Raw genomic sequence first — 115,343 nt, forward strand, 5'->3', positions numbered from 1 at the left:
CGTGGACTCGGTGCGTGGTCGGCCGGACTGATCAACTTGCGCGTCGACCGCAAGGGGCGTCGACTCAGTGGTGTCTGTCATGCGCCGCATGAGCAGACGATCCCGTTAGCGCGCTGGCCCGCGCTGGCCACGCCGTGGCTGAATCGCGATGATCGGGCAAGTTCGGCGCTGCCTCCGTTGGCACCCGGTTGTGCCGCCGATTCACTGGATAGTTCGAATCCCATTCGTATCAGCGGACTCACGGATGGCGTCACCCTGCGTCAGGCGCCCAACAGCGACAAGCCATTACGCGTCAACCTGCGCGCGCTGGGTGCGCAGGGTCCGGTGCAGTGGTTGTTGAACGGGCGCCTGCAAGGCAGCAGCGATGCCGATGCGCCCATGGCGATCACGTTGACACAAACCGGCGAGCAGCAAATCACCGCGCTGGCCGGCGACGGCGCGTTCGCCACGTTACGCGTGCGCGCCCTGGGCCTGACCGCCGAACCGTAGTTGCCGGGTCAGTCCGGCTTTTGCTCGGCCAACAACACGGCCATCGGCTTGGCCTTGCTGTACAGCCAGCCCTGCGCGAAGCCCACGCCGTGCCCGCGCAGGAACGCAGCCTGCTCTTCGGTTTCCACGCCTTCGCTGACCAGGGTGAGGTTGAGCGACTTGGCCATGTCGATGATGTGCAGCACCACTTCACTGGTGACCGAGTCGGTACCGATCGCATCGACGAAAACCTTGTCGATTTTCAGATAGTCGGCGCTGAGATTGTTCAAATGCGAAAGGCTGGAAAAACCGGTACCGAAATCATCGATCGCCACGCGGATGCCCATGGCACGCACCTGGGCAATCGCCCGGTTGGCAAGCTCGGGATTGATGAACGAGTGCTCGGTAACTTCGATCAGCACATTCCTTGCTTCGATGCCGCGGGTCTGCAGCAACTCACGCAGCAGTACGACCGTGTGTTCGTCATGCAGGTCGGTGGATGACAGGTTGATGCTGATATATGCGTCAGGATGCTGGCGAAAGTAGCTCGGTGCCTCGATCGCAACCGTGCGTATCACGTACTCGGTCAGCCGGTGGATCAGGCCGCAGTCCTCCGCGGCGGGGATGAAAACATTGGGACGCATGCCGCTGCCATCGCGCCGCTGCCAGCGCAGCAACGCCTCGGCGCCGACCATGCGGCCGGAGTCCAGTGCCACGATGGGTTGGTAGTGCAGGGCGAACTCGCGCTTCTTCAGCGCCAGCCGCAGCATCGCCGGCATCGAGGTGCGTTGCCGTGCCAGGTGCATGAGGGCCAGCATGGCGGCAAGGCCAAGGATCGCACCGATCGGCACCAGCACCACGGCGGATTCGCGCAGGCGCGTGTGCAGGTCACTCACCGGTATCGCAGCGTAGGCGGCAACATCGAACCGGCTGGACGAGCGGATAATCGACACCAGGTTGTCGCCGTCAAAGAAAGTGACTGCGTGCGCGCTGCCCAGGCGGGACGCCCAGTCCTTTCGATACTCGCCGTGGCCGCGCAGCCAGTTCCCCTGACTGGGGATATAGGTACCAAACGCAATCGCGGAGTCGGATGGGCGGATGTCGAGCAGCGACTCAGGATCGATGGCTACCGCCAAGTGCCCTTGCTGCAAGACCACAAATTGCTTGCCGGTACCCAGATCGACCGCGGGGCGAAACTGGATACCGCTGGGGCTGACGAACGCGACCGGCCCCAGTGAGTCGCCGGCGCCCGCGGTGCCGCCGGAAGAACACAGCACCCTGGTGTCGACGATATAACCCACCGCCTTGACGTAATGAAGGTCGAGGGCCGTTCGCAACATCAGCAGTTGACGCGCAGCCGAACAGGGGTCGGCCGTCGTGGTTGGCGTCAGTCGGTCCACCGCCGTTTGCGCCTGCTCGGCCACGGCTTCTGCACGACCCAAGGCGTCTGCCGCCACTTCCATCGACTGGCTGCTCGCCTGTTGCATGCTCTGGTGATACGCCAGATACAAGGCGGCGCCGGTTGGCAGGCCGATGGCCAGCAGGCTGACCGACACCGCGACAATCATGGCCTTACGACTGCTCATGTCACCTCGCTGATACTGCGACTCGCCAGGCTCGATGGGTGGCAGCCAGATCGAATCATGCCCGATTGCGCGGTCTGCGGAGCAGCGGACGTCTGCAGCGCCGGCGCTTTGGCAGCGCTCATCTTGCTTCGTATTCGCGCAACAGCTCAGCCAGCGGCAACGCCTTGCTGAACAGCCAGCCTTGCGCAAAAGTCACCCCGCGTTGGCGCAGGAAGTCGGCCTGACTGCGCGTTTCCACGCCTTCGCTGATCAAGGTGAGATTGAGTGATCGAGCCATCTCGATGATGTGCAGCACCACTTCACTGGTCACCGAGTCCGTACCGATCGCGTCAACGAAGACCTTGTCGATCTTCAGGTAATCCGCGCTCAGGTTGTGCAGGTGGGAGAGGCTGGAAAAGCCGGTGCCGAAATCATCGATGGCCACGCGGATGCCCATGGCGCGAATCTGCTCGATGGTTTGCCCCGCGCGAGTGGGCTCGACGAACGAATGCTCGGTCAACTCCACCACGATGTTGTAGGGCGCGATACCCGGCGTCGCGATCAGTCGACGCAGCCACTCCACCACGCGGACCGAACGCAGGTCGACGGACGAGAGGTTGATACTGATATAGACGCCCGGGTGCGCACGGAACAAACGCGGGCCGTCGAGCGCCACCCGCTCCAGCGCGTACTCGGTAAAGCGCTGGATCAAGCCGCATTCCTCGGCAGCCTGGATGAACAGTGCGGGGCGCATGCCGATCTGCTTGTTCGCCGGCCAGCGCAACAAGGCTTCAACGCCTGCCAGACGGCCACTGGCCAGTTCCACGATCGGCTGGTAATACAGCACGAATTCCTTGCGCTTGAGCCCGCCGCGAAGTATCGCCGGCAACGAAATCCGCTGGCGAACCAGAAACACAACCGCCACCACCAGCGCCGCGCCAACGCCCAGCCCGATCGGCAGCAGGATGACCACGAATGATCGCAGCCGTGAATTCAGATACGCCAGCGGAATGGCCACGTAGGCGGCCATGTCGAGCGACTTCGATGGCTGGACGACCACCAGATACTGCCCGTCGAAGAACGTCGCCGACGCGGCGTCGCCCAGCCGGGTCAGCCAGCGCGGGTCAAAGTAGCCTGCATGCGCCCAGACCTGTCGTGCGCTGCGACCGTATATTCCTTGGGCAAGCCCGGGGATGTTGGTCGAAGCGTTGAGCAGTATTTCTGGATGCGTCGCGGCGGCAAAGCCATTCTTTTCCATCACAACCGACGGTCGGTTGCCGTGGATGGTTACCGCCAGGTGGACCCGCGTGCCCAAGGCACTGGTATAGCTGGGCGATCCGATATCGGCGTTGTCGAAGTCGGAGCTCACCGCCGAGCAGGTGATCCGGCTGCCGGAGACATAGCCGACCGCCTGCAGATAGTCGTAATCCATCAACACCGTGCGCAGTTGTGCGCGCTTGGCCGTGGAGCAGGGTTCCGGTGTGTCGGTCTGGCGCAGTCGCTGGTAGGCGCCATTGGCCTGCACACCCATGTCGTCCACCCGATGCAAAACGCCGCCGACCAGGCTGGCAGCCTGCTCACTGGCGCTCTGCACGCTCTGGCGGTGCGCCACGTACAGTGCCGCGGTGGTCGGCACCACGATGGCCAGCACGCACATGGTGAAGGCAGCCGCCATCGCGATCCGGTTACGCATCACTTCCCCTGCGTGGACCTGACGCCTGAATGCGCGGTCGCTATCCCGGATCATGCATCAACGACACCCGTCCTGCCCAGCACCTGTGCCGGAAGCGTCGGGCGTCGGGCACGCTCGGAAGCGCAAGCGCACGAGCAGCGATGGGCCATCGAGCTTGATGTCGAGGTCGCCGCTGCAGGCCTGCTTCTGCGGGTGCAGCACGCTGCGACTGAAGAAGTATTCGGCACCCACGCCGACGTTTTGCCGGGGAAACCACTCCGCACCGAGTACAGCGTGGACGATATGCCCGCTCAACGACTTGCCGTTATTCACCACGCCAGCCGCGTCGACGCGCAATGGGTGGAGAAAGAACCATCCGAAAAGTCGTCAGGATCGTGCGGCGACCATCATTCCGACAACTGAGATGCCTGCTGCGGCACCTTGCGGATCTTGTCCAGCGGATAACCCAGCGCTTTTACCCGCTGCAGCAAGGCGTCGTAGTCAGCCTGCGGAATGGTCGGTGTTCTTGCCATCACCCAGGTGTAGTCGCGCGCATCGCGCGCCACGATTACCTGGCTGTAGTCATCCTTCAGATAGGCCACGATGTATTGCGCCCTCATCGGCCAGAACACCTGCACCCCCCATACCGCATTGCCGGTACCGTCCTTGACGATGCCGGTGGAATGGATGTCCTTCTTCTCGCCATCGAAACTGCCGTCGCGGAAGTGGAACGAGGTGGCCACGTCGCCATTGGGCTTGAGCGTGTAAACCTCGAGCGCGTTGTAAGCGGTCTTCTCGAAGCGGGTGGGAATGGTGGCGATCACGTACCAGTTGCCCATGAAACGGGGCAGGTCGACGTGCGCCACCGGCTTGATCGGTGGCAGGGTGCTGGCGCAGGCGCTGGCGTTCAGCAGAACGGCACAAGCCAGCAACAGGGTCTTGGAGATTTTCATGAGTGTTATCCGGCGAAAGTGGAAAGATTGGTGATCAGCTCAGGGCCGCACGAAGCGGTAGTGCGCCACCAGCCATTCCTGGCCATCGGCGTAACCGAACAGCTCGGCGCAGGACATCCAGAACATGCGCCAGCGCTGGAACCACAGCGGTGCGGCCTTGCTGCCATAGGCCAGCGTCAGCACCTTCATCACTTCGTCGCGGTGGGCATCCTGGTTGGCCAGCCAGTGATTGGCGGTACGCTGGTAATGCGTGCCGTCGACATGCCAGCGCTGTTCAATGTTCAGGGTCGACTGGAACCACAGCAGCGTGTCGGAAGCGGGCATCAAGCCGCCAGTGAAGAAGTGCCGGCCCATCCAGTTGTCGTCGCCGGCGGTCTCGAACGGATACATCGCGGTCTTGTGCGCGAAGATGTGCACGAACAATTTTCCGCCCGGTCGCAACCAGCCACCGATGCGCTTCAGCAGCACGTCGTAGTTGCGCATGTGCTCGAACATCTCGATCGATACACAGCGATCGAACTGGCCCGCGTCCAGTTCCAGTTGATTCACGTCGCAGGTGACCACGCGCACGTTGAACAGGCCGCGCCGCAGACATTCCTTCTCGATGTGTTTGCGCTGTGGCCGGGAGTTGGATACCGCCATGATGCGCGCGTTTGGATAGCGTTCGGCCATCCACAACGTCAGCGAACCCCAGCCACAACCCAGCTCGAGAATCTGCTGACCGTCGGCCAGTTCGGCGCGTTCGCCATACAGCGCCAACATCGCCTCCTCGGCCTGGTTCAGCGACTCGTCGCCGCGCGGGTAGTAACAGCCGGAATACTTCAGCCGCTTGCCCAGGCACAGTTCGAAGAACGCCGGCGGCAGTTCGTAGTGCTGCGCATTCGCCGCGTCGGTATGGATCGCCACCGGGCTGTGTCGCAACATGGTGATGCGTTCGGCATAACGCTCGGCTTGCGCGTCAAGCCCACCGGCCTGTTCCTCGCGCAGGCGCTGCGCGCACAAGCGGCGAATACCCTGGCGCAACAACGCATCGGGAATGTGGCCGCGCTCGGCCATGCCCAGCAGGCCCGTCGCCGGGCGCTCAATAGGCAATTCAGTGGAAGCGGGGGCGGCGGTGTTCATCGTTCGGACCTCTTGGGAAACCAGGGAATCAGCATCGAGGTGGTGCGCTGGTATTCGCGGTAGTCGTCGCCGCGGCTGCGCAGCGCTTGTGCCTCGGTATAGGGCACGCCGCTGATCCAGCGCAGAAATACATACATCACGATCGGCCCGGACCACGCCAGCCAACTGATCGGCGAGCCGATGGCCAAAGCGACATAGGCGAACCAGTGCAGCCACTCGAAGAAGTAGTTCGGGTGGCGCGAGTAGTGCCACAGACCCCGGCGGCAGGTTTGCCCCTTGTTCGCGGGGTCGACGCGGAAGTGCGCCAGTTGCGCGTCCGCAATCGACTCGCCGATCACGCTGAGCAACCAGATCGCTGCAGCTGCCGGAAGCCACCGACTCGATGACTGCGGGTTGCTTGCGACGGCTGCAAACGGCAGCGCGAACAACACGATCAGCAAGGCCTGAAACTGGAAAAAAGCGAAGAATTTCCACTGCGCGCCCTGCCAGTGCGCGCGCAGGTTTTGATAGCGACCATCCTCCGCTTCGCCGCGCACGCGCTTCCACAGATGCAGCGCCAGTCGCGCGCCCCAGGCGCCACCCAGTACAGCCAGCGTCACGCGGGTCCAGGCCGCGCCACTGCCGGTGAGCGCCAGCAGCACGGCGCTGCCGCCGAGACCGGCCGCCCACAACGCGTCGACGATGCCCGCATTGCTGCGCTTGCGCTGCCACTGCCAGCCCAGCGTCATCATCAACGCGGCCAGCAGCCACACGATCAGCAGTTGCCACCACGGGTTCATGCGGATGCTCCTGTTGACGCCCGCGTTGACCACGCGTTGCTGCGTCGCGCCAGCCATGCCAGCGCGGGTGTGGCCAATGCCCAGCCGATCGCCAGCACCAGCAGCGCCCGCCATGTCGGGTCGGCAAAGCTCACTACCTGCCAGCCACGCGCCGCGCCGAGGTAGGCCAGTGGCCCGCCGAGCAAACCCAGCAGTGCCGCCAGCACCAGCCGGCTCTGCAGATAGCGCAGCGATTGGCTGAAGGTCAGCGCAAAGGTCACCCACAGCGCGAGAATCCAGCCCGGTGCCAGCGCCAGACCCGGCCAACCGGCGGCATAGTTAGCCAGTCCGCTGCGGATCAGCGTGCCGTCGAGCAGGAAGCCGAACACCAGCGCGGCGGCGATCAGGCTGAGGTCGGTGCGCCAGTTGCGTGCGCACGTCAGCTGCACCAGCGCATACACCAGCATGGCGAGAACACCCGGCCACGCAACGCCGTGACCGGCACCGATCACCGCGGTAAACCACACCGCCTGATAACCGATCAGGCTGAGCCAGAAGCTCACGCGTGCAACTCCGGCAGCAGTGCAGCACGACGGTTGTCCGGCTTGGCCATCAGCAAGTGCGCCACGCCGATCGAGCGTTCGCGGAAGCCACCTTCGCAATAAGCCAGATAGAACTCCCACATGCGCACGAAGCGCTCGTCGAAACCCTGCGCGCGCACGTCGGCCAGCTTGGCCATGAAGCGCTCGCGCCAGGCCTTCAAGGTCAGCGCATAGGAACTGCCGAAGTCTTCCAGTTGGGTCAGCGCCAGATCACTGGCGCGGGTTTTGGCGACCAGCAACGCGTTGATCGACGGGATGAAGCTACCGGGAAACACATGGCGCTTGATGAAGTCGACCGACTTCAGCGCCTGCGCATAACGGTGGTCTTCAATCGTGATCGCCTGCACCAGCGCCAGCCCATCGGGTTTCAACAGGCTGCCAAGCTTTTGAAAATAGACGTCCAGATACGGCGCGCCGATCGCCTCGACCATCTCGATCGACACCAGTTTGTCGTACTGGCCATCGAGGTCGCGATAGTCCTCCAGCAGCAACTCGACGTGTGCGCGCATACCGGCTTCGGCGACGCGCGCGCTGGCCAGTGCATGCTGCTCGCGCGAAATCGTGGTGGTGGTGACATGACAGCCATAGTGCTGCGCCGCGTACAAAGCGAAGCCGCCCCAGCCGGTGCCGATCTCGATGACCCGATCGGTGGGCTGCAAGTCGAGCTTGCGGCAGATGCGTTCCAGTTTGCGTTCGGAAGCGGTCTCCAGCGTGTCCGCCGGGTCGGTCCAGATCGCCGAGGAATACATCAAGTCCGGTGACAGGAACAGGCTGAAGAAGTCGTTGCCGAGATCGTAGTGCGCGGCGATATTGCGGCGGCTGCCGTCGCGGGTGTTCCGGCGCAGCGCGTGCCAGCCACGCATCGCCATGCCGCCAAGTCGGGCCAGCCCGCTTTCCATGCCGTCGAGCAGGTCGCGGTTGCGCACCAGCAACTGGATCAGGCCGACCAGATTGTCGCAATACCACTGGCCGTCCATATAGGACTCGCCCGCGCCGACGCTGCCGTTGCGTGCCACGGCGCGGTAAAAGTCCGGATCCAGCACGTGCAGATGAATCTGCAGATCGGAGTGCGCGCTCGCTGGCTCGCCCAGTTCGACGGTGCCGCACGCGTCCTGCAACACCAAGCGGCCGTGGCGCAGGCCGTGCATTTGATTCAGTAATTGCTGGCGCAGGAAGCGATCCAGTCCACCGAGGGTGACCGTGTCGTGCGACATATGCGTGGCGATCTCGTTCATGGCAAACCTCGGGGAGTCGTGTCAGTCGGCATCGCGTGAAGCTTTGGCGGGGTGGTCATGCACCGGGTTGCGCTTCAGCCACAGCCTCAGTGCCTGCCAATGGATGGCGCCGACAACCTGCAAGGTCATCAGCGGATAGCGCCACAGCACGCCGGCCAGCGATGCCGCCGTGAGCGGCCGGCGTTGCAGGTTCAGCGTGGCGTCGAACGCGCGCTGGCCTTCACGCAGCACATTCATGTGCACCATCAAGTCTTCGGCGGGCACGGTGAAGCGCCAGTCGTATTCGCAATCCATCGGCATGAACGGCGACACGTGGAAGGTCTTGGCGAAACTCCAGTGCAGCGCGCGGCCGTGGATGTGCGCGCGCTCGATCGGCAGCACGTAAGCGTGGCGTTCTTTCCACGGCGTATTGGTGATCTCGGCAACCACGGCCACCAGCGTCTGGCCATCTTCCGCAAAGCAGTAATAGAAGCTGACTGGATTGAACACCATGCCGAAATAGCGCAAGTGCGTCAGCAGATAGATCGGCCCGGTCGGTCGCCAGCCGGTGGCCTGCTCGACGCGTTGGCGCACCGCTTCGGCCAGCGGCAGGTCGGTCGGCCCCAGATAGTCGCTGCGGCGGAACTCGGCCACATTGCGACGGTGGGTCGACCACAGCCAGCGCTTGGCAAATACCTGCTCGACTTCATCCAGATCCAGGTACAACTGCGCCATGCGATAGCTGAAAGCGTGTGGATGGGGCGCATGCCGACGATGACGCACCACGCCCTCGTAGATGGCGCTGTTCAACTGCAGCTTCATGCTGGCCGGCTTGATGGTCATGTCGCCAGCTCTGCCTCACGTGCCGTCGCTGCCAGCAGCGGTTCGGTGCCCAGCGGCCAATGCACCCCAAGCGCGGCAGCCACATCGACCGCGCTGCGCATGCCGTCTTCGTGGAAACCCCAGCCCCAGTAAGCGCCGGCATACCACGTTCGACGCCAGCCCTGGATTTCCGCCTTGCGCGCCTGTGCCAGCACCGACGCCTGCGTATACACCGGGTGGTGATAGCTCATCCGTGCCAGCACCTTGGACGGGTCGATCGCCTCGCTGCGATTTAGCGTGACCACGAACGGCTCGGGCGACTCTATGCCTTGCAACAAGTTCATGCAGTAGCTGACCGTGCATGCCGCATCAGGATCGCGCGGCAACCATGCGTTCCACGCCGCCCACGCCTTGCGCTGGCGCGGCAATACACTGGCGTCCGTGTGCAGCACGGTTTCATTGGCCTGATAGGTCATTGCGCCGAGGATCGACTGCTCACGTCGGTTCGGGTCGCCCAGCAGGCGCAGTGCCTGATCACTGTGGCAAGCCAGCACCAATTGATCGAAATGCTCGATCCCGGCCGCGCTGTTCACTTCGACGCCGCCAGCGTGGCGCAGGATCGACTGCACTGGACAGTTCAATCGTTCGTGCACCGACCAGTTCGCGCGCAATGCCGCCACATAGGTCGAGGAACCGCCCTTCACCACGCGCCACTGCGGCCGATCGCTGAGCTGCAGCATCTGGTGATTGGCCATGAACTGCACCAGATAACGCGCCGGGAATTGCAGGATCTGCGTCGGCGGCGACGACCACAGCGCCGAGGCCATCGGAACCAGGTGCTCGTCGCGGAACGCGGCGCCATAGCCATGTTGCAAAAGATAGTCACCCAGGCTGGTCATGTCGTCGCGCGCCAGCAGCAGTGCCGGCGCCTCGCGATAGAACCGCGTGAGATCGCGCACCATGCCAAGAAAGCGCGGCGACAGCAGATTGCGGCGCTGGCAGAACAACGTATCCAGCGTGGCGGCGTTGTATTCCAGCCCACTCGCCTCGCTGTGCACCGAGAAGCTCATCGTGGTCGGCTGTGACGCCACGCCCAGCTGCGCGAACATTTGCGTCAGCAGCGGGTAGTGCTCCGGGTTGAGCACGATGAAGCCGCTGTCGATGCGATAGCGCTGGCCGGCCTGCTCCACGTCATGCGTGTGCGTATGCCCGCCGAAATAGCTGTTCGCCTCGAACAAGGTGACTTCGTGCTTGCGCGACAGCAGCCAGGCCGAAGCCAGCCCCGCGATACCCGATCCGACCACGGCAATCCGCATGGCTCAGGTCCTCGCCTTGGCCAGCACCCAGGCCGGCACCGGTTTCAGTCCACGCACCAGGCCCAGCATCGACATCAGTTTCAGCCCGTACCAGGTCAGGTCGACCTCATACCAGCGGAAACCCTGCCGGCTGGAACCGGGGAAGAAGTGGTGGTTGTTGTGCCAGCCTTCGCCGAACGTCAGCAGGGCGAGCCACAAATTGTTGCGGCTATCGTCTTTCGTTTCGTAACGACGCTTGCCGAAACGATGCGCCAGCGAATTGATCGTCACCGTGGCGTGGAACAGCACGATGGTGGAAACAAAGAAGCCCCACACCAGCATCTGTCCGCCGCTGGTGCCCAGCTGTGGCGCCACGTGTTGCAGCAACACGCCCAGCCCGTACATCGCAACGGCCAGCAGCACCGGCACGGCAATGTCGAAACGATCCAGCCAGCGCAGTTCCGGGTACTTGGCCAGATCCGGCACCCGCGCCAGGTCGGTGCGGAAATTGCGCGGGGTCAGAAACCAGCCGACGTGGCTCCACACAAAACCGAATACCCTCGGCGAGTGCGGATCGCTGGGGGTGTCCGCATGCCGATGATGATGCCGATGATGCGCCGCCCACCACAGCGGCCCGCGCTGCACGCACGATGCGCCGATGGTGGCAAACACAAACTGCACCACGCGCGAAGTCTGGAAGGTGCGGTGCGAAAAATAGCGGTGATAGAAACCGGTGATCGCAAACATGCGCAAGGCGTAAAGTGCTGCCGCCACGATCAGGGCAATCGGCGACACGCCGACCCAGATCACCGCCAGACATGCCAGATGCATCGCGAGGAACGGTGCGGCGCGCAGCCAGTCGATGCGGTCCTCACGGCTTTCATCCACCACCACGGCTGCACTGGTATCAAACCAGCGGCGCAACGTGCGGCCCAGCCACGAGCGGCCGCCACTGGCCGGGGCGGCAAGCGGCGCGGATTGCGCGCTGGAGATGGCGGGTGGTTGAGGCATGCGGCGTACCTGTCGATGGTTCGTAGAAGCGGGGTGTCACTGACAGATACGGGAGTTCGGGTGTAGCGGATGCATTCGGCGCCGTGGAGTGGCGAATGATTTATCCGACCGCGAGTGCGGCGGACCGCCTTGCTTTGGCGGGTATTGCAGCAGGGCTGTCCCGGCGCCACGGTCGAAAAGCGTGCGCGCCGCTGCAGCACGCCGTTGATCCAGGTTCTTCACTTTTTCAACAACCATCCGCTGGCAGACTCAGCGCGTCGCCGACGGCATCGTGCAGGCCGAGCGTGCGTTGGCAGACGTGGCGATGAGCGGGCTGGCACCGTGGACCGACAGTATTGCAGCGATGCACACGCTCCAGATTTCCGTGCGACGGCCGAAAAAGTGGCCTGGGGGTGCACCACTGGAACCGGGTTGGGGGCGACGTTGTTGAGAGTTACATTCAACCAGGTCATGGATGTCGTGCTCAGTCGCAGCCCGCAGCGCCGAGCCCGTCTTGTTCAGTGGACGATCGCCAGCGGCGTCTATGTTGGCGCCGCTACCTTGTTGATTACCGGCGTCGGACAGGGCTGGATGAACACGTCCGCGCTGATGCTGTGGCTGGCGTTCGTGTTCGCGGTGCTGGCAGCCGGTTATGCCGCACTGCGCAGTGGCTGGACCGAACGTTTTCGCGATCCGTCCGTGACGGTGTGGCAGCTTTCCATGGGGGTGCTGGCGGTCAACTGGGGCTACCTGATCTGTGGGCCGATGCGAACATCGGCACTGTTTCCAATCATGGTGATCTTTGCGTTTGGCGCTTTCACCCTGCGCTGGCGCCAGATCGCTTATCTGACGGTGCTGGCCGTGTCCAGCCTGATCGCGGCGGTAGTGCTGCGCTACATTTTTCCGTCCTGGGTTCCCGCCCGCGGGCAGGTGCCGCCGCTGCGCCTGGATATCAACAACGTGCTGATGCTGGTCGTGGTTTTGCCGGCACTGGCGGCTATCGCCGCACGCCTCTCGGGTATGCGACGGAAGCTGCGTAACCAGCGTGAGGCGCTTTCGCGCGCGCTGGCGGAGGTCGAGCGGTTGGCCGTCAGCGACGAACTGACGGGTATTGCGAATCGCCGCGCAACACGAGTCGTGCTGGAGCGGGAAGTGGCCATGTCATCCCGCGAAGGCATGCCGTTTTGCGTCGCCATTCTGGACATCGATCACTTCAAGCGCGTCAACGACACGCTGGGGCACGCCGCCGGGGATGACGTACTGAAGGCCTTCGCCAGGCATGCCAGCGCCCAGTTGCGCAGTTTCGATACGCTCGGGCGTTGGGGCGGTGAAGAATTTGTCCTGCTGATACACGGCAACAAGGAGTGCATCTGTCGGGTGATGGAACGTATTCGCCATGCGGTCGCAGACGCGTGCCTGGCTACCTGCCAGGTCACCTTTTCCGCCGGGGTTGCACAACATCGCCGCGACGAGACCGCAGAGCAGTTGCTGGCACGGGCGGACGCGGCCCTCTACGAGGCCAAGCATTCCGGCCGGAACCGTGATGTCATGGCTGACGCCTGACCCGGGTCAACGTGAAGCTTTCTCTTGAGCTTCCCGGCATGGCTGCCTGCGCGCGCTGCACCTCACAGCGGATGCTGCCGATAGAACTGCTCCAGCTGCCGATACACCTCTGGCAAGTTCTGGCGCAAGGCTGCCGGCGTATCGAAAAACTGCTCGCTGAGCACGGCGAAAAACTCGGCATGGCTTTCCAGCGCATACGGGTCGATCGGCAGGTCGATGCCACTGCGTTGCGTGTCCTTCAGCTGATTCCATGCGCTTGAAAACACTTTCGCCCACACCTGCCGATCCATGCGCCGGTGCAGCGGTGGATAGCCGTCGGCGTCGCCGTTGAGCATGTCGAGTTTGTGCGCCATCTCGTGGACTACCACGTTGTGACCGGGCCGCTGGCCGATGTTCTGCACGTCTTCCCACGACAGAATCACCGGCCCGCGGTTCCATGCCTCGCCGGCCATCAGGCTGTTGCTCTGGTGCACCACGCCTGCCGCATCGATCTTTTCGCGATGCGGCATGAAAGCCGCGGGATAGACAATGATGCTGTGCCAGCCGTCGTACCAGTCCATGTCCAATTTCAGGATCGGCAGACAGGCGTACGCGGCCAGCAGCACACGGTCGGCGTCGCTCAATTCAAGGCCTTGTGCCGGCTCCAGTGACTTGCGCTCCAGGAACAAGGTGGCCAGCACGCGCAGCGTGGCTTGGTCGGAAGCGCCGAGCCGTCGCGCGGCCGGGCAACGATACAGTGCTTCACGCCAAAGCGCTTCGGCGATCGGGCGGCGCGCGACAAGACGTCGTATGCGCCAGTTTCTGATTTTGTCGAACATGGGCACACTTCGAAAGGAGATAGACGGTCGCGCATCGCGATGCCAGGTTTGCCGCCCGTCGCGCCGGCTTGCGCGTGACGGGTGATGAGCGATTCACCGGCGAGCAAAGCCTTGGCTGCTGGCCGCGATCATGAGATGGAGATGGGGTGAGCGCGCATCTTTCACAATCCCGCTGAAGTCACGCAGGACGTTGGCTAAGCCCTCAGTCTCGACAAGGCTGCACGATGGACAGGCCTGGATCACTTCCATGCCGTTGTTGAGCGTGCCGGTCCCTGCTCGTTGCAAGCAGGTCGGTCACGTCTGCGCAATCACCACCCCCGGGTGATCGCTGGCCTGGCTGCGGCGAGGAGACTCAGATAGCCGTCCACACGTACAAGTACATCGTGTCATTGCCGCTGGCTTTGCGTCCGGCACCATCGACGTTATGTACCAGCCCACTGAAGCGGGTGTACACGGTGTATTGCAGACCCACGCGCAGGTTGGCCCAAGGTTGATGCCATGAGGTGGCCTCGCCGAACGGGTTGTAGTCCAGTTCAACAATGCCGCCTTGTGTATTGGGTGAACCCTGGTTGCCATAGAGGGTGAGGTCGCTGCTGCCGTTGTCGGCAAAAGCGGCGACGCTGGCGCCGTAGGTGTTGCGATACCAGTAGCTGCCCTTGATGTTCAACGACCGCAAGCTGTTGTGCAGGCTCGACGAGCCATCATCGGCATACGTTGCGTTGAGGGTTTGCTGTTCGTCGACATACAGCCCCGCCACGGTCACGGCGTGATCGCCCTTAGCGTATTGGTAGTTGGCGTCCAGCCCGATATCCCGGAAGTGATCCGACGGCCCGGCCTGCGCTATCGGATTGCCAGCGAGGTCGGCGCCAACCAGGCCGCGGCGCACGTCGAGGCCAAAGCCGCCGAGGGAGAACATGCCGGCTGGCAAATTCCAGGTGTAGTTCACGCGCAGATAGGGCGCGGCGCCGATCACCCGCCCGTCATAGCCCGCATTGACGTGGTTGGTGAAGGCAACCGAGAGCGAACGGTACACGCCCTCTTCGAAGTACCACTTGCCATCCAGCTGGGTATAGCCGCTGACACCGATCACCTGCCCAGCCAGACCACCGATGATGATCGGCTGCGCGGGCGCACCCGGGGCCAGATCTGGCGCCATGTACGGGAAGCTCCATGCCGGTGCGGTATTGAATACGTCGCTGACCGTGGGGTTGTTGTTGAGCGAGATGCCCCAGATACCCGAGTGGTTGCCGCGGGTGAAGGTGCGCGCGTAGCGCAAGTCGGCGTTGTCCCAACCGAGCACGCCGCCATTCTGGGAATACGTGGCTTGCGCGAAAATCCCGAGGTGATCGCTCAGCCGGCCGGCAAGAAACAGCGAGGCTTGCTGCAGTTCGACGTTGTTGTTGCTGCCGAAGCCGCTGGCGGGTGGTGAGGTCTGCGCTTTCTGCGTATGCGTGAAGGATTCCACCAGCATTGCCGAGAGTGGCACGTTGGTGTCATCGCCTACTTTCATGGTGTATCCCATCAGTTTGAACTGACGTCCGAAAGCAGTCAGTTCCGGTCCGAATCCACCCACGTGGCATGCGGTGCATGGCTGTTGCGTCTGACGCGCGTAGGAAGGTATCGCCAAGGCTGTCCCGGAAAGCGCCAGCAGGCTGATCAGCGTCAGCAGGCGTAACCATGGTGATAAACGAATTGCAGGTGCGTTGCTGCCCGCGATATACGTCACCATGTTGGCACCCTCGGCTCCCGAGATGGGAGCTGGCTACAGTAGGCACACGGTAGGGGAAAAGCGCGTGAGGGTTGTTTATCGTAGTCAACAGCACGGTGAAAAGCAGCTATCGCGGCCCTCACGTCGATGATGTGCCCCTTTCTGGAGGGCCGCCCGCACGTCGGCAGATCCAGCGCCCCACGTTCAACGTATCGATAGTGATCAGTCAAGGAGACCAGCATGTCGCACGCGAAACAAATCACTGGATTGATCGGCTGGCTCGTGTTGAGCTTCATCGCCGCTGCCATCGGCGCATTCGCCTCGGTGCAGGCGGCCTCGTTCTACCAGCAGATGGTCCAGCCCTCGTGGGCACCACCGTCATCGGTTTTCGGCCCGGTATGGTCATTGCTGTACGCGTTGATGGGCGTGGCTGCGTGGCTGGTCTGGCGTGAAGGCGGCTGGCGTCGTCAGCGTGGCGTGCTTGCGCTGTTCATTGTCCAGTTGGCGCTGAATGCTTTGTGGAGCTGGTTGTTCTTCGCCTGGCATCGCGGCGCGCTGGCGTTCGGCGACATTGTGTTGTTGTGGCTGCTGATCGCGGCAACCCTGGTGGGCTTCTGGCGCGTGCGGCCGCTGGCCGGAGCGCTGCTGTTGCCGTATCTGTGCTGGGTGAGTTTTGCCTCCGCGCTGAATTACGCCGTGTGGCATTTGAATCCGCAGATCCTGGGTTGAGAAACGTCGCCTGCCTGCGGCGCATCAGGGCAGCCAGGCACGCCGATCATGGTTTGACTCAGGCCGAGTGCTTCTTCGGCGCTTTAGCGCGCGCTGACTTCTTCGCGGGAGCCGGCTTGCACGACTTGCCGCTGGCGCTACAGCAGTTCGCGGTGAGGTAATCCATCAAGTTGGCCATCGTAGCCATGACCGGCGAGTAATAGATGAAGCGGCCGTCCTGTCGACTGGTGATCAAACCGGCGTGAACCAGTTCTTTCAGGTGGAACGACAGGGTGGCGTTGGCCAGCCCCAGGGCTTCGGCAATCGCGCTGGCCGCCAGGCCTTCGGGTGCGTGTTCTACCAGCAGGCGATAGACGGCCAATCGCGATTCCTGGGCGAGCGCGGACAGCACCGCGATCGCTTGTTTGGTCTGCATGATCAAGTTGGCCATTTCACGATGATCTCTGGTGAATCAGTACCAATGCCGCTTTCGGCGGCGGAGACGGCGTCAGCGCTGTGGCGCTTCGTACCACTGCTTGCTGCGGTTGACGATACGCACTACCGAGAGCATTACCGGCACTTCGATCAGCACGCCGACCACGGTGGCCAGAGCGGCGCCCGAATGCACACCGAACAGACCCACGGCGGTCGCCACCGCCAACTCGAAGAAGTTGCTGGCGCCGATCAGTGCCGAAGGACCGGCCACGCAGTGCGCCACGCCGAAGTGGCGATTAAGCCAGTACGCCAGCCCGGAGTTGAAATACACCTGGATGATGATCGGTACAGCCAGCATCGCGATGACCGCTGGTTGCGCCACGATCTGCTTGCCCTGGAAGCCGAACAGCAGCACCAACGTGGCCAATAGTGCGCCCAGCGACAGCGGACCGAGCTTTTGCAGCCATGCCTGCAATTGCGCGTGGCCGCCGCGCGAAAGCAACTGGCGGCGCAGCAGTACGCTGATCGCCACCGGCACCACGATGTAAAGCAACACCGACAGCAGCAGCGTGTCCCATGGCACGCTGATGGAGGAGATGCCCAGCAACAGCGCCACGATCGGCGCGAACGCCACCACCATGATGGCGTCGTTCAAGGCGACCTGACTCAGCGTGAAGTTCGCATCGCCGTGGCACAGGTGGCTCCACACGAACACCATCGCCGTGCACGGTGCGGCGGCGAGCAGGATCAGCCCGGCGATGTAGGAGTCGAGCTGGTCGGCGGGGAGGTAGCCGGCGAACACATGGCGGATGAAGAGCCAGCCCAGCAAGGCCATCGAAAACGGTTTCACCGCCCAGTTGACGAACAGGGTGACGCCGATGCCTTTCCACTGTCGGCGCAAATCACCCAGCGCGCTGAAGTCGATCTTCAGCAGCATCGGGATGATCATCAGCCAGATCAGCGCGGCCACCGGCAGGTTCACTTGCGCGAGTTGCAGCTTGCCCAGTGCTTCGAAGCTTCCGGGAAGCAGCTGACCCAGCACGGTGCCAGCCACGATACACAGCAGCACCCAGAGGGTGAGGTAGCGTTCGAAGAAGCTGATCCCGCTGAGGGAAGTCGCCGACGTTGCTGTGGGGAGCTGACTCATGCGTTCTCCCCGTCGTTGCCGGTGATCATGGCGATCTGATCCAGCGCTTCCTGCAACGCATTGCGTGGCATCGTTTCCACTGGCAGCTGCAGCAGCGCCGTGATGCGACGCACGATCAGCGCGTGTGCCTGACGAAACGCCTCGGTCAGAGCACGGTCACCCTGCGCCGCTGCCGGATCGGGCAAGCCCCAGTGAGCTTTGACGAAGTCGCCGAACAGCACGGGGCAGGCCTCGTTCGCGGCGTTGTCGCAAACGGTGATCACGATATCCAGAGGCGGCGCACCTGCGTCGGCAAAGCGGTCCCATGATTTGCTGGCGAAGCCCTCGCCGGGCATGCCGGTGGACTTGAGTTGTTCGAGCGCATGCAGATTGACCCGGCCGGTCGGTTTGCTGCCGGCGCTGAAGGCTTCGAAGCGGCCTTTGCCCAAATGGTTGAGCGTCGCTTCGGACAGGATGCTGCGGGCGGAGTTGCCGGTGCAGATAAACAGAACGCGGCAGGGGTACATGTCAGCCTCGGATTGAATTCTATATTTCCATTATTATAGAATCGTTTGATCAACACAATGCCGGACCGTAAACTCCATGATGCAGAACCTGCCCAACATAGATCCCGCTGTGCTGCAGACGCCCAGCGTGGAACGGCTCGGTTTGCCGGCGGATTCCCGCCATCCGCCACGCATCCTGATCCTGTACGGCTCGCTGCGGCCGCAGTCCTTCAGTCGCAAGCTGGCGCTGGAGGCTGAACGCCTGTTGCGCCAGTTCGGTGCCGAGACGCGCGTGTTCGATCCGCATGAATTGCCGCTACTGGATAGCGTGCCGGCCAGTCACGCCAAGGTGCAGGAACTGCGTGCGCTGTCGCTATGGTCCGAAGGACAGGTGTGGGTCAGTCCCGAGCGGCACGGCGCGGTGACCGCCGTGTTCAAGAACCAGATCGACTGGTTGCCGCTGGAAGACGGCAGCGTACGACCGACCCAGGGCCGCACGCTGGCGGTGATGCAGGTCTGTGGTGGGTCGCAGTCCTTCAACGTGGTGAACAGCCTGCGACTGCTCGGCCGCTGGATGCGCATGGTGACCATTCCGAATCAGTCATCAGTGGCCAAGGCGTGGCAGGAATTCGATGACGCGGGCCGGATGAAACCTTCGCCGTACTACGACCGCGTGGTCGACGTGATGGAGGAGTTGTTCAAATTCACCCTGCTGGTGCGCGACCGCAGCGACTATCTGGTCGATCGCTACAGCGAGCGCAAGGGTGCCGAAGCGGCGCGCGCCTTGACGGCGGCGGCTAGCGTGGCTGAAAGCACGCCGACCCCGGCGTAAGTTCTGCTCACGGCCACGGCCATAGTGACGGCTGCAGCCTGCGCCTCGCCGCATGTCAGCAGGACGGGGCCGTCGATGGTGGTCGCGGCCGCATGGCAGAGACGCCGCCTAGCGGCAAATCACTCCAGCCATTCACCTGCTGCATCTGGTTCCAACAACGCGCGCAATAGCGGGTTGGGAAAGCGTCGCTTCAGGGTGACTGCGAAGAAGGTCTCGCTCAGTTGCGGCAATTGGTGGACTTCCACCAGCAGTCCGCTGGCGAGCTCATCCTTGACCACGATCGGCGGTACCACAGCCACGCCGATGTCTTCGCGCGCGAGCAGTCGCATCATCGCCATGTCGTCCACTTCCGCAGCCACACGTACGCGCAGTCCCATCCGGTCGATCAGCGCATCGAAGCCAATACGCACGCTGCTTTCCATGGTCGGCAAGACCAGCGGTTCGCGCGTCAGCAAGCTGGCCAGCGTGCCACCCTTGCCGATGCGCGCGGGCGTACCGATCAGACTGACTGGCTGCTCGGCAATCGGGTGGGATATCCACGGAGTGGCGGCATCGCGCGGCGGCGCCACGTTGACCAGCACCACGTCGAGCCGGTGTGCTTCGAGACTTTGCAGCAGGTAGGCGGTGGTGCCGGAACGCACGATCACTTCCACGTTCTCGCGTGACAGCAGTGGTCGCAGGAAGCCGATCTGGAAATTTCGTGACAGCGTGGCCAGCGCACCTACGCGGAGGATGGATCGGCGCTCTTCGCGCCGACCGTTCAACGTTGCCAGCAACTCCGCGCCGCCGGCAAAAATGGTCTCCGCGTGGTCGAACGCGATGCGGCCCGCTTCGGTCAATAGCAGCTGTCGTCCGGTTCGCTCGAACAAGTCGTGCCCCAGTTGCGTCTCCAGCTTCTTGATCTGGATCGAAAGCGCAGACTGCGACACCAGCAGCTTCTCAGCGGTACGCGTGAGATTGCCCTCGCGCGCCACGGCCCAGAAATAACGCAGGTGGTTGTAGTTGAGACCGGCCATGCAGCATTCTATTTCATGTATGGATAAGTTTCATACAATGAATTTTATAGAATGATTACTCTGGCGTACCTTCTCCGCGGATCACTTGACCCACGGAGAACCCGATGCCATCCACGCTTGCCACCCTGGTGCTGCTCGCCCCGGCAGGATTGTTGCTAGCCGCGCTGCTGCCACTGGGTTCGCCGCGCCGGCAGCCGATATGGCGGCTGCGCATCAGTCGTCTGGCAACGTTGTCTGCGCTGTTGCTGGCGATCCTCGCCACGGCGCTGACGGCCGGTGTCGGGGCGATGACCAGCCCGCTGCTGGGGCTTGCCGGCATCGGCCTGTCGGTTCGGCTCGACGCGATCAGCTGCAGCATGTTTCTGCTGGTCGCCTTTGTCGGCGTGATCGTGGTGCAGTACAGCCGCAACTACCTGGACGGCGATCCGCGGCAAAGTGAATTCATGACGGGGCTCTGCCTGACCCTGGCCGCGGTGATGCTGGTGGTCGTGGCCGGCAACCTGAGTCAATTGGTGCTGGCGTGGATGGCCACCAGCTTGTCGCTGCATCGGCTGCTGGTGTTCTATCGCGAGCGCCAGCCGGCACGCATCGCGGCACGCAAAAAATTCATGGTCGCGCGGCTCGGCGATGCGTGTCTGATCGGTGCCAGCGTGCTGCTGGTCGGCACGTTCGGCAGCAGCGATATCGCGACGATTCTGGCGCGCGCGCAGAGTCTTTCACCGACTACGACGCCGGGCTTGCTGCAGCTGGCTGCCTTGTTGATCGGTATTGCCGCCTTGCTGAAATCGGCGCAGTTTCCCAGCCATGGCTGGTTGCCCGAAGTGATGGACACACCTACCCCGGTATCCGCGCTGCTGCATGCGGGCATCATCAACGCCGGTGGCTTCCTGATGATTCGCTTTGCCGACGTCATGCTGCTGTCGGCACCGACGCTGCACTTCATCGCGCTGATCGGCGGGTTCACTGCGCTGTTCGGCGGCGTCGTCATGCTGACCCAGACCAGCGTGAAAGGCTCGCTGGCCTGGTCAACCGTGGCGCAGATGGGTTTCATGACCTTGCAGTGTGGCCTCGGCGCGTTCGCCATTGCGCTGCTGCATCTGGTCACGCACTCGCTGTACAAGGCACACGCCTTCCTCTCCTCGGGCAGTGTGGTCGAGCTGCAGGCGATCCCCCGCCACCACCAGCCGCGCGTATGGCCGGTGGTGTGGAGCCTGCTGCTGGCACTGGGCATGTACGGCCTGCTGGGCTGGCTGTTTGGCGTGTTTGCCCGCGACGAGGCGGCGGTGCTGACGTTGGGTGCGATCCTGGTGATGGGCGTCAGCATGCTGATGGCCCCGACGCTGCAGGGAACGCGCAGCACCAGCCTCGTCCTGCGCACCCTCGCTGCCGCGGGCGCCACCACGATCATCTATTTCGTACTGGAAACCGCGGTGACCCGGCTGACCGCCACCTGCCTGCCGGCGATACCCGAAGCGGGTCCGGCAGGGCTGCTGATCATGGGGCTGGCGATCATCTCGTTCGCCACGGTGACCTTGTTGCAAAGCCTGGCGCCACGCTGGATCCATCGCCCGGCCTGGCGCGCCGCGCGCGTGCATCTGGCCAACGGGCTGTACGTCAACGCGTGGTTCAATCGCTGGATCGGTGCACTGCGCCAGCGCGAACCCCTCCGTCAGCCCACCCATGTCGCTTGAGGAGTCGTACCCGATGAATGCCACCGCCCTGAAGTTGCATGAAACAGACGCCACCGTGTTGCCGGCTCTGGCCCCTGCCGCGAACGTTGCGCGCGATGCTGCCGAGCGTGCCGGGCGCCGGCTGGCTCCGCTGTGGCCGCTGAAGCACTTTGTGGCAGTCAATCCGTTTCTCGGGCTGACTGATCACACCTTCGTCGATGCGGCACGCGTGATGGGTCAGGCAGCCGGCGCACAGATGACCATGCCGCGTGCGTTCTATCTCGATGCCATCGCCGAGGGCCGGATCAGCGAGCGCGACATTGCCGAGGCACTGCAACGTGCCGACGGCACCACGACATCACTGTACGACCTGGCCGCGTTTCGTCGCGAACTGCGCAGCGTACCCACGCCGGTGCCCGAGGCACACCCGACGGTGGCCGACGCCGCCAGCCGCGCGACCGGATACGACTGGGCTGAACTGGCAAGCGAACGCATTTCGCTGTGGGCAGCGAGCCACTTCGACGAAGGGCAGGCACCGTGGCTTTCGCCGTCGCGGCATCTGGGCCCGTATGCCGCCTGGCGACAGGACGCGCTGCTCGATCGTACGCCGCAGGTCATGGGGCTTGCCGGCTTTTGTCGCAGCGTCCAGGCGTTGCCAGAGACGGCCGAGGCGATGATCAGCGTGGGTGTCGCGCGTCTGCAGATCAGTGAGTCTGGCCTCACCGCCTACTTCCACCGCTTGCTGATGAGCGTGAGCGGATGGGCGGGCTATGCGCGTTACCGCGTCTGGCAGAGCGAATTGCGTCAGCGCAGCGACAACACCTTGCTGGAATTGCTGGCGGTGCGGTTGGCGTGGGATGTGGCCATTCTGGACGCCTTGCGTGGCGATGATGCGGTGGTTTCCGCGTGGCAGCAGGCGCGCCGGCAATATGACGTCACACCAACCGTCGATCGCGGCCTTGCACTGGATCACCTGTTGCAATCGGCCTACGAGATTGCCTGGCAACGTGGCTTCATCGCCACGCTGGGGCAGGCACGCGCGCCGATCACCACGCAGCGAAAAGCGGTGCAAGCGGCATTCTGCATCGACGTGCGATCCGAGGTGTTCCGGCGCGCGCTGGAGAGCGCGTCGCCCGACGTGGACACGATCGGCTTTGCCGGCTTCTTCGGCATGCCGATCGAGTTCGTGCCGCTGGGGCGCACACACGGTGGCGCGCAGTGCCCGGTCTTGCTGGCGCCAACGATCACCGTCCGTGAGCAAGTGAAGGCCGCTTCACCGCAACAGACCACCGATATCGTCGCTCTGCGGCAATTACGACTGCGCGGCGCGGCTGCCTGGCGCTGGTTCAAGCTGGCTGCCGTGTCCTCCTTCGCCTATGTCGAAGCGATGGGCTGGATCTATGCAGGCAAGCTGCTTACCGACAGTTTCGGTTTCACCCGGCCGGTGCCGCCGCCGAAGACCGACGGCCTGGACGCTGACGTAGCCGCCCGGCGGGTGCCCGGCATCGAGCCGGAGTTTCTCGGCAGCGTAGCGACGGGTCTGGCGCTGGATACCCGTGTGAAGCTCGCCGAAGGCGCCTTGAAGGCGATGTCGTTGCGCGCAGACTTCGCGCGGCTGGTGCTGTTTGCCGGACACGGCGCCAGCTCGATCAACAACCCGCATGCCAGCGGACTGGATTGTGGCGCCTGCGGGGGTCATTCCGGCGAAGCCAATGCGCGCGTGGCGGCTGCGGTACTCAACGACCCCCGTGTGCGTCGCGAGCTGGGGCGGCGAGGGATCACGATTCCGGCCGACACCTGGTTCATCGGCGCGCTGCACAACACCACCACCGATCAGCTGACCATCTTCGATCAGGACCAGTTGCCCGCAACCCACGCAGACGATCTGGCGCGTCTGCAAAGCTGGCTGGCAGCCGCCGGCGAGCGGGCCCGTCTGGAACGCGCCGGTTCGCTGAATCTGCGCCGTGGCCAATCCATTGATGACCAGATCATGGCGCGCAGCGCGGACTGGAGTCAGGTGCGTCCCGAATGGGGTTTGGCCGGCTGCGCCGCCTATATCGTGGCCCCGCGCCAGCGCACGGCTGGACTGGATCTGGCTGGCCGGGCCTTCCTCAACTCCTACGACTGGCAGCAAGACGAAGGTTTCGCGGTGCTGGAATCGATCATGACCGCACCGATGGTGGTGGGGGCGTGGATCAACCTGCAGTACTACGCTTCGGCCGTGGACAACCGCGTATTCGGCTGCGGCAACAAGGTGCTGCATAACGTGGTCGGCAAACTCGGCGTGCTCGAAGGCACCGGTGGCGACCTGCGCACCGGCTTGCCATGGCAGTCGGTGCATGACGGTGAACGACTGATTCACGAGCCGCTGCGCATGGCGGTTTTCATCGCCGCACCGGTTGCCGCGATCAACGCCATCATCGCCAAACACGAGTCCGTCCGTCAGCTGGTTGACCACGGTTGGGTGCACCTCTTCGCGCTGGCTGAAGCCTCGTTGCCGATGCAGCGCTACCGCGGCGCGCTGCAGTGGGAGAACGCGGCATGAGCGAGCCGGTCGGCGGGGCAGGCGAGCGTTCATCGGCAGCGGTCGCGGCTGAGGTCATGGACGCGGTGCGCGCGCTGCGTCGTGGCGGTTTGATCGGGCTACCCACCGAGACCGTCTATGGCTTGGGTGCGGATGCCAGCAATCCGCAGGCGGTTGCGCGGATCTTCGCGGCCAAGGAGCGGCCCGCCAACCATCCGCTGATTGTCCATCTGCACCGCCCTCGCCAGATGGCGGTATGGGCCCGCGCGGTGCCGCTGGCCGCGTGGGAACTGGCCGAGGCGTGCTGGCCCGGTCCCTTGACCTTGATCCTGCCGCGCAGTTCGATGGTCGCCGATGCGGTCACCGGTGGACTCGACACGGTGGCCCTGCGCGTTCCGGCGCATCCGCTGGCCTTGCAAGTGCTGGAGGAATTCGGCGGTGGCATCGCCGCGCCTTCGGCCAATCGGCACAAAAAGATCAGCCCCACTACCGCTCAGGACGTGCGCGACGAACTGGGTGACAAGGTTGATGTGCTGCTGGATGGTGGACCCTGCCGCGTAGGTATCGAGTCCACCATCGTCGACCTGTCCACGGGTACACTGCGCGTACTTCGACCCGGCGCGATCGCGGCGGCTGAGCTGCAGCAGATCACCGGGCTTGCGGTGGATCAAACGATCGAAGCGTCGCTGCGCTGCCCTGGCAGGATGGATCTGCACTATGCGCCGCAGGCCATGGTGCTACCGGTACCGCTCGAGCAAGTGCCGCACGAGCTGGCACAGCAGATGGCGCGCGGCGCGCGGGTAGGCGTGCTGTCGGCGCAGCGCGGACCGGCCTGGCCGGGGAATATCCCGTGGCTGCCGCTGGGCACGTCACCTGCCGAGCAGGCGCAGCAGTTGTATCAGCGCCTGCGCGAAGCGGATCGCATGCGGCTGGACGTACTGATCGTGGTTGCGCCGAGCGATGACGGACTGGGCTGTGCGCTGCGCGATCGCCTGTGGCGGGCGGCCGGCCGTGGCGCGGCGCCGGCGTGAACGCACCGACCCAGGCTACCCGCACGCTCGACCGCGAGCTTGAAGAGCTGGAGAACGAGGCGATCTTCATCCTGCGTGAAGCGATGAGCCAGGCACGCCGACCGGTGTTGCTGTTTTCGGGCGGCAAGGATTCCACCGTGCTTGCCCATCTGGCCGCGCGGGCTTTCTATCCGGCCCGGCCACCGATGCCGCTACTGCATGTTGACTCGACCTGGGAATTTCGCGAGGTATTGGCGTTCCGCGACCGCTTTGCGCGCGAGCATGGGTTTGAGTTGCGCGTGCATGCCAACGAACAGGGGCGTGCGGCCGGCATCAATCCGTTCGATCCCGGGGATACCTATACCAGCGTGATGCGCACGGAGTCACTGAAGCAGGCGCTGGACGTCGGCAACTATGACGTGGTGTTTGGCGGTGCCCGTCGGGATGAAGAGAAATCGCGCGCCAAGGAAAGGGTGTTCTCGGTGCGCGAGCGCGGGCACACGTGGAACCCGCGCCAACAGCGCGCGGAGTTATGGCGCCTGTACAACACGCAACTGGCCAACGGGCAGTCGCTGCGCGTCTTTCCGCTGTCGAACTGGACCGAGATGGATATCTGGCGCTATGCGGATCAGCGCGGTATCGCGCTGGCCTCGCTGTACTTTGCCGCGCCGCGCCCGGTACTGGAACGCGACGGCATGTTGCTGGTTGTCGACGACGCCGCGCGCATGCGCCTGCAGCCGGATGACGTGGTGATGACCCGCACAGTGCGTTTTCGCACATTGGGTTGCTGGCCGGTGACCGCGGCATTCGCGTCTGCAGCTACCGACCTGCAGGAGGTGGTGCGGGAGACCGCGCAGTCCAGAAACTCGGAACGCCAGGGTCGCATCGGCGACCGCGAGGGCGGCGGCAGTCTGGAGCGTCAAAAGCGCGAAGGCTATTTCTGATGGAGGCTCGTGTCGCGCCCGTGGCGACCCCTGACTGCGTAGTGCTGGCCACCATGCACGGCAAGGAAACAGCGATTGCGCCATTGTTGCGCCGTGCGCTGGGCTGGCAGTGTCACGTACCAGCCGGCTTCGATACCGACCGTTTCGGTACGTTCAGTCGTGACATCGCTCGCCTGGGTGCGCCGATCGATACGGCCAGGGCCAAGATTGCGGCGGCCTTTGAAAGCGTGCCGCAGGCATCGCTGGGCATCGCCAGCGAGGGCAGCTTCGGCCCCCATCCGCAGATACCTTTTCTGGCGGTGGACCGCGAAATCGTGGTGTTGGTGGATCGCCGCAACGGGCTGGAAGTGGTCGGTCACCATCTCAGTCCGCGCACCAACTTCGCGCAGGCCCTGGTCAGTGACGCGACGGCGGCGATCGCGTTTGCGCGCGCCGTCGGGTTTCCCGAGCATGGCGTCATCGTGATCGGTACGCGCGCTGGCAAGCCGGCTCCAGATCGGCTGTTGTGCAAGAACATCCAGCACATGAGTGATTTGCTCGCGGCGGTGCGCGCGGCGATCGCCTTGGGCGACCCCGCCCATCTGGAGACCGACATGCGCGCCTCGCACAATCCCACGCGCATGCGTGTGATCAAGCGGGCCACGGTCAATCTGCTGCGTCGCTATTGCTCGCGCTGTCCCCGATGCCAGCGTGCAGGCTTTGTCGTCACCGAGGTGCTGACTGGCCTGCCCTGTGCCCTCTGTGCCGAGCCTACGGACACGCCCCGCGCCGAGGTGATGGCTTGTGCGGGCTGCGCGTATCGGGTTGAAAAGCCGTTTGACGCATTGGTGGCCGACCCCGGTCGCTGTGACAACTGCAATCCCTGACGCATCCTGGTGGTGCATGGAGATAACGCGTGAACAAGCCCAAGACGCCAGCCGAACAAGTGCAATGTGCCGAACAGCGCATCGACTGGGTGTTGTCGCACCCGCACGTGAGTGAGTGGCTGAAGGTCAGCCTGCACATGGCGCACAAGCGCGACCCGATCGACATGATGAACGACCTCGAGCTGCTGACGAGGCTGCTGCAGGATCGCTCTCACGCGCTGGTCGATGACCTTCTGCTGCAGACGACGAACCCCTCGACAGATCACACTGATCGGAGCGACTGAGGCGAGCGTGGGTGTGGTGTCGGCGTTACTCGCGCGGCTCCGGCGTGGTCTGCGGGCTTTCGCCGAACTCGGCCGTTGGCGCTGCGACCGCTGCCGCGGACGCCGTCGGCTCGCCCCGCGCCATGCTCGGAAACACCTCGTCCTGTCGCACCCAGGCATGGTAGAGCGCCGCGGCCAGATGCATCAGCACGGTGGCGAACAGCAGCAGCGCCAGCCAGCTGTGGGCACCCCGCAGCACGGCGTACACGGTGGCATCGTGCGGCGCGATCGGCGGCAGGTTGAAGCCCTTGATCATCGTCACCGGGTAGCCGCCGGCGGACAGCATCGACCAGCCGATCAACGGCATCGCGAACATCAGTGTGTAGAGCACCCAGTGCGAGGCCTTCGCTGCCAGAACCTGCACCGCAGGCAGATCGGCGGGCAGGGCCGGCGGCCGATGGCGCAGGCGATTGATCAGACGCACGATCACCAGCAGCAGGATCGCCATGCCGAGTGGCCGATGCAGGCTGACCAGGCTGGGACGCAGGCTGATCGACGCGACCATGCCGATGCCGACAAACAGCATGGCGAGGATCGCCAGCGCCATGCTCCAGTGCAGCACGCGGGCGGTGAGGTTGAAGTGCTTCGCGCTGTTCATGGCTTGGCCTCCGCTGCGGTGGCCTTGCCGGTGGCGGCGCCTGCGCTGCCGCTAGCGATGTCATGTTCGCGGCGGTTGAACGATACCGAATAGACGGCCGAACGTGCGGCCAGGATCGGATCGTCCGAACCCTGCACGCCCGCGGGCAGCACCAGCGGGTCGTAGTTGATGTCGCGGCAGGCGCCCGTGGTCTGTGGCGTGCTGCGCTCGATCACCACCGTGCCGACCGTGACGCGCCGGCGATCTTCGGGCCAGCTTTGCGACGGATCAACGGTGGAGTCGCCCGGCTGCGCCAGCGTGACCACCATGTCCCAGCGCAACGGCCCCTGGCCCAGTCGCCCGACCAGATCTTCACTGAGGAAATTGCCATCGACGGCGGCGCGCTGTTCTGCGGTCATCGCCACGAACGGGGTCTGCGGTTGCATCGACCAGCGCACGTTGCGAGTTTCGCCGGCGCGATTGGTGAAGCGGAAGGTGTTGACGCCGTTGAAGGTAGTGTTGGCCCAACTGGTCGACCACGGTGCGGTCTTTGCCCAGTTGGCAAAGCGTGCAAACTCCGGGTGCGCTTGCGCAAACGCGGCTTGCTTTGCTGGGTCGGGTTTGCCGGTGGCCGGAGCGGGTGCGTTGGCTACGGTCTGCTCGTAAAACGCCTGCACCGATGACACGCCGAAGAACGGAAAACTGTTCATCGCCATGCGCCATTGCTGGCCGTCATCGCTGTTCAACTCCAGCGCCATGCTGCGCACGCGCGCCTTGTTGTCCAGGCCGTAGGGTGAGCCGCCGCCTACCGACAGGCGCCCCACAAACGGGGTACGCCCCGCAGCAAACAGGCGTGCGCTGGAAAGCGCCGCGCCTTGTCCATTGCCCTCGAAATAACCCGCCACACAAACACCCTTGGCGTGCGCGCGTCGATAGCCGCGATAGATCTGCCCGTTGCCGATTTCGATGGCGTTGGTGAACCGCTGGGGGGTGAGTCGGTTGGGCGCGAGCCAGCCGGCAATCCATGCAAAGGCCAGCGCAACGGCCGCGACGATCAGCGCAATAGCCAGCAGCGCTGGCCATGCGCGATGGTGGTTCGAAGAAGGTGTTGTTTCGAGATCAGGCATGCGTGGTCCGTGGCTTGAAGTAGCGTGTGAATAACTTCATTCGCTGGAACCCCGGCGGCGGTTACCTCCATATCACGGTGACTGGATCAGCGGGGGAGTGCACCGTAAGCGTCGAGCGCTTGCTGTCTGGACAACCCAAGCTCGACCATCGGTGCCGGATAACCGCTGCGCCTGAGCAGAGCCTGGTCTTTCCACGGTTCCTGCAGCAGTGCCAGCGGCGCGTCGGACAGTTCCGGCAACCAGCGGCGCAGGTACGCCCCTTCCGGGTCGAATCGCTTCGCCTGGGTGAGTGGATTGAAGACCCGAAAATACGGTGCGGCATCCGCGCCGCAACCAGCGATCCACTGCCAGCCCAAGGTGTTATTCGCCAGATCGGCGTCGACCAGGGTATCCCAGAACCAGCGCGCACCGTGCTGCCAGTGCTGGCGCAAATTTTTGGTCAGGAAGCTGCCGACGATCATGCGCACGCGGTTGTGCATCCAGCCGGTATGCCACAACTCGCGCATGCCGGCATCGACCAGCGGAATGCCGGTGCGGCCGCGCTGCCAGCGCTCGATCAAGGCCTCATCGGCAGCTGCCCACGAAAAGCTGTTGAAGCGCGGATTGAAGTTGTCGGTGGGCGTATGCGGAAAGTGGAACAGCAGGTGATGGGCGAACTCGCGCCAGCCCAGTTCACGCAGATACGGTTCAATGTCCGGGCGGCGCTTGGCGTCGACGGCCTCGGCGCGCCGGCAGAGTTCGAAATGGATTTGCCGTGGCGAGATCTCGCCGAAGTGCAGATGCGGCGACAGTCGTGAGGTGCCGTGCCGCGCGGGCAGGTCGCGCGCGTGGGCATAGTCGCCGACGGCGTCGTCGGCAAATATATCCAGTAATTCGTGCGCGCCGGCTTCACCGGGTTGCCAGCTTTCGGCCAGGCCGCCGGCCCAGCTGATGCGTGGCAGCAATTCCAGTGCGGCGAGTGCAAGACCGCCGGAACACGGCTGCCAACCCGGCACGGATGGCGCGGGCAGCGGCGCGGTTGGCTGCAGCTGCTGCCGCAGGTTGCGCCAGTACGGCGTGAATACCTTGTACGGCTGGCTTTGCTGGGTGGAGATCTGCCAGGGCTCACACCACAGCGCGGCGTTGTGGCTGTGCACGGCGATCCCGCTTTCCTGCAGCACGCTTTTGATCTGTGTGTCGCGAGCGACGGTGGCCGGTTCGTACAGCCTGTTCCAGTACACCGCGCTTACCTCACTTTGCGCGATCAACTCGCGCAGAACCCGCAGCGGTTCACCGCGACGCAAATGCAGCGCGCCGCCGGTGTGGCGCAATTCCTGATCCAGCGCAGCCAGTGAATGATGCAGCCACCAGCGGCTGGCCGCGCCGGCCGTCCAGGGGCCATCGTCATCGGGATGGATGAACACGGGCAACACCTGGGCGTGCTCGGCGCAAGCGGCGCTCCACGCCGGGTTGTCGGTCAGGCGCAGGTCGCGCCGAAACAGCACCAGCGCCGTGCTCATCGGCGGGAGTTCCGTCCAGGCAGCATGTTGGTCAGAAGCCGAACAGAGGTTGCAGCGTGCGGGCGAACCAGCCGGAGAACTTCAGCGGCCCGTCGGTGGCGGCCACGCAGATGCAGGGCACGCCCGGGGAGGTCACCGGCTGGTGCAGGGTTTCGCCGTCCAGATCGGCCACGTCGCCCGGGCCGAAATGACCGAGCATGTCGTCGTAAGCACCGTCCAGAATCATCGTCAGCTCATTGCCGGCATGACTGTGCAACGGCAGCTTGCTGCCCGGTGCGATGCGCAGCAGCATCAAGTCGCCGCCGCCGATCCCGATGGCAAGGATGCGCTGCACACCCGGCGCCACCCGGCGCCAGCGTAACGCGCGCATGGAGTTGCCAAACCATGGATGCAGCGCACTGGGCAGGCGGTCGGGATCGCGCTGTTCCAGCACATCGACCGGCAGCGTGATCTGCTCCACCGCCGGCTGGTCATCAAGCAACGCCAGCATCGCGGCGCGCGCATCCTCCGCAGGCGCGTCTGCACGCTGCTGCTGCATCAGCACGCCGCCGATCTGGTCGGCGTCAAGCAGATGCTGACGGCATTCGGCACAGCGCTCCAGATGCGCCGAGGCAACCACCGCCAGCGCTGCCGGCAGCGCGCCGGCCGAGTAGCTGACCAGGGTGGCGTCGTCCAGATGGTGGTTCATCTTCATGCCACGGCCCTCATGCTGGCCTGCAATTTGACGAACGAACGCCGCAAGGAGGATTTGACCGAGCCCAGGGGCATATCAAGTTCACGAGAAATTTCACTGTGGCTTTTGCTTTCGAGGTAACACATGCGAACCAGTTTGGCCTGCACGGGTGGAAGGCGATCGATCGCCTGTTTCAACAGGTCCTGGTCGAAAGATGACTCGGGTTGCGAATCACGTCGATCCGACTCGCCAAGGTCGAGCCGGTCCAGACCGTCCTGAATCGGCAACCAGTGCGGTTGCTTGCGCACATGGTCGATGTACAGATTGCGCGCTACGCGATACAGCCAGGTGCTGAGGCTGGCGCGGGTGGCATCAAACAGGGCGGCCTTGCGCCACAGCGTCAGCAGCGCTTCCTGCACCAGTTCGTCGGACATCGACTCGGGCACGCCAAGGTTTTGCAGGTAGCGCTGCAGGCGTGGCGCGAAGTAGTCGTAAATGCGCATGAAGCAGGCGCGATCGCGCTGTACCGACACGCCGACCATCTGCGTCGCCCAGTACTGTGCATCGGGTGCGGGGTTGCTGGTGGAAGCAGACACGAATCGTTTCGCCCGGAAGGGCGTGACCTCGGCGACAGATTGATCTTGACCCATCATACGCAACTTCCTGCCCACGGCCTCGGCGGCACGCCCAACCCAGGGTGTGCCTTCTAACGCTGTCATACGGCAGTTTTCGGCGTTCGGATGCATCGGCGACCGGGCAGGTCACCGGCCCGCAGAAGCCGGCACCTGCCTCAGATCGGCAGGCTGGTAGTCAGCTTTACGCACTTCAGCGCGAAGCTGGAGCTGATCGACGCCACCCCGGGCAGGTGCAACAGGGTCTTCTTCAGAAATTGTTCGTACTGCGCCACGCTCTGCATGACGATACGGAAAATGTAGTCGCGGTCACCGCTCATCGAGAAACACTCGACGATTGGCGGGCAGCTCGCGACCGCATCTTCCAGCCGGCTCAGGGTGTCCTCGTCATGCTGCTTCAGTTTGACTTCGGCGAATACGGTGATCGGGAGGTCCAGCGCGGCTGCATCGAGCAACACGGCGCGGCCCCGAATGACCCCGCTGGATTCGAGCCGCTTCAGCCGCCGCCAGCACGGCGTGTGCGACAGGTTGATGCGCTCGGCCAGTTGCTGGATCGACAGCTCGGGCTCGGCCTGCAGCGCGCGCAGCAGAGCCAAATCAATATCGTCCAGCATGGCGCTGATCTCGTCCTAAAGTTGCTGGATTCTAGAGGATGAATTTCCAGATAGGCGCCGTGGCCTTCGCAAAACAGCAAAACAATTCCTGCGCGACGGTGCGATCATGAGGATTCTTGTCCAGCGCGACAGCGGCCACCGGAATGCCATGACCCAGCCCGCAGATCCCTCCCTTGAGCAGGTGCCCGCCGATGCGATCGCGGTGCCGCAACCGCACTGTCGCCCCGGTGATGAACCCGATTTCAGCCGGCTGAACTTCCCCGGCGTCGATAGCGCGCGCCGCCCTGCGGTAGACGAGTCGCCCGAGCACATGCGCGAACTGGCCTACGGGCTGATCCGCGTGCTGGACGAAAACGGCGATGCCGGCGGTGCCTGGAATCCGGGGCTGGATGGCGACACGCTGCGCCGCGCACTGCGGGCGATGGTGCTGACGCGTCTGTTCGACGATCGCATGTTCCGCGCCCAGCGTCAGGGCAAGACTTCGTTCTACATGAAGTGCACCGGCGAAGAGGCGATCGGCTGCGCGCAGGCGATGGTGCTGACCACGGACGACATGTTCTTCCCGACCTACCGCGTGCAGGGCATCCTGATTTCCCGCGGTTATCCGCTGGTGCAGATGATGAACCAGATCTACTCCAACGCCAGCGACCCGTTGCAGGGCCGCCAGCTGCCGATTCTGTATTCGGCACGGGAATACGGCTTCTTTTCGCTGTCCGGCAATGTCGGTACGCAGTATTGCCAGGCGGTGGGCTGGGCAATGGCGAACGCGTACAAGCAGAACGGTCATATTGCGGCGGCCTTCATTGGCGACGGCTCCACCGCCACCTACGACTTCCATCACGCACTGAATTTCGCCGCGGTGTATCGCGCGCCGGTGATCCTCAACATCACCAACAACCAGTGGGCGATCTCCAGCTTCCAGGGCATTGCCGGTGGTGAACAGACCACGTTTGCCGCGCGCGGCATCGGCTACGGCCTGCCAGCGCTGCGGGTGGACGGCAATGACTTTCTCGCCGTGCATGCGGCCACCGACTGGGCGGCGCAGCGCGCACGACGTGGCCTGGGCGCAACGGTGATCGAGTTCTACACCTATCGCGCGGAAGGCCATTCCACCAGCGACGATCCCTCGAAATACCGTCCCAAGGACGAGGCCGCGCACTGGCCGATGGGCGATCCGGTGGCACGCCTGAAGCAGCACCTGTTGAAGCTGGGCGAGTCGTCCGAAGAGCAGCACCAGGCGATGGAAGTGGAGTTGACCGCACAAGTGCGCGCCGCGTCGCGCGAAGCCGAAAGTGTCGGCACGCTCGGCCAGTCCAAGCCGCCGGTGGGCGAGATGTTCGAGCAGGTATTCAAGTCGCCCGACTGGCGACTGCAACGTCAGCGTAAAGAGGTGGAAGGCTGATGGCCACGATGACCATGATCCAGGCGCTGAACTCGGCGATGGACGTCATGATGGAGCGCGACCCGACCGTGCTGGTGTTCGGTGAGGATGCCGGCTACTTCGGCGGCGTGTTCCGCGCTACCGACGGGCTGCAGCGCAAGTACGGTGCGTCGCGTTGTTTTGATGCGCCGATCGCCGAAGGCGGCATCGTCGCCACCGCCATCGGCATGGGCGCGAACGGCCTGCGCCCGGTGGTGGAAATCCAGTTCGTCGATTACATCTACCCGGCCTACGACCAGTTGGTGTCGGAGGCGGCGCGCTTGCGTTATCGCTCCGGCGGCGAGTTCTGGGCGCCGATCACCGTGCGCTCGCCCTACGGCGGCGGCATCATGGGTGGCCAGACGCACAGCCAGAGCCCGGAGGCGATCTTCACCCACGTGCCGGGCCTGAAGACGGTCATTCCATCCAACCCGTACGATGCCAAGGGCCTTTTGATCAGCGCAATCGAAGACGATGATCCGGTGATCTTCCTGGAGCCGAAACGCATCTACAACGGCCCGTTCGACGGTCACCACGACCGCCCGCTGCAACCGTGGCAGAAGCATCCGGCCAGCGAAGTACCGGAAGGCCACTACACCGTGCCGCTGGGCGTCGCGGCGATTCGTCGCCCCGGCAAGACGGTCACCGTACTGGCCTACGGCACCATGGTGCACGTGGCGCTGGCAGCGGTGGAAGAGAGCGGCATCGATGCCGAAGTGATCGATCTGCGCAGCCTGGTGCCACTGGATCTCGAAACCATTGTTACCTCGGTCAGCAAGACCGGCCGCTGCGTTATCGTGCATGAAGCACCGCAGACTTCGGGCTTTGCCGGTGAGTTGATGGCGCTGATCCAGCAGCATTGTTTCTACCATCTGGAAGCGCCGATCGAGCGCGTTACCGGCTGGGATACGCCGTATCCGCATGCGTTCGAATGGGACTATTTCATCTCGCCCGCGCGGGTGATCGCCGCGCTGCGCCGTGCCGTGGAGGCCGTCTGATGGCTGACTACATCTTCAAGCTTCCCGACGTGGGTGAAGGCACCACCGAAGCGGAAATCGGTGACTGGTACGTCAAGCCCGGTGATCGCGTCGAGGAGGACCAGCGACTGGTCGACCTCATGACCGACAAGGCGGTGGTCGAGATCACTTCGCCGGTGGCTGGCGTGGTGGTATCCACGCACGGCCAGGCCGGAGAAATGGGCGCGGTCGGTGCGCCGCTGGTGATCTTCCGGATCGACGGTGAAGCGTCCGAGTCCGCGCCGGTTGCCGTTGCAGAAGCCACGGTGATGACGTCGGTCGAGGCACCCGCTGAGGTGGAAGCGAGCGAACCGGAGCACGCGTTTGGCCGTCCATTGGCCTCGCCTGCGGTACGTCGCCGCGCTCGTGAAATCGGCGTGGCGCTGAAAGCCGTGGTTGGCAGCGGCCCGTCCGGACGCGTCACGCATGCGGATCTTGATGCACACACGGCTGGCGCCGTCGTCGCTCCCGTGGCAACGCGCTCGCGGCCGACACCGTCGCCGGGCGGCATCACCGAAACGCGCATCGTCGGCGTGCGCCGCAAGATTGCCGAGCGCATGCAGGAAGCCAAGCGGCGCATTCCGCATATCACCTATGTCGAAGAGCTGGACCTCACCGAGCTGGAAGACCTGCGCACGCATCTGAACGAGCGTCGCCAGCCGCAACAACCCAAGCTCACCTTGCTGCCGTTCTTCATGCGCGCACTGACCTGCGCGTTGCCCGAATTTCCGAAGATCAACAGTCATTACGATGACGAGGCCGGTATCCTGAGCAGCTACCAGCAGGTGCACATCGGCATCGCCACGCAGACCCCCAGCGGCCTGCTGGTGCCGGTGGTTCGCGATGCCGGCGCACTCGACCTGTGGCAGAGCGCTACCGAAGTAGCGCGACTCGCTGGCGTGGCACGCGAAGGCAAGGCCGTGCGCGATGAACTGTCCGGTTCCACCATCACCATCACCAGCATGGGCGCGCTGGGCGGCATCAACGCCACCCACATCATCAATCAGCCCGAAGTAGCCATCATCGGCCCCAACAAACTGGTCGAGCGGCCGGTGGTGTATCGCGGCCAGATCGCGATCCGCAAGGTCATGAACCTGTCCTCGTCATTCGATCACCGCATCGTCGACGGCTACGACGCCGCGCAATTCGTGCAACGGCTCAAACAACTGCTGGAGCATCCGGCCACGCTGTTCATAGAGCAGAGCTGATGCGAGTGGCACGGTAGCGGGAGTCGCGGTGTGTCGGCGCAATGGACGACTTTGGACTGCCAAATGGTGCCCACCAGCAATCGAATAGTCGATGCAAGTCGTTGTAGAACGGATGGATTCACCAGAGGTGTTGCGTATTTGACTCGCAATCTGACTCACTTCTGCTGAGCCTTCAGGTCGGGGAGGGCTGATGCCGACGAGGCCAGTATACTGAGTCGCCCTGAAACACTCCCAGCGTTGAATGTACAGGTTCCTGCCTCGCCCGACGTTCACCGGAGTTCATCGCCATGTCGAAGAAAAAGGGCAAGGCACGAGAGAAAATAGACACTCGCCAGGTACCCAACGGGATCCTAATAACAGTTAGACGTGGTGAAAAAGTGGTCAGTAAAACCGGGGTCTACGGATGCGAGCAACCACAACGCACCTTGGCTGAGGAAATTGCGCACTTTGACTGGCGTTTAAGTGGCGATTGGTCGCCGTCGTTCGACAGATCCTACAAGGCTAAAGCTATCGAAGCCGCGTGCACCTTAGAGAATCATCAGCAGCGCGAATGGTTGATCGAGCACTCCGCTCTGCGCGAATGCTTCGACGATCACCACCTGTTCGAGCAGGATGCCGATGTATGGATCTTGCTTGCCCGCGCCAAGTTCGCCCTTGATGAAGGTAATCAAGACGAGGCTAAGCACTTCTTCAATGAAGCCTGCGGGCTCCGTGGGGCGATGAACGATTCGAGGCCTAAAACGAAAGCAGTGAGCGAGGCAACTAGCAAAGGCGGGCGGACTACCGCTCATAAGGGGCAGCCCGTCCTGGACTACTGCGCCGGCCTTATTCTTGGGCCGGGCATCACCAAGGCCAAGCTTGCTGCACAGTTCAAGCTTGCCACGTGGCTAGCCCCTGATGTCCGGAACTACATTCGTGATCATCCCGATGAACTGAAAGGCTCTCAACTAGCGAACCATGCTGGGAAAAACCTCACGAACACGATTAAGCGATGGCTCGGAAAAACGCAGAGCAACGTGGTCAGGAAAGCCTACGAAGAACGGCTGAAACGGGAAGGCCTTCCCCTGCGCTAGTCACAGGACAAAGGGGCGCTTACGAGGCCGGCCACGCTTGTTGCCCTCTGCCTTGGGCAACCCACCTTTGCCGAAGATGCGTCCTTTGCTGACGAGCCGCACGAAGTAGTCGACTTTCGTCAGATACGGCACGACTCGCTCCTTCAACGCCTTGATCTTGACGGTGTCGTAGTCGTTGATGATGCCGACACCCTGATCCCAGTGCTTCGAGGCGTTGCAGTTGTGAAACCGCCCCTTGCTACCAGTGATGGCATCGACCCAGTGTTCGCCGATCTGCTGGCCCACGCTGAACCCGTCGTGGGCTACGCTGCCATCGAAGAAGAGGAGTAGTTGATAGCAGTTCGACGTGAACTGTAGCTGCTCTTCCTTCCACGCATACGTCAGGAGGGGAACTTGATACTCCCTCTTCAAAAACCGGATGAGCGCGTCGCGGTGATCGCGAGCCTGCCGCTCGCTGACGTGGTAGAACAGGTCGTTAATCGAGCGCGGTACAAGCGATGTCGTGCCCTTACGGTAAGACAGTTCAAGGCGCACCACGAGAATGCGGCTACGCCTGCGGAACAGCGCGTCGATAAGAGCAAGGACTCCCTTGGTCGCCTCACGACTCGCACGCAGGTGACGATCACGCCTATTTTGAAAAACCGCGGTTCGAGCCTCCGCACGCATGGCTTCGACGCACTCATTGAGCTTGGCACACCCCTCCTCTGTCGGCACCCCGACGTATGAATCGATCTGGCGGGCGTACCGGCCAAAGAGTTCGATGATTGGATGAAACTCGTGCTTGGGAAACTGGAGACGATTGCCTTCCATGTTCTCGTTCGCATACTGCAACAGTTCCTTGCCGAGCTGCGTGGGCGCAACATGACCCTCGGTACAGCCATGGATGCCAAACAAACGAAGCGGCACGCGCCCCGATTTCCAACGAAACAGCGGTGCATTTCGGCTCACTACCTTCGCCACCATCTTGTAGAGCTCCATCAACCGGACAACGGTGTCGTAGGCAGGGAACGTGTAAAGGTGCTCTTCATACTCACCTTGCTCATTAGGCTCATCCTGCCGGAGGCGCATTGTGTATTTCGTGGCTTCGATAGCCATTGCCTCATCACGCGTTTTGCTCATAATTTTTTCCCTTCGTACACCAACTCCTTCCACGAGACGGAGTCAGCAGAAGGGTGTGCAATTTGATTGTGTTATCGCGCATTGCTATCGCGCATAACACTCTTACAAAAAGAGCGAGAACCCGCCCCCGTGGTATGGCCGGGGGCGGGCGACTGATTCCCAGCAAATGCTAGGGGATGCCGTGCGTCGCGTTGCGGGAAGTCAGCGCCTCGACGCGAGGGCATTTATTTCTAGTTACGCGCGTTGGTGACGATGGCTCGAAGCCACTCATCGATCTCCGCAGCGACGAAGTACGTTCGCCGACCCCGTTTAAACGGGTAGGGCATGGGCGCCAATCCGCCCGACTTCTTGCTTCGCTTGATTTCTTCGTACAGCGTTGATCGCGAGCACTTGCGACGAGCGCAGACCTCGAGCACGGTCATCCACTCCATCGGCGTCTCGCACGCATCTTTCATTGGCACCTCGGTCGCTACTTGGGAGCGCCAAGGTTAGTCACACGGTGCCCTGGCTGCCGTACACCCGCTGCCAGTAAACTTCTACTGGCAGGAAACTTACCGCCGGAAATCCTGACCATCCCAGCAATGACGCGGGTTTCACCAGCAAAAGCCTAGCCCGGCGTGCGATGCCAGTGACAGGAATAAACAGTCGATTGGTGGTTACTCCGAGTCGCCAGACCATTCTGGATAGCGTGAGGAAAAGGCCGAGTCGCCTGCAAGTTGCAACGCAGTCTGGCCATCTCATGCGAGCGCCCCAGGTTGGGGGTGGATCCGAGTTTGCGGCAAGAGGAAGAGGGCAAGCGCCATAAGGAGCAGATCCTTCTGCTCGACGAAACCCCGCACCAGAGGTGCCGTGTGATCGACCGGCAGCAGGCTTTCCAGGTCGACCGGACGAAACTCCATCTGCGCGCGGTTGGGCTGCTGCACGCGCGCCCCGCGCTTTGTTTCCTGCCTTGCCTGCGGCGCGGGGATGGGCAACTCGTTAAACAGTTCATCGGTCGCTTTTCCAGCACCCGTGTCCCTGCGCAGCGAATGGTGGAGATGGTCGTCGATTTAACGCGGTAGGGGAAAACTCACGGACTCTCAGGGCTAGCCCGAACGATTCTTCCTCGCATACCGAGCGGCAACGTATTCATGCTTAGCCTCAACGGGCATTTTGCGAACTCTCGCAGGCCCGAGATGACGCTCAGGCTGTCGATTCACGCCTTGCTCCTTCAAGGATCGATGATCCACACGTGCTTCGTGCCCGTAGCGAGCCAGAGCGTCGTTCTGGACCATCGCTGTTTGCTTCTTCAGTCCAAGCACCGAATCTCGCAACTCCATCCGGTTCATGCCGCCGCTGTCCTTCCGGCAACCGCCCCGTTCCGGATACTTCGGGTTGTATCGCCGGAACATCTGTTCAAGTGAACGTTCGATGCCATCCGGCATGCGATCAGAGACCATGAGATGGAGATGAGTATTGACGATGCCTTCCAGAGAGGAGAGCTTTTCGTGGATGGCGTACTGAAACGGCTTGATACCGGCAATGTCAGCGATGTGTCTCGATGCCAACTCGATCTGTTGATCCAAGGTCAACTCGCAGGGAAGCGTGATCTCGTGTTCATGATAGACCGAGCCATTCTTGCGCTCGTAGGTGTCTGCCTCCTTCCAGAACCACCACGGATCGTTCTCCACCCAGTTCGGCATGTTTCCGTACCCGGTCTCGATGACATCTTCACGGCTACTGTGTCGCCCCTCACCGGCGATGTAGTCCGACTGTTGCGCTCCCTTTCCCTTCCCACCTGATTTTAGTTGATGATGAAAACTGGCCATGGCGTACTACCCTTTTTTCTCAGCTAATAAAAAGGCCAGCGAAGTCACCTTCGCTGGCCTGCCTGTGAGTTGATTTCGCCCTATTTCAATCCATCAAAATGCGGAAACGGTATGTGCGCTTACCAAGCGCATTAGGCACGACCACCACTGCACAGTGGCCATCAGCGATCTGATGCATGGACATTGCGAAGGACGATCTCCTCATACTGTAGCTATCAGCAACGTAAGCTTTTACCGATAGATCGGGCAAGAGATACCGTCAGCCTTTCGATATCAGGAAGCAACTCTTTCAAAAGCAACTCTGACTTGAATGATGAGATGCTGGCCAAGGTACGGCAGATGGAGTGCCTACCCATGAGGAAGCTGCTCCGCCTCCTCGCGATGTCCGACCAGCCACGATTTGAGTTGAAGATGTGCAGACAGCTAGTCGTTTGCAAAAAAATAAATGGACGTATTTTGAATCGCATGGGTGAGGCCGTGATGCCTCACCCATGCGATGTCAGTTGCCTTGCAATGGCGCATCAGGCCGCGGTGTCCTCCTCGTGAGGCGATGAACCATGCGCCGATGTACGTGCTTCGAGTGCCCTTACCAGGCCGAAAATGGCAAAGCTGTACACCACGACGGCACCGATGATCTTGAACATGACGGTCTCCTTGAGGGTTAGTGAGTGGAAGCCTGGCCGACCTTCTCGGCCAGGCGATTGCGCAGCGTGTCGGTCTTCGGTTCAACTGTATTCGTGGGCGGCTGGCTGGCTGTCGAGTAAAACTCCTCCACCACGGCCGGTACGTCTTCTTCCAGCTCCTCGAACGCACCGTTGGCGAAGCCCCTGCGTGCCGACTCGTCCAGCGCCGCCTGGTCGAACCCACTGACACGCCGTTGCTCGTCCAGCTCCTTCGCCTGCGCGATGGCCTGTGCCAAAGTCATTCCGGCGCGTACCACGAGATCCACGTAGTAGATCGGCGTGCCATAGCTCATCGTGGTGGACTTGCCGCGCAGCTTCAGCTCCAGCGGCAGACAGGCTAGCCGTCCACCCGATACGGCACGGAGATACTCCAGCCGTGCCGCCAGCGTACGGATGGTGTTGTAGGACGTCGTTCTGAGCACGAAACTGCCCAGCGCATCGTCCTCGCCATCGCCGATCACCACGTTGAGGCGCGCGTAGGCCTTGCAGGCCCCATCGGCGAACGAACAAGCCCCCGGCCCCGGACAGGGCAAGCTGGTCACACCTTCCTTGCTTGTGCGTCGACACGTTTCGCCGTTGCCCACGCACAGCGGCCGACCGGTCATGCGATCGAATAGCGAGTAGTCCGCCCGCAGGTTGAGGCTTGGGTCGTTGAACAGCAGCCGCACCGGGATGGCACGCAGCTTGTGGCCTTCCGCTTCCTTGCGCAGCTTCTCGTCCAGCGGGTGCAGCAGCCAGCCGTCGCGTCCCTGTACCTGGCTGGTCAGGGTGAACTGGTCGTCCTTCTCTGGCAGGCGCTTGCCGTTGCGCTCCACTACACGGCCAATGGAAATCCGCCCCAAGACGGGCGGGGTAATAGCCAAACCTTTCAACATGGGGAAACTCCTTCAGTGGCATCGGGTGAGAGAGACAGCACAAACCGCCGTGAACCGGCGCGGGGTACGGTGTACTGCGCAGCCAGGGCGGGGTGGTCGGCTGCCAGCCGTTTGGTGTCGACGCTGGTGCCATCCTTTGATCGCTTGTAGGTCACCTCGCCGTGAGCAAACAGCGCCTTGCTGGCGTCCCCCATCGCCTGCTGGATGGCTTGCTTGAGCTGCTCGGCCACCTGTTCTTTCTCGTCCAGCTCGGTCTTCAGCGCCGACAGCGATGCGAAGGTCTGGCACAGGGCTTCGTCGTCCGTGAAGTCGAGTGACGTGTCGTTGCCGGGATAGAGCTGGCGTAGCGCCCGCGCGGATGACTCGCTGCCATCGGAAGATGGTTCGATGTCGTGCTGCACGCTCTCCCAGAACTTCGTCTCCAGCACGATCAAACGGGCGATGACCTCGTCGTCCCGCTCGATTCGATGGATCTCCAACTGCTGCCCGCACAACAGCACAGCCACGTCCGCTGCTTGCTGGCCCGTCACAGCCAGTTGGTGCTGCACCTGCAGCTGGACGTATTCCGGCACCCCGTCCTTCCATAGCCGCGCGCCGAACTCACCGGCCGTCTTGCACTCCAGAATCTGCACGTCCGGAGAGCCCACGACCTCCCGGTCGATGTTGGCCAGCATGAAGTTGAAGGTAGGGTGCTGGAGCACGGCGTTGACGCGCCTGACCTTGCGCCCGGTCTTCTCTTGGTAGGCGGTAGCCACGAAAGGTTCGAGCAGCGTGCCCCAGTAGCGCGGATCCTCCATGCCGGGACTCTCCGCATGGGCGACAACGCGCCCGGTTTTCTCCGCCCACAGCTCCAGCGGGCTCTTGTAAGGATTGAAGCCGACCGCGGTGGCGGCATCGGAGCTGCCGATACCGCCTTGACGTACTTCCAGCCATTGGCCCCGGTCGAGTGTGCGTGTATCGATCAATCGCAAGGCAGATCGCTTTTTCATCGTGGTTCTCCCAAAAGAAAAAGCCCGGCCAGAGGGCCGGGCGTTATGTCGTTTGCATCAAGGATGAATCTCCTGCTTGTGCGGATCTCACCAATTGGCGCGGTAGGTGATGTCCCAGCCTTGCTCCTGCAACCGCCTGGCGTGATGAAGGACTTTCAGCGTGTAGTCGACATCACTTTCCTCCAGCGTTTCATCCTCTTCGGCCGTGAAATACCCACTGGCACTCGCAGGGTCATCGCCGACCTGTTCGAGCTGTTCCTCCAGCTCCATCAAGGTTTCTACCGAAACGTAGGCGGGGCGGTCGTCATCGTGTCCTCCCTGGACGTTGCCCACGAACCATTGATGCAAGGCCACGAACTTGCGCCAGTAGCCGACGCGCACCGTGACGCCACAGACCTCCAGCAAAGAGGCGTCGTATTCTGGTTTGTCCTTCGGTGGCACATAGCCGATGGCCGCGCCAATGGCACGGCGCATCGGTTCCGTTCGGGGATCGCTGGGCGCCACGTGTCGCTGGGCTTCCAGATACATGTCCAGTCCCATGGCACGCCCCCTCAGGCCACCAGCTTCATCGCTTCGTCCCAGGCATGCTGCTTGATCTGCGCCCCTTGGCCGAACCAGGCCGCATCACGACGGTGATCGTCGCTGCGCGCCCGGCGGTGGTGATCGACGAACTCGGTCACGCTGTTGAGCAGGCCCCACGCCGTACCCCGACTGGACGCCATCAGCGCGCCGCGACCGCCGCCTTCGTACAGCGAGCGAACCGTGGCAAGTGCCTGTTCGTTGACCACTGGGGGTTTGCCGTCCGGTGCCGCGTAGGTGAGCACCCGGCGCAGCAGACCTTCCACCGAGTCGGGATCGACTGGGAGATCGACCAACGCCTTCATGTGGACCACGAAGCCATCCCAAGACGACACGGTGATCCCCAGCTGGCGCTTGACCGCGTCCGCGTCGAACTGGCTGCGGTGCGGCACCTTGATCGCGCTGCTGGCGTTCCCCAACGCGATTTGCAGCGTGTTGTTGCAGACGACGCGAACCGAGGTGAACTGCGCCGTGGTGGCCAGTGTCCCGTCGCAGGCTGTGGCCAACAGCAGGTAGCCATCTACCCGGTCGCGGCCTTTGAGCGTCGTGCTCTGGCCCGTCTTCGCCAGCGCCCAGAACTTGCGGCCTTCGCGCAGCACGCCTGCCGTTTCCAGCTCGAAACCGTTGCAGGCGGTCAGGTCACGATAGAACTCCAGGATCTCGCCCGGCTGCACCACGTGAAAGCGCTTGGATACCACCGCCAACGGGGCCTTGGTATCGGAGCGGTACAGCACCTTCTGTTCCGGGAAAGCGTTGATGACGCCGACGTTGTTGCTGCCGGAGATGTAACGGACTTCAGACTGTTCGATCTGCCAGTCCATGCCCGCGTTCTTCTTCCAGACCTCGATAGGCTGCTGCGGGGCGAGCTTGTTGCCCAGCCCATGCCACGGCTTCTCGCCGGCATAGGCCATGGTTTCAACCAAGTGCATTGTCGTTTCCTCGTAGGTGGGTGGCATAAAAACGCACAAGGCGCGGACATGCCGGGCCTTGTGCGCTGTGCTTGTGACGCGTTGGATCAGGAGGCTTTGAAGTCACTACAGCGGGTGCATCGGGCGATGCCCACCAGAACCGCAGTAGCCACCATCAGGACGCAGTAGATCGTGTCGAGTTTTCCTGTCATGAGTCAGGTTTCCCTTGCGAACGCTGCGACGCGGAGCGTCCAAACGCGAAGCCGATGACTACCGGCTTCACATGAGTAATATGGATCTAAAATTCCTTTGATCGAAGTGCCCGCGCAGGAACAAGTGCGTCACCTGACCGATCGAAAATTACCAACTCGTCGACCACCATGATCTTTAGCGAGCACAATCGAACGGCGGCAACCGGCCGGCCAGAAGCGGGCGTTTGCGACCGACGGCTTTGCGGCACGCTGCTTGGTCTCCCGTTGCGCTATGTGGTCCGTGTATGAGAGACCCGCAATAAGGCGCAGCTACAGCGCAGATATGTGCCGCCTGCGGATCGCCAAAATTTACAGACCGGCAATCATCGATCGATGCGCGCAGGCGCCGGTCCTGGCGCTGTCACCCGCAGAGATAGCCACGTTGCCGAACATGGGCGTCAGCCTATTCCACCGAAACGAGCGGCTCGTCCGGCTCTGGTGGCCCGCCCATGGCGCTAAGTTGTTTCTCGACGTCACGAGCAAATTCCCCCCACTCAATACCAGCCGCCGTATCGCTGCCATGGGCACTGAGGCTCTCGAGTCCTCGAAGAAGCCAAGGGAGAAAGTTTCCGACAACGCTGTCGATGAACGAGACGAAGTCCTCAAACATCGTTTCCACAGTGTCTGGTTGAGCCTTAGACTTGGGGTCACGCAAATCGTTAAAGACCTGCCTCCTATCCATCGGCGCCAGGAGTTTTGTGAGCATCCCTTCAAGATTTTCAGCGGTGAGTACGTTTCTGTGCGAGTTGCCTGAGAAAATCTTGCGGAGAACCTCATTTGATTGTTCGGGAACGGCATTGAAGCAACTTAACAGCTCGGCGAAAAGTGGTGCCCCGTGTTTGAACTCGTTCAAGGAGAGGAACTGAACCATCAGGCGGCACGTCTTCGGCGAAAAGCCACTGAGGTTGGCGGCTTGCCCAAACTCCGTCAGTCGAATCGGACTGTTCATGACGGCTAGTGCCCCGCCGGACTGAGCGTTGTCCAGAACATCGCCAAGCGTGGCATCGAAAATTCGGCGGATGTTGCCCGCGCCATCAGTCTTTCCCGCGTAGGAAGCTCCCACGAACTCGGAGACGATGTCGTCACCATCAGGGTGTTCACCGATGCAAGCAAGCAACTGCGAGCTGAACGTCGCCTCCAGGAGCTTCTGACCAAGCTCTGGCGTGTCAGCCCAGTCGCTGCCTAACGTCGACGCAAGCGGAGAAGACGAAAACATGACTCTTTTCATGCTGCTTGCGTTGGAACGATGAGTGGTCGTCGACGGAGGACCCATTAAGTTATCGAAAAGGACCGTGTCTCCTTCTGAGAAGGCTCCCGCACGCCCACAGCGTCCGGCGATATTACGAAATGTCATCGACTTCATGGGCATGCCGCTTCCCTGCATGCTGATGAGCCAGTGCGAAACGATGGTCCAACGAAACGGCAGGTCGGCTCCTTCGGCCAGCGTTGTCGTCGCGCAGACGACAGACAGTTTTCGGGCTCGCGTTAGGCGCTCGATATCCCGCCGAACGTCGTACGGCAGCGACGCGTTGTGATAGGCCATTCCGTGTCGCAAGCTGTTGACCAAGGAGTCCAGATATGGATAACGCTCCAGAATGCTATTTGCCGTAGCCTGGACATCCTCATCAAGGGCGTATTCAAGTCCCTCAATAAGTGTTCTGGCAAGCAGTCTTGTGTCTACCTTCCGGGGACAGACCACCAACCCAGGAGAAGCCAAGCGTTTGAGCAGGTCTTGGGCGAGGGATGCAACGTTCTGCGCCGCGCTCTTCTCGTTGACTTTAGCGAACAAGCCGTACTTAATCTCCCCCGGCAGTGAAACCTTAACGGGCGCAGATATGACTGCCGTGGCCTCCACAGTGGATGGCCTCAAGGCGTCGTTGCCATGAATCCAATACATGTCTCCGTTCGCCATGCACATCGCCAGTCTGCGAGCTGTCGGTCGCCAGCCAATCTGATGCAAGTCGCAAGCCTCGACACCAAGCCAGTCGCATACCCTCTGAGGCTCGGTCAATACGGCAGAAAGCCCCATGATTCGTATCTGAGGATTGTTTCGCTGTAAAAGCCTGAGCCGAGATATCACGCCTTCGACGCGAGCACCACGAACGCCGTTTTCGAGAATGTGAATCTCATCGAACACAACGGTGCGGAGCCTGCCGACGTCCTCGCCGGAACGGAGCCAGCCGTCAAAGCGTTCGGGCGTGGCAACGACGACTTCGCTATCGGCGAAGATGTTCAGGCGCTCCGATTGGAATCCGCCGAACATCGGTACGACTTTCACTTCCGAGTCCAAGCGCCTCTTGAGTGATTCCTTCACCTGCTCGCCAACTGCTACATAGGGGGCAACGTAAACGCAAAGGCCTTCGTCGGCCAAGCTTGCCGAAATGCAAGCTTCAGCGACAAAAGTCTTGCCGGTACTAGTGGGCAAGGTAAGCAGGGTGTTGCGCCCATGTGCGGCAATTCGCTTGATGCTCAGGAGCGCATGCTGCGGGGGCAACAGCGTCACCATGCCCGACTTGATGGAGTTGTTCACGAACCATGCTGGAATCTCGGGCGCAACATCGAGCAAGTTAGCGACTGCCAGTCGCTTCGCCTGATGTGCCGCCATGCGCCCACCAAGCAGCAACGCCCCCTCCTCCATCGTGCCCGCCATAGCGGCCTTCGTAAAAGCCTTCAGTGCACGCTGAAAGGCTGCCACCCGTGCATCCTTCTGTGGATCGCGAAGGGAGTGCGCCCACGGCTCGCGAAACTCCTCAAATCCTTCCTTGGTTGGCGTGCGGGCCAGTTCGCTGCACGGGTCACAGATTACGGCCACCATGCGGACGATGGCACTCGAGGCGAGATACGCTTCCGAGACGTCCGAGAGAGCCGCACGAGCACTGGGAAAGTTGCCGTGCATCGCGAATGCAAGCGCCGCTTGGAAAGAGAGCTCGTCAGCCTCTACAGTATCCGGAGGCACCTCCGAACGCCGAACGTGCTGTGAGGTCGACTGCAAGATCCTTGCGGCGGCAACGAGCGGCGCGGCATTTTCCTCGCTATCAAGAAGTCCGAGGGACTTCTCATCCACTCGAATCTGGTAGGCGTTCATGCACTTGAGGGCAGTGGCCACATCGAGCGGGTCAGGCGTAAAAAGCGTCGGAGTGACGCTTCTCGCCTTCGCCGCGGACGAGGCAGCACTCCTCAGAAAGTCGACCGAGCTTGGCAGAGCACTCACGGGTTAAAGGCGGCGTTATTCGAAAGGTGGAGAAGGCAATCGGTAAGTTTAGTTATCGCGATGCTCCACGGCTCGATGCATTCCTTCCGCCAGCCGAGGCCTTCGATGTCCCTTGCAACCTCATCCAAAGCAACGACGGCCGCCATGTCCCCGGAGCCAAGGTCATGGACCAGAGTAGGTAGAAGCCTTATCCCTTTGCAGTGCTCCGCCTTGGGCTGGAAGAAGTTTCCAACTCGTTCCAGGTGCTCAGCGGAGAACTCATGCACCTCCATGAGGTAGGCCTGAAGCCAGTTCATTCGTTGCCCCAACGACCCTGCAACCTTAGTTTTTCCTAGTAGCTTGTCGTAGTCAGCAATGAGCGCTTTGGCATACGTCAACTTGATGGCGCCAGTGGTTTTCACCTCCATGATAAAGAGGCAGTCCTTGTTCGGATCTCCACCTGGGTCCAGATGCAAGATGGTGGTGTCTAGCCCCGTTGGTGCCCCGTCTTGCAGAGGTGTCAGCGCGCCCATGATGGCGATGGTGTAACCATTGCTCTTGCCATACAGTCCACTGGCCCGCGCTATTTTGTACGATAGGAATTCGCCGAGGTTTCCTGTTCTTCCGCTTGGGAGCTTTGTGATGGGTGGCGGCCAGTGCTTGGTCGCCGCTACAAGTTCGGCATGTATCCACCGGTAGAAGGCTGCACAGTCGGGGTCGCCCCGCACAAGCTGTATCGCGCGACCGCTGGACGAGGTAGAAGGCTTCTTTCTAAATGTCACCGCAGATTTCTTTTTTCTTGGTGCATGGCCTCTGATCCTCGAGCAACACGTCCCAGTATGATGTTAGCAAGCCTTGTCCACATCTGACCAAGCAGGCGCGATCTATCTGCGTCATGCTTGATGAGCACCGTATTCTCCCATGACAGGAATGGCTTCTCTAGATTGTCCTTGTCTTACTCATTAAGCTCGATGAATCTCAGGAGATACGAAGCGACGCACCACCCTACAGGGGGACATGTTCTTGTAGTAGGGCATAGACACCATGGGTTAATGCGCACCGTCATTTTGCACACGGATCGCCCGAGGCGGTTGAGCGTCCGCTTTGCGGCGACCAAATGAGGAAGGTGGGAGCCAGCTTAGGGTCGGAAGCCGACATCCAGTTAGAAGCTCACTATCGGCCGATAACAGCCCTTGCGGGCTTTACAACGACCGCGCAGCTGCGACTGGTAGAAACTGGCCCGAAGCGGGCATATATTGAAGAACGCCTGACACCCATGCCATGGCATCATCAACCACATCTACTTCCGGCTGACACGGAAGAACGAGGACGCTTCAGAATGTGGAAGACTAGAGTCTCGGTGGGTGCGATAACATGGTGCTTCCATATGGCCCCACTCCGCCTCGCAAGAGACGCCCATGCTGGACGATGACCGCTACGTTTTTCGCATAGATGCCTTCACCCCCGAGACCATCCCGATGGCTCGGTTGGCGGCGTACATGGCAGAACTGGCCGCCATGCTGGGTGAAGAGGACAACGTCCACTTCGAGAAGGTCACGAAGGGCAGCGCCAAGCTGGCCGTGAAGGTGGAGCGGCCTGCCGTCATCAAGGTTCGCAACAACGTCAACGAAGCGCGCATGGGCGTTCGGGGCACGAGGGGGGACCGCTACCGGAAGCTCAATGAGATGCTCCGCAGCGACAATGCCGGGGGTACGCTCAAGCTCAACAACAGCAACATTCTTGTGTTCCCTGGACGCAAGGAGTCGCGCCCCCCGAAGCTGGGGCCGTTCACCCAGGCATTCTCTCGTGACGGACAGCTAGTCCGTATCGGCGGAAAAGACAAAACCGCACATGCCTCGATCCAGGATGCTGATGGACAGACCTGGAGCTTCGAGGTGTCCAGGGGACTGGCGCGTGAGCTTGCGCCCCACCTCTTCGAGGGAGTGATTCGTCTGACTGGTACCGTGCGCGCAACCCGGAACGATGATGGTGAGTGGTCCTACGATGCGCTGAAGGCTCACCAGTTTGAGGAACTTCGCGCGGAGACTCTGATGGAGGCGCTGGGTCGAATACGGGCCCTGCCGGCCTCGGAGACGTGGCTTCCTGATGCATGGCGTCGGATCGCGCAAGAGAGGGATGAAGACTGATGGTCGTCGCTGACACCGCAACCCTTCTGTTTATCCTCCAGCCTGATGCCAGCGCCCCGCTCGGGAATGATGGTGATCCCATCCCGAAGTGCCGGGAGCGCGTAGAGTTGCTGCTCAAGAACCTGAGCGAAGCGGGTGTCCGTGTTGTCGTGCCCACCCCTGTACTCGCAGAGCTAATGGTCAGCGTGGGGCCTGGAAAGGTCCAGCTGTTGGGCGAAATCAATCAGTCGGCCGCCTTCTCCATTGTCGCATTCGACCAGATTGCGGCTGTCGAATGTGCCTGCCTGAACGATCCAACACTGGGGAAGAAACTAGGCCCGAAGGACACCAAGGCGAAGGTGAAGTTCGACCGCCAGATCCTTGCAATCGCCAAGGTGGCCGGAGCCCACACGCTGTATACCGACGACAAGCGGTTGATCGCTAGAGCAACCGCTAATGGTTTAAAGACGGTGCGGATGCAGGATCTTCCGTTGCCGCCGGAGCCCCCGCAGGGCGAGCTGGAATTGACCCAGACCAAACCGGATGCAACGGCGAAGGAGCCCCACCAGCCTTCCCCGTAACCAGCACGCGACGTGCCTGCGAGCTAGGCACTCCGAACATTCTGCGCACGATGCAGATGCTGGCCGAATACCCGGTTTGGCGCGCCCTTTCGGAGGACCGCTCCCGCCGATAGCAGTCTATCGAGCCAGATTCGATCAAGTTGCGGGCGAGCTGATCATTGGCTTTTGGTTCGGATGATCAACCTCATTGGTGCTGCATCCAAGTTCTTGAACCGCCGCGGGCCTTCACAGAAGACCACGCTCCGCCATGCTGACGCACTCACTTCCCACCACGATGTGGTCAAGAATACGGACACCAATGAGCCTCAGTGCATCACGAAGCTCGTGGGTGAGCATCCGATCGGCCGCACTGGGCTCGGCTATGCCACTGGGGTGGTTGTGCGCAAGGATTGCCGCACTGGCGTTGATGACCAGCGCCGCTCGCACCACTTCCCTGGGGTGAACACTCGCCCCATCGACGGTGCCGGTGAAAAGCTTCTGGCAATCGAGGATACGGTGGCGGTTGTCCAGCCACAGGACGTGAAACTCTTCGTGCAGGAGCGCGCCCAAGCGCATACGCAGAAAGTCGCTGGCGTCCATCGGAGTGCCAATGCTCCCTTGACGTTCCAGCCGGCACTTCAGGATAGCTTCGGCTGCGGCGAGTACGTCCTGTTCGGTGGTCTCGCCCGTGAGCTTGTAACGGGTGTGAGTCAAAGATTGCGCGAGTTGCATGACGAACTCCTTAATGACGGCATAAACGCATAGAGCCCGGCCGTGAGGCCGGGCTCTATGCGTGGGGGCTTGGGAAGATTAAGAAACGAACGGAGCCAAATAGAGGCAGTAACGACGTGGATGTCGGCAGCCGTAGCTTGATTGCGGCTTCGCAGGACGACGAAGGCAGCGTTGGAACAGGCGCCTGATGCGAGTCGCTTAGAGACCCAGATTTTCGATGACCTTCCCGCCGCGGTCGCTACCAGCAAACAAAAGGCTGGCACGCAATCGATAGCGAAGCTTGCGGCGCCAGCTCATGCGCGAGGACTCTCTACCGCTCTCCGTGGAGTGGTATAGATCTGAAAATAATTCCGATCGACAATTTGGATGCGTACGTCGACCAGGATGGTGACCATGCGAAAATCTGCCGATTCCTAGAAAGTCCAGTGTCAACATGCTCGCCGAAGGCCGCTGGGGGCACGGCTCTCTCCACAACCTCTCACTTATGGACGGGAATCCAGAAGCTGCACGAATCTAATTTGATCGGACCCACATCTCGTCGGTTACCCTTGTAAGACGACCGTATAAACCGCCAAGCTGATATGCGCCCGGAAGGGCCTGATTGATGCGACTGACTTCGCAGGGGAAGTGATGCATAAGTATCCTGAAGGATTGTTGGATTGGTCTGGAGACAGGGCCGGCGGCGTGAAGAAGCTCTTCTACAAGGGGAGTGGCCGCCCCTCCGGTGACGTGATCACGACAAGGTTGCTCAAGCGCCTATCCGTCTGGGCCCAGAACATAGCGAGCGGCAAGGAAGGCACGCCCAGAGCGGTGCTGTTGATCGGCGGGCCTGGCAACGGCAAGACCGAGGCTATCGAGTACACGATTCAGGAGCTTGATGCCGCGATGCAACTAGATGGGGCACTGCGCGAGGAATTCGCAGCGCAGTATTCCGGGGAAGGCGACCTTACCCCGCGGCTCGTCCAAACTAACAAGACGCAGTTCCCGAAATGTAGCCGAATCTCGACAATCGCCCTCGTCCAAGATGGCTCCGAGGGCGAACAAGGAGATAGCGCCACTCCTGCGGAGCACGTGTGTAACGACATGCGCATGCTGCTGGAGGGGAATGAGGGATATGTCTACATGGCCTGCGTCAATCGTGGCGTACTGGATGATGCCTTGATCTTGTCCACTGAGCGGGGCGACTCCAAGGTGGTGGGATTGATCAAGCAGGTAGTCCAATCCGCTTCATTGGTAGCCAAGGGGATAGCTTGTTGGCCTCTTGATGGTTACCCGGGCTTCGGGGTCTGGCCAATGGATGTGGAGTCGCTGGCCGAGGAGACAAATAGCGTTGCATCGGCCGCGCGACAAGTGCTCAATGTGGCTACGAGGGAAGAAATGTGGCCTGAATTCGCGAGCTGTGAGGCCGGCGACCATTGCCCGTTCTGCATCAACAGGAAATTACTCGCCGGTGAGCCCCATCGGTCCTCGTACATCCAGATACTGCGCTGGTTCGAGATTGCCAGCGGCAAGCGGTGGAACTTTCGGGATCTCTTTTCGCTAACGGCCTTCTTGCTAGCCGGCACGACTGAGTCGGCTGGCGTTGGCACTTACCACCCCTGCCGGTGGTCGGCATCGTTGCTGTCCCCCAAAGAGCGGGACCCGGTGAAAGCAGAGGCGAAGAGAGTGCGAGGCCTATTCAAGCTAGTTGCGGCCCAATACCAGCATGCATTGTTTGGAGCCTGGCCAGTGGAGAAGGCCTCAGCACTCAAGCGCGATATAAAAGAGTTGAAGGTGGATACGCAACCGGCGCTGGTTGCGCTGCAGCAGTTCCTCGCGTTGGACAAAAGAAAGGAATCAACATCTACATTGCGCACGCAGCTGGCTGGCATGGGCAGCTACCTGGACCCCGCCTTTGCGAGTCCCGCACTGGAAGTAGCCGTTAGCGCCAACACCACCATCAGGTTCGAGGACCTAGACCGACGCTTCAGCCTTTCAATTCAGGAGGCGCGGAGGTTCCTCCAGAAGTACCAATGCCTATCGTCGATCGAGATTGATCTCCTTAAAGCGCTAGAAGTTGCCGACGTGATGCTCTCGGACGAGTCCACCAGGCGCCGCAAGCCTGCGGTGGCCGAAAGGATTCAGGCATTCGTTAGGCTTATTGCATGTCGCATCGCCCGTCGATCCATCGGAGTCAGGTGCGGAATTACCAAGGACTCGGATGTCCTGGCTGAATTCAACCAAGTCCTCAATGGCGACGCGTCCGCGTTACAAGTGGCAACCCAGCAAGTCGAAGGGCTGCTCAACAGCAAAGATCGTCGTTTTGTCGTTAGCCTGAACACGACATTTGGCGAGCCGCTACCTCCCCCAGAACGCCGGGTGATACTGACGACTGACATACAAAGGGTTCGCCCCATGCCTCAAGTATTGGATGACAGCAGGCCAAGGTTTCCTGTTCGTTTTCTAAGCGTAGGGTCTGGCACCGCAGCACAACCAGTCGCCCTGACCTACGAATTGTTCAAGGCCACAACGTCCCTGCGGAAAGGAATGGTTCCTGCGTCGTTACCTCGATCCGTCGTCGCACTCCTAGATACCACCCGCGCAAAACTGGCTGGATCGGTAGTGCGCGATGAGGAGACACTCGAAGGAAGCAAGATCCACCTTGGTATACGGGATGACGTGATCGTGCGTAATTTCGGGACTTTCCTGATTCGCAAGGAGCAGGTCTGATGTCAGAACAAGAGTTCCTCAAGGAGCCATGGGGGCAGGGCAAATCGCATCAAGCGTTCGAAAAGTCCATGTTCAATATCCGGCCGGCCCCGGAGTTCTCGACCGGCGAAGTAGTGTTGTCCTCGCTCTATCGAGCATCGGGCTTCAGGGATGTTTCTGAGAAACAAGTAAAGGGACTTGGTGACGAACTTAGCAAGGCTGCGGACAAAGCAAAAAAGAAGGACGCAACTGTCGGCGCGATCCAACCGGATACCTGGCGGACGGTTCTGGATCGACTCGTCCAGAGCCCCAAGGTTTCGCAGCAATCCTCGAAGCGGTTCATGTCGCTGTCCCCGGTTGTGCCGGATACAGCGCTTTATTCGGGCGCGGCTAGATTGAGCGGCAACCCTTGGAATCCAGGCCAGCTCGTGAAGCGGATCGTGCAGATGGGGGCGTCTTCCGATGAGGCTGCCGCGAAAGCGTGGCAACACCTACATGAGGCACTGGATGTCGGCACCACCGATGATGTATGGGCGCGCTGGCTTCAAGAGGAATTTGAGCTACGCCGGAAGGCGGGAGCGGAATGGCAGCCCACGGCATTGCCTGCGCTTGGCGGATTTCCACCGGCCGACCGATCGCGATTTCAATACCCTGCAAAGCAGTTCGTCGCCGATTTGGACGGAATCATCCAAGCCAAGCCTGCAATGACCCGACGCCAATGGATCAGCTTGCTGGAAGCGGTGCTACGGCTCGGCACCGTGAGCCATGTGCTTTGGCTGTGCGATGTAAACGACAGGATATGGAAGATTGCCCGTGCAGTGCTGGAAAGCGATGGCGCCAAGGTGCCAGTTTCCGAGGACGAAGTTGTATCCCAAGTGCTTTCGGTGAAGAAAAGGATGCTTTCCTTTGGCCATCCAGCGATTCCCATGCTTCGGGATTACACGTCCAAATATTTGTCCGCGCGACTCGGCTTGAATCGGGTGCTTTGGGCATTGGACGAGATGAAGATCCCGGTAGCCAATTTGGATTCCATATCAGGAATTCGTGCTTTTCTAACGACCGTTAAGGCTCGGCGGAAGGGACTGGTAGATGCAGGGGTTATCGAGTCACTCAACGAACTGTCTGACCGTGAGACCCGCACCATAACCTGCAAGAAGGGGATTGGTGCCAATTTGATGGAGTTCGCCCAATACACACTCGGTCAGCGCCAGACGATGGACGAAACCCTGCGGGGATACGATCAGGGATATTTCCTCAGGAAGCGCGGCGCGGCGCGAAATGCTGCATGGGTGCTTGCGCTCGGACCTGCATCAGTTCTCGCCATGACTCATTGTTGTCTACATGAGGTCAAGGGTCCGCGCTCGGTGCAGCGGCTTGCCAAGCATCTAGGGTCGTATGGGATCGAATTCGACCTTCATGGCTTGAACGATAGCGACCTTGGCCGCCAATTGCGCATGCTTGGCTTAGTGCTAGATAGCCCGGACGCCGAGAGTGGGATGCTGCTTGTCCCTCCTTTTGCAAACTGAAGTGGTGGTCTCTTGAGCAAACTCGCACACGCAATGGCAACTTGGGTCAAGGATCGGATGGCCACGGAGATTCTATCGCTCTCCGATGGAAGTCGCGAATGCCGGGCCGTGTTCTGCGCCCCGCCGGCAATCATGCTCAGGGAAGTGTTCGAGTTACTTGCGGGCGATGGTCACCTGCTTGAGGCGATGACGACCGATGACACGAGAATTTCCTACCCCGTGGTGCTCCAAGTCGAGGACGTCCCAGACGGTTCCCTCGTAGCCGGGGTTGGCCAGTCGGGCCTTTGTTCATTCCACGGCTTGGCGAGTATCCGAAATGCCCCTGGCTGCGGGACCTTCCTCACGCTGATTGCACCCGACGGGCAAATAAGCGACACGCATGAATCCACCCGCAAGGCATTTGGTGTCGCTGCTATAGCCCATAAGGGCGGCACCCCTATTTCCACTTGGTGGCATGACCCATTTGTCCAGGAAATGGTGGAAAAGGGCCTTGGGGATGGCGATTCCATGCAATTGGACCAGGCGACGCGACTGGTCCACGAGGCCGTCGTCGCAGCGGATGCCGCCAGCCAGCATGAAGTAAGCAGGAGCGGGGCATGGAAGGTGATCGAGGGACTGTGGGAACTGCGTGATTCCGGCATGGCCTTGGATGCTCGTATCAGTCTTGCTGCAGGGTTTCCTCTTTCCGAGGATGGTCAGGTGGATGCAGATCGCAAGTCATCCGTGCTTGACGCGCTGGTCGACAAGTTCGAAAGCGTGAATCTGGGAACTGGCATTGAGCAGCTAAAAGCTCGCGCAAGGGATGAAGCGGAGTCGGAAAGTCTGGATGCATTCCTAGCGCACATTCGCCGCAAGTGCGAAGTGGTCACGGCCCTCAAGCGGTCAATGCCTTATTTCTACGCGCCGGATGACATTGAGCCCCCACCTGCATGGTGGAAGGCACTAACGTTGCAGCGATGGGAGTCGCTGCTAGAGGAGGATGCGCCCAACGCCGAAATTGAGGTTTCGTGCGCGAACCCGCTAGCCATCCAAATGAAGGGCTTTGCGCCCGTGGTAAAGGATGTAGCCCGCATTCGGATACACGTGCGGTTGCCCGAGGATGCTGAAGTGCCTCAGGTCCGTGTGACACGGGAAGGCCCGGGTGGCGTAGGCAACAGGAGGGAGTGGATCCTATCCGGCAAAGGCGAATTGGAACTAGAGGATGACTCGATTCCCCTGCACAAATCGCCGGTGAAATATGCCGTAGAGGCCATCGGTCTCGATACAAGGAAGGCCACGCTCAAACTGATCTCACTCGCTACGTGGGAACCTGGCCTGATCGTTTTCTCAAGGACGGCTACGAAGGGAAAAGTTCCGAAGCTCACCCCCGGAAAGCCCATTGAGACAACCTTGGAAATGTCTGGGACAGGGCGCCACTATCTGGACATCTATGCCCGGCCGGGCGTGGAAATAGCTTCCATGGAGGCTCTAGGCAGCAGCCAGGATGAAGACATCGAGCCGGTCCGGATCGGCCGCGTGTCCGAACATGAGTACGGCATGGAGGTAGAAGCAGGCGGGGAGAGGTTCTACGAATTCGATGTAGTCAACACAAGTACTTCCAAGAAGGAGAAGTTCCGGATTTACCTGTTGGCGAACGAATCGGCGGCCGAGGAATGCACCAGTTACTTCGAGTTCCACTTGGCACGAAATTCCCGGCGTGAGAGCGGGCGATTGCCCAGGGCAGTGCATGCGAACAGCCAAGCGCGAAGCGCTCAGCTACAGGGGTGGATGCTCGACGAGTCGTGCGTAGCGCGCTCGTACTATCCCTTCGTGCTTGCCGCAGACTATGCATCTGAATGGCGGCGACGTGATTGGTCCTCGCCAGAAGAAACCATCTTCTCTGCGGCTAGGTTCTTGAACGACCCCCGGCCTGCCCCAGCTGATATGCAGCCGCCGATGTCGTTTACTACGGCAAGGCAGGCAATTGCAGCCAAAGTTCGCGGTGTGGAAGGGAATGACTTGATCGAATCCGCCAACCTCGGCGAATTGTTGGTGACGGACAAGGAGTTCGAATCGGCGGTTGACGCCTATATTCGGTCGTACCTGGATTGGCTGTCTTCATCCCCGGCGGAGGCATGCTGGTGTGATATCGGCTTGGTCATTGAGTTGGAGAGCGATGGTGAGACCCTCGCGCAGGTGCCAAACGCAATCATAGTTTCACCGCTCCACCCCATCCGGCTTGCCTGGCAATGCCTCGCGCAACGCGCAATGTACCTTGCATCCAGAAAGTTACCATGCCCGGCGGCAAGCATCATGGACCCTGATTGCGTGCCGGATACCATTGTTCTGCCATTGCGAGATGCCACCGGTGGCACGAACGATGTCACGTATTTTTCCGTTGAATGCAGTTCTGATTATTGGAGCATCCTTTGGAATACCAGCCGTCTGGACAAATTGGCGAAGCTCGGGGCATCGGCCCCGCTTGACCGCGAAATGGGCCTTCTGGTGGGTGGCATTTCCAGTGGCTTCAGCGTCTCCCAAGTCCATCGCGCAATGGACGATGTCTGCGAGATGCTGGTGGCGAAGCCTGTCATCGGGGTGCTGGTTTCCAGTGCGGCCGGGCAAAATAACGCCTGCAACGAAGGCATCCTGTCCTGGGGACGAAAGCATTTCTCCGAAGATGGGAGTGACCTTCAACACGCACTACGCATTGGTGCCAGCGAGGTCCATATATTCGACGAGCGTGGCGAGGACGTGCGCCCGGATGATGCGGAAATCTCGAACCTTGCCGAAGATACCTCCAATGCCGTCCAGTGGTACTCGGCTCCCGAGTCCACCGATTCACACGACCTCGCCATCATTGCCCAGTTGGAGACATCCAATGCAGCAGCGCTGCCAACGAGGTTGACCTCACCCCTCGGGGTGGGGGGATTGGTACGGGCCAGGATTCGAGAACAGCAAAGGACTGGCGGCGGCCAGTTCCTGTGCGAGTCGCGGATTGCTGGCCCCGCGCGCGTTTCCGGTGATGGCATTGCCGACAATACTGCCAAGGCAATCGCAAGGCTCGAAGGCTGGGCATCCAGTCCGATGGGATATGTCTTCGCCCCAAGCATCAATGCGGTCAAGAAGGCGCTGGACAAGGCTGAATTTGCGGCCGTTTCATCGTCTGCGGTGGATACGGCCTGCTTTCTCGGCAACTGGCTTGAAGGCACTTACTTGTGGGACTACGAGCTGCCCTCGTATTCAGGCAGGTCCGGCGATAGCAATGGGTACTACCTGCTCTCTCGCATCAAACCGCTTGACCTTGAAACGATGAAGATCGTCCTTCAGCGACTGCCAGACTGCAGCACCCTCCCGCAGGAAGAATTGTCCGCCATCGTCCAGGAAGTGGCGCGACGCGGCATACCAACCGTGCGCGGCTTGTCCGCTGGAAATTCGGGCGCCGCGGGTGACCTTGGGTTGTTCGTTGCCACGCGCCTACTTCAAGATAGCTTCAGGGGATCCGGCGCGAATGATGGCCTGCTGCAACCTTGGGTGGAGAATGCAGGTGAACATCAAATTACCTTGGTCATTCCCGTTGACCCGTTCCAACGATACCTAGAGGATCTGGGCAAGGCTATCAAGAAGCCCACCATGCATCGCCCGGATCTAGTCGTGGTCGGACTGTTGATCAGTGACTCATCGGTCAGGTGCAAATTGACCCCGATAGAGGTGAAGAATCGCAGCGGAAATGCACAAATGACATCTGCGTTGCGCTTGGATGCCTTGTCACAGGCAAAATCCCTCTCCGCACTGTTGCAGACGCTACGCCAGACATATACCGACGATCAAGAGATGTTGCTCTGGCGGTTGGCCTACCAGAACCTGCTTAATTCGATGATTGGCTATGGCTTTCGCGTCTACAGCCAGCATCTGGCCGAAGGTGGCCGTGCGTCCATATGGTCAGGCCTGCAATCAAAGGTCATGGAGGCCGTCCTTTCCTCCGAAATGGTTGTAGAAGTGGATGAGGCTGGGCGGCTTATCGTGATCGATGGGTCCGCCGTTAGCGGCCCTCGCGACACGGACGGTGATGGTTTCCGGGAGACCATTGAGCTTTCGCAGGCCGATGCGAGTTTGATCGTCCAAGGGAAGACCGGTGCTCTTTACAAATCGATGAAGGAAAGTTTGGCTGACTGGGCTCTACTCCCCTCGACAAAAGCCTTGGAAGTCGTAGTACCGATAGTCGTAGCACCGATAGAAGCCATATTCACCGATGCAACGAACGCTTCGGCTGCTACGACGACGGCTACGGGGCAAGAGGGACCTATGGGAGAACCACAGGCAGAAGTCGTTTCCGCCGTGGGAACCCTGAAGCTGGTACAGGACGACAAGGATATTGTCCCAGTAATGCCATCGGAAGCTCCGGCCACTGAAGATGGCTCCGCACAGACAGGTTTGAATCTAAGGGTCGGGGAGGCACTGGACAGTTTTCAGACTCACATTCGCCACCTCAACCTTGGTAGTACCGCCCTTAACCAGATGAACATGGGCGTAGTTGGTGACCTTGGCACCGGGAAGACGCAACTTCTAAAATCACTTGTGTTCCAAATCGCAGATGGCGAAACAGGGAACAGGGGCATCAAACCCAATGTCCTCATCTTCGACTACAAAAAGGACTACAGCACCGAGGATTTCGTTCAGGCCACTGGCGCGCGCGTCATCAGGCCACAACAACTGCCCTTGAACTTGTTCGATCTCTCGGCCTCCTCGCAAGCCATAACCCCTTGGCTGGAACGCTACCGTTTCTTTGCAGACGTATTGGACAAGATCTACCCCGGCATCGGGCCAGTGCAGCGTGATAGGTTGAAGAACGCCATCAGGGATGCCTACAAGGGATACGCGGACGGAGCCTATCCGACTATCCATGATGTCCACCGGAATTACGTGGCCGCATTGAAAGGCGGGGCGGACTCTCTTTCCGGCATCCTTGGCGACATCGTTGACATGGACCTGTTCGCTGAGGATCAGGCTTCGATCGTGGGGCCTGACGAGTTCCTGAAAGGCGTGGTTGTGATTGCCTTGAATGACCTCGGCCAGGATGACCGGACGAAGAGCATGCTCGTAGCGATCATGCTCAACGTGTTCTACGAGCGCATGCTCAGGATCCCAAAGCGCCCATTCCTGGGAAAGAACGGGGATATGCGCGTCGTGGATTCAATGTTGCTCGTGGACGAGGCAGACAACATCATGCAATACGAGTTTGATGTGCTGCGCAAGGTATTGCTGCAAGGCCGCGAATTCGGCGTGGGCGTAATCTTGGCCTCCCAATACTTGAGTCACTTCAAGGCCGGAGCCACGGATTACCGCGAGATGCTTCTGACGTGGTTCCTGCACAAGGTGCCGAACATTTCCGCAAAGGACCTAGGTCCATTGGGCTTGAATGATCCATCTGCCTTGCAGCAAGTTGCGGAGCGCATCAAGGTTCTGGGCTTGCACGAGTGCTTCTACAAGACGCATGACGTGGCCGGGGAGTTCATCAAGGGATCGCCGTTCTACCGCCGGAACGAGTGGAGCTAAACGTCATTCGAACTCAGGCGCGCACTTACTAGGCCCTCATGATGCGTTCGTTCGGTCTCGTAGAAGAGAAGCTGAGAGAAGCCGAGTATTTCTTAAGCCTTCTGTCGGAATCCGGCCGGCACTCGCAAGAAGCCAAATATTGCTTCAGCGCTTTTGTATCAGCATCACGCAGCGTGACTTTTGCTCTGCAGACAAGCCTCACGGGCGTTGATGGATTCGATGTGTGGTATTCCGTCGCACAAACTAGCCTGAAAGCAGACTTGCTTGCCCCGCACTTCGTTGAGTTTCGGAACTCCACCCAAAAGACGGGGGAAAATCCCATTGGCAAGGTCAACCCGGAAAACCTTCGCCACTACTTGTCGGCACAGCTAAACGGTACTGCCCCAAGGCATGTCCTAGTGCACCCTGCTTCCCTAAAAATGATGGATGCGTCAGAAGCATGCGCGGCTTACCTGACATCCGTTACTCGCATCGTCTATGACTGCTACGTCAACTTTCGTACGGTAGTCGACCCTCAGTGGCATTTCACCAAGGAGGTGTTTGATGACGCTGGCATGACATTTCAGGATGCGCTCCAAGAACTCGGTTACCCATCATCGTGGAGTGATGCCGTGTCGGTTGATTTAGATGGTTGGTCGTTGCTCCGGAAGCTGAAGCCGGGGTGTGCCATCAACGACATTTTCTATGCACGGCTTGGGCAAATTGTCCTTGGTCCCGATGAGCACCAGAAGCATGCTGAGGCCCAATAATTCGTTCAAAGCGAACTAGATCAACAGCCCAGTTTTCAGAACAAAACATCCGGCTTCGGTAGTTAATTTCTTTCTAGCAACCCGCTACGAAGTATTCCTGCCAGATGTTCCCCAATTGCCTTGGCCATCGGCACGGCGACCGCATTTCCTATTTGCGTGTATTTTGGGAGCTCGCGAAAATGGAGTCCTTCGAGCGGATTGCCTGCACGGCGGACACCACCAGTGGTGCGCTTACCCTTGAATTGGTACCAATCCGGGAAACCTTGCAGGCGCGCCCACTCTCGGACACTCAACGTACGGGGTTGCTCGAAATGCACGTAGTCGTCAGGCAGCGACGTGGCGGTGATCGTTGGTCCAGACAGCCCCCACTCCCTAGGAAGGACGCGCTGCGCGAATTTCTTCGTGGCTTCGACCTCATCCCCATGGATCATGGCGCGAAACTTTTCGATGATGTCGGAGCGATGTTTGCTGTACTCGTGCTCGGTGATGGGATCGCCTTTGCTGGCAACCTTGGTGCCGTCGGCCGATGTCCTGAAGTGCCGTTGCACCTCGCACATGGCTCTGGAGGGGTACCCCAGCGTCACGCCACCATTTTGGTGGAGCGGATCGACAAGGTCACCAAGGAGATCAATGATGCTCGGGGCCGAATCTGGCTGACCCCTGGGCAAGAATCCACCGGAGATGCCAGTCCCGTCGATTGTCTCGACTTCATCCTTGTAGGTTACGGATCCGGCGATGTCCCGCCGGATTCCAACCAGCACGATGCGCGGCCTGTTCTGCGCCACCCCATAGTTCTTGGCGTAGACCAATTCGGCAGCCAGCTTGTATTCGCCAATGCCTGCGAATGACTCCTTGACAGCCTTCCATATCTCTCCACTCTTGCCACCCTCTGTCCAACGGCCTGTCAGCAATCCTCGGACGTTCTCGAACACAAAGGCCCGGGGACGGAGTTGCCCGATGATCCGTGCCATGTCTTTGTATAGGTGGTTTGAAGGCAGGAGCTTCTTGTCCACGGCATACGAGCGCCGGTGTCCAATTCCGGAAAAGCCCTGGCAGGGTGGCCCGCCGACGATGAGGTCGATCTCGCCATGGTGGATGCCGAACTCAGATTTGAACCTGTCCTCAAGTTTCTGAACATGGTCCTTCTTGGCGATTCGCCGCGCGTCGGATGAGCTGAATGGATTCAGCCAGGTCTCCTTGTTCAGGTCACGCGCAAACCACTCATGTCGATCCATGCGGTTGGAGATGTATGTACCCCGCGCGTCCTTATTGAGCTCGTTGACGTAGATGGGTGTGAAGCCTGCCTGCTCGAGGCCCAGCCCAAAACCACCACATCCCGCGAACAAATCGACTACGCTTAAAAAGTTCTTCTGCAAGCGAAGGATCCCAAAGCTTTTTATTTTGCCACACTTGTCGACCTGGCTCGGATCTTCGATGCCAGCCGGGTGAGGGCCTTGTCCCGCGCCATCTTCGTCGACAGCTGACACTCCCAGATCTGGATGACCCGCCAACCACCCCTTCTAAGCGCGCGCCGGTTACGCTGGTCACGATCCTGATTGGCAGAGATCTTGTCCTTCCAGAACGAGGTGTTAGTAGCCGGCACCCTTCCACCCTGACAAGAATGGCCATGCCAGAAGCAGCCATCGACGAAGACAGTTGTCCCGTATTTTGGCAGGACTAGGTCCGGCCGACCAGGCAGCTCCTTTACATGTAAGCGATAACGAAAGCCCTGCTGATGGAGAAACTTGCGTACCAGCAATTCGGGCTTGGTGTTCTGGCCACGGATCCGCGACATTCGTTCGCTTCGTTCCGCAGCAGTCAGGAAGTCGGCCATCAAACTGTCTCTCCGCTAATTCACCGTCATTTGCTGGGGACGTCATTTGTGCGGCGGAGCTACTGCATTCATCAAGCCAGATGGTCGATCGGCAACATGATCTGGTAATCCCCCCGAAAAGTAGCTCTCAGTCCATCCAGATAGTCCGCCCATGCCTGCATCATCTTTCGGCGCTCGGCGAGATGCGCAGTGCGGTTGTAAGCGCGGCCGTTCGGGTCGCGCACCGCGTGGGCTAGCTGGTGCTCGATGTAATCTGGGCGAAAATGCAGCACTTCGTCCAATACCGTCCGTGCCATCGCGCGGAAGCCATGCCCGCTCATCGTCTCGTTGCTGAAACCCATGTAGCGCAGCGCGGCAGTCACTGTGTTTTCGGACATGGGGCGCTGCACACTGCGAACACCAGGAAATACGTACTCATGGCGTCCGGTAAGCGGGTGCAGCTCGCGCAGGATCGCTACCGCTTGCTTGGACAGCGGGACGAGGTGCGGTGTGTGGGTCTTGCTGGCGGTGTAACGCCATTCGGTGGCCTCTAGGTCAATGTCGGCCCATTGAGCCTTGCGAAGTTCGCCTGGACGCACAAACACCAGTGGGGCAAGTTTCAATGCTGCAACCGTAACGGGCGAGCCACTGTAGTTTTCGATGGCGCGCAGCAGTTCACCGATCTTTACCGGTTCGGTGATACTGGCGAAGTGCTTTGTCTGCGGTTGTTCCAGAGCGCCCGCAAGATCCCCGGCTGGGTTGCGTTCGAGGCGTCCGGTGGCGATGGCGTAGCGGAACACCTGCCCGGCGAGTCCGCGTGCGCGGTGAGCCGTTTCCACTATGCCGCGTTGTTCCAGTTTGCGTAATGCGGCCAGTAATCCGACGGCGGTCACTTCAGTTATTGGTAGGTTGCCGATGCTGGCCAGGTCTTTCTCGATCAGGCGGCGGGCGCGGATGACGCTGCCGGCTCCCATGCCCTCCTTCTCACGTTTGGCTAGAAACTCGGTAGCGATAGCTTCAAAAGTGTTCGCCGTATGTTCGGCCTGCAGGGCGCGCTGGGCGCGCGCGACATATGCCGGGTTTGCTCCACCTCTCAGCAAGGCACGTGCCTTGTCACGTTCTGCCCGTGCCTCGGCGAGCGACATAAATGGGTATTCGCCCAGCGTGATGATGCTGGCGCTGCCGGCGTGCCGATAGCGATAGCGCCAAGCCTTTGCTCCCGTGGGGCGAACTTCGATACACAGCCCGTTGGTATCAGCGATGCGGAAAGCACTTGCACGGGGCTTCAGTGCGCGCAGCTTGGTATCGGTCAACATGTGGAATCCCCGGTGTGAGTCAGTGGATTGTGAGTCAGTAGGGCTGGAAACACTGTAATGACTCACAGCCTGACTCACGTTTAAGTCGGATGCAATCGGATTCTCTCGGACAGTCAGAGACAACAAACCCCGCATTGCGCGGGGCTTTAAGAGGTTTCTCGGACTTACCCGGACACTCTAGGACATGTATTTGGTGGGCCCACCAGGACTTGAACCTGGAACCAGCGGATTATGAGTCCGATGCTCTAACCAATTGAGCTATAGGCCCTTGCAGGAGCGGCAGTTTAACGTAGCGGGCGCGGGTGCACACCACATCTTGTTCTTCTCTTGTTGCCGATAACGAAAAGCCCCGCATTGGCGGGGCTTTTCGGTCTTGCGATGCGCTGACGTTTACTCGACGTCGAGGAACGAGCGCAGCTGTTCGGAACGGCTGGGGTGACGCAGCTTGCGCAGGGCCTTGGCTTCGATCTGGCGGATGCGCTCGCGGGTGACATCGAACTGCTTGCCGACTTCTTCCAACGTGTGATCGGTATTCATGTCGATGCCGAAGCGCATGCGCAGCACTTTCGCTTCACGCGGGGTCAGCCCGGCGAGCACGTCGCGCACGGTTTCCATCAGGCCGGTCTCGGTGGCCGAATCAACCGGCGAGCTGGCGTTGCCGTCTTCGATGAAGTCGCCCAGGTGGGAGTCCTCGTCGTCGCCGATCGGGGTTTCCATCGAAATGGGTTCCTTGGCGATCTTCAACACCTTGCGGATCTTGTCCTCGGGCATCTCCATTTCCTTGGCCAGTTCTTCCGGCGTGGCCTCGCGGCCGAACTGCTGGAGCATCTGACGGGAAATGCGGTTCAACTTGTTGATCGTCTCGATCATGTGCACCGGGATGCGGATGGTGCGTGCCTGGTCGGCGATCGAGCGGGTGATCGCCTGGCGAATCCACCAGGTGGCATAGGTCGAGAACTTGTAGCCGCGACGGTATTCGAACTTGTCCACGGCCTTCATCAGGCCGATGTTGCCTTCCTGGATCAGGTCGAGGAACTGCAGGCCGCGGTTGGTGTACTTCTTGGCGATGGAGATGACCAGGCGCAGGTTTGCCTCGACCATTTCCTTCTTGGCGCGGCGGGCTTTCGCCTCACCACTGGCCATGGCGCGGTTGATGTCCTTGATGTCGATCAGCGGCAGAAACAGCTTGCGCTCGATGGCAGCGAGCTTTTCCTGCTCGGCGTCGATGGCTTCGCGGTGATTCTTGATGTTCGGCGACCACTTCTGACGCTTGCGACCCAGCTCGGCCGCCCACTCGAGGTTGCCCTCGTTGCTGGGGAAGGTCTTGATGAACTCGGCCTTCGGCATCTTCACCTGCTTGACGAAGATGTCGAGCAGCACACGCTCGTGGTGGCGGATGTCGCCGACCACTTCGCGCAGCTTGCGCACGAAGCCGTCGATCAGCGCGCTGGGCAGCTTGAGCTTGAGGAATTCCTCGGCCATCTGGTCGCGCAGCTTGACGATCTTCTTGTCGAGGATGCTGTCGGCTTTCGGCGCGGCCTTCTGGAACTTGCCGTAGTACTCGCGCAGCAATTCCATGCGGCGCTTGACCTCTTCCGGGTCCGGACCGGTCGGGCCGGCTTCTTCCTCTTCTTCGGAAGCATCGTCGTCGTCTTCCTCACCCTCTTCGCCTTCCTCGACTTCAGGGGCGAGCAGGGCGGCGGCTTCCTTTTCCTTGCGGGCAAGGTCGGCGGCTTCTTCCAGGTCGAGGAAGCCGGCCAGGATTTCGCTGAGGCGGCGCTTGCCGTCCAGGTGCTGGTCGTATTCTTCCAGCAACAGTTCGATGGTCAGCGGGAAGCTGGCCAGCGCGGTTTGCACCTGGCCAAGGCCTTCTTCGATACGCTTGGCGATGGCGATTTCGCCTTCGCGGGTCAGCAGCTCGACCGTACCCATCTCGCGCATGTACATGCGCACCGGGTCGGTGGTGCGGCCAACTTCGGCGTCGACGGCGGAAAGCAGGGCAACGGCTTCTTCGGCGGCGGAATCGTCATCGCCTGAGCCGCCACCTGGAGCGGCGCCATCGGAGATGGTGTCGGTATCGGGGGCGGCGTCATGGACTTCGATGCCGACGCCCTTGAGCACCGCCATGATGTCTTCGATCTGCTCCGCATCGACGACGTCGTCGGGGAGGTGGTCGTTGATCTCGGCGTAGGTCAGGTAGCCCTGTTCCAGGCCCTTGGCGATCAGCGCCTTGATTTCAGACTGTTGCTCATGGGGAGCTTTGCTATTCATTCACCGACCGCCGCAAGGTTCAAGAACCGGACATTATAGCGATGTGCTGCTTTTTTAACCAGTTTCAAGTAAGAGTAAGGATGCAATTCGGTACGCAAAAATCGCGCCAAATCGCGTAGTTGCCGAGTATCTGCTGGCATCAAGCGTGTTCGCGCCGGACGCCGGTGACTTAGCCGGTGTCGAGCCAGAAAGTGACCGGGCCATCGTTCACCAGTTGCACCACCATATGGGCACCGAAGCGCCCGGTTTCCACCCCCGGATGCGCGGCGCGTGCCGCTGCCAGCAGGTGGTCAAACCAGCGTCGGCCATGTTCGGGCGGCGCGGCGCGGGTGAAGCTGGGGCGCATGCCGGAGCGGGTGTCGGCGGCGAGGGTGAACTGGCTGACCAGCAGCAGGCCGCCGCCGGTGTCGCTCAGCGAACGATTCATCTTGCCGTTCTCGTCGGCAAATACACGGTAGCCAAGCAAGCGTTCCAGCATGCGTCTGGATTGCGCTTCGCCGTCATCCGGCTGCACGGCCACCAGTGCCAGCAGACCGGGGCCAATCGCGCCGACCACGTCGTCATCGACGCGGACGCTGGCGGACAGAACGCGCTGGATCAGGGCAATCATGATGGCGTGCGGAGGAAGGAGCGCCTGGGAGTGTGGGCGGTAGAAACCACGCGTGCGAGGCAGGGAGGATTTGAGTCTGGTTTTTCGATCATGTGAGGCGCATAGCCTTCGCTATTTAACGAAAAAGAGCGGAAAAGCTGGCCAAAATCGCGATGCCGCAGCCGCTTGCGTTTCTGCCGCCCACACGCCTAGCTTACGGTGCCGCCGCGAACGGTGAAAGATGCGCGGGTGCTCCCGTACACTGCGCGCATGCGTATCGACATGTATCTGATCTACCTCGTGCTGCGTCTCCTCGCGCTGCTGCCTCTGGGCATGCTGCATCGCATCGGCGCCGGTTTTGGGCGGTTGCGATGTCGGCTGCGTGGTCGCAGGGTGCGCATCACGGCGACCAATCTGCGTATTGCACGACCGCTGTTGACCGACGCCGAGCAGGCCAGCCTGCTGCGTCAGGCGATGGCCGAGAACGGCAAATCGGCTAGCGAGATCATCAAGATCTGGGGTGGTGGCGCGGAGTCCGCGCTGACGCTGGTGCGCGAGGTTCGCGGCGAGCCATTGTTTGATGCCGCGCTGGCGGCAGGCAAGGGCGTGATCATCGCCGCGCCGCACCTGGGTTGCTGGGAGCTGTTGAATTACTGGCTGTGTCGCAAGACGCCGATGGCAATTCTTTACCGGCCACCACGCATCGCGGCGATCGAGGGGTTGCTGCGCAAAGTGCGGGGGGCGCTGGCGCCGGAACAAGTGCGTGCCGATGGCGCGGGCGTGCGCACCTTGTACAAGCGGCTGGCAGCGGGCGCCACGGTAGGCATTCTGCCGGATCAAAAGCCGCGCGCTGGCGAAGGCGAGTTCGCACCGTTCTACGGCCGCAATGCCTTGACCATGGTGTTGCTGCCGCGACTGGCGGCACGAACGGGGGCCACCGTGCTGTACGCGTTTGCCGAGCGTTTGCCGAACGGCGCCGGGTTTCGCATCCATCTGCTGCCGGCACCCACCGGGATTGCCGATGCCGACCCGGCGGTTGCCTGTCGTGCGCTCAATCAGGGAGTGCAGAATTGTGTGGAGCTGGCGTTCACGCAGTATCAGTGGCAATACCGGCGTTATTCCGCGGTGGGCCTGGTCAATCCCTACGATGGAGCAGGGTCGTAGGGCGAAACCGCAAACGTGGGACGTGCCGGAGCAGCATCACCGGCAAGCGGGCCAGGGCGGTTTCGTTCGGCGGGAACCGTCCGTCGGCTTTTCGGTACGCTGCGATGCGATGGGCTCGGAAGAGCGGCGGGCACTGCCCGCCCTACGGTTTGCCAATGCTTGATGTTGAGTCGTGGGTCTACGACAGACGACGCAGAAAAACGGTCATTTCCTTTTCGGCCTGTTTGTCGCCGCGCTGCGCTGCCGCAGCGATGCCGCTATGCCAGGCCGCTGCCGCTGCGCCGTCATCGCCGCTGGCCTGGCAGGCTTTGCCCAGCAGCTTCCAGGCGGCCGAGTACGTTGGGTCGAACTCGGTAGCCTTGCGCAGTTCTTCGATCGCAGCGGCGTGCTCGCCTTCGGTGAGCAGGGCGCTGCCCAGGGAAAAGCGCAGCAGCGCGCCGTCGCGTGGGCCGCCACATTGCTTGCGCAAGTTGGCGAGCTGCGCGTTGCTCATGGCTGGGATTGTGTGCGCCGACCGTCGGCCGGGTAGACGCGGGTGGGTTGCGCGGGCTCGGGTGGGGTTTGCCCGCTACGCAGGTCGGCCAGTGCAACGGCAGGCCACACTTCCAGCCAGGACGAACGGAACGGCTGCACCAGCAGTGCGTAGCGCAGTGCATTGGCGTCGGTCTGGTCCACGCGCCGTACGATCAGGCCATCGGGGTGGGCGCGGGAAAAGGCCAGGATCTCCTGGTCCTGCACGACCGGATTGCCGAACAGTTCCTTGATGGGTCGCGTCAGCCGACCTTCAAAATGGAACTGGCCCTCGTAATTGCCGAGGAAGGCAATCGCCCGACCCGCCTGGTCGGCGGCGCCGAGCAACTGCGACGTCGGACGTACGTCGTAGCGCGGCCAGATGGTCAGCGTGATCAGCGTATTGATCGCCAGCACGCCGATCAGGCCAGCCACGGCCAGTCGGCGCAGTTCACCGCGACCACGCAGCAGCACCAGCGCACCCAGCAGCAGGAACACCACGCTGAAATAGCGACTATAGGGTGCAGCGACTGCCAACCAGGCGCCCAAGGCACCATGAAAGTGCTGGCTCGCCGCCAGTTGCGGCAGCACGAACAGCGCCACCGCGGCCACGAAGCTGCCTGCTGCCAGTGGCCACGTGCCCAGCCAGCTGTTGCTGGCCAGCAGCGGCTGGCGCTCGCGCAGCAGGGCGATTGCGGCGGCCATCAGCAGTGCCATGCCGCCCAGTTCCGGCAACGGATAGTAGGGCTGTTTGCCGCTGATCAGCGAGAGCACGATGAAGGTCGGCAGCAGCCAGCACAGCGCGAAGCGCAGACCGGATTCCAGCGGCCGGCGCAGGCTGGCTACGGCAACCCACATGCGTGGCCAGCCGGTGAACGGAAACAGCATGCCCGGCAGCCACAGCAGGTAGAACCAGAACGGCTCCGCGTGGTTCTGCAGGTTCTTGCCCTCGGCCAGTTTGTCGACCACCCGGCCAGCGGTCTGGGTGAAGAACAGTCGTTGCCGGTATGCCTCACCCCCGGCGAATCCGGCCGGCAGCGCCCATGCCAGCAGCATGGCACCGCCGAGCAACACCGCCAGCACACCGCGGCCGTACCAGCGACCGCGATGCAGCCTGGCCCAGTCATTCCACAGCGGACCGAGCAGCCACGGGAACACGATGTGCAGCAACATCACCGGACCTTTGGTCAGCAGGCCGAAGCCGATGCACAGGCCGAACAGCAGCCAGCGCGGTTCGGCCCGCTGCGGTTTCGGCGTCAGGCACAACAGCGCGGCCAGCACCCACGTCGCCAGCAGTACGTCGTACATGATCTGCAGGCCGAACAGGAAGGCGAAGCCGAACGCCAGCAGCATCCACGCCGCCGCCTTGGCCATCCACGGCCGATCGGGGAACAGACGCCGCGCGAGCAGCGAGATCAACACCAGCTGGGTGCCACCAAACAGCACCTCGAGTACGCGCGGCCAGACGTCGCTGACGCCGAAAGCCCACCAGCCCGCCTGGATCATCCAGAACAGCAACGGTGCCTTCTCGCTGTACGGTTCGCCATTGATGTGTGGCACCAGCCAGTGCCCGTGGCACCACATGTCCCACGCCACCGCCAGCGTGCGGGTGGAGTACAGCGGCATCGGTCCATGCGAGAAGATCGCCAGCAAAGCCACCACGGCCCATAGCGGCAGCCATGGCCACAGCCCACGCAGGTGTTCGAAGCGACTGTTGATGCGCGATAGCGGCACGGAGGACTCTTGGTGTGGAGGCGACGAGGCCATTCTAGCGGCTGCCGCCCACCCTGCGGATCAGTCCGGCAACCAGTAACGATGCGGCGGTAACGCGCTCAGCGATCCAGTTCGTGTTGCGTCAGCTTGCCGGCAGCGAGCTCCATGGATTCGGGATTACGGCACATCTCGTAGTAACGCATGCGTTTGTAAACCGCATACGCGGCATTCGTCTGGGCGACCACGAAGCCACGCCAGCCATCCAGCGCGGCCAGACGGAACACGTAGTCCTTGATGAAGCTGCTGGCGAACACCAGTGGGCAATCCCACATCCGTGGCGAACGTTTGTGCTGGTGCCAGTCGCGTGCCTTCAGTTCGGCATAGCGCAAGACCTTGAGTCCCTTGTGCACCAGGGTCGGGTTGTTCACATGTTCGAACGGTGACTGCAGCAGCGCTTGCGGGCCATTCCAGGTCAGCGATTCGTGCACCCGCACATCACGCCAGCGCGCCCGCTCGCGGTGGTATAGCCGATTCAATTTCTCGCCCACCATCGGGCGATACCAGCGCATCGGTGCGCCCATGTACAGGGTGCGTCGGCGCAAGGTGACCACGGCGGTGTCCGAGGCCATGACCTCGGGAAGTCGCCGCTCCATCTCGCTGATCAACTCCGGCGAAAGGTATTCGTCGGCATCCAGCGCCAGCACCCAGTCATGCTGGCATTGGGTGGTGCCGAAATTGCGTTGCGGGCCGAAACCCAGCCAGTCCTGCTGCACCACGCGCGCGCCGTGCCGCATGGCAATCTCGTCGGTGCCGTCGGTGCTGCCGCAATCGATTACCAGTTTCTCGGCGGCAAACGGCACGCTGTCCAGGCAACGAGCAATGCTGGCAGCTTCGTTGTGGGTCATGACCACGAGGCTCAACGGAAGTTTTGGCATGTATCCACCTGGTGATGCTGAATTTCGTTGCTCGCGGGAAAGCGGTGTGGGTGCACGGGCCTGGCTTGCTAGTCGAAGCGGTCAATGATTGTGGAAAGGATGCCCAACGCCTGCTTCAATTCGTCGATATGGGTCTTGTCCAGCACGCTCAACAGCTTCTTCATGCTGGTGCTGGACACGTCGTCGGTGCGGGGCAGATAGACGACCTCGCAACAATCGCGCAGCGCGTCAAACTTGCCAGACCAGTCGTTGCCCATGCCGAAGATCGACACATCATGCTTTTCGATGTCGCCGCGCTTCTGCTCCCAGTGGGTTTCCGGAATGGCCAGATCCACGCACTTGATGTTTTGCACGATGCGCAGCCGGTCCTCGAAGCGAACCACGGTCTGCTTGCCTTTGCTGGCGTTGAATTCGTCAGTGGACACGCCCACCAGCAGGTAGTCACCCAGATCTTTCAGCCGCTGCAGAAGATTCAGATGACCGATGTGGAACAGATCGAACGTGCCATAGGTGAGTACCACTTTGTTCATCGTTTTGCCTTTGGATGCCGCGCAATAACCGGCCTGAACATCGACGCAGAGCCTACATGGTCTGGTGCGTCTACCGGGGCAATTCGCGCCAGTACTTGAAGCGCCGCAACAGACTCCACGGCTTGCGCCGCAAGCCAGTCCGCCCTTCGACCAGCATGGCTTCGACGGCGTCGAGCACCCGCTCACTCGAACGGCCGTCGCGGTAGGGATGCATCTGCTCGGCGTAATGGTCGCGCGCCTGCCGCGAGGGATCTCGTCCCTCCAGCACATCCCGCAACGCGCGCTCGAGCTCCTCCGGCGTATCGACGTTGACCAGATGCGGCCCCGGCATGCGGTTGCGGAAGGCGACGACCGGTTTGCCCAGCAGCATGAATTCTGCGGCGGCCGACGAGGTATCGGTGAGCATCACGTCAGCCTGGTGCAGCAGCGGCAACAATGCCGTGCTTGACGAGATCTCGAAGTTCTTTCCGTGGATCGCCCGGATCGGCGCGGCGAATTCACTGGCCATCTTGGGATGGAACTTCACCGTCCAGTGCCAGTCCCGTCGAGCCACGATGCCGGCGATCGCTTCGGCCAGCGCGGGTGCCGAGGTCATCGATGGACTGAACGTTGGCGCGTAGAGAATGTGCTTGCGCTCATCGGTGGTCGCGGCGACTGGAAAGTTGAACAAGGTGTCCATCTTCGGCCAACCGGTTTCGACCACCTTGAACCATCCGTGCTGCTCGGCCAGTCGCAGGAAGGGATCAGTGGTCAACGGGCCGAACGTGCAAAACAGATCGAACATCCCGCGGATGCGGAAGTGGCCCTTTTTCTCGATACCAAAACCGTGGAACACCTGCACTTTCAGGCCGGGAAACGACAACGGCACTTCATTGCCCGGAGCAAACACCGCGTCGGGCTGGAAGGCCTGCACCTCGCCCACGGAGCGCAACTGGCGCTCGTCCTGCTGGAGTGAGTCGACCGACAACCCATTCAGGAACCAGGCCACCTCCGCACCACGTGCCCTTGCAGCCTGTTGCAGCGGCCGCAGGATTTCAAAGGCATAGGACTGTTCCACGAAAAACAGGTAATGACGCGGTTTCGACATGAGACATCCATAGCGCAGTGCAATGCCAGTGGCTGGTTGTTGGTCCGTCCGGACGCGTCGATTCTAGTCGGTCTGCTTTTGCTCGATCACGGGAGGCGTGCCGTTCGGCAGGGCGAGTCGACCGCCATGTGCTCTCCCCCAATGAGCGTTTTCAGGTCGGTCCGTGCGCATGTTCAAGCGCCGCGCGATCAGCAAGGCGAGGCCGCTGATGGTGAAAAAATAGAAGGATTGCGGCATCACCCGATAGAACACGCTATCGGTCAAGGCGCATAGTACGTAAAGACCAATCACGGCCATGCCGGCAGCGGCAGGCAATCCCACGCCGTCGTCGCTGTCGCGCACGTGTCGTGCGAAGTAGCGTAGTGGCACCAGGAAAACCAGCAACAGCACCAGAACACCCGGAATGCCGCCGCTGGACGCTGCCTGCAGGTATTGATTGTGCGGCTGGTTGTAGCCCGCAATGATCGGGCTGCTGCGGCCAGCCTGGATCTCGGTGCGCGCATATTCTTCGAACTGGTTTGGCCCGATGCCCGTCAGCGGGTGTTCGACGAAGGCGTGGCTGGCAGTGCGCCACATGGCCAATCGCTCGCGCACGGCACCCGGGGTCTGGTCGTGGTGCTCGAACGTAGCCACTTCCGGACGGATCGACTCGAAGCGGGCAAGCAAGCTTCCATGCAGAACGAAGGCGGTGACACAGGCAAGGCAACAAAACCCGCCAACCATAAGCAGGGAGCGGCGCCAGCGGCCCGTGCGCCAGCTCTGCAAGAACAGCAAAAACACCGCCATCGGGAGGAACGCCAGCAAGGGGCCGCGGCTTTGTGTCAGCAAGGCTCCGAACAAGCTCAGCAATACCGCTGTTGCATGCAGTATTTTTTCCGCCGTGCAAGCCATGCTGTGGAACAACTGCGACATCGCCAGCAGACTCAATCCGAGCAGTACCGTGGCCAGCGCAATCGAAGCGGACGCGCCGCCATTCAAACCATACGGACGGTCGATATCCAGCACGCTGAACTGAATCACACAAATCAGGCCAAGCGTCGCCGCGGTCAGGCTGAAGCCTGCCCAGACCAGGGACATTCGCAAGGGTAGGGCGAACGCAGCTGCCGCGACCAGATACAGCAGCAGATGGGCGGGGCTATCCAGCGGTCGCCAGCCACTGTGGTGCAGGGTGGCGTTGATGATCATGAAGAGTGTCATCGCCAGGATTGCCCACACGACGGACGACGCGCTGCGATAACTGTCACGTACCTGACGAAAACGCGCGATGCTCGCCAGGCCGGCAAGAAAAAGGGCTGCTGCCGGGAGTGCCTTGAGGCGTATGTCGATCGAAACCGACAGTGGTACCAAGGCGACCAGAATCGACAGGGTCCAGCCCTTCCATGAATTCAGTGTTGCTTGCATGGGGCGTCCTTTTTCATGCGAGTGAGGTAGCGCCGACACGACTCCCCCACGGCTTTTTCAACATGAGCAAAAGCTAGCTCATCACAGCTGAGCTGAACCTAATCGGAGAGCAGGAATCCAGCGCCACTTTTCGTTTGTGAAAACAGCAGTGGCGTGGGGGGTGGACGCGCTGGGTTCATCCGTGAATCCGCTTCGCCAGCACGGCGTAATACATGCCATCAAGGTCGCCGTCGCCGGGCAGGATCTGCCAGCCGACCGCGGCAGGCTGTCCCGCTGGCAGCTTGAACGTCACGGCTTCAGCGTCGGCCTGGCTGGCCAGCAGCTCGTCCACGATGACCTCGTTTTCCGCGCGCAGCACCGAGCAGGTGATGTAAATCAGTCGTCCACCCGGTGCCAGCAGCGGCCACAGCGCGGAGAGGATGCGTCGCTGCTGTGCGTGCATGTTGGAAATGTCGCTTTCGCGTCGGTGCAGGCGCACGTCAGGTCGGCGGCGCAGAACGCCGGTGGCCGAACACGGTGCGTCAATCAGGATGCGATCGAACGGCTGGCCTTTCCACCAGCCCGCCGGGGCACCGGCGTCACCGATAACCACCTTGGCATTCAGGCGCAACCGCATCAGGTTTTCACGGATGCGCTCGGCGCGTGGTGCGTCGAATTCCAGCGCGGTCAGGTCGATGTTGGCGCGCTCGAGCAGGTGACACGCTTTGCCGCCTGGCGCGGCGCAGGCATCCAGTACGCGCAAGCCGTCGTGCAGCTCCGCCAGATCGGCGGCGACCTGGGCGGCGCCATCCTGCACCGCGAACCAGCCGTCTTCAAAGCCGGGCATGCGGGTGACGTCGGCGCTGTGTGGCAGGACCAGCGCATCGGCCAGCCACGGATGCGGCAAGGCGGCGTAACCGGCAGCATTCAACTGTTCGATCAGCGCATTGCGCTCGCTGCGCTGGCGATTGACCCGCAGCATCAGCGGCGGCTCGCCGTTATCGGCGGCCATCACTGCTTCGGCTTGCTCGGGCCAGTCACGCTGCAAGGCATTGGCCAGCCATTGGGGGTGCGAATGGCGGGTTTGTGCTTTGGCGTCGAGTTGAGTCAACAGAGTTTCGCGTTCGCGCTGCCAGCGGCGCAGCACGGCGTTGACCAGGCCGGCCAGTTGCGGGCGCTTCAGCGCGCGCACGGCTTCGACCGTGGCGGCCACGGCGGCGTAATCCTGCAGTTCCAGAATTTCCAGCTGGACCATGCCGAGCACCAACAGGGCATGCACGGCCGGGTCCTTGTGCCGGAGCGACTTTTCCAGCAAGCCGTCGACCGCGGCGTCGAAGCGCAACCACCAGCGCGCACCTTCACTGAGCAGTGCCATCAGCAGCGCGCGATCGCGCGGATCGGCCAGCTTCGGCGCGTCACGCTGCATGACTTCGCGCAGTGAGGCGCCGCGCATCGCGATTTCGGCAAGGCCCCGGGCCGCCAGGGCGCGCGTGTCGGTTTTCATGGTGCCCGCCGCAATTCGGGTCGTGCGTTGAGATAGTCGACCGCACTGATGCGCTTGCCGCCAGCACGCTGTACCGCGTTGATGCGCAACACGCCGGAGCCACAGGCCAGGTCGATGCCATGGCGCCCGGCGCTCAGCACGTCGCCGGGTTGCCCGTGGTGATCCTGGGCGATTGCCTTGGCTGCCCATATCCGCAAGGTCTCGCCGGCGATTTCGCCCTCGGCTACCGGCCACGGATCGAAGGCGCGTACCTGCAACTCCAGCGCCATCGCTGGACGGCTGAAGTCGAGCTTCGCTTCAGCCTTGTCCAGCTTGTGCGCGTAGGTCACGCCATCTTCGGATTGCGGCGACGCCGACAGTGTCTCGCCGGCCAGTGTGCGGCGCAGGCCTTGAGCCAGCACGTCGGCGCCAAGTTGTGACAGGCGGTCGTGCAGCGAGCCACCGGTGTCTTCGCCATGGATGGGCGTTCGCCGTTGCAGCATCACCGGGCCGGTATCCAGGCCGGCTTCCATTTGCATCAGGTCGACGCCGCTCTCGCTGTCGCCAGCCAGAATCGCGCGCTGGATCGGCGCGGCGCCGCGCCAGCGTGGCAGCAGGCTGGCGTGCACGTTCCAGCAGCCGAGTTGCGGAATTGCCAACACCTTGCGCGGCAGGATCAGGCCGTAGGCAACCACGACCAGCAGATCGGGTTGATACGCGGCCAGCGCCTGCTGCACTTCGCTGGATTTCAGCGACTCCGGTTGCTCGACGGTGATGCCGGCATCCAGCGCGGCTTGCTTGACCGGACTGGGGGTCAGCCTGCGGCCGCGTCCTGCCGGACGGTCGGGTTGGGTGTAGACGGCCACCACCTCGGCGCCACTGGCGCGGCAGGCCTCCAGGCAGGGCACGGAGAATTCGGGCGTGCCGGCGAAGAGGATGCGCAAGCCCGGTTCAGCCAGAGCAGTGCCGTTCAAGCACCAACCGCCTGCTTGCGGTGTTTTTCCAGGCGCTTCAGCAACAGCGCGCGCTTCAATGGCGACAGGTAGTCGACGAACACCTTGCCCTCCAGATGATCCATCTCGTGCTGGATACATACCGCCAGCGGACCTTCAACCTCGATGATGACTTCCTTGCCGTCGGCATCCTGCGCCTGCACCTTCACGGCCAGCGCGCGCGTCACGTCGGCATACAGGCCGGGAAAGGACAGGCAGCCTTCCTGATAAACCTGCGAACCATCCTTCTCGAGGATGCGGGCGTTGATCAACACCAGCGGCTCATTGCGTTCGTCGCTCATGTCGGCCACCAGCACGCGCTGGTGCACGTTCACCTGGGTAGCGGCCAGGCCGACGCCATTGGCGGCATACATGGTTTCATACAGGTCGGCCACGAACTGCTTCAGCTTCGCGTCGAACACGGTCACCGGCTCGGCACGGGTGCGCAGGCGCGGATCGGGGAACTCAAGAATGGATAACAGGGACATGGAATCTCACCTCGGCACCGAAAATGCGGGCGATTTGGTAAAAATCACCCTCGGAGCCATCTAGAATGTGTCTCATTGTACGTCGGCAAGCATCCGAGCGCAGACGATTTTTGCCAACTGGCACCTGTTGCGCGCGTTAACCATTCGGTTACACTCGACCGAGCATCTGGGGAAGGGGGATTCCCACCAATGATCAAGAAAATTATCGTGTTGCTGGCCGGTATGCTGGTCACTGTGGCGGTCTATGCAGCGGGAGCTCAGCTTCGTGCCGACCACCCCGACAGCTACACCGTCCGTCGTGGCGACACGTTATGGGCCATTTCTGCCAAGTTCCTGGCCAAGCCATGGCTGTGGCCGGAGATCTGGCAGGCCAACCCGCAGGTGCGCAACCCGCATCTGATCTATCCGGGTGACGTGCTCAACCTGTCATTCATCAATGGCCCGCACCTTGGTCTGCAGCCGAGTGTCCGTCGCGAAGGCGATGCGATCCCGGCGATCCCCCTGTCCGAACTGAAAATGTTCCTCAAGGACATGCGGGTGATGGATTCAAATGCGGTCAGTTCGGCGCCTTACGTGGTGGGTCTCGAAGAATCCCGTCTGCGTGGCGCTGTTGGCCAGAACCTTTACGTTCGCGGTTTGCAGGGTGACGCTGGCCAGCGCTGGGCCATCGTGCGGCCGACCCACGTGTTTCGTGGTTTCGAGCAGGGTGACCCGAAGGACGCCGAGAACGGCATCGTTGCCCACGACATGGACAGCAATGCGGCGATGGTCAATGCGCCGTGGAGTGAAAACTCCCGCAACGACGGCCACTACGGCAAGGGCGACGACCTGGGTGTCGAAGTCAGCGTGATCGGCACCGCCGAGACGCTGCGCACGGGTGATCCGGCAACCTTGCTGCTGTTGGACGCGACCAAGGAGATCCGCAGTGGCGACCGCGTCATGCCGATCGACGACGCGCCGTACGACGCGTACTACTACCCGCATGCAGCCAAGTCGATCCCGAACAACGCCAAGGTGATTGGTCTTGCCGATGCGATGGTTGCGGCCGGTCCGCAGCAGGTGGTGATGCTGTCAGTGGGTTCGCGCGATGGCATCGACAACGGCAGCACCTTTGCGGTGTTCCAGCCAGGCGAAACGATCCACGACGACGTGGCCAGCAACAGCATGCGCCGCAGCTTTGGCGAGAAGGTCAAACTGCCCGACGAATATCTCGGTCATGTCATGGTGTTCCGCACCTTTGACCGAGTCAGCTACGGCCTGGTCATGGACAGCCTGCGCCCGATCAGCATTGGCGCCAAGTTGACCACGCCGCAATAAGGCACAACGGCATTTGCCTACACGACGGCGCGGTCATCACCGCGCCGTTTTCTTTGCCCGCTGCTTCGTACACTGCTCACATGACCATGGATGATCTGGAAGAGCTGCGCGCGTGGCTGATTGCCTTGCGGACACCGAACTTCGGGCCGGGTGGTCTGCGTGCGCGCCTGGATGCAGCGAATGGTGACATCCAGACGGCACTTGAGCAGCTGCGACGGCATGCGGCATCGCTGGAGGCGCCTGCGCAGGCTTGGCTGGCGCATCCCGACCAGGGGCAGCTGGACGCGGATCTTGCGTGGCTGGCCGAGCCTGGCCATTGCCTGCTGCGCTGCACGGAAGCGGATTTTCCGCCATTGCTGGAAAACATTCCGCAGCCGCCAGCGGCATTGTTTGTTGTCGGCGACAGCAGCCTGCTGCTGTATCCACAGGTGGCTGTGGTTGGCGCGCGTGCCGCCAGCAGCAGCGGTCGGGCGCATGCAAGGGCGTTTGCGATGGCGCTGGCCGATGCGGGGTTTGCCATCACCAGTGGCATGGCCGACGGTATTGATGGGGCGGCCCATCTGGCCGCGCTCGACGCGGGTGCAAAGACACTGGCCGTTATCGGCACCGGACCGGATCGGGTCTACCCACGCAAGCACCACGCGCTGGCCCGACGCATAGCGGCCGAAGGCGCGATGGTCAGTGAATTCCCGCCCGGCACGGCAGCTCGTCCGGACCATTTTCCGCGGCGTAACCGGATCATTTCCGGCCTGTCGCTGGGTACCCTGGTGATCGAAGCGGGCCTGAATTCCGGCTCGCTGATTACAGCGCGTCTGGCCGCTGAACAGGGGCGTGAAGTATTCGCCCTGCCCGGATCCATCCACGATCCATTGGCTCGTGGCTGCCACCGACTGATCCGTGACGGCGCGCGCCTGGTAGAGACTGCGGCGGAAATTATCGAGACATTGGCGCCCGCAGCGTGCATGCTTGGCGGTGAATTGGCTGCTCGGCTCAGTTCCGCTGAGGTCAGTGGAGAGGCCTTTTCGGAGGCCGCCAAAGGCTCGGAATGCGGCCTCTCACTCGCGCACAACGATCCAGAATATCGACTGCTTTTGACGGAACTTGGCCACGCTCCGGCGACGTTGGACGAACTTGTGCAGCGTACCGGGCAGTCAGCCAGCGTACTTTCGTCGATGCTCTTGATGCTGGAGCTGGACGCCCGGGTAGAGAGCCTGGCGGGCAACCGCTACCAGCGTCTACCCGATCGGTAGAGTCGGCCCGCCACGCGACCGGGCTTGACAGCAGCCGGCGGCGCGTGGTTTCAACTATATATATGTCCGGCACGGAAGCGCCGGTGGTTCACTTTCGGATATTCAGCTTCATGGCAAAAAACCTGCTCATCGTCGAATCACCGGCCAAGGCCAAGACGATCAACAAATACCTCGGCAAGGACTTTCAGGTTCTCGCCTCCTACGGTCACGTGCGTGACTTGAGGCCAAAAGAGGGTGCGGTCGACACCGAGCATGGTTTTGCCATGGCCTATGAAGTCATCGAACGCAACGAAAAACACGTTGAGGCGATTGCCAAGGCGGCCAAACTCGCTGATGACATCTATCTCGCGACCGACTTGGATCGCGAAGGCGAGGCGATCAGCTGGCATATCAGCGAGATTCTCAACGAGCGTGGGCTGACCAAGGGCAAACATCTGCACCGGGTGGTCTTCTCGGAGATCACGCCAAAAGCGATCAAGGCCGCGGTGGCGGCACCTCGGCAGTTGTCGCACGATCTGGTCAATGCGCAGCAGGCGCGCCGTGCGCTGGACTATCTGGTCGGCTTCAACCTGTCGCCGGTGCTGTGGCGCAAGGTGCAACGCGGCTTGTCTGCCGGCCGCGTGCAGTCGCCTGCGTTGCGCATGATCGTCGAGCGCGAGGAAGAGATCGAGGCATTCAAGGCCCGCGAATACTGGACCATCGAGGCGCAGCTGCAGCACGTCGATGGCGATTTTACCGCGCGCCTGTCGCGACTCAACGGCAAGAAGTTCGAGCAGTTCGACCTTACCAATGAGGCCGATGCGCACGCCGCACGCGAAGCACTGAAGGCAGCGACGCGCGGCCAGCTCATGGTCAGCGAAGTCAGCTCCAAAGAGCGCAAGCGCCGCCCTGCCGCACCATTCACTACGTCCACCCTGCAGCAGGAGGCGGCGCGCAAGCTCGGCTTCACCACCAGCCGCACTATGAAGGTGGCGCAGGGTCTGTACGAGGGCGTGGTGCTGGGCAGCGAGGGCAGCGTCGGCCTGATTACCTACATGCGTACCGACTCGACCATGCTTGGTGACGACGCCATGGCCGAGCTGCGCCAGCTGATCACCCGTGACTTCGGCGGTCATGCGCTGCCAGACGCGCCGCAGGTGTACAAGACGAAGTCGAAGAACGCGCAGGAAGCGCATGAGGCGATCCGGCCAACGTCGGCGATGTATACGCCGAAATCCATTGCAGCCTTCCTCAGCGACGACCAGCGAAAACTGTACGAATTGATCTGGAAGCGTACGGTCGCCTGCCAGATGATCCACGCCACCTTGAACACCGTGTCGGTGGAGTTCGCCGTAGCGCATGTTGCTGGCGGGGACGCTTCGTTCCGCGCCAGTGGCACCACCGTGATTGATCCTGGCTTTCTGGCAGTCTACGAAGAAGGCAGCGACCAGAAGAAAGCGGATGACGACGACGAAGGCCGTCGCCTGCCACGACTGGAAAAAGGCGAGGCGGTGCCACTACATGAAATTGCCGCCGACCAGCACTTCACCGAACCGCCGCCGCGCTACTCCGAAGCCAGCTTGGTCAAGGCGCTGGAAGAACATGGCATCGGTCGCCCGTCGACCTACGCCAGCATCATCCAGGTGTTGCAGAACCGCGAGTATGTCTACCTCGACAGTCGTCGCTTCAAGCCCAGCGACGTCGGTCGCGCCGTCAGCAAATTCCTGACCCAGCACTTCACGCAGTACGTCGACTACGACTTCACTGCCAAGCTGGAAGATGAGCTGGACGCGGTCAGTCGCGGTGAAGAGGCGTGGGTACCGTTGATGGAGCGCTTCTGGATTCCGTTCAAGCAGCAGGTGGACGAAAAGGCCGAGTCGGTTGACCGCAGCGAGGCTACCGGAGCGCGCGAGCTGGGCATCGATCCGAAGAGCGGCAAGCCGGTGTTCGTGCGGTTGGGGCGCTTCGGGCCGTATGCCGCGATCGGCGACAAGGACAGCGAGGAGAAATTGCAGTTCGCCTCGCTGCGTCCGGGCCAGAGCATGCACACCATTGAACTGGCAGATGCGCTGGAACTGTTCAAGCTGCCGCGCAAGCTGGGCCAGGCGGAAAATGGCGACGAGGTCAGCGTGGCGATTGGCCGCTTCGGGCCGTTTGTGAAGCAGGGCAGCACCTATGCTTCGATGAAGCCCGAGGATGATCCGTACACCATCGAGCTGCCGCGCGCCTTGCAGATCGTGGCCGAGAAGCTGGAGATGCTGGCGAACCGGCTGATCCTGGATTTCGGCAACGGCGTGCAGGTGCTCAACGGTCGCTATGGCGCCTACATCACCGACGGCGAGAAGAATGCGCGTATTCCCAAGGAGCAGGAGCCGAAGGAGCTGACTGAAGCGCAGTGCCTTGAGCTGCTGGCTGCTGCGCCCGCGCGCAAACCCGGGCGCTTCGGCAAGAAGACGGCGGCCAAGAAGGCGGTCGCCAAGAAGGCCGCTCCGGCCAAGAAGACGGCAGTGAAGAAGGCGGCGACCAAGAAAGCGCCGGCGAAAAAGACGGCGGCGAAAAAGGCCGCTACCAAGAAGACCGCCAGCAAAACAGCCGCCGCCAAAAAGCCTGCCGCGAAGAAAGCCGCTGGCGGCAAAGCCGAGGGTTGAGTGCTGCAGCGTTTCACCCTCGCCGAGCTTGATGCCGCCGCGCTGATATTGCAGGACGGCGGCGTACTGGCCTACCCGACCGAGGCGGTGTTTGGGCTCGGCTGCAATCCCCATGATCGGGTGGCGTTCGAGCGGCTGTTTGCGCTGAAGCAGCGTCCGGCGACACAAGGTGTCCTGCTGATCGCCGCGGACTTCGGCCAGGTCGAACGCTATATTGATCTCGCCGGCGTGCCGGACGCCGTGTTGCAGCAGGTTCGTGCCAGCTGGCCGGGGCCACATACCTGGATCTTCCCGCGCTCGGCCGTGGTGCCCGACTGGGTTGCCGGCCTCCACGCCGGCATCGCGTTGCGCGTGACGGCCCACGAGCCGGCGGCTGCACTGTGCAGGGCTTTCGGTGGCGCGCTGGTGTCAACCAGCGCGAATCCGCACGGCCAGCCTTCGGCGCGTGCAGCGCAGGTAGTGGAAGATTATTTCGGAAATGCACTGGATGGACTGCTGGACGCCCCATTGGGTGGTCAGCTGAGCCCCACGGTGATTCGCGACGCGTTGTCTGGCACTATCATTCGCGCTTGAACGAGGCAGAGAGGGCGCCGATCGTGCCGCGCCATGTCGTTCACGTTGCCGTCCACCCGATGGCGCCACGCTGCCGTTTGCAACGTGTTGAAGACCAGGGAGACCACCGTTTGGCCATTGCTCACGACCCGCGCCAGCAGGAGCTGTCATCGCTGTTGCCCTTGCTGGTAGCTGCCGATCCAGCACGCACCCTGGCCTGGCACAACGGCGAAGCGATCAGTGCCGCACACTTTTTGCAGCATGCCCGTGAGGTAGCAGCCAGCCTGCCGAGCGCGGCAGCGGCGGTGAATTTGTGCGAAGACCGCTACGCGTTCCTGGTCGCATTCTGTGCCGTTGTACTGCGTGGACAGATCAACCTGTTGCCTTCTTCGCGTGCGCCACAGGCGGTGGATGAGGTGATCAGGGCGAACCCCGGCTGCTATGCGCTCGGTGATCAGCCGCTCGATCCGCCTCCGCCCGGCTATCGGCAACTGCCCGCGCTGGGCGCATCCCGTCCGATAGCGGCGGATATTGTCTGGCCGTCCATTCCCGCCGATCAGGTGGTGGTCATTGGCTATACGTCGGGCTCGACCGGCGCGCCCGCCGCGCACCTCAAAACCTGGGGCAGTCTCCACGCCAGCAACGCCGGCAACGTGCTGCGACTGCAGGCACAGGTTGGTACACGTTTCGAGCTGGTTGCCACGGTTCCACCGCAGCATATGTACGGCCTGGAAATGTCGGTGCTGCTGCCCTTGCTCGGCCCCGCCGGGGTACACACCGGGCGGCCCTTCTTCCCCGCCGACGTGGCTGCGGCGCTGGCCGCCGTACCCGCGCCACGAGTGCTGGTGACCACGCCGGTACATTTGCGGGCGTTGGTTGAATCCGGCATTGCGCTGCCGGCGCTGGCAGCGATGATCTCGGCCACGGCACCGTTGGCGGTCGAGCTGGCGCAGATGGCCGAGCAACGTTTCAACGCGCCCTTGCTCGAAGTGTTCGGTTCCACCGAGACCTGCGTGTTTGCCAGTCGTCGCCCAGCCATCGAAGAGGAGTGGTTGCTGTACGACGGCGTGACTGTGCATCCGCAACCCGATGGCACCACCGTCGATGCGCCGCAGCTGCAGGCGCCGGTCACGCTGGCCGACATCGTGAGCCTGTCGCATGACGGCCGTCGTTTCCGCTTGTGTGGCCGACATGCCGATCTGCTGGAGATCGCCGGCAAGCGTGCTTCGCTGGCGGACCTCACCCGTCGCCTGCTGGCGATTCCCGGGGTACGCGATGGCGTGGTGTTCCAGCACGGCGACGGCGACGCACTCGGCGTCCAGCGCATTGCGGCGTTGGTGGTTGCGCCCGGACTGGATGAGGCGGCCATTCTTGAGAGGTTGCGTCGTGCGATTGATCCACTGTTCTTGCCGCGACCACTGAAGCTGGTTGACGCGTTGCCGCGCAACGAGACTGGCAAGTTGCCGCGTGCGGTTTTGCTGGAGTTGCTGCAGACCCGCGGCTGAACGACAGCGCCGCAGCCGCTACAATGCAGCGCTGCGTCGGGTGGCGCACGGGAGTGCAGGCATGAAGGTTCTGGTGATCGGCAGTGGCGGGCGCGAACACGCGCTGGCGTGGAAACTCAGGCAGTCGGCGCAGGTTGGCGAGGTGATCGTCGCGCCGGGCAATGCCGGCACCGCGCGTGAACCGGGTGTGCGCAATGCGGACGTCGCCCTGGGCGACATCGACGGCCTGTTGCAACTGGCCAAGCGCGAGAAAGTCGGGCTGACCGTGGTGGGTCCCGAAGTGCCACTGGTCGCTGGCGTGGTCGACAAATTTCGCGCCGCTGGCCTGCGCATCTTCGGCCCGCGTGCAGTGGCCGCCCAGTTGGAAGGTTCCAAGGCGTTCGCCAAGGATTTCCTGCAACGGCACAATATTCCCACCGCGCACTACGCGGTTTTCACCGAGCTGAATCCGGCGCTGGCTTACGTGCGCAAGCAGGGCGCGCCAATCGTGATCAAGGCCGATGGCCTGGCGGCGGGCAAGGGTGTGGTGGTGGCGCTGACCCTCGCCGATGCCGAACTGGCGCTGCACGACATGCTTGGCGCGCACAGTTTCGGCGACGCCTCGGCGCGCGTGGTGATCGAGGAATTCCTCGACGGTGAGGAAGCCAGCTACATCGTGATGAGTGATGGCACGCACGCCCTGCCAATGGCTTCCAGCCAGGATCACAAGCGCCGCGACGACAACGACCTGGGCCCGAACACCGGCGGCATGGGCGCGTACTCGCCGGCGCCGGTGGTCACGCCCGAAGTTGAGCAGCGCGTGCTCAAGGAAGTGATCGAGCCCACCCTGCGCGGCATGACCGCCGAAGGCGCACCGTTCATTGGCTTCCTGTACGCCGGCCTGATGATCGACAAAGCCGGCGCACCGAAGGTCATTGAATTCAATGTGCGCTTTGGTGACCCGGAAACCCAGCCGATCATGATGCGGCTGAAATCCGATCTGGTTGACCTGATCGATGCGGCACTGGATGGCCGGCTGGCGCAGACCTCGGCACGCTGGGATGTGCGTCCCGCGATTGGCGTGGTAATGGCGGCCGGGGGTTATCCCGGGCGGGTGCGGCTGGGCGACGCGATTGCCGGACTCGATACGCCGCAGCCGGACAATGTGAAGGTCTTTCATGCCGGAACCCGACTGGATGAGGCTGGCCGCGTCGTTACCTCAGGTGGTCGCGTGCTGGCGGTGTGCGCACTGGGCGCTGACATTGCTGCCGCGCGTGAAGACGCCTATGCGGCCGTTGCGGCGATCAACTACGAAGGCGCGTTCTGCCGCCGCGATATTGCACATCGGGCCCTGCATCGCGATTGATCCCGCTATCAGTACGCCAGCGCATGGCTAGCCCTTGGTGGGTTTGCCTTCTCCGACCCCGGTTTTTTGGGCTATGCTTGGAACTTCCCCCGCGTAAACGTCGAGGCGCAAAGCGCCCGAATGGACACGTGCCAGATTTCCCGTTGAAGAGGTTTCTCCCATGCGCAAGACGGTTTTGTCGCTGATGTCGGTTGCTGCACTGGCCTTGGCCGGTTGCAACAACGCTTCCAATTCGTCCACGCAGGCGGACTCCGCTGCACCGGCTTCTGCCAACACGGCTGGCACGGTTGCGCAGATTCCGTCGCAGGTCAGCGGAACGATTTCGCTGCGTGCCGGCTCGCCCGCGCCGTCGGACAAGGCAACCCTGGTGCTGAACCTGGCTGACGTGTCTGCCACGGCCATGGGTTCGGCGCCACTGGCCAGCAAGACCTCGCCAGCCGGTACCTTTCCGCAGTCGTTCACGCTCACCTTCAATCCGGCTGAAGTGAAGCCGAACGATCTGTACGTGATCCAGGCGACCCTGACCGACGGTGATCGTCAATACACCATGCCGATCCAGGCGCCGGTGCTGGGCAAGAACAGCAAGAACGATGCCGTGGCGATCCAGCTGCAGGCTGAACAGACGCCGAGCGAGAAGCTGCTGGCAGACTTCGATGCGGTGAAGGCGCAGATCGGTGGCATGAAGATCAGCCACGGCACCAAGCTCGAAGCCAATGATTCGCGCGGCTGGCAGTTGTTCCGTCAGGCCGGCGAAGTGAAGTACATCCGCGAAGAAGTCGATTACGGTGACAAGGGTTACACCAGCACCGATTATGCCTTCAAGGATGGCAAGCCCTGGGTGATCGTGCAGGAAACCAAGGCGAGCCGTGACGGCAAGGCCAGTGCGATCGACCGCGCGGGTTGGGGTGAAGACGGTTCGCTGGTGCTGAAGCAGCACGAGGTGGGCTCGGCCGTGCAGGTGCTCGATGCCGCCACAGCTGCAGCCATGAAGAAAGATGGCGTGTCGATCCTCAGCATCGCGACTGGCGGCAAGAACAAGTAAGCCGCCTGCACGCTGCCAAGAAAAGGCCGCCGGGAAACCGGCGGCCTTTTTGCTGTGCGCTATTTGACTAGAGCTCAGAACATGACCTTGAAGCCCATGTTGAAGCTGTTGTACTTCTGGGTGTTATCGCTGAAACGGCCCTTGTAGCCGAACCAGCTGACGATGTGCGGCGTGAGGCGCGCGGTCACGCCGATTTCAGCCGTACCCCAGCTGTTGTCCGGCACGAAGCCGGGCATTTCGAACGTACCGTTCATGCTGTTCAGGCCGGCCTTCAGCATCCGCGGATCAGCCTTGCCGTCATGGTTCCAGGCCAGTTCGGCGTAAGGCGACAGCACCGTGTTGCCGACGTTCAAGTCACCCTGCAAGCGCCAACCCAGCGTGCTTACCAGCGCATCGCGCTGCTGGCGGCCGAACCACATGGCGCTGCTGTCGTTGCCCTTTTCACTGTAGCCATTGACCTTCGCGGTCTGCCATTCCACCGTGGCGAACGGGCCGGTGCGCAGGCGGTCGAGCTGGAACCACCAGCCGCCGGTGAGGCCGCCGCCCAGGTGTGAGCCGTCCGCCTTGCCGCTTTCAATACGGGTGGCCGGACCGAGAGTGATGTGGCGGTCGATGTCCTTGAAGTTGGCCTGGCCGAAGTTGGCATAGCCGCCCACATAGCCGCCGCCCACGTGGTAGGTGAGGTAGCCGAGCCCGCTGATGTCCTGCATCTTGTAACCACCGCCGCCCGCGAAGTCGGCGTTGTTCTGGCCGATGCCCAGCGCCACACCCGCCGAAATGTTGTCCGTCGCACGGACGTCTGCACCGAGGGTCAAGTTGAAGTTGTCGCTGGTGGTCTTGGGCGTGCCATTGCCGGCGTGGAAGCGCTGCATTCCGTAGTCGATGTTGACGAAGGTGCGGGTCTCTCCACCCACGCTGTCTGCCAGCATCTGCTTGCGCACGGCGCCGTTCTGCACGGTGCTGGACGCCAGCGGTGCTTCGCCGAGCAGGGAAATCTGCCCCGGCGCATTGATCACCGACACCACGTACTGGCCGAACAACGCGTGGGCAGCTGCGGTCGGGTGCACGCCATCGGCAAACACATAGGTCTTGTCGGTGCCGGCGGCGTAGCTGTAAGGCAGGCCCGAACCAACCGGCCCGCACTGCACCGAACTGGCGCCGGCACCGCATGCGGGATCAGTGACGTTGCTGAAACCGTAGGACGACGGATTGGCGATCACTTCGTTGAGCAGGCCGAAGGCATTGGCCGGAATCACGTTCAAGCCGCTGTTGCTGAGCTGGGCGAGGCCGCTATTGAGCACGCCGTTGTAGATGATGGCCAGCTGGCTGGCACCGGCCTGGCTGGCCGGGCCACCGGCGGCGGCGGACGGCGTCTTGCCGAGGTCAGGCAGGTTGTAGACCAACACGTATTTCGCGCCCGCGGCCTGCAAGCCGGCCAGAACACCGAGCTCGGTCTTGGCCGCGTTGATGGTGCCGGCAGCGATCGCGTTGGGATCAGACAGCGTGCCCGTCAGGTAGAACACGTCGTTGGCGCCACCCCAGACCTGATACAGCGCATGGGGATCGGCCTTGCCGCCGGTTGAGCCCAGGTACATCTGCAATTGCTGGGGGATCGTGGGTACAGCAGCCACGTTGTTGACGAAGCCCGCGCCACCCCACGCGTAATCGGTGCCACCGGCAGCCGATGGCGCCAGCGTGAAGCCAAGCGCACTCGCCACGTTTTCGGCGGTGGTGGTGCCCGGGTTGGTGGTGAAGCGCAGTGGCGGCTGGATGCCGGGAGCACTGGCCAGCGAGATGTTGCCGTTGTCGCTGAGGCTGTCGCCGAACACGACGACTTTGCTGAACTGCTGGGTGGCGGCACTGGCGCTGGCACTGAACAACAGGGCAGCGACGATGGCACCGGCGAGATGGCGGGTACGCAGCATGATTGAAACTCCTGGGCGGATGATCTTGTTACAACTTCGTTACGGTAATCCAATCCATACGGGAGCGCATGCTGCACCGCATGGTGGATCGTTCAGCGTTGCTTGGCGCGGTTCAGCGCGTCCGCAAATGCGCTGTTGAGCGGGGCGGCGCTGGGCTTGGGTGGCGGGTTGGCGGGTCGGCTGCCGCGGCTATCGCGGTTGCCACCACGGTTTGGCTGGTCGCCGTCGGCGCGTCCGCCACGGGTTTGTCCCGGCTCGTCGTCCAGTCGCATGCTGAGCGCGATGCGCTGCCGCGGCAAGTCGACCTCCATCACCTTGACCTTGACGATGTCGCCAGCCTTGACCGCGTCGCGCGGGTCCTTGACGAAGGTGTGCGACAACGCCGAGACATGTACCAGTCCGTCCTGGTGCACGCCGATGTCGACGAACGCACCAAATGCGGCCACGTTGGTGACGCGGCCTTCGAGGATCATGCCGGGCTGCAAATCTTTCACGTCTTCGACGCCTTCGGCGAAGCTCGGCGCGACGAACTCCGGGCGCGGATCGCGGCCGGGCTTTTCCAATTCCTTGAGGATGTCGCGCACCGTGGGCACACCGAATTTTTCGTCGGTGAACTGCTCGGCCTTGAGTCCGCGCAGGAAGCCGCTGTCGCCGATGATGTTGCGCACCTCGCGGCCACACTGCGCGATGATCCGCTCGACCACCGGATACGCTTCCGGGTGCACCGAGCTGGCGTCCAGCGGGTTGTCGCCTGCCGGCACGCGCAGGAAGCCGGCGCACTGCTCGAATGCCTTGTCGCCCAGCCGCGGCACCTTCAGCAGCGCCTTGCGGTTGGCGAACGGGCCGTTGGCGTCGCGATGTTTCACCACGTTTTCCGCGACGCTGGCGCTGAGTCCGGCGACACGCGAGAGCAGCGCGGCGGAAGCGGTGTTGACGTCGACGCCTACGGCATTCACGCAGTCTTCGACGCGCGCATCGAGTGCGCGGGCCAGCTTGATCTGGTTGACATCGTGCTGGTACTGGCCGACGCCGATCGCCTTCGGCTCGATCTTCACCAGCTCGGCCAGCGGATCTTGAAGACGGCGCGCGATCGACACCGCACCCCGCAGAGTCACATCGAGGTTAGGGAACTCCTTCGCTGCCGTTTCGGAGGCCGAATAGACCGATGCACCCGCTTCGCTGACGACGATCTTGGCAATCGTGTGCGACGGATCGGCCTTGGCCAGGCCCTTGATCAGCTCGCCCGCCAGCTTGTCGGTTTCGCGTGAGCCGGTGCCGTTGCCAATCGAGATCAGATCGACGTGATGCTGCTTGCACAGCCGCGCCAGCGCGGCCAGCGATTCGTTCCACTGCCGCTTCGGTTCCAGCGGATAAATAGTGTCGGTCGCCAGCACTTTGCCGGTGGCATCGACCACCGCGACCTTGCAGCCGGTGCGAATGCCGGGGTCCAGACCCATCACGGTTTTCGCACCCGCCGGGGCGGCCAGCATCAGGTCTTTCAGGTTGTCGCCGAACACGCGGATCGCTTCGTCTTCGGCGCCTTCGCGCACGCGGCCGAACAGGTCGAGGGTGAGGTGCAGGTGCAGCTTCACGCGCCAGGTCAGCCGCACGGTTTCGCGCAGCCACGCATCCGCGGCGCGGCCACGGTTGTGGATATTGGCATGCGCGGCCACGCGACCTTCGCCTTCGGCATGACCTTGCTCACTGTCGGCCGCGGGAGTGAGTTCGAGCTCGAGCACACCCTCGTTGCGCGCGCGCATCAGCGCAAGCAGACGGTGCGAAGGAATCTTGCCGATCGGTTCGACGTGGTCAAAGTAGTCGCGGAACTTGGCGCCTTCGTTCTGCTTGCCCTCGACCACCTTGGCGCGAATCTGGCCTTGCGCCCACAGCCAGTCGCGCAGTTCGCCGACCAGGTGAGCGTCTTCGGCGATCGACTCCATCAGGATCGCGCGCGCGCCGTCCAGCGCAGCGCGTACATCGGCGATGCCTTTGTCGGCGTCCACGAAGGACTCGGCGAAGGCTTCCGGGGTCAGCGTGGGATCTTCGCGCAGGCCCAGTGCCAGCGGTTCCAGTCCGGCTTCGCGGGCAATCTGTGCCTTGGTGCGACGCTTGGGCTTGAACGGCAGGTACAAATCTTCCAGTCGCGCCTTGGTATCGGCGGCGAGCAGGTCGGCTTTCAACGCATCGCTGAGTTTGCCTTGTTCTTCCACGCTGGCAAGAATCGTCGCGCGCCGATCTTCCAGTTCACGCAGGTAGTGCAGGCGCTCTTCCAGCAGGCGCAACTGGGTGTCGTCGAGGCTGCCGGTGACTTCCTTGCGGTAGCGTGCGATGAACGGCACGGTGGCGCCGCCGTCGAGCAGTTCGACCGCCGCGCGAACCTGTGCGGTGCTGGCGGCGATATCGGTGGCGATGCGTTGTTCGATACTTTGCATGAGCGACTTTCAGTTCCTTGCAACGGCGCATGGCGCCGGGTGAGCGGGTTGGCCGCCGATGATAACAAGTGCGTTCGATGCTGCCGCGCCAGCAAAACAAACGGCGCCGCGGATGGACCGCGGCGCCGTTGATCTTGTGGCTCAGGCCGACATCAGGCGTTGAACGTATTGTTCTTCTTGCCGCTGGCAGCGTTGGTGTTGAACTCGCTGGCACGACCGTTCAGCACCAGGGTGCTGCAGATCATGTCGTGCAGTCCCTGTTTGCGCTGGGTCCAGCCGACCATCAGGAAACCGATACCGAGAATGATGACGTCGATCATCTTGGCGAAATAACGCCCGAGCGCCCGAGCAAAGCTGATGCGCTTGCCATCCAGGTCGGTGACCCGGATGCCTAGGGCCAGTTTGCCTACCGTACCCTGCCAGGCCGAGCTTTCGCAGATGGCGAAATACAGGACTGCCATCACAATGGTCAAAACCATCGCCGGCCACATCACGCTGTAGTAATGCGAGTTGGCGGCCATGATGGCGTCCATGTTGCCGGCGCCGTCGGTCATCGCCTGCTGCAACGTGGCCTTGGCCGCACCGGCACCGAATGCCTTTTCGATCAGCATCTGTGGAATGTACAGAATGATCGCGTCGATGATGTAGGCCGCCACGCGCTTCCAGAAGCCGGCATAGTCTTCCAGCGCTGCAGCGGTCGTTTGCGGCAACAGTGGCGAGGTCGGTGCGGAATACGGGTTGCTGCTGGTGCCGGCCGAGGGGGAGGGCGGTGCTGCGGCAGCCACCGCGTCGGGAAACAGCACCGACAGCGGCTGCCAGTCGGCCAGCCCTTCGTACCAGGCCAGGTCGGCAGAGCTTACCTGGCCGCTGCGCATCCACTGGCGTACTTCATCTTCCTTGTACGGGCCATGGCGTTCGCCGTCGCGGCCGATCCAGATTTCCATTGTGCACTCCCCGTGCTGTCTAAAGCGCGCATCATGCCATGAGCCCATGCGTTGCGCCCAAGTCAGGCGGCGTCGCGGCGCTTCAAATGCACCAACAACAGCGAAATCGCGGCCGGCGTCACGCCGCTGACCCGCGCGGCCTGGCCGATGGTGGCGGGCAACGAGCGCTTGAGTTTCAGCAGCACTTCGGCGGACAAGCCGCGCACTTTGTCGTAATCGAAACCGCTGGGGATCGCCAGATGCTCCTGGCGACGCTGGCGTTCGATGTCTGCGCGCTGACGTTCGAGGTAGCCGGCATACTTCACCTGCACTTCGACCTGTGCGGCGGCGTGCTCGCTGGTCAGCGCCGGGCCGAGTTCGGCGACTTCGGTCAGGTTGACATAATTGAGTTCGGGTCGACGCAACAAGTCGATCGCGCTGGTCTCGCGGGTCACGCTGATACCCAGTTGCTGCTGCACCGCTTTGCCTAGCGCGTTGGTCGGGGAAATCCACAGTCCGCCCAAGCGCTGCAGTTCGCGCTCGACCGCGTCACGCTTGCTGCGCAAGGCATCGAAGCGAGCCTGCGCGACTACTCCCAGCTCAAAACCTTTTTCAGTCAGGCGCAGGTCGGCATTGTCCTCGCGCAGGTGCAGCCGGTATTCGGCGCGCGAGGTGAACATGCGATACGGCTCGATCGTGCCGTTGCTGGTGAGGTCGTCGATCAGCACGCCTATATAAGCTTCGTCACGACGTGGATACCACGGCGCCTTGCCCTGCACGGAAAGCGCGGCATTCAAGCCGGCGATCAGCCCCTGCGCGCCCGCTTCCTCGTAGCCGGTGGTGCCGTTGATCTGGCCGGCGAAGTACAGGCCGGGAATGGCCTTGGTTTCCAGCCATGGGTTCAGCCCGCGCGGGTCGAAGTAGTCGTATTCGATCGCGTAGCCCGGGCGCGTGATGTGGGCGTGCTCGAAACCCTTGATCGACTGCACCAGCGCCAATTGCACATCGTAGGGCAGCGAGGTGGAAATGCCGTTCGGGTAGATCTCGAACGTATCCAGGCCTTCCGGCTCGATGAAGATCTGGTGCGAGTTCTTCTCGGCGAAGCGCACCACCTTGTCCTCGATCGACGGGCAGTAGCGCGGTCCCACACCTTCGATCTGGCCGGTATACAGCGGTGAGCGATCCAGCGCGCCACGAATGATCTCGTGGGTGCGCTCGGAGGTGTGGGTGATCCAGCAGCTGACCTGGCGCGGGTGTTCCTCGCGCGAACCCATATACGAGAACACCGGCGCAGGACTATCACCGGGCTGCTCGTCCAGGCCGGTGAAGTCGATGCTGCGCAGGTCGATGCGTGGAGGCGTGCCGGTCTTCAAGCGGTCGGCGGCCACCGGCAATTCGCGCAGCTTTTGCGCCAGCGTGCTGGCGGGTGGGTCGCCCGCACGGCCGCCGGCATACTGCGCCTGACCAATGTGGATCTTGCCGGCTAAGAAGGTGCCGGCCGTCAGCACCACGCTGCGCGCGCTGAACGACAGACCCATCTGGGTCACCACGCCGGTGACGCGGCCGCCCTCGATGATCAGGTCGTCCACCGCCTGCTGGAATAACTGAAGGTTCGGCTGGGTTTCCACGATATGCCGAATCGCTGCCTTGTACAGGGCCCGGTCCGCCTGGCAACGCGTGGCGCGCACGGCGGGACCTTTCGAGGCATTCAAGGTGCGCCACTGGATGCCGGCGCGGTCGGCCGCATGTGCCATCGCGCCGCCCAGCGCGTCGATCTCCTTGACCAGATGTCCCTTGCCGATGCCGCCGATGGCGGGGTTGCAGCTCATTTGACCGATCGTTTCGATGTTGTGGCTGAGCAGCAAGGTGCGCGCGCCGGCGCGCGCGGCAGCCAGTGCCGCCTCGGTGCCGGCATGGCCGCCACCGATGACGATGACGTCGTAGAGGGTCGGGTGATGCATCAAACTGACCTGAGCATGCAAAAAGTGACAAAACGGGTCGACATGGTAACGCCAGCAGTACCCTGTTCACCGAGGTGGCTTCGTGGCACGGACTGTGCATTACCTCCGTTGCACTTTCCAGGGCTGAAGCTGCGCGACCACGCGCGGCGAGGTTGAACTGACAGGGGTTCAACCGCGTACCGAGAAAGGAAGCAAGACGGCACCTCTTGGGGTGCCGTCACCTTTTCTGGGTTCAGTGGCTTGCAAACGGCGCCACAGAGCCGAAATGACGAGGCCTCGCGGCTCGGCCGCGAGGCCTCGTGCTTTTAGATCTGGCGCCCGGCGGTCTCAGGAACAGGGGGAATCCAGGATGACCGTATTGCCGGACGCCAGAAACCGGAAGGTGACTGGCTCAGAGACAGCCAAAAGCTGCTCTGAACTACAGGCGGATAGTCACCCGAAATGCGTGAACAGGGAGTGACTGACGCGCCCTTTTGTGCCGGACCGCGGCAGCAGATGACGTGATACGTCAGTTGCGTGATGCAGCTCACGAAATCGCTGGTTATTGCGAAACGTGGCACGGCGGTTGCATTGACCTACTTACCAACCACCGATCCCCAAGGAGTGCGTCATGGATATGAACTTCGACTTCCAGCCGGTTTACCCGCATCACGACTTGCTGGTCGAAATCGGCCAGGTGGAAATGGATATGGACGGCCTGTACGAGTGCGACGCCAACGAGCGTGACGCGCTGCAGCCCGACCTGGAGTCGCGCATGCAGAGCTTGCTTGAGGCGCTCGATCATCTGGCCGTCTGAATGAAAGTCCCCGCGTTCGTGCGTGGCGGTGTCACCACGCACAGCATGGCGATGTAAACGGAGCGGGCCCGTTTCCGGGCCGCCCGCTTCCCGGTCAGTGATTCAACACACTACCGATGATTTCGGCCAGATTGCGGGAAAGCCCGCGATGCGCCGCCAGTTCCACGATCACCGTTCTTGCCGCCTCGCGTCGCCGCGGCTCCAGTCTCTGCCAGCCATTGAATGCCGTGGCCAGTCGCGCCGCCACTTGCGGGTTCAGTGCGTCCAGCGCGATCAGTCGTTCGGCCAGCAGCCGATAGCCCGCGCCATCTACGCGATGGAAGCCGCTCGGGTTGTTGCGCACAAAGGCACCCAGCAGGGACTGCACACGATTCGGATTCTTCAGCGTGAATGCCGGGTCCGCTTCCAGCATCTGTACACGGGCCAGCGCCGGCTCGCCCGGCAGTTGCGCCTGTACCGAGAACCACTTGTCCAGCGCCAGTGCGTTACCCGCGTGGCGTAGGCGGAATGCCGCCAGTGCCGACGCCGCCTGATCGGCACCGTGGCGTACCAGTACAGACAGCGCGGCGAGTCGATCGGTCATGCTGGGTGCTTCACGCACTTGCTGGTCTGCCAGTGCACACGCACCGTCATGGTCGAGCAGTGCCAGCAATTCGAGCACGCGACGCTTCAGTCGCCGGCGCGCCTGACTGGCGGCATCCAGTCCGATCGACGTCTGCGCCGCCAGCGCGGCGTAGCGCTGTTGCAACGCAGCGGCGCCCAGCCTTTCGGCCAACCGCTGCTGCAAGGTCTGGCGCAAATGATGGATATGCGCCGGATCGATGGATGACTCCCGCTCGGCCAGCTCGATTTCGCCCGGCGGGGTCAGCAGGTCGGCCAGCAAGGCATCGTCAATGGCGGCGTTGTCGAACAGACCTGCCAGCGCCTCCGACCACGCCAGCAAGGCGCTCTCGGAGGCGCCGTCACGAAGATTCTCGTAGGCGCGCGCTGCCAGTTGCTGACCAGCCTCCCAGCGATTGAAGCCATCGACGTCGTGGGCCAGCAGCAATGCAAGGTCGGCGGGGGGGTAGTCGCACTCCAGCAGTACCGGCGCAGAGAAACCACGCAGCAGCGACGGTACAGGTCGCGCTGCCACCCCGCTGAACACAAACGACTGCTCGATCTGGCGCAACACCACGACCTGTTCCAGCGCGCCGCTGGACGCATGGCCGTCCAGATGCAGTGGCAGCATTCTTCCAGTGTGGTCGAACAACGCCAGTTTGACCGGGATCGGCAGGGCAGCGCGCGCATCGCTGCCAGCGACCGCAGGCGCGTGCTGGGTCAGCGTCAGCGTGTACTGCTGCCGTTCGGCGTCGTAATGGCCATGCGCTTTCAGTCTGGGTGTACCCGGCTGCCCGTACCAGGCGAGGTACGGCATCAGGTCGGTCTGGTTGGCTTCGCCCAGTGCGCCGAGGAAATCTTCCAGCGTGGCGGCGCGGCCGTCATTGCGTTCGAAGTAGCGGTCCATGCCGCGACGGAAGCCCTCCGGGCCGAGTGCGCCGGCGAGCATGCGCACCAGCTCGGAGCCTTTCTCGTACACCGTGGCGGTATAGAAATTGTTGATCTCGCTGTACTGCGCCGGGCGCACCGGATGCGCCAGCGGGCCGGCATCTTCGGGGAATTGCGCGCGCCGCAGCAGGGCCACGTCCTCGATGCGCTTCAGCGGCGCCGAATTCATGTCGGCCGAGAAGCTCTGCTCGCGGAACACCGTGAGACCTTCTTTCAGGCTCAGCTGGAACCAGTCACGGCAGGTGACGCGGTTGCCGCTCCAGTTGTGGAAATACTCGTGCGCCACCACCGCCTCCACGTGACGGTATTCGTCGTCCGTGGTGGAATCCGGTTCGGCCAGCAGGCATTTCGCGTTGAAGATGTTGAGACCCTTGTTCTCCATCGCGCCCATGTTGAAGTCGTGGGTGGCGACCACGTGGAAAACGTCCAGATCGTAGTTGCGGCCGTAGACCTGCTCGTCCCAGCGCATCGAGCGCTCCAGCGCGTCCATCGCGTAATGACAACGGTCGATGGCATCGGCTTCGGCCCAGATCTTCAGCTGCACGGCACGACCATCGGCGGTGACGTAGTCGCGCTCCAGTACTTCCAGGCGGCCAGCAACCAGGGCAAACAGATAGCTCGGTTTCGGATGCGGATCGACAAAGCGCGCCCAGTGGCGGCCGCCCTCCAGGTCGCCCGTACCGTCCGGATTGCCGCCGGCGAGCAGCACCGGAAAGCGCTCGCGACTGGCGCGCAAGGTAACCGTGTAACTCGACAGCACGTCGGGCCGATCGGGGAAGAAGGTGATGTGCCGGAAGCCCTCGGCTTCACACTGGGTCAGCAGGAAACCGGTCTCGCGTGGGCCGGAAAGGTAGAGACCTTCCAGCGCGGTGTTTGCCGCGGGTTGCAGCCTTACGCGCGTTTCCAGCAGGCTGCCATCACGGGCGCCGTCCACTTCCAGCACGCTGTCGACATAGCGATACGCGGTGGCGGGAAGTGGCTCGCCATCCAGACTGATCGACAATAGTTGCAGGTTCTCGCCATCCAGCCGCAGCGGCGCGCTTTGCGCGGAATCGCGGCGCAGCCGAAGGCGTGAACACAGTTCGCTGGTATCGATGTCGAGGTCAAAATCCAGCTCGACCGTCTCGACGCGCCATGCCGGGGCACGGTAATCACGAAGACGGATCAAGGCCGGAGCGGCTTGCTCGGGGAGTGCATGCATAAGAGGATGTGTGGGGCGTGGGGATCGAAAAGGATACCATGTGCCTGTTAACCCAAAGGAAAATCGCATGGGCGTGACGCGTTACACCACCAAACCAGGCCACCGTGGCGAGCAGGACATCGTGACGCTCACCGACGTCGACGGCGGCCGCTGCCTGCGCATCGCATGCCACGGTGCGGCGTTGCTCAGCTTCGAGACGGATTTCGACGGAGTCACCCGCGATCTTGCCGATGGCTACGGCGATGCGGCCGAAATCGTTGCTCGACCGGGTTCGCGATTCGCCATCATGGCGCCGTTCGGCGGACGTATCGCCGATGCGCGTTATCACTTCGATGGCCAGTCGCAAGACCTTGATCCAGGCGTAACCGGTGCTGATCGCGCCAGTCGGCATGGTTTTGTTCGCGGTGTCGACTTCGAGCTTGCCAGCCACGATGCGGATGATGATTCCGCCCGCGTCACCCTGCGCAGTCAGGCGATTCGTCCGCGGCCGGGTTATCCGCATGCGATCGATCTGGCAGTGAGCTTCACGCTGGATGCCGGAGGTCTCACCCTGGAAGTCGTCATGCGCAATGTGGGCGACAGCGCCGCCCCGTGTTTCTTCGGTTGGCACCCATACTTTCGCGTGGCTGACGGCGCGGTTGATGGCTGGGAATTGCAGATTCCCGCGCAGACCCTGATCCGCACCGGCGCCGACCTGATTGCGCTGGCGGGCGCCGAGGCTTACGTGCCGCTGGATGATGCGCCGGCGCTGGATTTCCGCGAGACGCGGCGGATCGGCGACAGCATCCTCGATCAGGGCTATACCGATCTGGAAGCGGATGCCGACGGTCGCATTCGCACGCGCTTGCGTGACCCGGTCAGCGGCTTTGGCATCGCGGTATGGCAGGAGAGCGGCGTGATGCATGCGTTTACCGCGGACACGGTGAGTCGCGATGCGCGCCGCGCAGTTGCGCTCGAGCCGATGGAATGCATGGCGGACGCGTTCAACCGACCTGAGTGTGCGGCGGCGATCCGGCTGGAACCGGGTGCCGAGCGGGTTTTCCGTTGTGGTGTGGAGATTGATTCGTGAAAGACGCCCTGCCGAGTTTCGACGATATTCGCGATGCCGCCGCACGCATCGCTCCGTACGCGCACATCACCCCGGTGCTGCGCAGCACCCGGCTGGACGCCTTGACCGGTGCCGAACTGCACTTCAAGGGCGAGCACCTGCAACGTGGCGGCGCGTTCAAGTTTCGCGGCGCGTGCAATGCGGTGTGGTCGCTTACCGACGAACAAGCCGCGCGCGGTGTGGTCACGCATTCTTCCGGCAACCATGGCAACGCGCTGGCGCTGGCCGCCGCCACACGCGGCATCGCCGCGCACGTGGTGGTACCTGAGGGCGCGGTGCGCACCAAGCTCGAGGCGATCGAACACGCCGGCGCCATCCTGCATCGTTGCGCAGCCACCCAGGCTGCCCGCGAAGCAAAGTGTGCCGACGTACAGCGCGAGACCGGCGCCGAGCTGGTGCACCCGTATGCCGACACGCGAGTGATGGCCGGTCAGGGCACGCTGGTGCTGGAGTTGCTGCAGCAATCCGCCGGGCTCGATGCGTTGATCACGCCGGTCGGTGGCGGCGGTCTGGCCAGCGGTGCCGCGATTGCCGCACACGGGATCGATCCGGCGCTCACGCTGTTCGGTGCCGAACCGCTCGGCGCCGATGATGCGCACCGCTCACTGCGGCAAGGCAGTCGCGTCACCACGGTGGTACCTGACACAGTTTGCGACGGTCTGCGCGCCTTGATTGGCGAGCGCAACCTCGATGCCTTGCGCGAACATCAAGTCGACGTGATCACCGTCAGCGACGCCGAAACCATTGCGGCGATGCAGCTGCTGTGGTCCGAGCTCAAGCAAGTGGTGGAAGTCTCCAGTGCCACCGTGCTGGCGGCGATCCTGCAGCAGCCGCAGCGGTTCGCGGGTCGACGCATTGGCGTGGTGCTGACGGGCGGCAATGTGGATCTCGGCGCGCTGCCGTGGTGATCAGGCGCGCCGTTTCGAACCCACGCCGCTGACCGCCACCAATCCAGCCAGCACGAACACGATGCCGAGCAGCTCCATCGCCGATGGCTGCTCGCGCAGGATCAGCCAGGCCAGCAGCACGCTGACGATGGGCACGCCCAAGCTGGAAATACTGGCCACCGTGGTGGGCAGTCGCTGCAACACCACCGACCACATCCACCAGGCCAGACTGGACGCCAGGAAGACGCTGTAAGCCAGTCCGCCGATGAAGGCTGGCGTCCATTCGATCGCGCGCTCCGGCACGGCCAGTGCGACGATCCCGAGCATCACGCCACCCAGCAACATCTGCCACGCCGTGAGGTTGAGCACGCCCGGCGCGTGTCGCTGGAACATGCGCTTGCTGAGTACGGTACCGCCGGCCCAGGCAGCGCCGCCGGCAATCGCCAACAGCGTGCTCAGCGTGCTGCCCAGGTCGTGCCACGGCTCGATGATGCAGACCAGCCCGACGGCTGCCAGCCCAACCCCGATCCAGTGACGTCGAGTGGGTCGATCACCCAAGACCAGCCACGCCAGCAGCACCGCCCAGAACGGCATCGTGTAGGCCAGCAGGGCCACGTGTCCGGCACCGCCACCGAGCAGTGCCAACTGCTCCAGTCCCTGGAACGCGGTGGTCTGGCACAGGCCGATCAACAGCGTCGGCAACAGCGGTGGTGGCCGCAGTGATTGCCGCGACAACACCAGCGCGGCAAACAACACCGCCGCGCCGAGCAGATAACGCAACGCGGCGAAGTGGAACGGGCCGGCATACGCCAGCACCTGCTTCATCACCACCCAGCTGTATGCCCAGATCAGAATCGTGGCGATCAACGCAAACAGCGCGCCGCGTTGGGGTGAGGGCGAAGAGGGCATGGGAGGTGCAGGCGAGGGCGGGGCGACAAGTCTAGCGGCGTGGGGTAGGTTGTGCGCCAACCTTCTCCGATCTGCAGCACGCCATGAGCAAAACCGCCGAATTGAAGCGTTGTCACTGGGCAGAAGGCAGTGATGCGCTGATGTGCGCTTACCACGACATCGAATGGGGTGTGCCGCTGCACGATGACCGCGCATTGTTCGAGTTCCTGATACTGGAAGGCGCGCAAGCCGGCTTGTCCTGGCGCACCGTGCTGACCAAGCGCGAAAACTACCGCAAGGCCTTTCATCAGTTCGAGATCGTCCGCGTTGCCGCGATGACCGATGGCGAACTGGAGCAGCGACTGCTCGATCCCGGCATCATCCGCAACCGCCTGAAAGTCTCGTCCACCCGTGGCAACGCGATGGCGGCGTTGCAGGTGATCGAGGAGTTCGGCAGTCTGGAGGCCTATCTCTGGTCGTTCGTCAACGGCAAGCCACTGCTGAATCGTTGGCGTGATTCGTCTGATGTGCCGGCCAGCACCGAACTGTCTGATCGCATGAGCAAGGCGCTGAAGAAGCGCGGCTTCCGTTTCGTCGGCAGCACCATCTGCTATTCGCTGATGCAGGCTACCGGGATGATCAATGATCACCTGACCGGGTGTTTCCGGCATCGTCAGGTCTGAGCCGAGGTGGCGGGGATGATTGACGCAATCACCGACGGGCTGCCCGCTTCATCGACGCTCAGGCACGGCTTGCCGCAAAACACTGTCATTCCCCTCTGCGCGCCGCTTCAATCGGGTTCCGATTCGAGCAAGGGCAGGGCGCATGAAAAAGAACGCGATGATGTTCGGCTTGCTGGTAACGCTTCTCGGCAACGGCGTGCCCGCTGCCGCCCGTACCAGCGATGCTTCAACGGCACAGGCCCAGATCGAGCAGGTGGTCCAGCGCTTCCAGGCCGCCATCATCGCACATGACAAGACCTCCCTCGAAGCCATGTTCGTCGCTGAAGGCGGCTCGTGGTTTGAGGTGCTTGGCGAGGATGCGTACAAGCAGATCAAGGCAAAAAAACCAGAACTCGAGCGCGTTCATGCGGACAACTACCACCATTTCGCGGCCTTTGTCGGCGACAGCAAGCAGCGGATCGAGGAGAAGTTCTCCCACGTGCGCATACAAACCGATGATGCGATCGCTTCGGTGTACTTCGACTTCTCGTTCCTGGTGGATGGCAAGGTCAACAACGTAGGTAGCGAGACTTGGCAGATGGTGCACACGACCGATGGCTGGAAGATCAGCGCCATGGCCTATTCAAGCTACCCGGACCGCGCGCGCTAAAGTGGCGACCAGGACGCGAGCTGTGCGTCGTATCAGGGAGTCCACATGATTCGTGTCGCCGCCGCCCGCGAGGGCGCCGCTTCCATCTGGCTGCCGTGGTTCGCCGGCGCGCCACTGGTGCTGTGCATGACGGTGATGGCGTTGCCGGAGATCGGCCACGAACATGCGCTGGCGTTTCGTGGCATCTATGCGCTCGCCTACCTGCTGTGGACCTTGCCGCTGGTCGCCGTGCAACGTGCATTGCAACACCGCGTGGCGTGGCCACTGACGGTGCTCGCCCTGTTGGCACTGACCTATCTGATGTCGATCGCCAACAACGCCGTGGCGCTGCTGCTGGCGGTGCACTGGGGTGCGGTGCCGAGCTACGACTGGCATTGGCTGTTCGGTGGGCTGGATGGTTGCTGGCTCGCGCTGATTGCGTTCTGTGCGATCCACGCCGTGGTCGATCGCTACCAGGCGCTGCAGGCCGAGCGTGCCCGCGTGCTCGAAGCGCTGGCGCTAGCGCGTGACGCCGAGCTGCGCGCACTGCGCTATCAGCTCCACCCGCACTTTCTGTTCAACACCCTCAACGCGATTTCCACCCTGATTGCCGAGCAACGCGGCGCCGATGCAAACCGCATGCTGGCGCGACTGGCCGACCTGCTGCGTTCCACGCTGGAGCGTGGCGAAGTGAACGAGATCTCGCTGGCCGAGGAGCTGGCGTTGACCGGTCACTACCTCGACATCGAGAAAATCCGGCTGGGCGAAAGGTTAGTGCTGGACATGCGGGTAGGTGCGGACCTGCTGCAGGCCGCCGTACCGGCGCTGTTGCTGCAGCCGCTGGTGGAAAATGCGATACGCCACGGCATTGCTCCGCGCACTGCGGGAGGGCGGCTGGAGCTGCAGGTGGAGCGCGTCGGTGAGTGGCTGCAGATGCGACTGCACAACAATGGGGTGACATCGCTAAGCCCTGCCGAGGCGCCCTCACGGCCAGCCATTGGTCTGCAGAATGTGCGGGAGCGGCTGAGTTGTCTCTATGGCACTGCGCACCAGTTCGACTTCGTGCTGGCAGCAAACGGCGATTGCACCGTGCAAATCGCCGTGCCGTTCCGCCCCATGATGGCCCCTGCATGAGCTTGCGCGTGCTGATCGTCGACGACGAGCCGTTGGCGCGTGCCGGTGTGCGCGCAAGGCTGGACGGCCATGCCGATGTCAGTGTGATGGGCGAATGTGGCGATGGCCTGTCGGCGTTGCAGTTCCTGCAGTCGCAGTCGCCTGACCTGTTGTTCATCGATGTGGAGATGCCGGGACTGAGTGGTCTGGAGGTGCTGGAAGCGCTGACGCCGGAGCAGCGTCCGTTGACCGTGTTGTTGACCGCCTACGAGCAATTCGCCCTGCGCGCGTTCGAGTTGCGCGCGTTGGACTATCTGCTCAAGCCGGTCGATGACGAACGCTTTGCCGACGCCCTGGACCGCGCACGCGACGCGCTGGCGCTGCGACGTGGGGAGCTGCCTGGTGCGCTGACATCACGCCATGCCACCCGCTTCGAAGTTCGCCTGGGTCACCGCGTGCAACTGGTGCACGCCGATGCGATCGACTGGATCGAGGCGCAAGGTGATTACGCCGGTCTGCACGTCGGCGCGCACACGCATCTGCTGCGCGAACCATTGCAGCGACTGAGCGGTCGGCTCGATCCGGCATGCTTCGCACGCATCCATCGCTCGACCATCGTGCGGCTGGATCGGGTGGCTGAAATGCAGCCATTGTCCAACCGCGATCATCTCTTGCGCCTGCGCGATGGCACCGTGCTGCGTGCCAGTCGCACTTATGTCGATGCGTTGCGAGCGGCGTTGCTTGGCCACGGCGTGTCTTGAGCCGCGTCGCATGAGCGCCCGCAGCTTGCCTTGGTTTCGCCACAATTCATGCGTACCGTTCGGCCAGACTCTCCCGATTCCACGCTTCGCGCGTGTGACAACCCACGAGCAAGGATCACCCATGCAACGCCTCCCCGGACTGGACCTGTTGCGCGCGTGGGCGATCGTCTGGGTGATGCTGTTTCACTCGTATATCGTTGGTGGTCTCGGTGAACGCTTTGCGTGGTTGTCCAGCTACGGCTGGATGGGAGTCGACCTGTTCTTCGTGCTCAGCGGTTATCTGATCGGCTATCAGTTGCTGGCTCCGTTGGTCCGTGGCGAGCCATTGGCATGGCGCGACTTCTACCGGCGGCGTGCGTTCCGCATTCTGCCGGCATTTATAACAGTGCTGGCGATTTATGTGGCCTGGCCATCCGCGCGTGAAGCACCGGGCCTGCAGCCGGCGTGGCAGTTCCTCACCTTCACGCTCAACCTGTTGATCGACTACCAGCACAACCCGGCGTTCTCGCATGCGTGGTCGCTGTGCGTGGAGGAACACTTCTACCTGCTGTTTCCGTGGATAGCCTTCTGGATGACGCGTCGACCGTCCATCGGACGCACGCTGGCGATGGGCGTGGCCGTGGTGGCCTTCGGCATGGGCGTGCGCAGCTACGTGTGGTTGCATGACATGGCACCGGCACGCAATCAGCCTGGTCCGGCATTCGGGCTGCATTTCGTCGAAGGGATCTACTACCCGACGTGGGCGCGACTGGATGGCCTGCTTGCGGGCGTGTTGCTGGCAGCGTTGCGAGTTGGCCGGCCCGCGTGGTGGAGTCACTGGCAGGTACGACGCGGCATGCTTTTCGGCGCCAGCGGCGGCTTGTTCGCGCTGGCTTGGTGGCTATTCCGTGATCGCCTCGGGTTCTGGCCATCGGTGGTCGGCTATCCGTTGCTGTCACTCAGTCTGGCGCTGTGGGTGATGCTCGCCAGCGGCTTGCACGCACGCTGGAAGGTCCCTGGCGCGAATTGGCTGGCGCGGATTTCCTACAGTCTCTATCTCAGCCACAAGCTGGCGCTGCATGCCGTGGCAACCCAGCTTGTGCAGCCGTGGCAGATGCATGGATTCGCCGCATTCTCGCTGTATGCCGTCGGAGTGCTGGCCGTTGGCGCCGCGCTGTACTACGCGGTGGAGCAGCCGTTCCTGCGTTGGCGTGAGCGCATCGACCAGCGGCAGTCGGTGCCCGTTGCGCCAGCTGCCATGGCCTCGTGAGCGCGGCGCAGGAAAAACACGGTTTTCGCAGGGTCGCCAAGGTCATCGGCTACTCCAGGCTGCCAGCCAACACGATGATCAATAGCCTTTTGAATCCTTGCTCCCGGCATGGGGTGGCTTGATCGAGCGTATGGTTGCGACCCAAATGCGACGCTTGTGACGGTCGGCTTTCGGGAACAGCTGTGCGCCCTTCCCTGGCGGCGCTAACCACGACCTTGACTCAGTCTGCGATCCGGGCAGAACTCATCGTTACCTGCGGCACAACACAGTCTTCAACGCATCTACACACTCCCCAGCGCAGTGTCGCACTGTTGCGCCTGGCAACCTGATTCTGGAGAAAGCTCATGACGATCATGTCCCGCAAAGCCATGATTTCGATGCTGGGTTCGTTGGCATTGGCATTCACCGTCGGCGGCTCCGCCTGGGCGCAGGACACCATGCCTGCTGGCAGTCCCCACAGCATGGACAAGATGGGCGCCATGCATGGCGACATGAAGGACATGCACAAGAACATGCACAAGGACATGATGGGCATGCACATGATGCCAGCCACCGTGACCGCGGCCGATGCAACGACCGGCGTCGTCGATGTCATGGCAGGTGCCATGGCTTTGAAAGTCCATTTTCCGCCGACGGCCATGGCGAACCTGAAAGCGGGCGACAAGATCACCTTGCACATGGGTTACAGCAAACCTTGAGTCAGCTGAACCCTCGTCCAGAGTTGAGGACGTCGGAAACCACGGTTACTCTCCGCGCATGACCGCTTCCCTTCGCCCATTTGCGCATTCACGTTGCCTGCGGGTGATGGGCGTGCTGGCGTGGCTGATGCTGGTCACGACCTCGCTGGCCGCTGCACCGCGTGAGATGGGCGGGCATTCCGCCCATGTCACGCACGTCACGGTTGCAGCGGTCGGTCACACCTGTCATCACGGCGCCACGGCCAAGAGTTCTCCATCGTCCTGTCTCGACGATGGATGCTGCGGCGACCTCGCCGGTCATAGCTGCCATTGCGCGACGATGTGCAGTAGCGTGTTGCCGGCCGCGCCGGCGGTCATTGCCAGCCCCACGACGGTCGCGCTGGTCTACGGCCAGCCTTCCAGCGTCAGTACTCCTTCGCCAGACACGGGGCCTCCGATGCGCCCCCCGTTGGCCTGACTCTCCCTTCGTTTCGATGAGCTTGGCCTAGCGATCGCCCGTGCTTCGGGGATTGCGTCGAGCGGCTGTGTTGGGTATCGGTTGCGATACCTCCCGCCATGGAGAGACCCATGAAAATGTTTCCCCCGTCGCCGGCTGATCTGTCGCGACGACGCTTCGTCCAAGGTGTCGCGTTCGGCGGCGCGGTGGCCGGTTTCGGCCTGCTACGCCCCTCGAGCGTCTGGGCGCTGACCAGTCCCGGTTATCCTGCCGTGCTCAGCGGCACCGACTTTGCGCTCGATATCGCCGAGACTGCAGTCAATTACACGGGCGCCGCGCGTACTGCCGTCACCGTCAACGGCAGCGTGCCGGGTCCGCTACTGCGCATGCGCGAAGGCACCACGGCCACGTTACGCGTGACGAACCGGTTGCGCGTGCCCACTTCGATCCACTGGCACGGCATCATTCTGCCGTTCCAGATGGACGGTGTGCCGGGCATCAGCTTTGACGGCATTGCGCCGGGTGAGACCTTTGTCTACCAATTCAAGCTGCGTCAATCCGGCACCTATTGGTACCACTCGCACTCCGGCTTTCAGGAACAGACCGGTCTGTATGGACCCTTGGTGATCGAGCCGGCCGGACCGGAGCGTTACCCGACGGATCGCGATTACGTGGTGATGCTCAACGACTGGACGGACGAGGATCCCCAGCATATCTACGCCAAGCTGAAGAAGCAGAGCGACTACTACAACTACGCGCAACCCACCGTGCCGGATTTCTTCCGCGATGCACGTGAGAAGGGTCTGAGCCAGGCGCTGGCCATGCGCAAGATGTGGAACCAGATGCGCATGAACCCGACGGATTTGAGCGACGTCTCCGGTTTCACCTATACCTATCTGATGAACGGCACGGCACCAGCCGGCAACTGGACCGGCATCTTCCGGCCGGGTGAGAAAATCCGGCTGCGCTTCATCAACGGTTCGTCATCGACGATTTTCGATGTGCGTATTCCCGGCCTGAAGATGACGGTGATTTCGGCTGACGGGCAGGACGTGGTACCCGTATCGATTGACGAGTTCCGCATCTCGGTCGCCGAAACCTATGACGTCATCGTTGAACCGCAGGACGAGCGCGCTTACACCCTGTTTGCCCAGTCGATCGACCGCACCGGCTATGCCCGCGGCACGCTGGCGCCACGGGCGGGGATGCAGGCAGAGGTACCGTCGATGGATGCCCGCGTCTGGCTCGGCATGCAGGACATGATGGGCGCGATGTCGATGGGCGGCATGGAGCACGGCAGCGAGCATGCTGCGATGCCTGATATGGATCACGGCGGCATGGAAGGCATGGCCGGCATGGACATGAGCAGCAAGCCCGCAGGCGGCGCGCCGGTGGTGCGTCACGCACGCACCGAATACGGCCCCGGCGTGGACATGCACGTGGACATGCCGCGGACGAATCTTGATGACCCAGGTCTCGGCCTGCGCGACAACGGGCGACGCGTGCTCACCTATGCCGATCTGCATACCATCGGTGGTCCGATTGACGCGCGCGAACCCAGTCGCGAAATCGAGCTGCATCTGACCGGCAACATGGAACGCTTCATCTGGTCGTTCGATGGGGTGAAATTCTCCGACGCCAAGCCGGTGCATTTCAACACCGGCGAGCGGCTGCGTATTGTGTTGGTCAACGACACCATGATGAATCACCCAATCCATCTGCATGGTATGTGGAGCGAACTGGAGAATGCCGACGGCCAGTTCCAGGTGCGCAAACACACGATCAACGTGCAGCCGGCGCAGCGCGTCACCTATGCAGTTTCCGCCGACAACCCGGGGCGCTGGGCCTACCACTGCCACCTGCTCTATCACATGGAAGCGGGCATGTTCCGCGAGGTGGTCGTGTCATGACCAGCCATCGACATTTCAACTCAGCCAGCGCGCGCCGCTCCGTCTTGCTGACGGCGCTGCTGCTGGCGGCGTTGCCGCTGGTCGCCACGGCACAGCAGGCGTCCGCTGTATCCAGCAGTAGTAAGACCACGATGGACAGCAGCTCCATATCTGGCATGGATCACGGCAGCATGGATCACAGCCTGCACGGCATGGCCATGCCGGCCACACCGACCAGGTCAGCCAAGCCGGTGGTGACGAAGCCGAAGAAAAAGGTTGCTGTTAAGCCTGCTTCGCCCACGAAGACCATGAGCGGCATGTCGGGGATGAATCACGCTGCGATGCCGGGCATGCACCACCCATCAGTGCCGGCGTCCTCCGGTGACACCCGCAGCATGGATCAAGGCGCCATGTCGGGGATGGATCACAGTTTGATGTCGGATACGACGCCAGCGGCCACGCCCGCGGCGCGACACGGCGAATCGGAGAGTATGCAGGGCATGGATCACGGCGCTGCGCCGGGAGCGGCTTCGATGACCGGCATGACGATGGGGCCGATGCAAGGCGGCCGTGCGCCGCCCGATGCACGCAGTCCCGACTATTCCGATGGCCTGAACTACGGCCCCATGGAGCACATGACCATGCACGGCGCCGCACCGTTCGGCATGCTGCTGATCGATCAACTCGAAGCATTCAACGGCAACAGCGGCAGCGGTCAAACCTGGGAAGCTCAAGCCTGGTACGGCAACGACGTCAACAAGTTGTGGGTCCGCACTGAAGGCGATCGCCGCCGTGGCAAGATCGAGGATGGCGACGTCGAGGTCTTCTGGAATCGAAACGTCGCGACGTTCTGGAGCACGCAACTGGGCGTGCGCCACGAACTTGGCGATGGGCCGGCTCGCAACTGGGCCGCGTTCGGCATCCAGGGTCTGGCACCGTATTGGTTCGAGCTGGAAGCGACCGGGTATGTTGGTCCTGCTGGTCGAACAGCCGCTCGCTTGCGCGCCGACTACGAGCTGCTGTTCACGCAGCGGCTGATCCTGCAGCCTGAGTTCGAGGTCAACCTGTCTGGCAAGTCGGATCCCGCGCGGCGCATCGGCCGTGGCGTGTCGGATGCGCAACTGGGGCTGCGTCTGCGCTACGAAATTCGGCGACAGTTCGCTCCATACGTCGGTGTGGTCTGGACGCGGCGCTTCGGCGCCACCGCCGACTTCGCGCGCGACGATCACCACGCCATCTTCGACCGGCAGTGGGTGGCCGGCGTCCGCATCTGGTTCTGAGGGAAAACCATCATGAAACAGCAGATCAAGCATCACAGCATCACCGTCGTCGCGGTTCTCGCCGTGCTGGCGGCAGGTGCCTGGGTCTTCGTCTATTCCGGCCTCTACAACATCGGCGCCGACGACCATCACAGCAAACCCGTTCTCACGCTGCTGCAGACCTTGCGCGATCGATCCATTCTCCTGCGCTCCGCCGACCTCACCGTACCGAACCTGGAAGATCCGCAACTCATCCTCAAAGGCGCCGGCCAGTACGCCGCCATGTGTACCCAGTGTCATCTCAAGCCAGGCATGCAGGATTCGGAGATTCGCCCCGGCCTCTATCCGCAGCCGCCAAATCTGTCGCAGGTGCAGATTGATCCGAAGGTCGCGTTCTGGGCGATCAAGCACGGTATCAAGATGAGCGCGATGCCGGCCTGGGGTGGCAGCCATGATGACGCCACGATCTGGAGCATGGTCGCGTTCCTGCAAAAGCTGCCGGGCATATCGCCCGAGCAATACAAGGACATCGTGGCCAAAGCCCCGCCGGATGACGACATGGACATGGACGAAGGCGGCCATGATCACCGCCACGGCGGCGACGCGGGCGAAGATGCGCATGGCGCCACGCCCATGCAGGAAAAGCAGATGCCCGGCGACGGCGGTCACAGCCATGCTGCGGCGGCAGCGGGTGGTCATGAGCATGCCGAAGCGACTCCGCCAGCGGCCGAGTCGGTGAACGCAACGGCGGCGGAAGCGCCACTGTCACTGGCCGGACTGACGCCGAAGGCCGTGCCCGCCGCCGAAGCAGTGGCAGTGGCGTTCCAGGTGGCACTGTAGCGTGTTGATCGTGCGGCGGTACTTGCGCTGCTGGCACGGGAGGTCAGCGTCAGCGAAGGCGGCCACACGCAATCGCACGACGAGTACGCCAACGGCCATTTGGGAGAGGACATCGCGTTTCTGAAAGACGCAAAAATCACGCCGATCTCGCTGGGCTCGATGCCGATGGGCGACACTGCGATGGTAGGCAGCGAAAGCACCATCACGATCGACTCCAAGGGCAAGCCAGTCACCATGCGCAGCCGCGAAATGCTCACGCTGAAGCAAGTGGATGCCGGCTGGAAAATTGTCACTGTCCAGTGGCAGTCCACACCCGTTACGGAGCAAACACCATGAAGCCTCTGTGTGCGCGGTATGTCATCGCGTGCCCGCGGGCACAGACCCGGATTGACACGCGTCAATTCCAGCACCGGTGCTTTTGAATACACTGAACCGCATGACTCGTCCTTTCCGCCTCCGCTATGTTGCACGTCGCCGCCTTATCTGGCTGGTGGCGTTGCTGCTGCTGTGGCAGCAGGTGGCACTGGCGGCCTACGTCTGCCAGGCAGTGCCTGAGACCATGGGTCAGGTGACCGCGATGGCAGCGGCGCCTGCGATGGCCGCGATGGACGGCCATTGCGCGGACATGTCCGACGCCGCAGTCAGCCCGCTGTGTCACCAGCACTGTGCGCCCGACCATGCCACGCAAGTGGATGCCCGCCCGACGTCGGTACCGCTCAGCGCGTTGACCGCCGTCCCACCGATGTTGATGTCAGTTGCCGTCGTCGCGCTGCAGTCGGATCGCTCGCTGGCGCAACTCGATCAGCGACGACCGTCGCCACCGGTTCCCAGACTGTTGTTCTGCTCACTCCTGGTTTGATCTGACGCGTCGTGGCTTGACCGACGTGGCGGCGTGCCTGCGAGGCACGCCGCGATCACAGATCGACGGAGTGTTTACCCATGTTTTCGATTCCCTTTGGCCGACGCCGGCTGGCGTTTGGTTTGGCGGCGTTTGCTTGCGGAGCTTCGGCCATCACGGCTCACGCCGTCGAGCCAGCGCTGACGTTCGAAGTCGCTGTCCAGCGCGGCGTGGCGCGTGCGCCACAACTCGATGCGCGTGCCGCCGATCTCGCGGCCACGCACGAAGAGGCTGCGCGCGCCGGGCGCTTACCGGACCCTGCGCTGATCTTCGGCATTGCCAACTTTCCGGTGACCGGACCAGGCGCTTTCAGCTTCCGCTCCGATGGCATGACGATGCGCACCGTTGGCCTGATGCAATCCATCCCGTCCGGCGCGACTCGCGCCGCCGAGCGCGGACTGGCCAATGCACAAATTGATGCGGCGGAAGCGAACCGTGTAGGCACCACGCAGACGGTGCACGAGCGAATCGCCGATGCATGGATCGATGCGTGGGCTGCTGAGCGTGCGCGCTCGCTGCTGGTCGAATTGCGCAGCGAGAGTGCGCTGGCGGTAAAGACCACACAGGCGCGCTTGCGCGGCGGCGAAGGCGGTGCGTCTGACGCACTGGCCGCGCGCGCAGCCGCTGCCCTGCTCGACAACCGGCTGGAGGCCGTCGATGCAGAGCTTGCAGCGACCCAAGCCAGTCTGCAGCGTTGGGTCGGTCCGACCGCCGGCGCGCTGGCCGAGGCACCTGACTTCGGCCGCCTGCCGGTCAACGCGGAACGCCTGCAGCGATCCCTCGACGAACAAGCGCCGATGCAGGCATGGGCGGCGCGCGAGCAGGTGGCCCAAGCCGCGCTTGAGCAGGCCCGTGCGGCCAGGCATCCCGACTGGAGCGTCAGCGCCATGTATGGCCAGCGCGCGCCAGGGATGTCAGACATGGTCTCGCTACAGTTCGGTGTCAGCCTGCCGCTGTTCACTCGCAATCGACAGGATCGCGGCATCAGCGCAAAGCAATCGCAGCGCGATGCCATCCAGGCAGATCGTGAAGATGCACGACGCGCCCAGCAGGAAGCCATCGCACGTGCCGCAGCGACCTGGCAAGGCTGGAATCGGCAGATCGAACGCTATCAGGAAACCCTGCTGCCGCTGGCGCGTGATCGTGCGCAGACAGCACTGGCCAGCTATCGCGGTGGCGGCGTGCTGCAACCGTGGCTCGATGCCCGTCGTGACGAGATCGAATTGCGCCTGAGCTACGCCGATGCGCTTGCTGCACGCGGCCGCTTGTGGGCGTCGCTGGCCTATCTACTGCCTTCGGAGGTGACGCCATGAAGCGTCCACTGATTATTTTCACCGCCGTGTTGTTCGCGGCGACACTGCTGCTTGTCGGCTACCTCGGTGGTCGTCGTCAGAACGTCACGACAGCGGCCACCATGGATGCGCCGAGTGCTTCAACGGTCACCGCCAGGAAAGTGTTGTACTGGTACGACCCGATGGTGCCAGCGCAGCATTTCCCCAAGCCGGGAAAATCGCCGATGGGCATGGAGATGGTGCCCAAATATGCGGATGGAGGTTCCGCCGCGCGCGGCGTGCGCATCGATTCGGCCACGGTGCAGAATCTGGGCATCAGGACGGCGTCGGTCGAGCGTCGTGTCTTGTCGAGCGCGATCCTAGTACCCGGCACCATCACCTGGAATTTGCGCGAGGCCTCAACAATCAGCGCGCGTGTCGATGCGGTGATCAGCAAATTGCAGGTGCGCGCGCCGTACACGAAGGTCACCGCAGGCGAACCGCTGGCCGATCTACTGGCACCGCAGTGGAACAGCGCGTTGGCCGAATACTACGCGCTGCAGCAAGCACAGTCTGCTGACGCGAAGGCGCTGCGGAGTGCTGCACGAGAGCGGTTGCGGGTGCTTGGTCTGACACCGGCGGACATCCGCAGTGCCCATCGTGGAAGCGGCGCCACGATTACCTTGCACGCGCCGCGGGCCGGCGTAGTCACCACGCTGGACGTGCGCGAGGGCCAGCGCGTCAGTGCAGGACAGACCTTGATGACATTGAATGGTCTGGCCACGGTTTGGGCCGAAGCCGCCTTGCCACAGGCGGCAGCGGGAAGCGTTCACAGCGGCACGCCGGTGATGGTCACCACCGATGCGCTACCCGGCCAGGAGTTCCACGGCCGCGTCGAAACGTTGTTGCCGGATATCGACAGCGCGACCCGCACCCAGCGTGCGCGCATCGTGCTGGCCAACCCGGACGGTCGCCTGAGCCCGGGCATGTTTGTCACGGTGCAATTGAGTCCGGCATCGGGAGCGGCGGTGGCGGTCGTGCCGGACGATGCGTTGATCTCGACCGGGCAGCAGACGCGGTTGATCGTGGCCGATGCGCAGGGCCGCTTCCATCCGGTCGCCGTGCGCATCGGACGCTCGTCAGGCGGTTACACCGAGATTCTGGAGGGCTTGCACGGTAACGAGAACGTGGTTGTTTCCGGACAGTTCCTGATCGATTCGGAGGCCAGTTTGTCCGGCGCACTGGACCGCCTGAATGACGCTCAGCTGGAGCCTGCCAAAGCCGGCAGCGCTCACGCTCCGGCAACATCACATGCCGAACACGCCGGGCACACGATGCCCATGGAACACACGGAACACCCCGGAGCCAAGCCATGATTGCCGCGCTGATTCGTGCCGCGATCGCGAATCGCGTGTTCGTGTTGCTTGCGGCATTGGTGCTCGCGGCTGTTGGCGTGTTCTCGGTCATGCGTACGCCGGTAGACGCTTTGCCGGATCTGTCGGATACGCAGGTCATCATCCGCACCAGCTGGGCCGGGCAATCGCCGCAAGTGGTCGAAGACCAGATCACCTATCCACTGGCAACCACGATGCTGTCAGTACCCGGCGCCAAGACGGTGCGTGCCTATTCGTTCTTTGGCGACTCCTATGTCTACGTGTTGTTTGACGACAGTACGGACTTGTACTGGGCGCGCTCGCGCGTGCTGGAGTACCTGAGCCAGGTGCGTAACCAACTCCCGGCCGGGGTCAACCCGTCGCTAGGACCTGATGCCACGGGACTGGGCTGGATCTACGAGTACGCGCTAGTCGACCGTACCGGTCAGCATGACCTCGGCCAGTTGCGCGCGCTACAGGACTGGTTTTTGCGTTACCAGCTGAAAACAGTGCCGGATGTCGCCGAGGTCGCGAGCCTGGGCGGTATGGAGCGGGCGTGGCAAATCGTTCCCAATACGCAGGCGCTCGCCGCACGGGGCATCACCGTGGCGCAACTGGTGGACGCGGTACGCAGCGCCAACGGCGCCAACGGCGGCTCGGTGATCGAGCAAGGTGAGGCCGAGTTGATGGTGCGTAGTGAAGGCTACCTGCGTACGCGCGAGGACTTCGAGAGCGTACCGATCACCACCAATGCGAACGGCGTGCCCACGCGGTTGCTGGATGTCGCCACGGTGCGACGCGGACCGACTTTCCGTCGCGGTATCGCCGAGCTTGATGGGCAGGGCGAAGTGGCTGGTGGCATCGTCGTGTTGCGCTCGGGCAAGAACGCCAAGGCCGCGATCGAGGCGGTCAAGCTGAAGCTCGACGATCTCAAACGCAGCCTGCCGCCAGGCGTCGAAATCGTACCGACCTATGACCGCTCGCAATTGATCGATGCCGC

Annotated in this window: 99 protein-coding genes, 1 tRNA gene and 1 pseudogene (2 of these 101 running past the window's edge); 46 read left to right on the forward strand and 55 right to left on the reverse strand. The window is 62.3% G+C overall.

Annotated features, from left to right (window positions below; translation table 11 throughout):
• Nucleotides 1-489, forward strand: partial view of a penicillin-binding protein 1C gene (gene pbpC, locus PY254_RS03120; RefSeq protein WP_281014017.1) — the 3' end only. 1,902 nt of this gene lie to the left of the window's left edge; 489 of the gene's 2,391 nt are visible here — the last part of the coding sequence; its start codon lies off the left edge, out of view; the stop codon is at nucleotides 487-489.
• 8 nt (nucleotides 490-497) lie between these two features.
• Here pbpC and PY254_RS03125 read toward each other — a convergent pair whose 3' ends face one another.
• The 11 genes from PY254_RS03125 to PY254_RS03175 form a co-directional block, all read right to left on the reverse strand.
• A complete protein-coding gene (locus tag PY254_RS03125; protein WP_281014018.1) occupies nucleotides 498-2,054 on the reverse strand; it encodes an EAL domain-containing protein in 1,557 nt (518 codons plus the stop codon).
• A 118-nt stretch (nucleotides 2,055-2,172) separates the two neighbouring features.
• Entirely contained in the window at nucleotides 2,173-3,726 is a 1,554-nt protein-coding gene (locus tag PY254_RS03130) for an EAL domain-containing protein (protein ID WP_281014019.1), read from the reverse strand.
• Nucleotides 3,727-3,783: 57 nt separating this feature from the next.
• Entirely contained in the window at nucleotides 3,784-4,038 is a 255-nt protein-coding gene (locus PY254_RS03135; protein ID WP_281014020.1) for a hypothetical protein, read from the reverse strand.
• Nucleotides 4,039-4,112: 74 nt separating this feature from the next.
• On the reverse strand, nucleotides 4,113-4,658 hold the full coding sequence (locus PY254_RS03140; protein ID WP_281014021.1) for a lipocalin family protein: 546 nt from the start codon (nucleotides 4,656-4,658) through the stop codon (nucleotides 4,113-4,115).
• Between the two features lie 39 nt (nucleotides 4,659-4,697).
• Entirely contained in the window at nucleotides 4,698-5,714 is a 1,017-nt protein-coding gene (locus tag PY254_RS03145; RefSeq protein WP_281015142.1) for an SAM-dependent methyltransferase, read from the reverse strand.
• Nucleotides 5,715-5,776: 62 nt separating this feature from the next.
• On the reverse strand, nucleotides 5,777-6,559 hold the full coding sequence (locus PY254_RS03150; protein WP_281014022.1) for a DUF1295 domain-containing protein: 783 nt from the start codon (nucleotides 6,557-6,559) through the stop codon (nucleotides 5,777-5,779).
• On the reverse strand, nucleotides 6,556-7,101 hold the full coding sequence (locus tag PY254_RS03155; protein ID WP_281014023.1) for a DUF2878 domain-containing protein: 546 nt from the start codon (nucleotides 7,099-7,101) through the stop codon (nucleotides 6,556-6,558). The genes PY254_RS03150 and PY254_RS03155 overlap by 4 nt, the downstream gene beginning before the upstream one ends.
• Nucleotides 7,098-8,375 carry an SAM-dependent methyltransferase gene (locus tag PY254_RS03160; RefSeq protein ID WP_281014024.1) on the reverse strand — a complete coding sequence of 426 codons (1,278 nt, stop codon included), beginning with the start codon at nucleotides 8,373-8,375 and terminating at the stop codon, nucleotides 7,098-7,100. Before PY254_RS03160 ends, PY254_RS03155 begins: the two co-directional genes overlap by 4 nt.
• A gap of 21 nt (nucleotides 8,376-8,396) precedes the next feature.
• Nucleotides 8,397-9,197 (reverse strand): DUF1365 domain-containing protein, encoded by an 801-nt coding sequence (locus PY254_RS03165; protein ID WP_281014025.1) that lies wholly within the window; start codon nucleotides 9,195-9,197, stop codon nucleotides 8,397-8,399.
• Entirely contained in the window at nucleotides 9,194-10,492 is a 1,299-nt protein-coding gene (locus PY254_RS03170) for an NAD(P)/FAD-dependent oxidoreductase (protein ID WP_281014026.1), read from the reverse strand. The genes PY254_RS03165 and PY254_RS03170 overlap by 4 nt, the downstream gene beginning before the upstream one ends.
• 3 nt (nucleotides 10,493-10,495) lie before the next feature.
• On the reverse strand, nucleotides 10,496-11,482 hold the full coding sequence (locus tag PY254_RS03175) for an acyl-CoA desaturase (protein ID WP_281014027.1): 987 nt from the start codon (nucleotides 11,480-11,482) through the stop codon (nucleotides 10,496-10,498).
• A 450-nt stretch (nucleotides 11,483-11,932) separates the two neighbouring features.
• Here PY254_RS03175 and PY254_RS03180 point away from each other — a divergent pair, with 450 nt between their 5' ends.
• On the forward strand, nucleotides 11,933-13,024 hold the full coding sequence (locus tag PY254_RS03180; protein WP_281014028.1) for a GGDEF domain-containing protein: 1,092 nt from the start codon (nucleotides 11,933-11,935) through the stop codon (nucleotides 13,022-13,024).
• A gap of 62 nt (nucleotides 13,025-13,086) precedes the next feature.
• Here PY254_RS03180 and PY254_RS03185 read toward each other — a convergent pair whose 3' ends face one another.
• Together PY254_RS03185 and PY254_RS03190 are read right to left on the reverse strand one after the other, a co-directional pair.
• On the reverse strand, nucleotides 13,087-13,842 hold the full coding sequence (locus PY254_RS03185) for a M90 family metallopeptidase (RefSeq protein WP_281014029.1): 756 nt from the start codon (nucleotides 13,840-13,842) through the stop codon (nucleotides 13,087-13,089).
• Nucleotides 13,843-14,194: 352 nt separating this feature from the next.
• Nucleotides 14,195-15,352 (reverse strand): cytochrome C, encoded by a 1,158-nt coding sequence (locus PY254_RS03190; RefSeq protein WP_281014030.1) that lies wholly within the window; start codon nucleotides 15,350-15,352, stop codon nucleotides 14,195-14,197.
• Between the two features lie 438 nt (nucleotides 15,353-15,790).
• Here PY254_RS03190 and PY254_RS03195 point away from each other — a divergent pair, with 438 nt between their 5' ends.
• Complete coding sequence (locus PY254_RS03195; RefSeq protein WP_281014031.1) at nucleotides 15,791-16,279, forward strand: TspO/MBR family protein; 489 nt, start codon at nucleotides 15,791-15,793, stop codon at nucleotides 16,277-16,279.
• Nucleotides 16,280-16,337: 58 nt separating this feature from the next.
• Here the strand turns inward: PY254_RS03195 and PY254_RS03200 are convergent, their stop codons facing one another.
• The 3 genes from PY254_RS03200 to PY254_RS03210 form a co-directional block, all read right to left on the reverse strand.
• Nucleotides 16,338-16,694 (reverse strand): ArsR/SmtB family transcription factor, encoded by a 357-nt coding sequence (locus tag PY254_RS03200; RefSeq protein WP_281015143.1) that lies wholly within the window; start codon nucleotides 16,692-16,694, stop codon nucleotides 16,338-16,340.
• 72 nt (nucleotides 16,695-16,766) lie between these two features.
• Nucleotides 16,767-17,840: an ACR3 family arsenite efflux transporter gene (gene arsB / locus PY254_RS03205; RefSeq protein ID WP_281014032.1), complete on the reverse strand. Its 1,074-nt coding sequence runs from the start codon at nucleotides 17,838-17,840 to the stop codon at nucleotides 16,767-16,769.
• Complete coding sequence (locus PY254_RS03210; RefSeq protein WP_281014033.1) at nucleotides 17,837-18,346, reverse strand: arsenate reductase ArsC; 510 nt, start codon at nucleotides 18,344-18,346, stop codon at nucleotides 17,837-17,839. The genes arsB and PY254_RS03210 overlap by 4 nt, the downstream gene beginning before the upstream one ends.
• A gap of 76 nt (nucleotides 18,347-18,422) precedes the next feature.
• Between PY254_RS03210 and arsH the strand changes: the two genes are divergently transcribed.
• Nucleotides 18,423-19,157 (forward strand): arsenical resistance protein ArsH, encoded by a 735-nt coding sequence (arsH, locus tag PY254_RS03215; protein WP_281014034.1) that lies wholly within the window; start codon nucleotides 18,423-18,425, stop codon nucleotides 19,155-19,157.
• A 119-nt stretch (nucleotides 19,158-19,276) separates the two neighbouring features.
• Here arsH and PY254_RS03220 read toward each other — a convergent pair whose 3' ends face one another.
• Nucleotides 19,277-20,173 (reverse strand): LysR family transcriptional regulator, encoded by an 897-nt coding sequence (locus PY254_RS03220; RefSeq protein ID WP_281014035.1) that lies wholly within the window; start codon nucleotides 20,171-20,173, stop codon nucleotides 19,277-19,279.
• Nucleotides 20,174-20,277: 104 nt separating this feature from the next.
• On the opposite strand from PY254_RS03220, the gene PY254_RS03225 reads away from it, so the two are divergent.
• From PY254_RS03225 to PY254_RS03250, 6 genes are read left to right on the forward strand one after another with little or no spacing between them, the layout of a single operon-like run.
• A complete protein-coding gene (locus PY254_RS03225) occupies nucleotides 20,278-21,864 on the forward strand; it encodes an NADH-quinone oxidoreductase subunit L (RefSeq protein WP_281014036.1) in 1,587 nt (528 codons plus the stop codon).
• Between the two features lie 13 nt (nucleotides 21,865-21,877).
• Nucleotides 21,878-24,388 (forward strand): YbcC family protein, encoded by a 2,511-nt coding sequence (locus PY254_RS03230; RefSeq protein WP_281014037.1) that lies wholly within the window; start codon nucleotides 21,878-21,880, stop codon nucleotides 24,386-24,388.
• Complete coding sequence (locus tag PY254_RS03235; protein WP_281014038.1) at nucleotides 24,385-25,398, forward strand: L-threonylcarbamoyladenylate synthase; 1,014 nt, start codon at nucleotides 24,385-24,387, stop codon at nucleotides 25,396-25,398. Before PY254_RS03230 ends, PY254_RS03235 begins: the two co-directional genes overlap by 4 nt.
• Nucleotides 25,395-26,321, forward strand: coding sequence for a sulfate adenylyltransferase subunit CysD (gene cysD, locus PY254_RS03240; protein ID WP_281014039.1), 927 nt, complete (start codon nucleotides 25,395-25,397; stop codon nucleotides 26,319-26,321). Before PY254_RS03235 ends, cysD begins: the two co-directional genes overlap by 4 nt.
• Nucleotides 26,322-26,341: 20 nt before the next feature.
• Nucleotides 26,342-27,187, forward strand: coding sequence for a DUF6671 family protein (locus PY254_RS03245; RefSeq protein WP_281014040.1), 846 nt, complete (start codon nucleotides 26,342-26,344; stop codon nucleotides 27,185-27,187).
• A gap of 29 nt (nucleotides 27,188-27,216) precedes the next feature.
• Entirely contained in the window at nucleotides 27,217-27,471 is a 255-nt protein-coding gene (locus tag PY254_RS03250; protein WP_281014041.1) for a hypothetical protein, read from the forward strand.
• Nucleotides 27,472-27,496: 25 nt separating this feature from the next.
• Here the strand turns inward: PY254_RS03250 and PY254_RS03255 are convergent, their stop codons facing one another.
• From PY254_RS03255 to PY254_RS03280, 6 genes are all read right to left on the reverse strand, one after another.
• Nucleotides 27,497-28,108 carry a cytochrome b gene (locus tag PY254_RS03255; protein ID WP_281014042.1) on the reverse strand — a complete coding sequence of 204 codons (612 nt, stop codon included), beginning with the start codon at nucleotides 28,106-28,108 and terminating at the stop codon, nucleotides 27,497-27,499.
• Nucleotides 28,105-29,214 (reverse strand): catalase family peroxidase, encoded by a 1,110-nt coding sequence (locus PY254_RS03260; protein WP_281014043.1) that lies wholly within the window; start codon nucleotides 29,212-29,214, stop codon nucleotides 28,105-28,107. Before PY254_RS03260 ends, PY254_RS03255 begins: the two co-directional genes overlap by 4 nt.
• 86 nt (nucleotides 29,215-29,300) lie before the next feature.
• A complete protein-coding gene (locus tag PY254_RS03265; RefSeq protein WP_281014044.1) occupies nucleotides 29,301-30,713 on the reverse strand; it encodes a cryptochrome/photolyase family protein in 1,413 nt (470 codons plus the stop codon).
• Between the two features lie 31 nt (nucleotides 30,714-30,744).
• Complete coding sequence (locus tag PY254_RS03270) at nucleotides 30,745-31,407, reverse strand: ChrR family anti-sigma-E factor (RefSeq protein ID WP_281014045.1); 663 nt, start codon at nucleotides 31,405-31,407, stop codon at nucleotides 30,745-30,747.
• Nucleotides 31,404-31,982 (reverse strand): sigma-70 family RNA polymerase sigma factor, encoded by a 579-nt coding sequence (locus PY254_RS03275; protein WP_281014047.1) that lies wholly within the window; start codon nucleotides 31,980-31,982, stop codon nucleotides 31,404-31,406. Before PY254_RS03275 ends, PY254_RS03270 begins: the two co-directional genes overlap by 4 nt.
• A 194-nt stretch (nucleotides 31,983-32,176) precedes the next feature.
• Nucleotides 32,177-32,632 carry an Lrp/AsnC family transcriptional regulator gene (locus PY254_RS03280; RefSeq protein ID WP_281014048.1) on the reverse strand — a complete coding sequence of 152 codons (456 nt, stop codon included), beginning with the start codon at nucleotides 32,630-32,632 and terminating at the stop codon, nucleotides 32,177-32,179.
• A gap of 148 nt (nucleotides 32,633-32,780) precedes the next feature.
• On the opposite strand from PY254_RS03280, the gene PY254_RS03285 reads away from it, so the two are divergent.
• From PY254_RS03285 to PY254_RS03300, 4 genes are all read left to right on the forward strand, one after another.
• Complete coding sequence (locus PY254_RS03285; protein WP_281014049.1) at nucleotides 32,781-34,034, forward strand: thiamine pyrophosphate-dependent enzyme; 1,254 nt, start codon at nucleotides 32,781-32,783, stop codon at nucleotides 34,032-34,034.
• Nucleotides 34,034-35,050: an alpha-ketoacid dehydrogenase subunit beta gene (locus tag PY254_RS03290; protein WP_281014050.1), complete on the forward strand. Its 1,017-nt coding sequence runs from the start codon at nucleotides 34,034-34,036 to the stop codon at nucleotides 35,048-35,050. The genes PY254_RS03285 and PY254_RS03290 overlap by 1 nt, the downstream gene beginning before the upstream one ends.
• Nucleotides 35,050-36,276, forward strand: a complete 1,227-nt coding sequence (locus PY254_RS03295) for a dihydrolipoamide acetyltransferase family protein (RefSeq protein WP_281014051.1) — start codon at nucleotides 35,050-35,052, stop codon at nucleotides 36,274-36,276. The genes PY254_RS03290 and PY254_RS03295 overlap by 1 nt, the downstream gene beginning before the upstream one ends.
• A 287-nt stretch (nucleotides 36,277-36,563) precedes the next feature.
• The gene (locus PY254_RS03300; RefSeq protein ID WP_281014052.1) at nucleotides 36,564-37,349 is read left to right on the forward strand and encodes a hypothetical protein; all 786 of its coding nucleotides are present in this window, start codon (nucleotides 36,564-36,566) and stop codon (nucleotides 37,347-37,349) included.
• Here PY254_RS03300 and PY254_RS03305 read toward each other — a convergent pair whose 3' ends face one another.
• The 10 genes from PY254_RS03305 to PY254_RS03350 form a co-directional block, all read right to left on the reverse strand.
• The gene (locus PY254_RS03305; protein ID WP_281014053.1) at nucleotides 37,350-38,468 is read right to left on the reverse strand and encodes a YagK/YfjJ domain-containing protein; all 1,119 of its coding nucleotides are present in this window, start codon (nucleotides 38,466-38,468) and stop codon (nucleotides 37,350-37,352) included. It abuts the gene before it with no gap.
• Between the two features lie 737 nt (nucleotides 38,469-39,205).
• Nucleotides 39,206-39,391: a hypothetical protein gene (locus PY254_RS03310; protein ID WP_281015278.1), complete on the reverse strand. Its 186-nt coding sequence runs from the start codon at nucleotides 39,389-39,391 to the stop codon at nucleotides 39,206-39,208.
• Nucleotides 39,392-39,553: 162 nt separating this feature from the next.
• Nucleotides 39,554-40,276, reverse strand: coding sequence for a MobA/MobL family protein (locus PY254_RS03315; protein ID WP_281014054.1), 723 nt, complete (start codon nucleotides 40,274-40,276; stop codon nucleotides 39,554-39,556).
• 521 nt (nucleotides 40,277-40,797) lie between these two features.
• A complete protein-coding gene (locus PY254_RS03320; protein WP_281014055.1) occupies nucleotides 40,798-40,920 on the reverse strand; it encodes a hypothetical protein in 123 nt (40 codons plus the stop codon).
• A 17-nt stretch (nucleotides 40,921-40,937) separates the two neighbouring features.
• Nucleotides 40,938-41,834 carry a recombination directionality factor gene (locus tag PY254_RS03325; RefSeq protein ID WP_281014056.1) on the reverse strand — a complete coding sequence of 299 codons (897 nt, stop codon included), beginning with the start codon at nucleotides 41,832-41,834 and terminating at the stop codon, nucleotides 40,938-40,940.
• Nucleotides 41,828-42,823 carry a YqaJ viral recombinase family nuclease gene (locus tag PY254_RS03330; RefSeq protein ID WP_281014057.1) on the reverse strand — a complete coding sequence of 332 codons (996 nt, stop codon included), beginning with the start codon at nucleotides 42,821-42,823 and terminating at the stop codon, nucleotides 41,828-41,830. Before PY254_RS03330 ends, PY254_RS03325 begins: the two co-directional genes overlap by 7 nt.
• 87 nt (nucleotides 42,824-42,910) lie before the next feature.
• The gene (locus PY254_RS03335; RefSeq protein WP_281014058.1) at nucleotides 42,911-43,351 is read right to left on the reverse strand and encodes a hypothetical protein; all 441 of its coding nucleotides are present in this window, start codon (nucleotides 43,349-43,351) and stop codon (nucleotides 42,911-42,913) included.
• Between the two features lie 23 nt (nucleotides 43,352-43,374).
• Nucleotides 43,375-44,331 carry a TIGR03299 family phage/plasmid-derived protein gene (locus PY254_RS03340; RefSeq protein ID WP_281014059.1) on the reverse strand — a complete coding sequence of 319 codons (957 nt, stop codon included), beginning with the start codon at nucleotides 44,329-44,331 and terminating at the stop codon, nucleotides 43,375-43,377.
• 633 nt (nucleotides 44,332-44,964) lie between these two features.
• A complete protein-coding gene (locus PY254_RS03345) occupies nucleotides 44,965-47,646 on the reverse strand; it encodes a DEAD/DEAH box helicase (protein ID WP_281014060.1) in 2,682 nt (893 codons plus the stop codon).
• Between the two features lie 122 nt (nucleotides 47,647-47,768).
• Nucleotides 47,769-48,533, reverse strand: coding sequence for a hypothetical protein (locus tag PY254_RS03350; protein ID WP_281014061.1), 765 nt, complete (start codon nucleotides 48,531-48,533; stop codon nucleotides 47,769-47,771).
• A gap of 636 nt (nucleotides 48,534-49,169) precedes the next feature.
• Between PY254_RS03350 and PY254_RS03355 the strand changes: the two genes are divergently transcribed.
• Both PY254_RS03355 and PY254_RS03360 read left to right on the forward strand, forming a co-directional pair.
• A complete protein-coding gene (locus tag PY254_RS03355) occupies nucleotides 49,170-49,898 on the forward strand; it encodes a hypothetical protein (RefSeq protein ID WP_281014062.1) in 729 nt (242 codons plus the stop codon).
• Nucleotides 49,898-50,458, forward strand: coding sequence for a PIN domain-containing protein (locus PY254_RS03360; RefSeq protein ID WP_281014063.1), 561 nt, complete (start codon nucleotides 49,898-49,900; stop codon nucleotides 50,456-50,458). The genes PY254_RS03355 and PY254_RS03360 overlap by 1 nt, the downstream gene beginning before the upstream one ends.
• A gap of 225 nt (nucleotides 50,459-50,683) precedes the next feature.
• Here the strand turns inward: PY254_RS03360 and PY254_RS03365 are convergent, their stop codons facing one another.
• Nucleotides 50,684-51,169 carry a JAB domain-containing protein gene (locus PY254_RS03365; RefSeq protein ID WP_281014064.1) on the reverse strand — a complete coding sequence of 162 codons (486 nt, stop codon included), beginning with the start codon at nucleotides 51,167-51,169 and terminating at the stop codon, nucleotides 50,684-50,686.
• Nucleotides 51,170-51,799: 630 nt separating this feature from the next.
• Between PY254_RS03365 and PY254_RS03370 the strand changes: the two genes are divergently transcribed.
• Genes PY254_RS03370 through PY254_RS03385 form a run of 4 tightly spaced genes read left to right on the forward strand, consistent with a single transcriptional unit; the run spans nucleotide 51,800 to nucleotide 61,667 of the window.
• On the forward strand, nucleotides 51,800-53,878 hold the full coding sequence (locus PY254_RS03370) for a hypothetical protein (protein ID WP_281014065.1): 2,079 nt from the start codon (nucleotides 51,800-51,802) through the stop codon (nucleotides 53,876-53,878).
• Complete coding sequence (locus PY254_RS03375; protein WP_281014066.1) at nucleotides 53,878-55,383, forward strand: hypothetical protein; 1,506 nt, start codon at nucleotides 53,878-53,880, stop codon at nucleotides 55,381-55,383. Before PY254_RS03370 ends, PY254_RS03375 begins: the two co-directional genes overlap by 1 nt.
• 12 nt (nucleotides 55,384-55,395) lie before the next feature.
• Nucleotides 55,396-60,918: a hypothetical protein gene (locus tag PY254_RS03380; protein ID WP_281014067.1), complete on the forward strand. Its 5,523-nt coding sequence runs from the start codon at nucleotides 55,396-55,398 to the stop codon at nucleotides 60,916-60,918.
• Nucleotides 60,919-60,956: 38 nt separating this feature from the next.
• Nucleotides 60,957-61,667, forward strand: coding sequence for an Ea47 family protein (locus PY254_RS03385; protein ID WP_281014068.1), 711 nt, complete (start codon nucleotides 60,957-60,959; stop codon nucleotides 61,665-61,667).
• Nucleotides 61,668-61,729: 62 nt separating this feature from the next.
• Here the strand turns inward: PY254_RS03385 and dcm are convergent, their stop codons facing one another.
• The 6 genes from dcm to dtd form a co-directional block, all read right to left on the reverse strand.
• On the reverse strand, nucleotides 61,730-63,154 hold the full coding sequence (dcm, locus tag PY254_RS03390) for a DNA cytosine methyltransferase (protein WP_281014069.1): 1,425 nt from the start codon (nucleotides 63,152-63,154) through the stop codon (nucleotides 61,730-61,732).
• Entirely contained in the window at nucleotides 63,064-63,501 is a 438-nt protein-coding gene (locus PY254_RS03395; RefSeq protein ID WP_281014070.1) for a very short patch repair endonuclease, read from the reverse strand. The genes dcm and PY254_RS03395 overlap by 91 nt, the downstream gene beginning before the upstream one ends.
• Nucleotides 63,502-63,572: 71 nt before the next feature.
• Complete coding sequence (locus tag PY254_RS03400) at nucleotides 63,573-64,796, reverse strand: tyrosine-type recombinase/integrase (protein ID WP_281014071.1); 1,224 nt, start codon at nucleotides 64,794-64,796, stop codon at nucleotides 63,573-63,575.
• Nucleotides 64,797-64,987: 191 nt separating this feature from the next.
• Nucleotides 64,988-65,064: transfer RNA gene (locus PY254_RS03405), tRNA-Ile, on the reverse strand.
• A gap of 122 nt (nucleotides 65,065-65,186) precedes the next feature.
• Nucleotides 65,187-67,067, reverse strand: a complete 1,881-nt coding sequence (gene rpoD / locus PY254_RS03410; protein ID WP_281014072.1) for an RNA polymerase sigma factor RpoD — start codon at nucleotides 67,065-67,067, stop codon at nucleotides 65,187-65,189.
• 169 nt (nucleotides 67,068-67,236) lie between these two features.
• The gene (gene dtd, locus PY254_RS03415) at nucleotides 67,237-67,677 is read right to left on the reverse strand and encodes a D-aminoacyl-tRNA deacylase (protein WP_281014073.1); all 441 of its coding nucleotides are present in this window, start codon (nucleotides 67,675-67,677) and stop codon (nucleotides 67,237-67,239) included.
• A 249-nt stretch (nucleotides 67,678-67,926) separates the two neighbouring features.
• Between dtd and PY254_RS03420 the strand changes: the two genes are divergently transcribed.
• Complete coding sequence (locus PY254_RS03420) at nucleotides 67,927-68,820, forward strand: LpxL/LpxP family acyltransferase (protein ID WP_281015144.1); 894 nt, start codon at nucleotides 67,927-67,929, stop codon at nucleotides 68,818-68,820.
• 178 nt (nucleotides 68,821-68,998) lie between these two features.
• Here PY254_RS03420 and PY254_RS03425 read toward each other — a convergent pair whose 3' ends face one another.
• The 9 genes from PY254_RS03425 to def form a co-directional block, all read right to left on the reverse strand.
• A complete protein-coding gene (locus PY254_RS03425; RefSeq protein ID WP_281014074.1) occupies nucleotides 68,999-69,313 on the reverse strand; it encodes a tetratricopeptide repeat protein in 315 nt (104 codons plus the stop codon).
• A complete protein-coding gene (locus PY254_RS03430; protein WP_281015145.1) occupies nucleotides 69,310-70,956 on the reverse strand; it encodes an ArnT family glycosyltransferase in 1,647 nt (548 codons plus the stop codon). The genes PY254_RS03425 and PY254_RS03430 overlap by 4 nt, the downstream gene beginning before the upstream one ends.
• Before the next feature lie 206 nt (nucleotides 70,957-71,162).
• Complete coding sequence (locus PY254_RS03435) at nucleotides 71,163-71,978, reverse strand: glycosyltransferase family 2 protein (RefSeq protein WP_281014075.1); 816 nt, start codon at nucleotides 71,976-71,978, stop codon at nucleotides 71,163-71,165.
• A gap of 68 nt (nucleotides 71,979-72,046) precedes the next feature.
• A complete protein-coding gene (locus tag PY254_RS03440) occupies nucleotides 72,047-72,508 on the reverse strand; it encodes an adenylyltransferase/cytidyltransferase family protein (protein WP_281014076.1) in 462 nt (153 codons plus the stop codon).
• A gap of 70 nt (nucleotides 72,509-72,578) precedes the next feature.
• Entirely contained in the window at nucleotides 72,579-73,595 is a 1,017-nt protein-coding gene (locus PY254_RS03445) for a CDP-glycerol glycerophosphotransferase family protein (protein ID WP_281014077.1), read from the reverse strand.
• 63 nt (nucleotides 73,596-73,658) lie between these two features.
• The gene (locus PY254_RS03450) at nucleotides 73,659-74,996 is read right to left on the reverse strand and encodes an O-antigen ligase family protein (RefSeq protein WP_281014078.1); all 1,338 of its coding nucleotides are present in this window, start codon (nucleotides 74,994-74,996) and stop codon (nucleotides 73,659-73,661) included.
• Nucleotides 74,997-75,171: 175 nt separating this feature from the next.
• Nucleotides 75,172-76,479, reverse strand: coding sequence for a 16S rRNA (cytosine(967)-C(5))-methyltransferase RsmB (gene rsmB, locus PY254_RS03455; RefSeq protein WP_281014079.1), 1,308 nt, complete (start codon nucleotides 76,477-76,479; stop codon nucleotides 75,172-75,174).
• Nucleotides 76,476-77,417, reverse strand: coding sequence for a methionyl-tRNA formyltransferase (gene fmt / locus PY254_RS03460; protein ID WP_281015146.1), 942 nt, complete (start codon nucleotides 77,415-77,417; stop codon nucleotides 76,476-76,478). The genes rsmB and fmt overlap by 4 nt, the downstream gene beginning before the upstream one ends.
• 11 nt (nucleotides 77,418-77,428) lie before the next feature.
• Nucleotides 77,429-77,938, reverse strand: coding sequence for a peptide deformylase (gene def, locus PY254_RS03465; RefSeq protein ID WP_281014080.1), 510 nt, complete (start codon nucleotides 77,936-77,938; stop codon nucleotides 77,429-77,431).
• A 189-nt stretch (nucleotides 77,939-78,127) separates the two neighbouring features.
• On the opposite strand from def, the gene PY254_RS03470 reads away from it, so the two are divergent.
• From PY254_RS03470 to PY254_RS03500, 7 genes are all read left to right on the forward strand, one after another.
• A complete protein-coding gene (locus PY254_RS03470; protein WP_281014081.1) occupies nucleotides 78,128-79,255 on the forward strand; it encodes a LysM peptidoglycan-binding domain-containing protein in 1,128 nt (375 codons plus the stop codon).
• Between the two features lie 80 nt (nucleotides 79,256-79,335).
• The gene (dprA, locus tag PY254_RS03475; protein WP_281014083.1) at nucleotides 79,336-80,505 is read left to right on the forward strand and encodes a DNA-processing protein DprA; all 1,170 of its coding nucleotides are present in this window, start codon (nucleotides 79,336-79,338) and stop codon (nucleotides 80,503-80,505) included.
• Nucleotides 80,506-80,615: 110 nt separating this feature from the next.
• Entirely contained in the window at nucleotides 80,616-83,132 is a 2,517-nt protein-coding gene (locus PY254_RS03480) for a DNA topoisomerase I (RefSeq protein ID WP_281014084.1), read from the forward strand.
• Nucleotides 83,133-83,705: an L-threonylcarbamoyladenylate synthase type 1 TsaC gene (locus PY254_RS03485; protein WP_281014086.1), complete on the forward strand. Its 573-nt coding sequence runs from the start codon at nucleotides 83,133-83,135 to the stop codon at nucleotides 83,703-83,705.
• Between the two features lie 110 nt (nucleotides 83,706-83,815).
• A complete protein-coding gene (locus PY254_RS03490; RefSeq protein WP_281014087.1) occupies nucleotides 83,816-85,189 on the forward strand; it encodes an AMP-binding protein in 1,374 nt (457 codons plus the stop codon).
• A 61-nt stretch (nucleotides 85,190-85,250) separates the two neighbouring features.
• Nucleotides 85,251-86,534 (forward strand): phosphoribosylamine--glycine ligase, encoded by a 1,284-nt coding sequence (gene purD / locus PY254_RS03495; RefSeq protein ID WP_281014088.1) that lies wholly within the window; start codon nucleotides 85,251-85,253, stop codon nucleotides 86,532-86,534.
• A 160-nt stretch (nucleotides 86,535-86,694) separates the two neighbouring features.
• Nucleotides 86,695-87,576, forward strand: coding sequence for a YbaY family lipoprotein (locus PY254_RS03500; RefSeq protein WP_281014089.1), 882 nt, complete (start codon nucleotides 86,695-86,697; stop codon nucleotides 87,574-87,576).
• A 74-nt stretch (nucleotides 87,577-87,650) separates the two neighbouring features.
• Here PY254_RS03500 and PY254_RS03505 read toward each other — a convergent pair whose 3' ends face one another.
• From PY254_RS03505 to mnmG, 4 genes are all read right to left on the reverse strand, one after another.
• Entirely contained in the window at nucleotides 87,651-89,501 is a 1,851-nt protein-coding gene (locus PY254_RS03505) for an autotransporter domain-containing protein (protein WP_281014090.1), read from the reverse strand.
• Between the two features lie 92 nt (nucleotides 89,502-89,593).
• Entirely contained in the window at nucleotides 89,594-91,933 is a 2,340-nt protein-coding gene (locus PY254_RS03510; RefSeq protein ID WP_281014091.1) for a Tex family protein, read from the reverse strand.
• A gap of 152 nt (nucleotides 91,934-92,085) precedes the next feature.
• Nucleotides 92,086-92,877 (reverse strand): RDD family protein, encoded by a 792-nt coding sequence (locus tag PY254_RS03515; protein WP_281014092.1) that lies wholly within the window; start codon nucleotides 92,875-92,877, stop codon nucleotides 92,086-92,088.
• 62 nt (nucleotides 92,878-92,939) lie between these two features.
• Nucleotides 92,940-94,817, reverse strand: coding sequence for a tRNA uridine-5-carboxymethylaminomethyl(34) synthesis enzyme MnmG (gene mnmG / locus PY254_RS03520; RefSeq protein WP_281014093.1), 1,878 nt, complete (start codon nucleotides 94,815-94,817; stop codon nucleotides 92,940-92,942).
• 610 nt (nucleotides 94,818-95,427) lie between these two features.
• Between mnmG and PY254_RS03525 the strand changes: the two genes are divergently transcribed.
• Nucleotides 95,428-95,613, forward strand: coding sequence for a hypothetical protein (locus PY254_RS03525; RefSeq protein ID WP_281014094.1), 186 nt, complete (start codon nucleotides 95,428-95,430; stop codon nucleotides 95,611-95,613).
• A gap of 94 nt (nucleotides 95,614-95,707) precedes the next feature.
• Here PY254_RS03525 and pepN read toward each other — a convergent pair whose 3' ends face one another.
• Nucleotides 95,708-98,362: an aminopeptidase N gene (gene pepN / locus PY254_RS03530; protein WP_281014095.1), complete on the reverse strand. Its 2,655-nt coding sequence runs from the start codon at nucleotides 98,360-98,362 to the stop codon at nucleotides 95,708-95,710.
• Between the two features lie 67 nt (nucleotides 98,363-98,429).
• Between pepN and PY254_RS03535 the strand changes: the two genes are divergently transcribed.
• Both PY254_RS03535 and PY254_RS03540 read left to right on the forward strand, forming a co-directional pair.
• Nucleotides 98,430-99,431, forward strand: a complete 1,002-nt coding sequence (locus PY254_RS03535; protein ID WP_281014096.1) for an aldose 1-epimerase — start codon at nucleotides 98,430-98,432, stop codon at nucleotides 99,429-99,431.
• On the forward strand, nucleotides 99,428-100,378 hold the full coding sequence (locus PY254_RS03540; RefSeq protein ID WP_281014098.1) for a pyridoxal-phosphate dependent enzyme: 951 nt from the start codon (nucleotides 99,428-99,430) through the stop codon (nucleotides 100,376-100,378). The genes PY254_RS03535 and PY254_RS03540 overlap by 4 nt, the downstream gene beginning before the upstream one ends.
• Here PY254_RS03540 and PY254_RS03545 read toward each other — a convergent pair whose 3' ends face one another.
• Nucleotides 100,379-101,266 carry a DMT family transporter gene (locus PY254_RS03545; protein ID WP_281014099.1) on the reverse strand — a complete coding sequence of 296 codons (888 nt, stop codon included), beginning with the start codon at nucleotides 101,264-101,266 and terminating at the stop codon, nucleotides 100,379-100,381.
• An 83-nt stretch (nucleotides 101,267-101,349) separates the two neighbouring features.
• Between PY254_RS03545 and PY254_RS03550 the strand changes: the two genes are divergently transcribed.
• The 15 genes and pseudogenes from PY254_RS03550 to PY254_RS03615 all read left to right on the forward strand — a co-directional run.
• Complete coding sequence (locus tag PY254_RS03550; RefSeq protein WP_281014100.1) at nucleotides 101,350-101,928, forward strand: DNA-3-methyladenine glycosylase I; 579 nt, start codon at nucleotides 101,350-101,352, stop codon at nucleotides 101,926-101,928.
• A gap of 160 nt (nucleotides 101,929-102,088) precedes the next feature.
• The gene (locus tag PY254_RS03555) at nucleotides 102,089-102,577 is read left to right on the forward strand and encodes a nuclear transport factor 2 family protein (RefSeq protein ID WP_281014101.1); all 489 of its coding nucleotides are present in this window, start codon (nucleotides 102,089-102,091) and stop codon (nucleotides 102,575-102,577) included.
• A gap of 45 nt (nucleotides 102,578-102,622) precedes the next feature.
• Nucleotides 102,623-103,690 (forward strand): sensor histidine kinase, encoded by a 1,068-nt coding sequence (locus PY254_RS03560; protein ID WP_281014102.1) that lies wholly within the window; start codon nucleotides 102,623-102,625, stop codon nucleotides 103,688-103,690.
• On the forward strand, nucleotides 103,687-104,430 hold the full coding sequence (locus tag PY254_RS03565) for a LytR/AlgR family response regulator transcription factor (protein ID WP_281014103.1): 744 nt from the start codon (nucleotides 103,687-103,689) through the stop codon (nucleotides 104,428-104,430). Before PY254_RS03560 ends, PY254_RS03565 begins: the two co-directional genes overlap by 4 nt.
• A 121-nt stretch (nucleotides 104,431-104,551) precedes the next feature.
• Nucleotides 104,552-105,679, forward strand: a complete 1,128-nt coding sequence (locus tag PY254_RS03570; RefSeq protein WP_281014104.1) for an acyltransferase family protein — start codon at nucleotides 104,552-104,554, stop codon at nucleotides 105,677-105,679.
• A 344-nt stretch (nucleotides 105,680-106,023) separates the two neighbouring features.
• Entirely contained in the window at nucleotides 106,024-106,377 is a 354-nt protein-coding gene (locus PY254_RS03575; protein ID WP_281014105.1) for a hypothetical protein, read from the forward strand.
• Nucleotides 106,378-106,435: 58 nt separating this feature from the next.
• The gene (locus PY254_RS03580) at nucleotides 106,436-106,834 is read left to right on the forward strand and encodes a hypothetical protein (protein WP_281014106.1); all 399 of its coding nucleotides are present in this window, start codon (nucleotides 106,436-106,438) and stop codon (nucleotides 106,832-106,834) included.
• 110 nt (nucleotides 106,835-106,944) lie between these two features.
• Nucleotides 106,945-108,723, forward strand: coding sequence for a copper resistance system multicopper oxidase (locus PY254_RS03585; protein WP_281014107.1), 1,779 nt, complete (start codon nucleotides 106,945-106,947; stop codon nucleotides 108,721-108,723).
• Nucleotides 108,720-109,982, forward strand: a complete 1,263-nt coding sequence (locus PY254_RS03590; RefSeq protein ID WP_281014108.1) for a copper resistance protein B — start codon at nucleotides 108,720-108,722, stop codon at nucleotides 109,980-109,982. Before PY254_RS03585 ends, PY254_RS03590 begins: the two co-directional genes overlap by 4 nt.
• Before the next feature lie 12 nt (nucleotides 109,983-109,994).
• Complete coding sequence (locus tag PY254_RS03595; RefSeq protein WP_345781824.1) at nucleotides 109,995-110,801, forward strand: c-type cytochrome; 807 nt, start codon at nucleotides 109,995-109,997, stop codon at nucleotides 110,799-110,801.
• A gap of 18 nt (nucleotides 110,802-110,819) precedes the next feature.
• A pseudogene (locus PY254_RS18100) lies at nucleotides 110,820-111,137 on the forward strand (nuclear transport factor 2 family protein); the annotation flags it as partial.
• A 100-nt stretch (nucleotides 111,138-111,237) separates the two neighbouring features.
• Nucleotides 111,238-111,660, forward strand: a complete 423-nt coding sequence (locus PY254_RS03600) for a hypothetical protein (protein ID WP_281014109.1) — start codon at nucleotides 111,238-111,240, stop codon at nucleotides 111,658-111,660.
• Between the two features lie 80 nt (nucleotides 111,661-111,740).
• A complete protein-coding gene (locus tag PY254_RS03605) occupies nucleotides 111,741-113,012 on the forward strand; it encodes a TolC family protein (protein ID WP_281014110.1) in 1,272 nt (423 codons plus the stop codon).
• Nucleotides 113,009-114,346, forward strand: a complete 1,338-nt coding sequence (locus tag PY254_RS03610; protein WP_281014111.1) for an efflux RND transporter periplasmic adaptor subunit — start codon at nucleotides 113,009-113,011, stop codon at nucleotides 114,344-114,346. The genes PY254_RS03605 and PY254_RS03610 overlap by 4 nt, the downstream gene beginning before the upstream one ends.
• Nucleotides 114,343-115,343, forward strand: the 5' portion of a protein-coding gene (locus tag PY254_RS03615; protein WP_281014112.1) for an efflux RND transporter permease subunit. The gene runs 2,176 nt beyond the window's last position; the window shows 1,001 of its 3,177 coding nt (coding positions 1-1,001); it begins with the start codon at nucleotides 114,343-114,345; its stop codon lies off the right edge, out of view. Before PY254_RS03610 ends, PY254_RS03615 begins: the two co-directional genes overlap by 4 nt.

Origin of the sequence: Rhodanobacter sp. AS-Z3 (assembly GCF_029224025.1) — a bacterium.
GTDB lineage: Bacteria > Pseudomonadota > Gammaproteobacteria > Xanthomonadales > Rhodanobacteraceae > Rhodanobacter.

Bases quoted from the DNA above. Each gene is read 5' to 3' on its own strand.
- PY254_RS03125 (WP_281014018.1), bottom strand. From the start codon at position 2,054: ATGAGCAGTCGTAAGGCCATGATTGTCGCGGTGTCGGTCAGCCTGCTG.
- PY254_RS03130 (WP_281014019.1), bottom strand. From the start codon at position 3,726: ATGCGTAACCGGATCGCGATGGCGGCTGCCTTCACCATGTGCGTGCTG.
- PY254_RS03140 (WP_281014021.1), bottom strand. From the start codon at position 4,658: ATGAAAATCTCCAAGACCCTGTTGCTGGCTTGTGCCGTTCTGCTGAAC.
- PY254_RS03145 (WP_281015142.1), bottom strand. From the start codon at position 5,714: ATGGCCGAGCGCGGCCACATTCCCGATGCGTTGTTGCGCCAGGGTATT.
- PY254_RS03150 (WP_281014022.1), bottom strand. From the start codon at position 6,559: ATGAACCCGTGGTGGCAACTGCTGATCGTGTGGCTGCTGGCCGCGTTG.
- PY254_RS03160 (WP_281014024.1), bottom strand. From the start codon at position 8,375: ATGAACGAGATCGCCACGCATATGTCGCACGACACGGTCACCCTCGGT.
- PY254_RS03165 (WP_281014025.1), bottom strand. From the start codon at position 9,197: ATGACCATCAAGCCGGCCAGCATGAAGCTGCAGTTGAACAGCGCCATC.
- PY254_RS03170 (WP_281014026.1), bottom strand. From the start codon at position 10,492: ATGCGGATTGCCGTGGTCGGATCGGGTATCGCGGGGCTGGCTTCGGCC.
- PY254_RS03175 (WP_281014027.1), bottom strand. From the start codon at position 11,482: ATGCCTCAACCACCCGCCATCTCCAGCGCGCAATCCGCGCCGCTTGCC.
- PY254_RS03180 (WP_281014028.1), top strand. From the start codon at position 11,933: ATGGATGTCGTGCTCAGTCGCAGCCCGCAGCGCCGAGCCCGTCTTGTT.
- PY254_RS03185 (WP_281014029.1), bottom strand. From the start codon at position 13,842: ATGTTCGACAAAATCAGAAACTGGCGCATACGACGTCTTGTCGCGCGC.
- PY254_RS03190 (WP_281014030.1), bottom strand. From the start codon at position 15,352: ATGAAAGTAGGCGATGACACCAACGTGCCACTCTCGGCAATGCTGGTG.
- PY254_RS03195 (WP_281014031.1), top strand. From the start codon at position 15,791: ATGTCGCACGCGAAACAAATCACTGGATTGATCGGCTGGCTCGTGTTG.
- PY254_RS03200 (WP_281015143.1), bottom strand. From the start codon at position 16,694: ATGCAGACCAAACAAGCGATCGCGGTGCTGTCCGCGCTCGCCCAGGAA.
- arsB (WP_281014032.1), bottom strand. From the start codon at position 17,840: ATGAGTCAGCTCCCCACAGCAACGTCGGCGACTTCCCTCAGCGGGATC.
- PY254_RS03210 (WP_281014033.1), bottom strand. From the start codon at position 18,346: ATGTACCCCTGCCGCGTTCTGTTTATCTGCACCGGCAACTCCGCCCGC.
- arsH (WP_281014034.1), top strand. From the start codon at position 18,423: ATGATGCAGAACCTGCCCAACATAGATCCCGCTGTGCTGCAGACGCCC.
- PY254_RS03220 (WP_281014035.1), bottom strand. From the start codon at position 20,173: ATGGCCGGTCTCAACTACAACCACCTGCGTTATTTCTGGGCCGTGGCG.
- PY254_RS03225 (WP_281014036.1), top strand. From the start codon at position 20,278: ATGCCATCCACGCTTGCCACCCTGGTGCTGCTCGCCCCGGCAGGATTG.
- PY254_RS03230 (WP_281014037.1), top strand. From the start codon at position 21,878: ATGAATGCCACCGCCCTGAAGTTGCATGAAACAGACGCCACCGTGTTG.
- PY254_RS03235 (WP_281014038.1), top strand. From the start codon at position 24,385: ATGAGCGAGCCGGTCGGCGGGGCAGGCGAGCGTTCATCGGCAGCGGTC.
- PY254_RS03255 (WP_281014042.1), bottom strand. From the start codon at position 28,108: ATGAACAGCGCGAAGCACTTCAACCTCACCGCCCGCGTGCTGCACTGG.
- PY254_RS03260 (WP_281014043.1), bottom strand. From the start codon at position 29,214: ATGCCTGATCTCGAAACAACACCTTCTTCGAACCACCATCGCGCATGG.
- PY254_RS03265 (WP_281014044.1), bottom strand. From the start codon at position 30,713: ATGAGCACGGCGCTGGTGCTGTTTCGGCGCGACCTGCGCCTGACCGAC.
- PY254_RS03270 (WP_281014045.1), bottom strand. From the start codon at position 31,407: ATGAAGATGAACCACCATCTGGACGACGCCACCCTGGTCAGCTACTCG.
- PY254_RS03280 (WP_281014048.1), bottom strand. From the start codon at position 32,632: ATGCTGGACGATATTGATTTGGCTCTGCTGCGCGCGCTGCAGGCCGAG.
- PY254_RS03285 (WP_281014049.1), top strand. From the start codon at position 32,781: ATGACCCAGCCCGCAGATCCCTCCCTTGAGCAGGTGCCCGCCGATGCG.
- PY254_RS03290 (WP_281014050.1), top strand. From the start codon at position 34,034: ATGGCCACGATGACCATGATCCAGGCGCTGAACTCGGCGATGGACGTC.
- PY254_RS03295 (WP_281014051.1), top strand. From the start codon at position 35,050: ATGGCTGACTACATCTTCAAGCTTCCCGACGTGGGTGAAGGCACCACC.
- PY254_RS03300 (WP_281014052.1), top strand. From the start codon at position 36,564: ATGTCGAAGAAAAAGGGCAAGGCACGAGAGAAAATAGACACTCGCCAG.
- PY254_RS03305 (WP_281014053.1), bottom strand. From the start codon at position 38,468: ATGAGCAAAACGCGTGATGAGGCAATGGCTATCGAAGCCACGAAATAC.
- PY254_RS03315 (WP_281014054.1), bottom strand. From the start codon at position 40,276: ATGGCCAGTTTTCATCATCAACTAAAATCAGGTGGGAAGGGAAAGGGA.
- PY254_RS03320 (WP_281014055.1), bottom strand. From the start codon at position 40,920: ATGTTCAAGATCATCGGTGCCGTCGTGGTGTACAGCTTTGCCATTTTC.
- PY254_RS03325 (WP_281014056.1), bottom strand. From the start codon at position 41,834: ATGTTGAAAGGTTTGGCTATTACCCCGCCCGTCTTGGGGCGGATTTCC.
- PY254_RS03330 (WP_281014057.1), bottom strand. From the start codon at position 42,823: ATGAAAAAGCGATCTGCCTTGCGATTGATCGATACACGCACACTCGAC.
- PY254_RS03335 (WP_281014058.1), bottom strand. From the start codon at position 43,351: ATGTATCTGGAAGCCCAGCGACACGTGGCGCCCAGCGATCCCCGAACG.
- PY254_RS03340 (WP_281014059.1), bottom strand. From the start codon at position 44,331: ATGCACTTGGTTGAAACCATGGCCTATGCCGGCGAGAAGCCGTGGCAT.
- PY254_RS03345 (WP_281014060.1), bottom strand. From the start codon at position 47,646: ATGAACGCCTACCAGATTCGAGTGGATGAGAAGTCCCTCGGACTTCTT.
- PY254_RS03355 (WP_281014062.1), top strand. From the start codon at position 49,170: ATGCTGGACGATGACCGCTACGTTTTTCGCATAGATGCCTTCACCCCC.
- PY254_RS03360 (WP_281014063.1), top strand. From the start codon at position 49,898: ATGGTCGTCGCTGACACCGCAACCCTTCTGTTTATCCTCCAGCCTGAT.
- PY254_RS03365 (WP_281014064.1), bottom strand. From the start codon at position 51,169: ATGCAACTCGCGCAATCTTTGACTCACACCCGTTACAAGCTCACGGGC.
- PY254_RS03370 (WP_281014065.1), top strand. From the start codon at position 51,800: ATGCATAAGTATCCTGAAGGATTGTTGGATTGGTCTGGAGACAGGGCC.
- PY254_RS03375 (WP_281014066.1), top strand. From the start codon at position 53,878: ATGTCAGAACAAGAGTTCCTCAAGGAGCCATGGGGGCAGGGCAAATCG.
- PY254_RS03385 (WP_281014068.1), top strand. From the start codon at position 60,957: ATGATGCGTTCGTTCGGTCTCGTAGAAGAGAAGCTGAGAGAAGCCGAG.
- PY254_RS03395 (WP_281014070.1), bottom strand. From the start codon at position 63,501: ATGGCCGACTTCCTGACTGCTGCGGAACGAAGCGAACGAATGTCGCGG.
- PY254_RS03400 (WP_281014071.1), bottom strand. From the start codon at position 64,796: ATGTTGACCGATACCAAGCTGCGCGCACTGAAGCCCCGTGCAAGTGCT.
- rpoD (WP_281014072.1), bottom strand. From the start codon at position 67,067: ATGAATAGCAAAGCTCCCCATGAGCAACAGTCTGAAATCAAGGCGCTG.
- dtd (WP_281014073.1), bottom strand. From the start codon at position 67,677: ATGATTGCCCTGATCCAGCGCGTTCTGTCCGCCAGCGTCCGCGTCGAT.
- PY254_RS03420 (WP_281015144.1), top strand. From the start codon at position 67,927: ATGCGTATCGACATGTATCTGATCTACCTCGTGCTGCGTCTCCTCGCG.
- PY254_RS03425 (WP_281014074.1), bottom strand. From the start codon at position 69,313: ATGAGCAACGCGCAGCTCGCCAACTTGCGCAAGCAATGTGGCGGCCCA.
- PY254_RS03430 (WP_281015145.1), bottom strand. From the start codon at position 70,956: ATGCCGCTGTACTCCACCCGCACGCTGGCGGTGGCGTGGGACATGTGG.
- PY254_RS03435 (WP_281014075.1), bottom strand. From the start codon at position 71,978: ATGCCAAAACTTCCGTTGAGCCTCGTGGTCATGACCCACAACGAAGCT.
- PY254_RS03440 (WP_281014076.1), bottom strand. From the start codon at position 72,508: ATGAACAAAGTGGTACTCACCTATGGCACGTTCGATCTGTTCCACATC.
- PY254_RS03445 (WP_281014077.1), bottom strand. From the start codon at position 73,595: ATGTCGAAACCGCGTCATTACCTGTTTTTCGTGGAACAGTCCTATGCC.
- PY254_RS03450 (WP_281014078.1), bottom strand. From the start codon at position 74,996: ATGCAAGCAACACTGAATTCATGGAAGGGCTGGACCCTGTCGATTCTG.
- rsmB (WP_281014079.1), bottom strand. From the start codon at position 76,479: ATGAAAACCGACACGCGCGCCCTGGCGGCCCGGGGCCTTGCCGAAATC.
- def (WP_281014080.1), bottom strand. From the start codon at position 77,938: ATGTCCCTGTTATCCATTCTTGAGTTCCCCGATCCGCGCCTGCGCACC.
- PY254_RS03470 (WP_281014081.1), top strand. From the start codon at position 78,128: ATGATCAAGAAAATTATCGTGTTGCTGGCCGGTATGCTGGTCACTGTG.
- dprA (WP_281014083.1), top strand. From the start codon at position 79,336: ATGACCATGGATGATCTGGAAGAGCTGCGCGCGTGGCTGATTGCCTTG.
- PY254_RS03480 (WP_281014084.1), top strand. From the start codon at position 80,616: ATGGCAAAAAACCTGCTCATCGTCGAATCACCGGCCAAGGCCAAGACG.
- purD (WP_281014088.1), top strand. From the start codon at position 85,251: ATGAAGGTTCTGGTGATCGGCAGTGGCGGGCGCGAACACGCGCTGGCG.
- PY254_RS03500 (WP_281014089.1), top strand. From the start codon at position 86,695: ATGCGCAAGACGGTTTTGTCGCTGATGTCGGTTGCTGCACTGGCCTTG.
- PY254_RS03505 (WP_281014090.1), bottom strand. From the start codon at position 89,501: ATGCTGCGTACCCGCCATCTCGCCGGTGCCATCGTCGCTGCCCTGTTG.
- PY254_RS03510 (WP_281014091.1), bottom strand. From the start codon at position 91,933: ATGCAAAGTATCGAACAACGCATCGCCACCGATATCGCCGCCAGCACC.
- PY254_RS03515 (WP_281014092.1), bottom strand. From the start codon at position 92,877: ATGGAAATCTGGATCGGCCGCGACGGCGAACGCCATGGCCCGTACAAG.
- mnmG (WP_281014093.1), bottom strand. From the start codon at position 94,817: ATGCATCACCCGACCCTCTACGACGTCATCGTCATCGGTGGCGGCCAT.
- PY254_RS03525 (WP_281014094.1), top strand. From the start codon at position 95,428: ATGGATATGAACTTCGACTTCCAGCCGGTTTACCCGCATCACGACTTG.
- pepN (WP_281014095.1), bottom strand. From the start codon at position 98,362: ATGCATGCACTCCCCGAGCAAGCCGCTCCGGCCTTGATCCGTCTTCGT.
- PY254_RS03535 (WP_281014096.1), top strand. From the start codon at position 98,430: ATGGGCGTGACGCGTTACACCACCAAACCAGGCCACCGTGGCGAGCAG.
- PY254_RS03545 (WP_281014099.1), bottom strand. From the start codon at position 101,266: ATGCCCTCTTCGCCCTCACCCCAACGCGGCGCGCTGTTTGCGTTGATC.
- PY254_RS03550 (WP_281014100.1), top strand. From the start codon at position 101,350: ATGAGCAAAACCGCCGAATTGAAGCGTTGTCACTGGGCAGAAGGCAGT.
- PY254_RS03555 (WP_281014101.1), top strand. From the start codon at position 102,089: ATGTTCGGCTTGCTGGTAACGCTTCTCGGCAACGGCGTGCCCGCTGCC.
- PY254_RS03560 (WP_281014102.1), top strand. From the start codon at position 102,623: ATGATTCGTGTCGCCGCCGCCCGCGAGGGCGCCGCTTCCATCTGGCTG.
- PY254_RS03565 (WP_281014103.1), top strand. From the start codon at position 103,687: ATGAGCTTGCGCGTGCTGATCGTCGACGACGAGCCGTTGGCGCGTGCC.
- PY254_RS03570 (WP_281014104.1), top strand. From the start codon at position 104,552: ATGCAACGCCTCCCCGGACTGGACCTGTTGCGCGCGTGGGCGATCGTC.
- PY254_RS03575 (WP_281014105.1), top strand. From the start codon at position 106,024: ATGACGATCATGTCCCGCAAAGCCATGATTTCGATGCTGGGTTCGTTG.
- PY254_RS03580 (WP_281014106.1), top strand. From the start codon at position 106,436: ATGACCGCTTCCCTTCGCCCATTTGCGCATTCACGTTGCCTGCGGGTG.
- PY254_RS03585 (WP_281014107.1), top strand. From the start codon at position 106,945: ATGAAAATGTTTCCCCCGTCGCCGGCTGATCTGTCGCGACGACGCTTC.
- PY254_RS03590 (WP_281014108.1), top strand. From the start codon at position 108,720: ATGACCAGCCATCGACATTTCAACTCAGCCAGCGCGCGCCGCTCCGTC.
- PY254_RS03595 (WP_345781824.1), top strand. From the start codon at position 109,995: ATGAAACAGCAGATCAAGCATCACAGCATCACCGTCGTCGCGGTTCTC.
- PY254_RS03600 (WP_281014109.1), top strand. From the start codon at position 111,238: ATGACTCGTCCTTTCCGCCTCCGCTATGTTGCACGTCGCCGCCTTATC.
- PY254_RS03605 (WP_281014110.1), top strand. From the start codon at position 111,741: ATGTTTTCGATTCCCTTTGGCCGACGCCGGCTGGCGTTTGGTTTGGCG.
- PY254_RS03610 (WP_281014111.1), top strand. From the start codon at position 113,009: ATGAAGCGTCCACTGATTATTTTCACCGCCGTGTTGTTCGCGGCGACA.